The organism is Paenibacillus sp. FSL R7-0652 (assembly GCF_038595045.1).
Classification (GTDB): Bacteria; Bacillota; Bacilli; order Paenibacillales; family Paenibacillaceae; genus Paenibacillus.
The window spans coordinates 6,268,701-6,384,043 of sequence record NZ_CP152001.1 but is presented as its reverse complement, the minus strand read 5'-3'; the positions used below and the strand labels follow the sequence as shown (position 1 = coordinate 6,384,043).

Sequence of the window (115,343 nt, the reverse complement as noted above, 5' to 3'; positions counted from 1 at the left end):
TTTGCAAAGTAATCAATACGCCCAAACGCATCGAGCGCTTTTTGCACGTAATTTTTAACATCAGCTTCATCGGATACATTGGCTTTGACTGCAATGACATGTTCTTGATCAAGGTTCAATGCAGCAATCGTTTTTGCAATCGCTTCTTCATTCAAGTCAACGAGGACCAGATTGATTTTTCGTTCAGCCAAGCGGCGTGCAAGCTCCTTACCAATACCTCCGGCAGCACCTGTAATAACGGCAGTTTGTGTATAGGATGTACTCATGATTGAATCGTCTCCTTATTATATATAGTGGGCAGGTAATCTCTAGAAGGTGAAAACCTGTCGTTTTTTCTTCCTGTCTTAATGTTAAGATATACATAAACATGTGACAATAATCATTGACAGCGCAAATGTCAGCTATTGAACATAGATGTAAGCGCTGTTCATTTAGATTACAATAATGGACAAAGGAGGCGAAAGTGTTGATTAGTGAACACCCTCAGGATCGGAGAGCACGAAGAACGCAGGATGCGATCATCGCTGCGGCGGTGTCCCTAATATTGGAAAAGGGAGCGGATGCCCTGACCATCCGTGATATTACGGAACGGGCAGATTATAATCGGGGAACGTTTTATTTACATTTTCCCGGCAAACCAGAGCTGCTGCAGTTCCTGCTGGATGATTTTCTGCAGGGATTGGGACAGGCATATGCTGGACCTTATGCCAATCTTACCGAGGTGGACATGACGGGATTGCTGCCTTCAACGATGCCTGTTTTTGAATATATTGAGACACATCAGGATCAATTCCGGGCTTTGATGACGATGCATGGGGACATGGCCTTGAGAATCAATAATGTATTCCGTAATTACCTTACCCAAGACTTCATTTTGGTCATTGAAGATAGCGAGCAGGTCATTGATTATGACATTATGTTAAGTTATCTCGTATCTGCAACCGTGGGCGTTATTATGCACTGGGCGGAGTCCGGGTTCAAATATTCCGCACACTATATGGGGGAACAGCTGACAGCTCTGATCAACATCAAACCGACCCGTCTGCTGATTGAACCAGGGCAGAAGGGTCGAACGATGCATGAGCGTATGCTGTTTGATTGAATTTTTGGTGCTTCATTAACAATTGTATAGATACACTACATCTCATGCATGATGCGTAAATGCGTATGAAGCGCACTTTGTTCCAACGTCATAACCCGGCTCAACCTAACCCGTCATTGAAGCACTTGCAGCGCGCTGCATCTGGAGAAGCTGTTCCCGGATGAGCACAGACTCGCCAATTATAATTAGAGCTGGATTACAGATGCGATGCACGGCAGCTAGTGTCTGCAGCTCGGCAAGCGTGCCTGTAACGATTCGTTCTTCACTTGTCGTTCCGCGTTCAATCAATGCGGCTGGAGTATTTCCGGCTTTGCCATGACGAAATAATTCCTGCTGAATCAGCGGCAGCTGACTGATTCCCATATAGATCACAAGCGTATCTACGCTGTGTGCAAGCAGATCCCAGCGAACAGTAGATATACATCCATCACTGCCGGTTCCAGTCACGCAGGCAAAAGAAGAAGCGACCCCGCGATGCGTAAGCGGAATCAGGGATGAAGCAGACGCACCTACAGCCGAGGTGATACCTGGAATGATCTCATAGGGGGCACCGGACTCGGCAAGCACCAGAGCCTCTTCCCCGCCGCGGCCGAAGATGAACGGGTCGCCGCCCTTGAGGCGAACGACTCGCTTGCCTTCCGCCGCATGTGACGCAAGCATACGTCCAATCATCTCCTGACTCATGGAGTGAAGACCAGGAGCTTTGCCGCAGTAAATGCGAAGGGCATTAACCCGCACCTCAGCAAGTAATTCATCTGTGACAAGTCGATCGTACATAATAACATCAGCAGCCTGAATCCGTTTCAGGGCTTTAACTGTAATCAGTTCGGGGTCTCCGGGGCCAGCACCAATGATACTTACCATCCCCCGGCTCATGACCGTGTCTCCACTGGTCAGTGTTTGTGTCCGATTCATTTTGGTTTTGTGCTCACCAATGTCAACCATAGATTGCAGTACTTCTGCAGGTTTAACGAAATCCATCGTGCGCCCCTCCTTCTGTCAGGTCGACTATCTGGAGTTAGCCAATAATACCCATTAAGATTTAGGCCAGCATCCAAGACCATCGTCCAAGATTATCATCCGAGGTCCTCATCCAAAACCCACATCCGATAGTATTGTTTTGCTCCCCATTGCTCTGCTAACCTGCAATTGTAATATAGATATCTCCACTGGTTCCATCCACTTCGGTTTTATATGTGTTCAGGCACCCGTCGTCCGGTTCATGCACTCTGCCACTCCGCAGATCGATCTTCCAGTCATGCAGCGGGCAGTGAACGGCTGTGCCGCAGACCATGCCCTCCGATAGCTTGCCGCCTTTGTGTGGGCAGCGATTCTCCACGGCATGCAGACTGCCGTCACTCAGCTTGAAGACTGCAATTTCGGTATCCTCGACCAGAAAGGTTCGAGCCCCTTTTTCGTCAATATCGGCCAGATGCCCAATTCGTAATTTACTCATCGCTGATCCTCCTCTTCTAGTGAGCTACCGGTTCTGCACCGGACAGTGGGGTGAAGTTTTTACGCAATTTCTCATCTTCAATAATCTCTTTCCAAGGATCCACCGTGTGACCCAGTGTCACTTCCAGACGCTCAACCAGTGCGAGACGTACATCCCGTTCGGCCAGAGCCTGCTTCACGTGATCCAGACCTACCCGTTCAATCCATGCCGCTGTTCTCTCATTCCATCTCGCATTTTCTCTATAGTACTGCAGGTAAGCATACGTCCACTCTTCCACTTCAGCGTCCGTCTTCACCGTGCATAAAAGCTCGGCTGCACGAACTTTAACACCTCCGTTGCCGCCGACATGGAGCTCCCATGCTCCATCAATCGCGACGACACCCAGGTCCTTAATGGTTGCTTCCGCACAGTTCCGCGGGCATCCGGAGACCGCCAGTTTCACTTTGGCTGGAGCCACCATCTTGTCAAGCTTCTTCTCCAGACGAATGCCCATCTCAATCGAATCCTGTGTGCCGAAACGACAGAACGTATTACCTACACATGTTTTTACTGTGCGTAAAGCTTTGCCATAACCAAATCCAGAAGGCATGTCGAGCTCTTCCCAAATCTTCGGTAGGTTCTCCTTCTGCACGCCAAGCAGATCGAGCCGCTGACCGCCTGTAAACTTCACCATAGGCACGTCGTACTTCTCTGCAACTGTTGCGATCTTGATCAGTTCTGCCGGAGAGGTTACACCGCCATAGATGCGCGGAATAACGGAGTAGGTACCGTCCTTCTGGATGTTAGCGTGATAACGCTCATTGGTGAATTTGGACACCCGCTCATCCTCATACTCTGTCGGCCAGATCATGCCAAGGTAGTAGTTGAGGGAAGGGCGGCATTTGGAACAGCCCTCTGGCTCATCCCAGCCGAGCACATTCATGACTTCTTTGACCGTTTTCAGGCCCATCTCCTTGATTTGTGCTACAATCTCATCCCGATCATACGAAGTACACCCGCAGATGCCTTCTTTGGTCTGCTCGCCTACGTTATCTCCCGCATAATACGTCAGCAGTGACTCCACGATTGGTTTACATCCGCCGCAAGAAGCTGAAGCTTTTGTGCAGGATTTGACAGCACCGACCGTATTGCATCCTTTATTGAGAACGGCATCGCCGACAGCTGCTTTCGTTACACCGTTACAACCGCAGATAATCTCATCATCCGGCATGGCAGCCATGCGTTCTGCTGCAGACGGGCCGGAGCCGGAACCACCGGAAGGCATGCCGAGCAGAATTTCTTTTTCACGACCGCTGATATTTTCGCCGCTTTTAATCAAGGAGAACAGGGATGCGCCATCGGTCGTATCACCGAACAACACGGCACCGATGAGCTGACCGTCTTTGATCACCATTTTCTTGTACACACCGTCTACATCATCCTGGATGCGAATGCTGCGTGTATCTGGCGAGTCTTTGAACTGCCCGGCAGAGAATACATCGACTCCCGAAACCTTCAGCTTGGTTGAAGTGACTGATCCTGTGTATCCTTCCGTGGCTGCACCCGCAAGTCGTTTGGCAAGAACCATGCCTTGTTCATATAGCGGAGCTACGAGACCATAAGCGATGCCGCGATGTTCAGCACATTCCCCGACAGCCGAAATCCCCGGAATGCTGGTACGCATATAGTCATCCACGATGACCCCGCGGTTAACGTCGAGGCCGCTGTTTCGAGCGAGTTCAATCTGAGGACGGATACCGACGGCCATCACCACCAAATCTGCCTCAAGCACGGTTTGGTCGGTGAAACGAAGTGCTTTAACACGGCCTTTGCCTGTAATCTCTTCGGTATGTTTGTTCAAAAGGAACTTCATGCCCTGCTCCTCCAGCTCACGCTGAAGCATTAATCCTGCGGGCAGATCGAGATTTCGGTCCATCAGATGTCCGTTAATATGAATGACAGTCACGTCCATGCCCAGGTTCAGCAGTCCACGAGCGGCTTCCAGGCCGAGCAGTCCGCCGCCGATCACAGCCGCCTTACGATACTTTTGGGATGCTGCCATCATCGTTTCACAGTCTTGGATGTCACGGAACCCAATGACCCCTTCTTTGTTTGCACCTGGAAGAGGGAGAATGAATGCCTGCGAGCCTGTTGCCATAATCAGTTCGTCGTAGGATGCGTGAACGCCATTTTGAGATACAACTTCTCTGCGCACTGTGTCGATGTGCACCACAGGATCACCTGGATAGACATGAATACCGTTATCTTCATACCAGCTCCAGTCGTTAATCACAATATCCTCAATAGATGTTCCACCTGCCAGAACGGAAGACAGCATGATTCGGTTGTAGTTTGGATGCGGCTCTGCGCCAAAGACGGTAATCTCATAGGCATGCGGAGCAAGCTTCAGAATATGCTCCAAGGTACGGATTCCCGCCATACCATTGCCGACCAGCACCAGTTTTTTCGTTGTACTCATTGTAGTTAGCCCCCTCAGATCCATTTCTGTATACTGCTTAAAGCCCAGTCTCGCCTTGAAAAATCGAAAAAGCCTGTTATGCCTCGGAGGACTGCGTACACATACGCATCCCTTTGCTCCGAATTTGCAAAACAGGCTTCATTGCCGTTTCAACCAGCTACGCCGTTGTAACTGTGAGTGGTCCCTTAGTTATAGAGTTCTTATGGCTTAACTATAAAAGAATGAATTATTCATGTCAATATAGTTAACATAAAAAAGTATTTGAAATTTGAAGTTAATTATGTTTACATGAGTTTAAGAATATACAGAATCGGCGACGAGGAATTATTGTTTTTGAATATAAAAAATAAGAAAACAATCCGTTTTATGCTCCATAACGATATACAATGTAGGGAACATGCCATGATAGAACGAATTCACTCCGTTGTTTAATCCGCTTTAATCCCTTATGATCAGACCGATGAACGAGCTGCCCACATGATCTTCTCATGAATACTTCAGAACAGCCTGAATTTCGAAATTTAGATGTTTATTTCTTAATTTTTGTTAAGTAATATGACATTGTGTTGCTTTTATGTGGTAATGTATTAAAAGTAAATGGAGGGTTCTGTTCTGTATATCAATATAAGGAGGGATTGATCCATCATGCGATCCATATTGGTCATCCGTGTACAGCCAATTACAGTCGGCTCTTCCGAAGCAATCCCTCTGACACCAGAGAAGCTGCTCGGAGCGGTTGGCTACCACGTACAGGTCTCGGACAATGAGGATGAGGTCATGAAGCTGGCCCGTAAGGTTGATGCCTCTATTCTGCATCTGTCTCTTGCGGACGTGGCTCGATGGGTGAACTGCCTGGGAAAGGGAAAGTCAGATACTCCCCTCCTCTGGTGGTGCGCTCCGGATACAGCATCCTCCTCTGCCCATGACTGTGAGGTGGAGACCTCGTTCGACGGTATCGTTACACCGTCTATGTCCGGGCCGGAAATCCACTGGACACTGCACTTTGCCGCACGCCGTTATATGGAACGCAAGCAGTGGGAGCAGGAGCGCAAGCAGCTGCAGTCCAGACTGGAGGATCGCAAATGGATTGACATGGCGAAGGCTATTTTGTGTGATCTGAAGCAGATTTCAGAGGCGGAAGCGTATGATTTGTTACGTAAAAAAGCGATGGATGAACGCAAACGGATGGTTGATGTAGCTACAGCGATTGTGAAGGCTCATCAACTGCTCCAGTCATAATCGAAGGAGGATGCTCTATGGATATGTCTCAGATCCTCAGAGAGGTTGGACGTGGGAAACGAGGCTCGCGTGACCTGAGCTATGCAGAAGCGCTGATCGTTGCCGAAAATATATTGAAACAGCAGGTTTCTCCTGCCCAGACGGCCGCCTTCCTCATGGCTGAGCGAATGAAGATGGAGAACGTTGAGGAGATGGAGGCTTTTGTCCATGCCTGCCGGAATAGTGCGGAGCGTTTCGCCGTATTTCAGGATGGTTTGGATTGTGCAGGTCCTTATGACGGACGAACCAGGTCATTTATGGCTACATATCCCGCGGCATTTGTGCTGGCAGCGGCGGGATTGCCCGTCACGCTGCATGGCAGTGAACCTCTGCCGCCCAAGTGGGGAGTTACTTTGTCGGTTGTACTTAGGGAGGCGGGGATAGATACACGAAAGATGAACCGGGAGGATGCCCGAAGTGCAGCCCTTCACACGGGTGTGATGTATGTTTCCTCGGAAGAATGGTGTGAGCCGCTGCGAAGGCTTCGCCCTTTGAGGGAGGAGCTGGGTTTTCGAACCGTGCTGAATACTGCAGAGAAGTTGATGGATTACAATCACTCCTCCTATCTCGTGTTCGGCGTGTTTCACAATACGTTTCTGGACCGAATTGCAAAGCTGCTTACGCGTTTTGAATATAAGCGGGCATATGTTGTTCAGGGCATGGAAGGTTCAGAAGATTTGTACATTGATCGTCCTACGCGTGTATATGCTGTGGAGGATGGGGATACGAGGCTTGAACTGGTGGACCCTTCAACCTACGATCTGGATATGCCGGTGCCCGATATGAACTGGACGGCTGCCAATCAGATTGAAGTGGCGGAGAGTGTGCTGCGCGGAGATGGACATCTTACGTTTGTAAATCAGGTGCTGTTAAACGCAGGATTTCGCTTATACGCTGCGGGACGTGCCGCTTCCATAGAGCAGGGGATATACACTTGCAAGGGGTATTTGGAGAGTGGAGCAGCGTACCGTCTTTATCAGCAGTGGTGTGTCTCCATGGGTGGAGAGCTGCCGGATCGCAGTGCAGTATCCATCTATCCGGCATCATCTGGTTAATCATGCTGTTAACAGGCATTAACTCTCGTGACAACTTTTTTTCTGGATTTGCATCAACCCTCCGCAGGGAGGAAGAGGACACAGTGCAGCCCGCTGCTTTGGTGGCAGCTCCGTGTCCTGTGTACTTCAGGTCAACGTATATTTCTCCGGGATGTGCCTTGAATATCGGCTGAACTGCATCTTTTATCCCCTTTTTGCCCCTGCTGCGTCACTTTCCTATGCTGTGTCCCGGCACGTGTTTGCAGTCAACTTCTTAGCTTGGAACGTAAATTCGGCATAATTGGCTTCCTGCAGTTTCTTCAGACACAGCCTGGTTATTCTTCTTTATTGTTATTCCCAAGGGTAAGTCACGGTTAGGAAGTCGGCGAATTTTTTGCTCTCTTCCCGCCGTTGTTTCCGCATGGCTGCCCGGTCAGGTGCAGTCTCGTACAGTTTCATCTCTTCTTCCGTCTCCGGAATGATTCGGGGAACGATCAGTTTACGATTGTTCTCATCCAGGGCCACGAAGGTCAGAAAAGCCGTTGCCGCAATTTTTTTCTCCCCTGTCAGCAAATCCTCACGAATCACTTTCACGAAAATTTCCATGGAACTGCGTCCTGTCCACGTGGCGAATGATTCCAGTGTTACCGAATCGGTTGGATTAATCGGATATAGAAAATCGACAGAGTCCGTTGAAGCTGTAACGGTATTAACCCGGCACAGTTTGGATGCAGCGATAGAAGCAATATCATCAATGTAGGACATCAGTTTGCCGCCGAACAGGGTGTTATGGTTATTAACATCTGTCGGAAAAACCCGTGCCGTTTTGAAGCACCGCGTTTCTCGTACATATTTTTTCTCCACTTGTTCTATCTCTGTAGGTTTTGTTGTCTCGTTCATGCTCGTTCCTCCTTGTAATATGGCAGCGATGACGTATCCTTCTAATACGGTACTACTGATCAGGCCTTTTGCCAGATGCGAAGGTATTCTATCTAGTATAGGTGTCGGTCAGATTCATATTCAAATGCTGTGCTTGAAGGTCCGAAGATATGAAAAAACATAATATGAAAAAAACTGCCAGGCGCGGACCGGCGCGCAGGCAGTGGATCATACATCTGTATATTAAGCCTTAGGTCTGAAGATGCCGGACGGTTTGCCGATGGGCAGGAATGTATAACCGAAGTGAGCATTCAGAACGGAAGCACCTGTACCGTACAGGGACACAATACCGATTCCCATCTCAGCATAAGCAGCAATCGTATGGAAGATATGCGGTGCTACGCCGAAAGCGTCAAAGGTCAGACCAAGGAACAGGAAATCAATCAGAATGAAAATGATGAGCAGTACTTTGTTGGCTTCTACAGCACCAATTGTCATGAACAGGGTGAAGACCAGATATCCGGCAAAAGCAAATCCAAGCTGTTTGCCATCGGTTTGTTCAGCGAGAGTAGAGCCGAATACGCCCATTTTAATCATCCAGTTCGCACCCATGGCAAACCAGAAAAAGGCGTATGCCCCAAATGCGGTTGTACCAAATGTATTGTTGCGTTTGGAATCCTGAATACATGCGAACAGCTGGGCAAACGCACCCAGAAAGATCGCCCACGGAATAGCATAGCTAAGTCCATCGGTAATACCAAGCTTTTGGGATGAAGCAACCAGGGTGACTATCGCCAACCCAAATAATCCCATCGCGCTGGGATCGGCGTTTATGATTTTGACTTTAGTTTGTGACTCGGTTTGCATGGTGTTGATAAGCCTCCAATAATATTATATCTGGATGATGAGCCTGTGTAGGCCCTCCTCGAACTTCATGTTGGGTATCCGCCGGACCCGGACACACATATCGACCTATTGTAACCGAATGCCCCGGTTATGGAAAGGGATTTTATTACCTGAAACACTGGAAAGACAGCTGCTTAGGTGACGGTGACTTGAACAGGGCCGCGATTATATCGGGTTTGTGGTGAAAAAAGACGGATAATTACATGTTATTCCCAGAGAATTAACGTTAGTATCGAGTGGAAATCAAATCTGCAGTTCGGAATTCACCTGCTGTATGCAGCAGGATGAGCTGCGGCCGGAAGGGAGGGTCTCAAGGCGGGACGGAGCGAAGATACGGTCAGCGTTGGATCTTGGAATAATGTTTGCGAATCAGTAATATGCAAGCGCTTACTTAACCGAGATTCAACAGGGGAATTTGCATGTATTCCATTGATGAAGAAGCGAAAGGATGGGTGTTGATGATTGCGAAACAAACGAGGCAGCTCGGCTTGATTTTGCTTATATCCGTGTTTACGATGTCCAGTTTGGGATGGGGCTCTTTCTTTGGTACAGGAGCAGTGAGTGCAGCGGAACGGGATTATTCTGCTTCGGGTGCGGCTGTTTATCGATATGATTTTGGTTCAGGTGCAGCTGCGGATGGTTATACCGGTGTGGATGCTGACACGGTGTACACCGCAGAACGGGGATATGGCTTTGCGGATATTTCCAAAGTTGCTGCGCAGGATCGGGGGACCAGTGATCCGATCAAATCTGATTTTGTAACGTTTGCTGCCGGCGGGCAGTTCAACGTGGATTTGCCGAACGGGGATTATACGGTCTCGCTTATTGCCGGGGATGCTGGTGGCGCTACGGAGATTGCGATGGATGCCGAAAGCATGAACAAGGTGCAGCTGAACAGCAAGGCTGCAGGTGAGTATTTGGAGATGAGCTTTGATATGGCGCTGGTGGATGGGCAGATGAATCTCGTTTTCTCCGGTGCGGCAGCGAACCTGAACGCACTGGTCATTACGAAGCAGGCCGAGCGCGAGCCCGGAAGCAAACCTGTCCTGTATCTGGCAGGGGATTCTACAATGCAGACTTACAACTCGTACTGGGAGCCGCAAGCGGGCTGGGGGCAGATGCTGGCTTCCTTTTTTAACGACAGCGTGGAGATCAAAAATCATTCGATTGGTGGACGCAGCTCCAAGTCGTTCCTTTTTCAAGGACGATTGGATGAAATTCTGAGAGTGATCCGACCGGGAGACTATCTGTTTGTGCAGTTCGGACATAATGATGCCACAATCAGTGTCCCTGACCGTTACGCGTCGCCAGCCGATTACAAAATCTATCTGAAAACTTACATAGACGGTGTACGGCAGCGGGGAGCCACACCGATTCTGGTGACACCGATGGGACGCAGGGATTTTAATGCAAGCACAGGCAAATTCAATGTTTCGTTCCCTGAATATGTGCAGGCAGCCAAAGAGGTCGCATCCGAAAACAATGTGCTGCTGATCGATCTGAGCAGACTGAGCATCGAATATTATGATTCGATTGGGCCGGAAGCTTCGCTGTCGGTGTTCCTGCATGTTGCACCGGGTATTTATCAGGCATTCCCTAACGGAGCAGCCGATAATACACATTTTCAGGAGTATGGTGCCATTCAGATCGCTAGAATGGTTGCGGGTGCGGTGCGCGAGCTCGATATTCCACTGGCGGATGCCGTGAAAGATGCTGAAGTGCCTGCTGAAGTTCCAGTGAAACCAAGCGGTCTGAAAGCTGGCAGTATCAGCAATGCTGGTGCTGTATTGAAGTGGACGGCAGATGATGCGGCAGATATTTACAAAATCTATCGCAAGCTGTCTTCCGAGCCAGAATCTGCGTATACGCTTGCCGGAACAGCAGCGGTTCCGACCATGACATTATCTGGCCTTACCGAAGGTGAAACCTATACGGTGCGTGTCACAGCCGTGAATGGTCGAGGCGAATCGGAGCCTTCGGACGAGGTGAGTTTCACAACGAAGTCGGCTGCATATCGATACGATTTTGGCCCCGTTGGCGCTCCAGTCGCGGAAGGGTATAACGAAGTGACTCGGAATACCTTATATACGCCGGAGCGTGGTTACGGCCTTACTTCTTCGGCCAATATGGCGGATCGGGATCGTGGTAACGCCACGGATGCGCTGCGTCGTGATTTCGTCATCTATTTTGGCGGGAATTATGAGTTTAAGGTAGATATACCGAATGGCAGCTATTCGGTTAAAGCCTACATTGGGGACTGGATCGGCTCTGCTCGAACCAATATCAATATCGAGGGCAAGGACTATGGGACCGTGTCTTCCGGTGCCCAGAATATCGCAGAAAAAGTGATCAACGATGTCCAGGTTCAGGATGGTCAGATGAATCTGGTGTTCAGCGGACAGACCGCACATCTGAACGGTCTGGAGATCACCCCGACCTTCATGGCACCGTCCGGGCTTCAACTGGATGAGCTTGATCTGAACAGCGATCCAATCCGTGCAGTATTGTCGTGGGAGGCAGCCACTGGAGATTCACAGTATAGAGTCTATCGGCAACCAGCTGGAGCAGTTAAACCGGAGTTGCTTGCAGCGGTTGATGACCCAACCTACACGGACAACGAGATTGAACTCGGCATGGATTATGTGTACACGGTTACGGCTGTGGATCAAACAGGAACGGAATCTCTTGCATCCAATGCACTGAACGTGTCTACGATCGATCCAAGTGTGACGAAGGCAGAAGTACCTTCCGGGCTTACGCTCCAAGAAGTTCATAAAAATGAGGCTTCCTTTACATGGGATGAAGCTGCGGGTGCGCGTTTTTATCAGATTTATCGCTCCAAACACCAGGATGGAGCTTATGAGATGATAGGTCGTACCAAAGAGACTGCGTATAAGGATACGACCATTCTCAGCACAGTTTCTTACTACTATAAAGTAGCATCAGTGAACGCAGGCGGTGTGTCCGAACTGTCCAGTGTGCTTGAAACTCCGGCAGCAGTAACGCTGAATCGGGCAATGGAATATTTGGATCGTGCACCGGTTGCGGTGGAAACGGAGCGAGGCATCTACATTGGCTGGCGCATGCTGGGCCTGGATGCGGATTCAATCGCTTTCAATCTGTATCGTGATGGTGTGAAGCTTAACGAAGAGCCGCTGACGGGCAGTACAAACTATACGGATGCTGAAGGTACGGACAGTTCGAAATACCGTGTTACGACGGTAGAAAATGGAGTAGAGAAGCCGGCGGCGAAAGAGTTCGGTGTATGGCAGGAGCAGTACCTGTCTGTGCCGCTGCAGAAACCTGCCGATGCGTATACCAAAGACGGGCAGCCGTATTCCTATTACGCAGGGGATGCCAGTGTCGGGGATGTCGACGGGGACGGCGAGTACGAAATTGTACTGATGTGGTCGCCCAATAACGGCAAGGATAATTCTCAGGCCGGAATTACCGGCATCGTATACATGGATGCTTACAAGCTGGACGGAACCCGTCTCTGGCGAATTAATATGGGGCCGAATATCCGGGCAGGGGCACATTACTCACCGTTCCTGGTCTATGATTTTGATGGAGATGGCCGAGCTGAGCTGATGATGAAGACTGCAGATGGAACCGTTGATGGACAAGGGAAGGTGATCGGGGATGCGAGTGCAGATCATCGTAACAGCTCCGGATATGTACTGCTGGGTGACGAATTTCTAACCGTATTTGATGGAGAAACCGGGGCGGCACTGGATACCGTGAAATATGATCCGCCGCGCGGAGATGTCGCTGCATGGGGGGATGGGTACGGAAACCGGGTAGACCGCTTCCTCGCAGCTGTAGCCTATCTGGACGGGGAGCATCCGAGTGCGATGTTCAGCCGTGGATACTACACACGTACTGTGCTTGCATCCTATAATTTCCGGGATGGCAGGATCAGTCAGGTGTGGCGTTTTGACTCGAACGATGAGGGTTACGGCGCCTATGCAGGTCAGGGAAATCACAACCTGTCCGTAGGTGATGTAGACGGCGATGGCAAAGATGAAATTACATTCGGAGCGATGGCGATTGATGATGACGGCAAGCCGCTCTACAACACAAGACTGGGACATGGAGATGCCATGCATCTGAGCGATCTTGATCCAACCCGTCCGGGGATGGAGGTATTCGGGGTACATGAGGATCGAAGCTCGAAATACGGCATGGAGATGAGAGATGCAGCCACAGGTGAAGTGCTGTGGGGAGTGTTTACAGGTATAGATACAGGGCGCGGCATGGCGGCTGATATCGATCCAAACTACCCGGGAGCTGAAGTATGGGCTGCCACAATTACGAACGAACAGCATATTCCGATTACCGGACTATATAGTGCCAAGGGAGAACTGATCACAACCAAGATTCCTTCCTCGACCAACTTCGGGATCTGGTGGGATGGCGACCTGCTGCGCGAACTGCAGGACGGTATTCGAATCGATAAGTGGGACTACGAGAACCAAACTACGGTGAACCTGCTGACAGCAGCGGGTGCGGCTTCCAACAATGGCACCAAAGCCAATCCAAGCCTGCAGGCCGATTTATTTGGCGACTGGCGTGAGGAAGTCATTTGGCGCAGTCAAGACAGCTCTGAGCTGCGGATCTATACCACGACTGATGAGACCGATGTGCGGCTTCGCACGTTGATGCATGATCCTGTCTATCGTCTTGGTGTGGCCTGGCAGAATGTGGCCTACAACCAGCCGCCGCATACCAGCTTTTATCTCGGTGCAGACATGGAACAGCCGAAGGCACCAAATATTCATTACGTTGGCGGTCCACAAGAGCCGGAGGATACGACTCCTCCAGTCATCACGGACATGCCTGCCGAAAAGATGAGTGAGAATGATGTACTTCAAGTAAAGGTGAAGGCCGAAGACCCTGAATCAGGGATCACGAGTCTGGAGCTGACCTGGGATGGTGAGGCGGTGCAGCAGGGTGACGAGATTGCACTGACCGGACTGGCGGGCAAACATACATTCACAGCTCGTGCTGTGAACGGCGCAGGACTGGTTAGTGAGGCCTCCGTTGATGTGACTGTAACGGCTGGTGATCAGGTATCCGGTGCACCCGGAACACCCGTGCTGTCAGACGACAACGGCCATGGGAACGGTCTTAGCGATGGGAATTATACGATTACGATGAACATGTGGTGGGGTAATAATGGTACAGAGTATAAACTGTATGAGAACGGAGAGCTGCTGGATAGGCAGAAGCTATCTGCATCTACTCCCTCTGCTCAGACGGCATCCACTTCCATTCAAGGGCGGGCCAATGGGACGTACGTGTATACATGTGAGCTGACGAATGCCAAAGGTAAGACGGAATGTCAGCCGCTGACGGTAACCGTGCGTGATGCTGCACCGGCGAAGCCTGAACTGTCCAATGACAATTGGGATGGGGACGGCACCTACACGATCACAATAAATATGTGGTGGGGCACCAATGCAGCATCGTATCGCTTGTACGAAAATGGTACAGAGATTGACAGCCAGCCGCTAACAGCATCCACTCCGCATGCGCAGACAGTCACGGTGGAGATCAAGGATCGTGCCATCGGAGAGTATGAATATGTTGTGGAATGGATCAATGCAAGTGGAACGACTGTGAGTGAGAAGATGCAGGTGAAAGTCATGAAATAACACCGATTATCCCATCTGTAACATCTAATGTGTAAATTCGGTCAGCATGATATGTGGGTCATGCTCATCAAGCATAAAATAAGAGGAAACAGAGAGCACCTCCCCATTCTCAGAAGGACACCAGTCAGGTGTTCGAGATTGGAGGGGTGCTTTTGGGTGTACTTTTATAAAATACACAATTACGACACAAACCTTTTTATAGCGATATGGAGTGAGAGCGAGGTTTCGTACGGATTCGTCTTAAAGTGACAATGCGGCGTTACATCTGGTATTTTCACCCAATCTCTATTAGAATGGAAGTAGCCCTTTCAAAATATGGAGAAGCATACAAAACATCCATGTCTCCTATGCCATATGTTAATCCAACTATAGATTGACAGGAAACACTACAATGGAACACAAATTAAGGAGGTATCAGGGGCCATGGTTATGAGTTTGGAATTGAAGACTAAAATAGAAAAAGCCAGGCATAACCTTCATAAATTAGTAGAGCATAATAAGGGAAGGCTTGGGCATCCTGAAGTCATTCGGCAGTCGATGGCGCTGGACGAATTAATTAATGAGTATAATCGAATATCCCGAAGTCAGACGCGAACGTGAAGCGAATTAATCGGGAGTGGAACTATATACAGCAAGGCATCATCAGATGAACCTATATGACTTTGGCTTGCAGCTAATCGTACAAAACAAGAAAGGGCATGAAGATCGCCGAAAGGGTTTACCCTGCATCATCACGTGGGGACCTTGACGGCCGATCATTCATGCCTGTTTTTGTTCAATGAAGCATTCGTTTGGCTTCCAGATACAGCACCTGTACGAATTTCTTTGTATTGATGCGAGTCTGGGACAAAGAAGGCTCCACATTGTTCTGCAGTTCCAGCATCTTTTTGCGAATCTCGGTAAAGTCAAAAAATTTGGAGGCGTAATTTTCGAACTTAGGATGGGTATAATCGGTCAATCCGAGAGAAACCACATGACTTAATGTCTGAAAAATAGCCCTTCGCACCCGCTGTTCGGATGCTTTTACCTCCTTGGTTACATCCGCAGCCGAGGCGTCGTGCCCGAGTTTACGCTGGGCTACATTTTGAAAGATGTCTTTGAGCGATGGGAAGGTGTACGTCGATAGCTTATGCTCTTCTGTCTCCACCTGCTCCAAATATTCGAGCATGTCGAGCAGGTCCCGACTGCCGGCCTCACCGATCATGCCCATCTCGGACAGCAGGAAATGGCCGGCTGTAGCAATGCTTTTGTCCGGAGCCTGTGTCTGCTTGCGTTCACCGGTTTGCAAAATGGACAGTCCCTGCAGTGTACGCTGGATATCAGCAATAGACTGCTGCATGCGCAGCCTTTCCTCAACCAGCCGCAGCACGGATAGAATCTCAAGCCGATTGATCGGTTTCGTAATGTAATACTCAATACCGAGAGAGTAGGCTTCCCCAATCATATTTTTGGACTCAATCTGGGAGATCATCACAATCTTGCCTTTGAATTTTCCTTCCAGCGCACGAACCGTCTGAATCCCATCCTGGTGCGGCATCAGCAGATCAATCAGCAGTACGTCCACCTTATGCAGCTCCAGCAGTTCAGCATAAATATGTGCTCCATCCTCCGCTTCCCCGGCAATTTCCCCCAGCCCTTCATCTTCAATAATGTCCATCAGCATGGAACGCATGCCTGGATCATCATCCACGATAAAATATCGCATATCCGTCATATCCTTTCTAGTTATTGATGGTAAACCCAAGATGGAATGTTATATGGTAACGACGGCTTGCTCCGTCATGCCAATCCTGTTTTATTTTCATAATGTCTATATCAAGCTTTTGAGGTACCCTTCCTTATCATACTGCCCGCTTACCCTTCTGCATAGAAGCTTACATGTAAGGTTAAATGACAATGGCTGGATGAGAGTGGCGCGTTTTTGAAAAAAATGTGCTGTAATCATGTAGGTATTTGTCGTTTTCGGTAGGTGTAATTGTAGTATAAGTCACATGCATCAATCTGAGCCTGTTGTTGTGCGAAATGTTGCAAATGATCGATTATATTCACGGCACAGCACCCGATCAGACATGGGAAGTTAGTCAGGATAACGAACGAATGCATTTGGTCTTTTTTATAATACATCATAATAAGGGGCGTATCGATGGAGCAAACAATACAAGATGTTGTCGTCTTTTTCAATGATTTTCTCTGGTCCAAACTGTTAATTATTTTGCTGGTCGTTTGCGGTGTTTATTTCACAACCAAAACAAGATTCATGCAGTTCCGTATGATTGGTGACATGGTCAAAGTACTGAAAGAGCCAAAGAGCAAGGAGCCGGGCAAAATATCCCCGTTTCAGGCATTCTGTATCAGTATGGCCGCACGCGTTGGTACAGGGAATATTACAGGGATTGCACTGGCTATAGCCTTGGGGGGACCTGGTGCTGTGTTCTGGATGTGGATTATCGCTATTATCGGGTCAGCATCCAGTTTTGTCGAGAGCACACTAGCTCAAATCTACAAAGTTCAAGACAATGGTGGTTTCCGCGGGGGACCGGCGTATTATATGGAGCGAGGGCTTGGAAAACGGTGGATGGGCGTCCTGTTTGCTGTTCTGATTACCCTTTCGTTCGGCTTGGTCTTTAACGCTGTACAGTCAAACACCATTACAGTGGCATTCCAAAATTCGTTTGGAACGGATCGTTTAACGGTAGGTATTATTATGGCTGTCGTTTTTGCAGGTATCATTATGGGCGGAGTTAAACGGATCGCGAAAGCTTCAGAGTATATCGTGGTTGTGCTTGCCGTTCTGTATATTGGTGTGGCTGCGTTTATCGTGCTGGCGAACATTACGGAACTTCCGGCAATGATTGCGTTAATTGTGAAAAATGCCTTCGGTTTCGAACAGATGGCTGGCGGAACACTGGGTGCCGCGTTGATGAACGGAGTGAAGCGGGGGTTGTTCTCGAATGAAGCCGGGATGGGCAGTGCGCCGAATGCTGCAGCGACAGCAGATACGTCTCATCCGGTCAAACAAGGCCTTATTCAGGCATTTGGCGTCCTGACAGATACGCTGGTTATCTGTACAAGTACAGCAATGATTATTTTGTTATCCGGGGTGTATCAAGGCTCCGACCTGGGCGGAATCGAGCTGACTCAGGCTGCGCTCAGTGTACACATCGGCTCATGGGCTTCGGGTTTTCTGGCGGTGATGGTATTCCTGTTTGCCTTCAGCACGTTGATCGGCAATTATTACTACGGGGAAACCAATATTGAATTTATCAAGTCGAATAAGGTATGGCTTTGGATTTATCGGATTGCCGTGATCAGCATGGTGGTATTTGGTGCGGTAGCGAAGGTGCAGCTGGTTTGGGATTTGGCGGATCTGTTCATGGGACTTATGGTAGTTGTTAACCTGATTGCCATTCTGATGCTCTCCAAAGTCACCTTTGAAGCGCTGAAAGACTACAAGCGGCAGAAGGCAGAAGGACGTGATCCTGTCTTCACCCGTGACCGCATTCACATTCCGGGCGAGATCGAATGCTGGGAGTCTGAAAAAGCGGTAATTGGTGCTGAGAAAATGGATGCGACTGGATAAGTCAGGGTTCAACTTGTCAGTTCGAGGGCTTCCGAAAAACTAAAGATGTTGTTGTCGTTTTTAATACAAAAGTGCAAAACAAAAACAGGGCTTGGACTACCAGATATGGCATTCCGAGTCCTGTTTATTGCATTCTGCACTTATCTGCGGGGGTTATCAGGATCGGTTCGGCAGGTGCTGAACCGTGTATCAGCACCCCCTTCTGATATTACCTTTGTACGGAGTAGCTGATCAGCTGCTCGGACAGAGATTTCATACGTGCGCCAGTGTCATTGAGTTTCTCAATAACTTCGGTGAAGGAAGCAACCAGTGATGCCTGCTCCTGTGAAGAAGCCGCAATCTGAGACACTTCAACCTCCATCTGCTGGATCACCTGCTGCACATCTTTCAGGCTGGCATCAATATCGGTCGTTGCCTGCTTGGCGTCAACGGAAAGTTTACGTACTTCGGAAGCAACAACGCCAAATCCGGCACCGGCTTCACCTACACGGGCTGCCTCGATTGCGGCATTCAAGCCAAGCAGGTTGGTTTGTTCCGAGATTTCACGAATAAACCCTGCAACCTTGTTGATTTGGGATGAGTTCTGAACGGCTAGCCGTGTGTTCTGCAGAATCTGCTCACTGGTGGCCTGCAGTTCCTCGGCATGAGCCGCTACATGCTGTACCATATCGACCAGGTTGGCATTGATGTTCTGGTTCTCTTCTATAATTTCTTCCAGGTGGTTCTGATTGGACTGGTCATAAGATACACAGAATACGGCTACAACGTTTTGGTGATCATCAAAAATAGGAATGTTCAGCGTGTCCAGCTCAATGCCGTACACTTCTTTGGGCAGCGTAGAAAGTGTAGCTTCTCTTCCATTCTTCAGCACAGCAAAGTTTTGATAGGCGTCAAGAAGCCTCATCCCTTTTTCAAATCCAAGGTCGAACTTATCAGTTGCTAGAACGTCCAGTACCTTTTCGTGATCATAAACGGACAGGCTGGCTGGTTCCCGCAGGATCAAGCTAATATAAGGCATGACTTTTAACAGTGCGTCAACAACGTTTATGGAACTCATGGAACAAAATCATCCTCTCAATATTTTAATGTAAGTAATTTGGAAAGTTTGCAGAACCTCTATTGTTCATCGGACAGAAGTCAGGTATCCTGAATGTTTGCCTGCAATTAAATTGAACTATTTTCAAAATCATTTCAATATTTTTCCCATCTAGAACGGTTTCATGGATATAAGTTCTAATTGTAACTTTTTTTATGTCTATAAGTTAATATGAATCGGCTTGAATTATGGGACACGTGTCCATTTTGTACATAATTGAGTTTACTTTGGAGGTGTGCCCGAATGAAGGAAGTGTTGGACTTTGAGCTTATGCGCCAGTTTGCCAGGGAGCATGGATTGGATCAGGTGCTGGACGAGACAATGCTTGCCGAACTGCGTCTGCTGGAGGCAGACAAAGGTGAGGTGATATGTGAAAAAGGGGAGCGCCCTGAGCGCTTGTATTTTCTCGTGCAGGGCAAGCTCAAAATTATCACAACGCTGCCAAACGGCAAGCCGCTGCTCCTTCGATTCAGCACACCGCTCGCTCTTGTCGGTGACCTGGAGCTGGTCAACGGCAAAGAAGCTAACCATACGGTGCAGTCTGTGAATCAAAGCTTGCTGCTGGCTATCAGCTTCCGTGTGATTCAGAATGGCTATGCCGAGAATGCGAAATTTCTCTATTTTATGCTTGGTCAGGTGACCCACAAGCTGTACATGTTCTCGAATCTGTCCAGTCTGAATATGCTGTACCCTGTTGAAAGCAGGTTCGCCAGTTATTTATTATCCATTACGGGGTTGGATGCAGCGGCCTCGGAAGAGATTCATACCTCTGAACTGACAGAGCTGGCCGATCTGCTGGGCGCCAGCTACAGGCATCTCAATCGAATCATTCAGGATTTGTGCAGACGCGATATTATTCGCAAGGTCAGACGGAAGATCATCATTCAGAACATAGACGAGCTGCGAGAGATTGCGGGAGGCAGTATATACGAGTAAGTGCTGCTGTGATTAAACAAAAGGCACCCTTCAAAAACGTGAAGGGTGCCTTTTCATCCAAATCTTTGCCATTGAAGTGTATGTGTACATTATTTTAGCTAACTTAAGCTTAAGCACAGACCCCAATCAATCAGATGTTTCCCTGCTGCTCGAACAACTGTGCAATCTCTACAATAACCTTTGTGGCTTTTACCATATTATCTACCGATACATATTCAAATTTCCCATGATAATTCTCGCCGCCAGTGAAGATGTTTGGTGTCGGCATGCCCATGTAAGAGAGCTGGGACCCGTCTGTTCCTCCCCGAATCGGACGAATCACCGGGGTAATATCCAGTCGTGTCATGGCTTCATGGGCAATATCAACGATTTGACGGACGGGCTCGATTTTCTCACGCATGTTGTAATATTGGTCGTTCATCTCGACGGAAACACTTTTCTCACCATACTTGGCCTTCAGTTTGTCCGCAATGTTTAAGAGGTTGGTTTTGCGGGCTTCGAACTTTTCCCGGTCAAAATCACGAATGATATAATGCATCTTCGTCAACTCCACATCACCCTCCATCGCAAGCAGGTGGTAGAAGCCTTCATACCCATCTGTAGATTCAGGCGCTTCCTCTACAGGTAAATGTCCGTTCAGCTCCATCGCGATTTTAAGCGAATTCACCATCTTGCCTTTTGCCGTACCAGGATGCACGTTTGTTCCCCGCACTGTAATTTTGGCTGCTGCTGCATTGAAACTCTCATACTCCAGTTCACCAAGCGGTCCGCCATCTACAGTATAGGCATATTTAGCGCCAAACGCGGCGACATCGAATTTGTGCGGCCCACGGCCAATCTCTTCATCTGGAGTAAAAGCAACCCGAATCTTACCATGTTTCACCTCTGGATGTTCGATCAAATAAGCCATCGCGGTCATAATCTCGGCAATGCCTGCTTTATTGTCTGCACCCAGCAGCGTTGTGCCGTCCGTGGTAATCAGAGTGTGGCCATTGTACCCATGAAGTTCCGGAAAGTCTTTGGTAGACATAATAACATCCAGTTCCCGGTTCAATACGATATCTTCACCGTTGTAGTTCTCCACCACCTGTGGTTTCACATTCTTACCCGTAAAGTCGGTGGCCGTGTCGAGGTGAGCTAGAAAACCAATGACAGGTACATCCTTGTCCGTATTAGAAGGAAGCGTCGCCATCACATAACCGTTCTCATCCATCGTCACTTCCTGCAATCCAATGGAGGTGCACTCCTCTACGAGTAGTTTGCCTAGTTCCAGTTGTCCTGGAGTGGAAGGGCAGGTGGCACTATTTTCATCGGATTGGGTATCCATCTGTACGTAAGTACTCAGTCTTTGAATTAATATATCTTTCAAGTGTAATCGCTCCTTTGTGGGTAATATATACGTTACAAGCGGTGTATCAGGCAGTACATGTCCAGCTTTGCTGTCCGTTCCAATCTCGATCAGAATGCTGATCCTTCAGAATGAATGTGTGCACTTCGCCCGGGATCATAAAGCTGCCTGAGTCTGAAGCGTATCTGCTGGATATTTCTTCCGCCGGATCTGTAATAACATCATATCACGTTTTGAACTGATTTCGAGAACGGGATGCATTTGGTGGGTATATACTTCGGTCAGGAAGGATGCCGATGGAAGGGCACTAAAAAGTGCGTACTTTGAATTTCAGAGCCTCAGGTTCATAATAGCTATGAAGAAAGGATGTGTTCAGATCATGCCATTTATTACGGTGAAAATGCTGGAAGGCAAAACAAAAGAGCAGAAACGTCAGTTGATCGAGCGAATGACCGAAGCTGCCTGTGAGACACTGGGTGTGGAAGCGAGCAGGGTTTTTATTTTCATAGAGGATCTGGAGAAAGATAACTACGGCAAAAACGGCAAGATGTTCTCGGATCTGGATGAAAATGGATGAATAGATAGATGGTTAGCTTAACAGTAATTTGATACAGCCTTAGTTACATGTGACCGAACATGATGACCATGCTGCTGATATAGAACAAGAATAGGAGTTGTATGAAACGATGACAGAGCAATTATTTTCACCTTACGAATTCAAAAGTCTGCAGCTGCAAAATCGTGTCGTGATGGCACCGATGTGCCAATATTCAGTTACGGCCAAGGATGGTATCCCGAATGATTGGCATCAGGTTCACTATGTCAGCCGTGCAGTTGGCGGAACAGGACTCATTATTATTGAGATGACAGACGTTGATCCGGATGGACGGATTACAGACAATGATTTGGGTATCTGGTCCGATGAGCATATCCCGGCCTTCACCAAGCTGGTAGACGGAATGCATGCATACGGCTCCAAAGTGGCCATCCAGATCGCACATGCAGGTCGTAAAGCTGAAGATGCACCGCAGCCGGTTGCTCCATCCGTGGTAACGTTCCCCGGAGAAACCTATAAGGAGCCGCGTGCGTTAACCACCGAAGAAGCGGAAGCCATGGTACAGAAGTTTGCAGATGGCGTGCGTCGTGCAGTTCAGGCGGGTGTGGATGCGATCGAGCTTCACGGTGCACACGGATATTTGATCCACCAATTCCATTCCCCCTTGATGAATCATCGCGAGGATGTGTATGGTCAGGATCTGTCTCGTTTCGGTGCAGACGTCATTCGTGCGGTGAAAAAAGAAATGCCTGCAGATATGCCGCTGATCATGCGAATCTCTGCTGTGGAATATGCGGATGGCGGATATGATATCGATCATACCCTTCGGCTTGGACGTGCCTATAAGGAGGCTGGCGTGGACATGTTCCATATCAGCTCCGGCGGTGAAGCACCATCGGGTCAGCATAAGCCGGGGAACTATCCGGGGTATCAGGTTCCATTTGCCCGTCGTTTCCGCGAAGAACTGAACGTACCCGTGATTGCTGTAGGCATGCTGGAGGGTGCGGCGCTGGCACAGGCTGTCATCGGCAATGGGGATGCCGATTTGGTTGCAATAGGTCGGGGCATGCTTCGGGACCCATACTGGGCTAACCATGCAGCACTTGAGCTGGGTGTGAGCAAGGAGCATGCAGCGATTGCTGCGCAGTATTCCCGCGGATACTAAGCCAGAGTGGAGTGAATTGTAAATTATGAAGTGTTTTGAAACGTAAAGGGAGCTTGACCTCAAGGAGTAGTGGGCATCGGAATGCAGCAGATACTTTTGTTGAAGGGATCATTTCATAAATGATCCCTTTCGTTTATGTCAATTGATTGACTTAAAGATCTGAAGTCAATTGAGGCATATAATTAGATGAACCAGTATAGGAGATGCGATTCAAATACAAGTCTGCATCTCAGTCTGTACGGCTGGCCAATAGCAAGCATAAGACTCGCTTAATTATACTTTTCGTGCTGCTTCGAATACGAACTTCTGGCTGGCCTTTGTAGGAGCTTGTCCAGGCTTGAAATCTGCATAGATCTCAATGTTGGCGAACCCGATCTTCTCCAAAATCAGACGAAGCTCCTCCACACCGTACCAACGCAGTGTGAGCTCCTGCAGCTCTGTGCCGACAAGACTGCCCTGATGCCACTGTTCGTAGCGAATCAGACTGGTTTTGTATTGGTGCAGCAGATTGATTTCGGTCGTTTTCACTTCAATGGTTATCGTGTCGCCATCGGGTAAGCGGACAGTTGAAGTTTCAACTGCAGCGGGCTGGGTAATGTCTGGCAAAAACAGATCAAAGATCAGCCTGCCCCCGGGTTCCAGGTGATCGTATAAATTCTGAAGCGCCTTAATTGAAGCGCAGCGGTCCTGAATAAGCATCAGCGAGCCGCCTGGAATAATTATGGCTTCATAATGATAGGGAAGACGTAAGGTCTCAAGATCGGCCTCGAACAGCTCAGGCGTAGGCAGTGCGCGTTCGGCGCATCGGGCAAGGCAGGATTGAATCATCGCTTTGGAATAATCAATTCCGTCCACCTGCAGGCCTGCTTCGAGCAGTGGAATGAGCATTCGTCCTGAACCTGACATTGCTTCAAGTATGCGTCCACTGCACTGCTGCAGCAGATTGCCGTAAAATTCAATATCGCCTCCCAAGGAATGCCCGACAGGCTTGGTTATATCGTATACCTTGGTGCATAAGGGACCGTAGTAACTGAATGACATCGTATATTGTTCCTCCACATAGTCAGATGTTTGAAACGGGAATGTGGAAGGTAAAGCTGAGCGGTGCTATCCCTTCCGGCAGCGGTGTTTGGAAATGGATTTATCAGAGCAGACTATCATAGGAATCACACACCTTATATGTAAGATGAACCCATTATAGGTTGAATTTAAAAATAGTGTCAAGGAGGCGGTAACATGGAATCATCATCAACGGCATTGCCGGATATTCAGGAAGAGCTTGTACTATTGGCGTCTGTGGAAAAGGTATGGAATAAAGTCTCGACAGCGGAAGGCCTGGAATCATGGTTTATGCCCAGTAATCTGGAGCCGGTCGAAGGCCATGAATTTATACTGGAGGCAGGACCATTTGGACAATCTCCCTGCCAAGTGATCGAACTGCGGCCGCAGGAGAAGCTGGCTTTTCGCTGGGGTAAAGACTGGACATTAACATTCAAGCTTGCTGAACAAGCTGAGGGCACCCATTTTACCTTAGTTCACAGCGGCTGGGATGCCGACAAACTGACTGAATTCGGACAGGCGCACGCATTAATTCGCGAACGTATGGCCCAAGGCTGGTCTGGTCTTGTACAGAAGCTTGCCCAAGTCGTTAAATAGAGACGATCTTTTGAAAAAGACCGCAGGAAATAGATTCCTGCACAATCAACTGACCCCGGGTTTCTCCCCAGTTTTATCTGGCGGAGACAGCTCCGGGGCTTTTTCTGCTGCAGCAGATCCATAGTAATGACTGCATCGTCTCCCATTTTGACGAAAAAAAAGGAATCCAAACGGGTCATGAACTATTTCCGTGAGCAGCGGAAACGTGTAACATGGAATCATAGGAATAAATCGACAAAAATTGACGTCTCTCGCTGTTTGAGGATGGAAGGAATACATAGATGAGAAAACACTGGATCATGCTGACGTTAAGCTTTATATGCGTTGTGCTGCTCCCGCTGGGATGGATTGCTCAGACGTGGATCAGCGAGCGAAACAATCCACAAGTTAAAGATGGACGTATAGATCTGCGTCAATGGGATTTCAGCCAAGAGGGAGCAGCGCCGCTGAATGGCGTTTGGGAATTCTATCCTCATAAGCTGCTGGGTCCGGGAGATTTTACACCGGATATGTCGGGGCGAAGGCCGTTGTCCACTCCCTTAAATATTCAGGTTCCGTCCAGATGGAACACATCGCTTGGACAGGCTCATGGATATGGTACCTATCATCTGCAGGTGAGGCTCACTCCCCAGCAGATGAAAAACCGCTTTGGCATCCGGACGCAGAATATACGAATGTCTCATCGCATTTTTATTAACGGAACGCTTATTGGGGGTACGGGCGTGCCTGGCGTATCCAAGGACTCCGACACTCAGATGAATCTGCCCTTCACAGGGTTCACATCCCTTGAGGGAGATACAGCTGACATTGTCATTCAGGTATCCAATTACAGCTATTCTTCCGGAGGTATTGTAGCGCCCGTTCTATTTGGGGATGAGCGTAGTATCTTTCGAAGCCAGCAGCTGGACTGGTTCAAAGACCTGATGACACTATTCGGATTTATTCTGCCGGCCATTTTTTTCCTGATGCTGTTCAGGCTGAGGCGCAGTGAGAAGGAACTTCAATTTCTGGGGTTGTTCAGTCTCTCGGGTGCATTATATGCCGTCACGCATGGAGAGAAGCTGCTCGCCACATTTGTGCCGCTGCTGACACATAATGAGCTGCTTCGTCTGCAGCTTCTAAGCGGAGCCTTCGCCTATTACTTCCTGCTTCGGTACTTGGCTGCGTTAGTGCCGGGTGCTGTCCACGGATGGTTTGTTCGACTGGGTCTGGTGCTGCTTGTCATACAGACCCTTATAGGCGTCATTCTTCCACCAGCGTTGTTCTCAACCCTTGAACTTCCAATGCTGATCATCTCTTTTACTGTGATGATCTATGCGATACGCACCATGATTCATTGGTCGCGTAAACGTACAGAAGACAGCCATTTTGCACTGGTTGGCCTGATGAGCATAATGATGGTGGTCATCCTGCATACCATCGGAGCATTTGTGGCGGTTGACACTGCCTTTCTCGCACTGCTTGAGCTGCTGTTATTTGTATTAATCCAGATGGTTGTCACAGCTATTCGCTTTGCGCTGTCGTTCCGTGATGTGGAAGCTCTGTCAGAGCGCTTGCTGGTGATCGACAGCCTGAAGGATGAATTTATGGCGAATACATCGCATGAGCTGAGGACACCGCTGCATGGCATCATTAACATTGCCGAATCTATGCTGGAGGGAGCTGCAGGTGCAGTGAATCCAAAACAAGCCAAAAATCTGTCCATGATCACGTCAACGGGAAAACGGTTATCGCTGCTGGTCAATGACATTCTGGACTTCTCCAAATTGAAAAATAGGGAGATTGAATTGAAGCGGGTCCCTGTTGATCTGGAGTCGGTCGCGCGAACTGTAGTTGAGGTATCTGGGTTTACGTATGAGGATAAACCCGTCGTATTGGTACAGCAGTGGCCTGATCCACTGCCGCTGGTGGAAGCCGATGAAGATCGACTTCGGCAGATTCTTTATAACCTGCTGGGTAATGCTTACAAATATACAGAACATGGTGAAATTCGGCTGTCTGCTTCTGTTGAAGGAGATACGGTCAGGGTATCTGTTGCCGATACTGGTGTGGGTATCGCACCAGAAAGACTTGAAGATATTTTTCAATCCTACGAGCAGGCGAATGGAACGATGGAAAGGTCTTACGAAGGAACCGGACTGGGACTCAGCATTACGAAAAAACTTGTGGAGCTGGGGGATGGAGAGATTGGGGTTGAATCAGAGCCGGGTGTGGGATCAACGTTTTATTTCACCCTGCCGATCGTGAAGCTCCCGCTGCTGCAGGAACAGACGAATCCCGTTCCGGCACGTTACGTAACGGCGCAGGTGAAGAAGGCAAGTGAGGATATCGCAAATGACCTGGACCCATTGAGTTCATTACAAGAACAGGACGAGAACCAGGAAGGGGAGCATACCATTCTGATTGTGGATGATGACCCTGTGAACCGACATGTACTCTTGAGCCTGCTGTCCACGGAACGATACCGCGTACTTGCAGCAGATAGCGGTTTCAAAGCTGTGGAGCTGTACGAACAGAATCCGTCCATCGGTCTGGTTATTACAGACTGGATGATGCCCAAAATGTCCGGGCTGGAGCTCTGCCGCAAACTGCGGGAGCATCGTTCGTTGTCCGAGCTTCCGATTCTTATGCTGACTGCTCGTGGATTACCCGAAGATATCCGGCATGGTTTTGAAGCGGGAGCGAATGACTTTCTGAGTAAACCGGTAGATGCAGGTGAATTGCGGGCAAGAGTTCGAACCTTGATTGAGCTGCGCACTTCTGTGCAGGATACGATTCGGACCGAAATGGCCTTTCTTCAAGCACAGATCAAACCTCATTTTCTCTATAATGCACTGAATGTAATTATTTCCACATGTGCTGTGGACCCCGACAAGGCAACGGATCTGCTAATTGAATTGAGCCATTACCTGCGAGGGAGCTTTGACTTTCACAACAGAGATCAGCTGGTGCCTCTGTACAAAGAGCTTGAATTGGTAGAGTCCTATGTTCATCTGGAACAAGCCAGATTTGAAGACCGGCTCGTCGTCAAGATTGAAGTACAGCCGGATATTCGGTTATTTCTGCCGCCTCTTACCATTCAGCCGCTTGTAGAGAATGCCATCCGTCATGGAGTTATGGAGAGAGCAGCCGGCGGTACGGTGCGGCTTCATATATATCAGGAAGCCGAAGATGTCATTGTTCGGGTGCAGGATGATGGTGTTGGTATTCCTCCTGAACGTATGGCTCAGGTAAAATCAGGCCGGACCGAAGGTCCAGGAGGGGTTGGATTGCAGAATATCAATCGCCGTCTTGTGTCGCTCTATGGACAGGGACTGGACATTCAAAGTCATGTGGGAAGCGGTACACAAATCCAATTTCGGATTCCGCTGAATCAGGTTCATCATTTTGCATGATAAATTTAGAATGCAGTGTTATCTGGGTAATTGTGGTTAACATACGAATAAGCGGATGCCGATATAGTGTGTGTCCATATTGAATCTCTCATGGCAGGAGGTTGAGAAACGGTGAGAGCCATTGTAATTGATGACGAGAAGCCAGCGCAGCTGCATCTGCAGCGTCTGCTGCAGTCGGACGGAAGAATTACCCCTGTGCAGTGTTTTTCAACAGCGCGCGAAGGACTTCACTATCTGGCAAATGATCGTGTAGATGTTGTGTTTCTGGACATTGGCATGCCAGAGGTTAATGGCCTTGAAGCAGCTGAATATATACAGCAGTTGGACCCGACCATTCGAATCATATTTGTCACAGCGTATGCCGATCATGCGGTAGAGGCATTTGAACTTCATGCTCTGGATTACGTGTTAAAACCGGTCAGTTCGGCCAGACTGAGCAAAACGATTGATCGAATCGCAGGCGCGATGACCTATCATGCTCAGGCTGCTGCTGCGGCCGAAGTGCAGGAACCGGAAGCTGAGGAATTGGAATTCCAGGCGCCCGGACTGCTCACATTCAAACATCTCGATATCTTCAGAAGTCTGGAGCAGAGCGCGGAGAAACATAAATGGCGCACAACCAAATCACAGGAACTATTTGCTTTTCTGTTTCACCACAGGGAAGAGTGGGTAAGCAAGGAGATTCTGCTTGATAAGCTCTGGGCAGATGTATCTCAGGATAAAGGTCTGACACTGCTGCATACATCGGTGTACCAGATTCGCAAGTTATTGAAGGAATGGAGCATGACAGCCAAGCTGGAATACAATATGAACCGCTATCGTCTGTTGACCGGCAATTTGGTAAGCGATATTGAGCAGTTCGAACAGGCCATGTCCTATGAAACCATTACTTCGGATAATGTGAATGATCTGAGGCAGATTGCCCTGCTCTATCGCGGTGATTATCTGGAAGAGCATGATTACGATTGGGCAAGATCCAAGGGCAGGGAGCTCCGGCGCAAGTATATCGGACTTGTCATGGATATTGCCAGATGGGAAATGGCTCACGAGCGGGGCGAACAGGCGATTGAGCTGCTGACTGAATTACAGGAGCGTGAACCGTATTCGGAGGAAATCTGCCGTTTAATGATGGAAGTATATGCTTCCATGGATGATCAGCAGGGTATATTGCGGCTCTATCATTCATTTACACTGGTGCTGAAGGAGGACCTGGGACATCAGCCCGAGCCTGAAACGAGCAAGCTATATCAAAGTCTGACGAAACAATAGATATTCAGGCAGGAAGGGGCAGCGCGTGAAGTTATTCATACATCGTAAAGATCTGCGTACAGATGATCTGCAAGCATTTGATTATTTGCGGGAACGGGATGAGAAGAGCCTGCATGTGTTGATCTACGATCCATTCCTGCTGCGGAAGGACCGGGAGAAAGAACACAGCGGTGTGAATTTCCTTCGTCACGCTTCGGCACTGGGCCGAAAATATAAGGAGGCAAAGAGGCAGCTTCATACGGCTTATGGCAAACCTGCGGAAGTGGTCGAATGGATACTGAGCTGCCTTCAGGACGAGATCAGCGAGATCGTGGTTCATCGGGATGTGACCCCTTATGCGCAGGAGCGGGACCGGCAGATTCGTGAGGTGTGCGAATCCTATGGGATTTTATTTACGCAGCTTACTGATCATCTGCTGATGGACCTGCAGGCCTTTGCCCGTTTCACAGGCAAGTCAGAACCCTATAAAGTATTTGCTGCCTTTCACCGGCGCTGGGTGGAGTTTATGAATGAACATCCCAATCCGCCATCGGCGGTAGCGGTTACAGACTTGAACGTAAGCGAACAGATGCTGGATTGGCCTGAGTCTATAAAGGTTCCTGATGCACTGCTTAAGAACGCTGATGAGGCCGTGGATCAGGACCCACATGTGCTGCTGGATCAGTTTCTGTCCGAACGAGCAGCGGATTATGGAGATCACCGGGATGAATTTGAGGCTTATGAACCAAGTCATCTCAGCTCTTATGTGGCTGTCGGAGCAGTATCCATTCGCAAGATGTATGATGCTGCGCAGCGTGTCTCAGAAGCTGGAGAGTGGATCAGACAGCTCTGCTTTCGCGACTTTTACTTGTACAGGGCAGTGTATGAGAAGCATTATTTTGAGTATGAAAAAGTATACGACCTTTCGCTTCTTCAAGATACTTACTTCGAGCGTTGGTGCAGAGCAGAGACGGGCATCCCGATTATTGATGCAGCGATGACAGAACTGAACGAGACCGGACATATGCCGAATCGGCTCCGCATTCTGACAGCCATGTTCCTGACCAAAAACCTGCAGTGCCCATTCACAATGGGTGAAGCCTATTTCAGACGGAAGCTGAAAGATTATGACAACGTTCAGAATCGTGGTAACTGGTTGTGGTGTGCCTCGCTGGGTGAAAATGCTGCGCCGTATTTCCGCGTGAACAACCCGGTTACCCAGTCCGAAAAATATGATGCTCAGGGAGACTATATCCGTAAATGGCTGCCGGAGTTGAAGGATCTGCACAGCAAAGAGATTCATCAGCCAAGGCAGGATGCAATCGTTGACCTGAAGGCGTCCAGGCAGGCAGCTATTGATGTGTACAAACAGATTCTGGCAAGTCGTTAGAAGAACTCCTTTCGTTAAGAAGCGGAATATACATGTCTCTACTGGAAGTATTCTTTGCTTGAACTTCCAGCGCATAAGCGGAAAGATCGGGTATCAATCCGCGAAGCTTTAGCTTCTTAATCATCCATAGAATCGATTCATCCATCTGTACCCGGTCAGCATCTCCGTGATGGGTATATCGGGCATATTCCCGGGCAGCCAACGTTATACCTGTCATGCCTTCGGGCAGCACGTCATAATAGGATACCTCCACCCCCGCGATATAATGATATAAGCGCTGGCGGCTCAGAACCACACCTGTCCTTACCCCTGCCTGTTTCTGGCGGGGGATTTCGTGCTGCCTCCGTTCCAGTTCCGTCCATAACCTGGGGATCATGACCTGTGCCATAAACACTGCCGTGAAGGGTGCCTGAAACTCCAACCCAACTACATAAGTCTGAGGTCGAACAGTCTGCTGAAATGGATCGCTGCGAACTGCCCGTTGGGCTGCTGTCCGGCTATCCAGGCGTTTCGGCTGCAGTAGGAAGTATCCTCCCCTGCGTCCAGGTTCTGCATATAAGGGAACACCCAAACCGCTTAGTTCATGCAGATAACGAAGCATTGTCCGATATGATAAGTCAAACTCCGCGGCCATCTCATCCACGGTAAAGGTTGGTTTTTCATAAACTCGCATCATCAGCTCAATTAAACGTGCCGTTTTGGTCATAATACCCTCCCTTGATTTAAAATAATTATACTGACAGAATTTGTCACTATTTTAGTATAAAATAGAATCATGACAGGAACAACACGACTTGCTCGACTACATTAAAGAGGGAAGGAAGAGTTATATGAAGCGTATTCACCAGACAGAATTGGTTCACAAGGATAATGCGGTGATGATAGGTTTGAAGTGGGAAGGGTCCTTTGCCGATGCAGGTGCTGGAGAAATCCGCAGGGTGCAGACTGAATTTAAGCATCGTTTGCATGAGATAAGGAATGTGCTCCATCCAGAAGAGTTATTAGGGCTGTCATATCATATGACAGACACCGGATTTGTTCATTATGCGGCTGTTGAGGTTGACCACAAGACACTACAGTCTATCCCGGAAGGGATGATTAAATTCGAAGTCCCATCGCATACTTATGCAAAATGCAGTCACGTAAAGGGGCATTTGGTTGAATCGTCCTATAATCGGATATATACATGGATTGAAGAACAGGGATATCACCTTTCAAAAGGGTCACTCACACATTATGAAGTTTATCCGATGGAACAGGACCCGTACGATCCGGAGCCTGAATTCACAATTTTGGTACCAATTAACTTGAAATAATCTGGTCCATTATAAAAAGCTTACAGACCGCGATGCTGCGGTCTTTTTGGTGTGTTAAAGTATGTAAATAATGTGAATTGGACTGAAAAATTAAAAAATATTAAGAGATTAGACTACACATGTTAAGCAATATGGCTTTTAATAGATAGAGAGTTTAATGGACTAAGTCATATTTAACATATCGACGAAAACATGAAGGAGAACCTCTAAACATGACTCAAACACTGAAAAGAGAACGAATCCCGGAACTGAACCTCGTACGGGCGATAGCCATTATCGGTGTGCTTTTTGTGCATTCTACCTCCAGTGCTACGCTGGAAATGACGGATTCCAGGTATTACTGGCTGTACAACTTTATTAATATTTTTATGAAATACGGTACGCCGACCTTTATTTTTTTGAGCAGCTTTGTGCTGTTTTATAACTACTATACCCGTCCGCTGGACAAGAAACTGGTCAGTAATTTCTACAAGAAGCGATTTGTCTATATTTTGCTGCCCTATTTCCTGTTCTCTATCTTGTATTTTGTCGTACTGCATAATATGTACTATCAAGGACGGCCATTTAATGAGTCGCTCATCACTTTTATAGAGAAGTTATTTACAGGTAAAGCTCACACGCATCTGTATTTTGTGTTTATCAACATGCAGTTTTATCTGATCTTTCCACTTGTGCTGTGGCTGCTTAAGAAATATCCTGCTGTGGTAAAGTGGTCTATACCGATCGGGCTTCTTATTCAATGGGCTTTTATCGTAAGTAATAAATATGGATTCCAAGTACCCAATAAGGGGAGCTGGGCATTTTCCTATTTTTCCTACTTTATGTTAGGAGCTTTCATGGGAGTATATTTCCCGAAAATCAAACAATGGTTTGTACTCAGCCGGGAGAATGCATCGAAATGGCGCTTGGCCTCATGGATTTTGCTGTGGGTTGTGTGGATCACGGCGGGGCTGGCCCATGTCAGTATCTATTACTTGCTGCGGTTGAAGATTGCGACGTATAACACATTGTGGTACGAGCTCTTCTGGAATGTACACACGTATGCCTGTGCGTTAGTTATTATTCAAATATCAATTTGGCTTTATCATCATGGTCCTTCAATCGTGGTCAAACCGCTTAATCGGCTTGGCGCATTGTCTTTTGGCGTTTATCTGATTCATCCGTTCTTCCTGCTTTTTTACCGTGAACATCCTCCGCAAACCGGTGTGTCCTGGTTGATTCACCTCTGGTACGCGGGCGGGTTTGGCATCGCACTGATTGCTTCATGGATTGTGGTAGGACTTGCGGCGAGGTTTGTTCCTTATGCATGGGTCCTGTTCGGTAATCTGCCCAAACCCAAACTGCGTCTTGTCCCGCAGCAGCAGTCCGGGCAGATGGATGCCTGATAGACAACAGGCTGCATATGATCTTGGTGTGTCTGAAAACGCTGAAGGAGGCAGGTTTGCCGAATTTTCGGTTCCCAGCCAGAAAATTTACTGCAGACGTGTCGGGCACGTCAGGAAAAGTGGCGTATCAGGATGCGAAAAGGTGAAATAAGAGATGCACTTCAGCAGGTTTCAAGATTTGAATTGATCTAGTTAGCCGTTTCCAGATACAGCCTTAGGGTGACTGGAAACGGTTTTTTTTGGTACTTCCGCTGCATGGTGCTGATGGTTATTCCGTTATTATGTCGTGGGAACGAATGTTTCTTTTTCTGAATGGAAGGGTAATCATAAGGCGGAATGATAATATACAGCAAACTTCGAAGACAGGATCAAGGTGATCAAATATGACTAGATGTGAACAATGCGGGAAACCGATGCAGGATATATTGGAATATGTAGAGCACATTCTTCACGAATGCAGTGAACAAACCCCTGAGTATAAGTCGGAAGATTACAACGCGTATGGCAATGAGGGTGTTCACGAGCAGATGTGATACAATAGAAAGAAACCGGATTCATTCGGAACCGAGGTGACAGCATGGAGACAGGACCAGCCCCTTCTCGCCAAGTAAGGGCAGCTCACGAAACAAGACAAACCAAGACATGTATGTATTGCGGAGAGCAGCGCCCTGCGTCTGATTTTCGGCGCAGAACAGGGAAGCGTGCGGGTCCCGGAGCCAGACGCGGCGCATGCCGTCGTTGTCGTCAGCTTGGTACACGGGACGAACATCATGGGCGGGCAGCAGTGGTACCTGATGCTTCGATGCTTCCCCAGGCCCATGATGAGACGGATAAGAACCTTAGACAGGGCAAGGCTCAGCCTCGGGTGACGAATGAACGTGAACGGAATACGCATGGCTCAGTGAAGCAGCGCGGAGAGAATGCTCGGGAAAATAATCCGGAAAGCCGTGTGCACTCAGATGTAACAATAGAATCAGCACCTTCCGATCATAGTGGTCCGGCTGCGGATCAGATATTGAAGGATGCGGCCATTTCGTCAGCTTCCTCCTCGGGCAGTCAGCGAAAGAAAAGACGAAGACGGCGGAAAAGAAAGCCGTCGGAGATGATAAGCGCTCATACCTCCGGGGAAGTGGAGTCTGAGCGCGAGTCATCCACCGGGCAGGATGCGGTGGATGATTGGAGGCCGGGCGGAGAGTATCCGCCCGGCGAAGCCCATTCGCAGGGCGCTGCCGCTGCGAATGCACAAGGCAGCGCGCAGCGGGCACGCAGACAAGCTGCCGCTGCCGTTCCAGCCGCCGAGCAGGCATCGGCGGTTGGGGCACTGCTGCCTGCTTCGCCGCAAGACCAGGCAGCAGCGCCTTTGCCTGCGGCTGCGGATCCAGCGGCCGCAGCCCGGCCCAAGCGCAAGCGGCGCCGCAAGCGTGCGGCCGCACTCGCGCCCGGCGCAGGGCAGGCCCGCAGCGGAGCTGCCGAGGCCCCTGCGCCGGAGCTAGGCACTGCCCGTGGCGATGCCAGCACGGGCAGTGCACCTGCAGCGGCGAAGGCACAGCCAGCCGCTGCAGGACGCGAGCCATCCCATTCCAGCCGCAGTCACGGGGCTGGAATGGATGGCAGGCCGCGGCGTCATCACACGCCGCCGGCCATTGACCCGGAAGATCCGGCTTCGCTCCGGACCAATCGGCAGGGCATGGTACGCATGCGCGGCAAAACCGACAAGGGAAGACGCTGGCATCAGGAAGTGGATATGGAGCTTGCGGTTACGCTGGTGAAGGAGAAAGCAGCTGTTGTGGTCAATCGGTACACTATTCGCCGATTATTCAGCAACAAGGATTTCAAGCGGTTTATTCTGGACCGGGACAACTATACCTGCTATTTCTGTGGCTCCTATGGAGATACGATTGATCATCTTCTTCCACGGGCAAAAGGCGGTCATACCACTCCGCTCAACTGTGTCTGTGCCTGCAATCTATGCAACCAGTCCAAAGCAGCGATGGATGCGGAAGAATTTATGCATTCGGGCATTCCCGAGTGGAATGCGGCCCATCAGGCGGAACTGCTTGAGCTTGCGATGCAGGAAACGGGATTGGAATGAAAAATTAAGCAAACCAGCCTGCTGTATTGGATTGGATAGGGATACAGAGGTTGTTATATGAGAAGCACACCTAGACGAATAATCGGGTGTGCTTTTTGGTTTGGCTGTCCATCCGAATATTTCTTCAAATTGACAACGATACTGCCTTCCAATGTACGTTATACTTGGAGGGCGGAGATCGAACAGATCAAATAGATTGGATGGATGTGGATGACACCAGCAGCACTTGATATTATGTCATATATCACGGAAGAAAATATTCGGTTTTGGCTGGAGAAATTCCGTTCTCTGGGTCCACTGCCGGGAATTTTACTAACGTTTATGAAGTCTTTTGTACCGCCACTGCCAACGTTATTAATCGTGGGTGTTAACGGGGCAGTGTATGGGCTGTGGGCAGGTTTTTTGTACTCCTGGATCGGTATGGTGCTTGGTTGTACTGTGACATTTCTGATTGTACGGGAGATCGGGAAATCTGCTTTTGTGGAAAGGTGGGCGCGTAAACCGCGTGTGCAGCGCAGCATGGTTTGGATTCGCCGTAATGCATTCAGTTATGTATTCCTGCTCAGTATTTTTCCGGTAGGTCCATTCGTCATCATTAATGTGGCTGCGGGGATCGCCCGAATGCGTCTGTTATCCTTTCTGCTCGCGGTTGGAATAGGTAAAGGTATCATGATTTTTTCTGTAACGTATATCGGTTCGAACGCAGCGCAGTTTCTGGAGCATCCGGTACGCTGGATTGGCGTAATTGTGTTCATTGCAGCTTCTCTATGGGCTAGCCGAAAATTGGAGCGTCACTTTACCCGGCTCAACCCGGATCAGAATGAACAGAAGCCGCTGCACCAGGCATCAGGGAATTCCATATCTTCATAACTTGAGTCAGGCAAATACCATGGGTAGAGCAGTGGCATGCTGCATGTCCATTTGAAATTGAATTTAAATTTTTAACGGCTGCTGTCCGTGAGCATGTCAATCTAATCAAGGGAGGTCTCTGGATGATTAAAAGTGTCTTTGATTTTGATAACGAACTGCATCAGATGAATGAGGAAGAGCTGAGATCGCTGCTGCGCGAGCTTTATCTGCGAACAGATATGGCGCTGCATGACAAGAGCGGAGAAGCGCATTACACGCAGTTTGCAGAGAGACAGCAGCAGTTGTTCAGCCGCCTGCATGAAGAGCGAAAGCTGCAAAAGGCGGGACGCCCACTGCCCGATCTGCAGCATGCACAGGAAATTCATATTGCTATTGGTGAATCGCCTCTGGGAAGTATCAAAGTAGCCTTGGGAAAATTCCCGGGTCGGGAAAGTCGCCGTTTTTTTTCACTGAATGATTATTATGGCATCGGTCCATTGGGAGATTTGACAGACGCATGCGCGCTGCAGCGAAGGCACTTATGGCTGCTGGAACGGCTTCACCTGACAGAGCATGGAAGTTATCTCCTGCAGGGTCTGGAGCAGCTGCGGCATTTAGAATCATTTATGAGTTCAATTGGTGAAGAGATCAAGGTCATGATCTGGTATGCAAACAATGGTCATGAACGAACCGGCCTGCTCTATGCTCTTCATCTGCTGCGTCATCGTCAAAATCCGATTAAACTAATCGATACCACAGCGCTGTACTCCGTTCTGTTTGAAGGTTCTGAACGGCATGTCCTCCACTTGGGTGAGCTGACGTCCGATCAGCTGTCCATGATGTGGGAGCACAGAGGGAATGCCGATCCGTTATCATCAGAGCAGCGGAACCTTCTGGAGCAGGAGTGGTTGGAACTGGCCGCACAGCCCGGAACACTGAGAATGTGGAAAGACGATGCGGTTTGCAGCGTGCCTGAGGACAGTCTTGATGAATTCATTATGGAACAGGTAGCAAAACTTACTGCCGAACGGACAACAGGTGAATTCATCAATACAGCTCGTGTTGTGGGAGAAGTGCTGGGCAGCCTGCCTCAGGCTGTCGGTGATTCCTTTATTGAATATCGGGTGCGTCAGCTTATACTTCAGGGCAAGCTCGACATGGAAGGCAGCCCTCGTGCCATGCGTTTCTATCGTGTCCGAATGACAGGCACAGTCTAGTTCTCGACAAGCATTTGTAACCCTGTTATATACTGCGATGTTTAGACACTATAATTTTGCCACAGCTTCGTTAACGGTCCATCTTTTCCATACACCGGGTCTGTCTCCGGCAGTGGAACCTCTTGAATCTCTCGCAGCACGTTTGGGCGCTCCCCTTCTTCCCCTGTACGTGTGTTGTAACTCATCCCTCCGGGATAGGCGCCGGCGATTCGAAAATCGGAACTGGCCTCCAGACGTTTATGGCCGGTTCCGGCAGGCAGTACAACGACATCTCCGCTCTCCAGATAAACTTTCTTTCCTTGCTCACCGCCAATAATCAACTTCACAAATCCACTCACTACGGCAAGAGCCTCATGGGCATTGCTGTGATAATGATGATAATCAAATACACCGTTGATCCAGCTGTTGCCCCAGCCGTTGCGATTCAAGCGGGATGCAGCATGGGCAGGCTCGATACGCCAAACCCCTTTGTATAAAAGCACAGGCAGAACTGGATGGTTTGGAATAACCCCATCATCTTGAAAATGCATACGTTGAATCTCGTTGTAATTGGGTTTTGGATCACTCATCTTGATTCACCTCTTTCCATTCATTAACCTGTCATTACAGGAGCAAACAAAAAAATATTGTAAAATGATACAAAATGTATCATTTTAAGTTTATACTGATGTCATAGACTCTCTTCACAGTGCCCGATGTATAAATGTATAGGGGGAAAGTGTGTGAACATTGTGGTAACCGGAGCTTCTGGATTCGTTGGATTTCATCTTTCGCAGTATTTGGCACAAAAGGGGCATCAGATCACCCTGCTGGATCAGGACGACTATTGTCAGAGACTTGTTCACCTCTCACCACTGCATGACATGCCTTATATCCAGTGCAACCTTGCTGAGGACAGCCTCCATCTGCCCCACAACACGGATTACATCATTCATCTTGCTGCTATGCCTCACGTCGACTATTCATATCATCATCCCGCAGAGGTGTTCCGCAATAATACACTCAGCACACAAGCGGTCCTGCAGTATGCTGCAGACCGTAACATTCCTCTTTTACTAGCTTCATCCGTTGAGGTGTATGGCGGTGAATGGGGCAGGGTTTACAGCGAGTCTGATCCTTATGCGCCTGTCTCCCCATATTCAGCTTCGAAAGCAGCCTGCGAGATGTTGGCACATTCTTATGCTCAATGTTATCAGCTTCCAGTGAACATATTTCGTTTAACCAACCTGTATGGGCCATGGCAGCTGCCTGACCGTATTATTCCGCGCAACTTTGGACGGATGCTGGATGGACTGCCGCTCGATATTCAAGGGTCAGCTGTTCGGGACTTTCTGTATATTGATGATGCTGTGCGCGCAATAGAGCAGATTATGATCCGCAGTCAAGACGGACAGACCTATAACATTTCTACCGGAATCGGAACAACGATGCAGGAGATTGGCATGCTGCTGGAGCCGCTGGATCAATCTGCTGCTGCAAAAGTGATACGGGAACAGGAGCCCACGCAATCCAGAGGTTCAAGCCTCGTTGTTCATTCAGGCAAGCTGCGTGCAGCGTTTGGCTGGTATCCAAAGACTACACTGGAGCAGGGACTGGAGAAAACGTTCCGGTGGTATCAGGAGCATGCCGACTGGGTCAGGCTGTTCAGCAGGGAATATCACACAACGCGTGAAAGCCGCAGCTTTATTATTGATATGGCGCGTTACTCGGTACCTGCGATGTAAATCAAACGAAAAAAGCCAGGGAAGGGTGGTTGTTTCAACACCTTCCTTGGCTTTTTTGTGCCTCCGTCACCTATATCAAATGCTCAGAACCGAATCTAAACATGGACAGTCAGGCTGGTTTACCATGCTCCAGCCGTCTTCATGCAGGATACGCACAGACCAGCTGAGTATGCAAACCCGACTGCATTATTCGTGATGTTTTTTCACATCGGCCACTTTATCTTGAACGGCCCCTTTGGCCTTATCCATTTTACCCTCAGCCTGAAGGGACTTATTGTTCGTTGCGTTACCGACTTGATCCTTCACTTCGCCTTTGGCTTTGTTAATGCCTGCTTTAATTTTATCGCCAGTTGAATTACTCATATCGAACATCTCCTTCGTTGTCTGGTGTAGTCCTTATTAACCGGGCTGAAGAATATTTAAACGTTCACGTTCAGAAGACATTTAAAATTTGTTCTGCAGTTTTGTCAGATTTCATCTCTTTGTGAAGTCATCTAAGTAGAGGCATTTTTCAAGGATGCCGCACCAGATCAAGAGGAGATGTTATGATTATGAGTAACTATATCGGGAATGCTGCGTACTGTTATGCCAACTCTGCTGCAATGTTATTATCGTCTATTGGAGAGCGTATTGAACCGGGATTGGTGGAAGTGCTGGGTGGATTTTCGTTGGGGGCATTTCTGGCACCGAATGAGATCCTTTACTTTGATAACTGCAGCCAGAGCCCAGACTATGCTGTAACCAAAGCATTGAATATTCTAGGTTTCACGGTGAAGGAAAAGGCGTATGAACGCGGCTGCGACATGCCATTGGATGAGCTTAGGGTGTCTTTAAGCGAAGGTCCGGTCATGGTTGGACCGCTGAACATGGGGAAGCTCAATTACAATCCCAATTACAGAGCACTTGAAGGTTCTGATCATTATGTGTTGTTATTACGCCTGGAAGGCAATGAGGTGCTGCTGCATGATCCGGCGGGATTCCCTCATGTGTACTTGGGACTGGAGCAGCTTGAAGAGGCATGGAGATATGAGTTTCCTTGGAGTGCAGAGGTGTATCGCAGCTGGTGGCGTCCTGAGCGTATAGAGCATCCGGACAGAGCAGAGGTAAATCGGCGGGCTTGTGTCTGGTTCCAGACAAGTATAGTCGAGCAGAACAGGGATAAGGTGTACACAGGCAGGACGGGAGCTTCAGCGATCCTTCGCAAGGCAGAGCAGATCCGCTTGGGCGATCTGAGCGATAATGAATGGGCACATTATGTCTATTTTACACTACCGGTAGGTGCACGGCGGGCGGAGGATTACCGTCTCTTTTTTGAAAAGATAAACCCCGCATTATCTGCTCTGAAGCATACCCAGTCCCTGCAGATGGGAGCATGTCAGAGCCGCCTCGTATCCCGCAGCTGGGGGGAAGCTGGTGAATGGATGAAGAAGCTGGCTGATACAGAAACGAGAATAGAGGCAGAGATGATGAGGATGGAGCTTAATGAAGCTCGATGAATCTTGATTGGATCAGCAGAAGGGACAGATCCGGTTTATGACTGTATAGAGAGGAGACAGGGATATGCATGAAGTACCGACTGGCAAACAATATAAGGACATTACAGCTCAAAGGTCTGACCATCACTCATGGATCTCTGGTGATTACTCCGGGATGCCGGATCGTATCATTGTGCAGCACATCCAGCAGGGAGACAGTCAGGCATTTGAAGAAATGGTGCGTCGATATCGTTCACAGCTGCATCGCTTCGTACGAGGCATCATACAGGATGAAGGCCTTGCAGATGATGTGGTACAGGAAGGTCTTATTCGTGCCTTCATGCATATGGATCAACTGCTGGATGCTGATCGTCTGCTCGCCTGGCTGCAGCGAATTGTGAAAAATCAGGCATATTCTCAAGTACAGCGAAGAATCCGTTTGAAAGAACAATATTTTTCGTCTTTTGCAGTCAAAAGGGACCATTCATCCGTCGGGGCTTTCTGGAGTGAACAGGATTCCTTGGACCAGCATCTGAACCAATGGATCGGTCCCACCCAGCTGCATGCACAAGAACAGTTTCGCGACCCTTTTTACGCAGCCGCTGCCCAGGACCTGAATCAGTATATTTATCAACTGCTGGCTGGACTTCATGAGAAGGAACGGCTTGTTTGTTATCATCACTGGATTGAACATATGTCACCCCAGGAAATTGCAATTCATACCAATCTATCTACAGCTAATGTGTATCAGATCCTGTCCCGTTCCCGCAAAAAGGTAACCAGGCATCATATTCAGCAAGCTGTGAATGAAATGCTGACAGAGAACATCCCTTCCCTACTCCAGTGTGTGGTGCTGAGGGAACCGCAGACATTCCGATCTCCTCAGACATGTAGCTCTGCAGCAGCAGCCATTCATGAGATGTTAAGCTATATAGGTCCGTCGGTATCTCTACCCATGGTTATGGGCTGCAGCGGGCTGGCCTTTCGGATCACCATATATCCAGCCGATATCCATATTGCGGGACCCACGGCTTATAATTTTAAAGAAGTGCTGGGCAGAGGACTGCGGCACATGGGTTATCTTCCTTCTGCTGTTGAGGCAGCTTCCAGTGAAGCCGGACTGAATGCTAATCTGGTTGATCCCGCATGGCTGCAGGATGCTGCGAAGGACAAGCGCATACTGAACCCCAGACTGGTTCGGGCACTTTCAATGATTCGCTACTCGGTATCCAGGGGCCTTCCAGCGGTCGTGTGGGATTTGAACATTCCTGAGTTCGGATTGATCTATGGCTATGATGATCAGATTCGTAAACTGCATGGTGTGGATTATATTCAGGCAGCTGCAGTTCCATATGACCATCTGGGGAGGGGTGTGAATGAGGAAATCTTTGTGCTGACGGTGGAACCGGAGCGTATGCGGGAGGAGATTCATGTTCAAGCCGTGCTTCAGGTTATTCTGGCACACTATAAGGGGTATGACCCTTATGCAATGCCAGGTACGATCTGCGGCTTGGGTGCGTATGCCGCTTGGCGGGAGGCTTTGAGGGAGGGGAAAGTCGAGCCTAATGGACATGCTTATAATATTGCTGTGCTGCGCGATGCAAGGCATTATGCCCGTGAGTTCTTCAGGGAATTATCGCAGCTGTGGACAGAGTCAGCTGATCAACAGACCAAAGTACGTCTGAATGATGTTCAGGATGTACGGATGAGAATGGATGTGAACCGCCTGATTGCTTTAAGCCAATTGGCAGAGGAGCAGTATCGTTTAATCGCAGACAGATTATATAGGTTAGTGCAGTATTTTCCCTTCCCCGATGGCGGGAAGCCGAATCATAAAGTTCATGCAGACAAGGCCATCTCTGTGCTGCATGATGTGGAGCAGATGGAGTATTCTGCTGTAACCATTCTCGAAGAGATGCTGGCTGCGCTGGAGAACATGGAGCGGAATCTGCAAGATACAGATTAGGCACATGGCATGTAAGTCTGCTGTGTGTTTTTGCATTCTCGTGCGAAGATGTTCATACTTGAGTGGGAAAGATGTTTGAACTGCAAGAATAAGGGCGGGGCTATCGCTGCATAATAACCAAAGTGACCAAATTCGTTGCATGAACGGTAAATTTTTGGGAATCCACTCCTGAAAAAACGTTCATCATGCACTTTCATATGTGCTTTTCGTACATATGGTTTGTTGTGATCATGTCTTAATACCACATATGGTAGCTTACGGGGTTTGGTAAAGAATAAAGGCCATTCCTGACGAGTCCGCACACCTTGACAAAAAGATCGATTTTGTTACAATGTTCACAATATCTTCACAAGTGTAAAAAATTTCTTTTTCATGTTCATGTGTAAGAGGTGTAATATAAGGGTATAGAGTTCGGTTTCGGCCTGCTTGTCGTTTTGTGCGTCAACATGTGTTGTGCGCAATAGACCCAACATACCATGCATACGTGAGAGTGGTCTCTGGCTGCGCTTATCCTAATGTGTGAAATTTGGTACATTTAGTGTATTGATGTATTTGTGGTTCGGCTCAGCTTGACAGGCATCATGAAAGTCGCGGACTTCTATCCCAAAGTAAAGGAGGACTTTCTCTTATGTCACAATCGCCTACTCAACAAGAGGTGCCGGTAACAGAAGGCGCCGAGCGCCAGTCCCTGGACGTACTGGATCAACTGATGAAGCCTGAGGTACAGGAGTCTTTAACTGTCTTGGTGGAGAACCTGCCTAAATTGGCTGAAATGGTTACTGCAATGACGAAAGCTTACGACTTCGCACAAGGTATCGCTACAGACAAAGTTCTGATCAGCGACACGATGAGTGCAATGGGTGAGTTCGCTAAACCTGTTGTAGACAAAGCTAAAGGTGTAGCTTCTGCTGCCATCGAGGCAAATGACCGTGCGCAAACGGAGCAAACTTCGGTTGGCCTGTTCGCTATGCTCAAAATGCTTAAAGATCCAAACGTACAGCAATCGCTTCGTTTTGCTCAATCTTTCCTGAGCATCTTGAACGAGCGTCAACAATCGAAACGTTAAGACTTAGAAAGAACGGAGGATGGATATGTCGAAGCAAATTTTGATCTTGGGTGGAGGTTACGGCGGTCTGTTGACTGCGCTGACTGCGCGTCAGTACTTGACTCCGGAAGAAGCGACAATTACAGTCGTGAACCGTTATCCTACGCACCAAATTATTACGGAACTGCACCGTCTTGCTGCAGGAAGCATTGCTGAGCAAGCTGTTGCTCTCCCGCTTGAAAAATTGCTGCGTGGTAAAGATGTGAACCTGAAAATCGATACGGTGGATACAATCAAACCGGACGAGAAGAAAGTTCTCATGACCAGCGGCTCCACATACTCTTACGATGCACTCGTCGTTGCTCTGGGCAGCGAAACAGCATTCTTCGGAATTCCGGGACTGCAGGAGTACAGCTTCACGCTCAAATCGGTTAGCGATGCAAACCGTATTCGTGCACATGTTGAAGCACGTTTGGATGCATACAAACAATCCGGCAACAAAGCAGACGCTACGTTTGTTATTGGCGGCGGCGGTTTGACAGGTATCGAACTGGTTGGTGAATTCGCTGACCTTCTGCCAGGCGTATGCCAACAAAAAGGTATCGATTTCAATGATATCTCCCTCTATACAGTAGAAGCAGGTCCTTCCATTCTGGCTGGTTTCCCGCCAGAGCTGGTGGATCGCGCGAAATCCAGTCTCGAAAAACGCGGCGTGAACTTCATCGTTGGCGTAGCGATTACCGAGATGAAAGAAAACGAAGTATTGCTGAAAGACGGCAGCTCGATCCCTACGAACACACTCGTATGGACAGGCGGCGTACAAGGTAATGCGGTTGTTGCAAACAGTGGAATTGAAGTGGATCGCGGCCGTGCAAAAGTAACGGAAGTGCTGCAATCTACATCTCACAAAGACGTGTTTGTTGCTGGTGACAGCGCAGTGGTCTTCCCTAGCGAAGGCGCTCGTCCGTACCCTCCAACAGCACAATTGGCTTGGCAAATGGGCGAAACCATTGGTCACAACCTGGGCGTAATGTTCAAAGGTGGCGCAATGGAATCCTTCTCGCCAATCTTCTCCGGTACACTGGGAAGTCTGGGTCGTAAAGACGCTGTCGGCATGATCGGTGGCAACCAGACTCGCCTGAAAGGTCTGCCTGCAACCATGATGAAAGAAGCAAGTAACATCCGTTACCTGTCCCACATCCATGGCTTGTTCGCACTGGCTTATTAATCTATAACACCAACGTTAAAGGGCGCCTATCAGGTGCCCTTTTTTTGTGTTTCTATAAAATGAAATTCTTCAGATCAAGGTACGGAACACATATAGGTATGAACATGGATCGTTATACAGATATTAATGGAATGATAGAAACGGATCGAAACCAGACGGAAACGAAAAGGGAAAGAAACAAGAACGGTGCATAGAAGTGGTGCACCGGCAGTCTGCGCTTAGAAGCGCCGGCTTTCGTTTAAAAGATAAGATGGGGATGCGTCATATTATAGTCAGAGAGCGACGGTGCTCTTTGCGCATTTGAGAGGAGAATGAACGGTGAATGTATTGGTGATTGGAGCAAACGGACAGATTGGTAAACACTTGGTGGAGCAGTTGGCCCAGGAAGGTAAACATCAGGTCACGGCCATGATTCGCAAGCCGGAGCAGGCAGACGCACTGAAGGAACTTGGTGCCCAGGTGGTCATGGGTGATCTGGAGGGCACAGTTGATGAGCTTGCCGAAGTGATGAAGGATCAGAATGCCATTATCTTTACAGCAGGTTCCGGCGGTTCAACAGGCGCGGACAAAACACTGCTCATCGACCTGGACGGTGCGGTGAAAACGATGGAGGCTGCAGAGAAACAAGGTATTTCCAGATATATTCTGGTCAGCGCCTATGGTGCCGATCAGCGCAGCAAATGGCCGGAGGAGATCAAGCCGTATTATGTGGCGAAGCATTTTGCAGATCGGGCGCTGTTTGCCAGTGAGCTGAACTATACCATTATTCGTCCCGGAGGTTTGAAAAATGAACCGGGCACTGGCAAGGTGAGCGTAGGTGCGGACCTGAAACCGGGCAGCATTGCGCGTGAGGATGTGGCGCGTGTAATTGCAGCTTCTCTGCAGGAAGAGAAAACCTACCGAATGGCCTTTGATCTGGTAGCTGGAAATGACGCCGTACCGGATGCTTTGGGCAAACTGTGAACAGATGTTGTAGAATAACGGGAGATTGATATGACGGATTGAGGGGGAGTCAGCATGAATGAGGCTGTGCTGGTCATTGAGGATGAGCCCAAGATTGCACGACTGCTTGAACTGGAGCTGCAGTATGAGGGATATCAGGTCACCAAGGCAGGGAGTGGGACGGAAGGGCTGGAAAAGTACATGGAAGGGAAATGGGACTTGGTCCTGTTGGACATCATGCTTCCTGGCCTGAGCGGCATTGAGGTTCTAAGGCGGATCCGAGCCAGAGATGCAGTGGTCCCAGTCCTCATGCTGACAGCCAAGGATTCGGTGGAAGACAAAGTGTCCGGGTTAGATCTAGGTGCCAATGACTATATTACCAAGCCGTTTCAGATCGAAGAACTGCTGGCAAGAGTTCGTGCAGCCCTGCGGCTTGCTGCAGCTGCTTCAGCAAGAGCGATGTCTAACGCAGCTGGACACGAGCCGGAACAGGGAACGGCGAATCAGCTGTATGAAGGGCAGGAAGAATGGTTAACTGCCGCGGATTTGAAGCTGAACGAGGGAACACGTGAGGTGTTTCGAAACGGACAAGCGATTGAGCTTACCCCGCGTGAGTTCGATCTGCTGGTATATCTGCTGCGCAATCAGCGTCAGGTACTCAGCCGGGATCAGATTGTGCAATCCGTGTGGGGATACGATTATTATGGCGATACCAATGTGGTGGATGTGTATATCCGTTATGTGCGCAAGAAGGTGGATAACGGATTCACACCACCCTTAATACATACCGTAAGGGGCGTAGGATACGTCCTGAAGGAGCAATCATGAGCCTGCGCAGTAAAATCTACGGATATTCGTCGGTTTTATTTGCCGTGCTGTTAACCGCAGTGAATCTGTCTGTATATCTCGTATTTGAGCGAGTATCCATTAATAATGAGATCAGACGGGTGGAAGCCGAGGCAGAATCTATCGTCACAGGGGTACGACAGTCAGCCGGCTCCATTCCGCCAGATGATCTGCTCCGGGCTTATGCGCCCGTGAATGGCATGCTGCGTATTGTACATGAGGATGGAAACAGTTCTCCGGTAACTACAACCGCTGCGTCCGAGCAGCTCAGCAAGCTCTCTTACCAATATGAGAATGAGAAAAAAGCAGAGTACATCCAGGTGGATCAGGTCGGATACGTGTGGGTTTCCATGCCATTAATCTGGCCGGATGGTGAAGTAGTCAACCTGCAGGTTACCCAGAGTGTGGCCGAAACAGAGGGCGGGCTTACGACCCTTCGCACCGTATTAGTGATCGTCACCATTATTGCGCTGATTCCTGCCGTGATTTCCAGCCGGATTTTAGCCAACCGCATGACAAGACCGATTCAGCAAATGACACGTACAATGAGTGATATTCAAGCCAGTGGGCATTTCAAGCGGCTTCCGGTGGAGGAGAAATCCAAGGATGAATTAACAACGATGGGCCAGACGTTCAATCGCATGATGGAGCTTCTGGAATCAAACTTTGAACGGCAGGAACGTTTCGTTTCGGATGCATCGCATGAGCTGAAAACCCCGCTCACCATTATTGAGAGCTACGCCAGTCTGCTCCAGCGTCGGGGCAAGGAGCGGCCTGAAGTGTTCGATGAAGCTGTGGAAGCGATTCTGTCTGAATCGGCCCGGATGCGTGAGATGACCGAGCAGCTGCTGCTGCTGGCCAAGCAGCCGGAGCAGTGGAATGTGCAGCTGGTACGCGTAGATATCGCCAAACTTGCTGCGGATTCCACCCGTGCCTTCCGTGAAGCGTACCATCGCAAAGTTTATTGTGAAGCTCAAGGTCCAGTCTGGGCGATAAGTGACGAGAGCAAGCTGAAGCAGATGGTGTTTATTTTGCTGGATAACGCACGGAAATATAGTGAAGATGCCATTAAAGTTCAAGTGGAGACACAGGGGGAGAGCTGCCTAATCCGTATTGTCGATACAGGGATTGGTATGTCGGAGGAGAACCTTGAGAAGGTATTTGACCGTTTCTACCAGGTGGATATCTCCAGAACTCGAAGCATCACCGCCCGTGGGTCCGGGCTTGGACTTTCCCTTGCCAGAGAGCTGGCAGGTGCTGTCGAAGCAGAGATCAAACTCTTCAGTACCGAGGGTGTTGGTACGGAGGCTTGTATTATTTTGCCGCAATCCAGATTGGAAAGCTCAGCCCGTTCACTCAGCCCACTCTCATGAAATTCTCATACTTCCCCTCTATACTGGATAGTGATTTAATCTGAACTAAGCATATTCTCATAGAACAATTCAGTGACAGTATACATTGGGGGTGCTGTGATCCCCGGATTTTTTGAATATTTCCTTGTTATGGACAAATCTGGCGGCACAGGTGAAGGTGTGGGAGAGAATGAGGAGGAAGTGCATATGGCAGAGCAGGAACAACGGCCTGAAATGACACGAAGTGAGCATGAACATGAGTCTGGACGTAGGACTAAAAATACAGATAGAAGTAACGCGGGATACGGATCAGGTAAGATGCTTTGGGGGGGAGTCGGGATATTGGCTGTGGTACTTTTTGCGGCTGTGGTGTGGTGGAGACCGTGGGAACCTGCAGGTGAGCAGCTTTCTGCCGATGCAGCAGCACAATCCGTACTTGATCAATATCCGGGGGAGATTATTCATTCCACGCTGAAGGACGGCACGTATATGATGCAGCTTCGTTCGGAGACAGGTCTCTACGATGTGCAGGTCGATGCGTTTACGGCAGCGGTTCAATCGATTAAACGGCTGGAATCGAGTCCGCAGGTACAGGAGAAGACACTATGGAGTCGTGAGCAGATGAAGTCTGAGCTGCTGAAGCAAAGAGCCGGTGAGCAGCTTGTATCGCTGGAGCTGGTTGAACAGCAGGGCAGCCCTGTGTACACCGCAGTGGTGGAAGACCAAGACAACGGCCGTCATGAACTGACGATTGATCCATATACGGGCGAGATTCTTTCCTCCAAAGCGATCAAGTCACCTCCTGCATCACAAACCGGAGAAATGGATAAAGAACCGCAGTTTCTAAGTGAAAAGCAGGCCAAACAGAAGGCACTTGCGAGAATTCCCGGTGAAGTCGATGATGTGGAGCTGCGCGGCACGAACAGCGGCAATCCATATTACCTGGTCGAGATTGATCTGGAAGACGGACGGGAGGCTACGGTGCAGGTGAATGCGATCTCCGGTGCCATCCGTTCGGTGACTTGGGATAAGGACGATGATTAATTGATGTTGAAATGAGTGATGAAATATGATCGGTCGTAGGGTACTCGTGAAGATCTTTGGCTTTAATTATGTGATTCGCTGTAAAGGGTAAGCAGGCTCTCCTCATTTTCTCATCAAATTCTAATCTTTCTCTCGCTAATCTCTCATTCGTTCAGGTTATTCTATAACTGTAGACGAGAACGAGAACAACAGCGAGGAGATGAATGATGATGAATAAACATAAACTATGGATCGGCAGCCTGTCCGCAGCGGTGCTGCTTGGTGGATCAGCCGTCGCAGCCAGCGGCAGTATGAACGGACAACAGGCTCCGAAAGTACAATCTGAAATAACACAGTCCGCTCCAGCCTCAGCGGCTCAATCTACGAGTTCAAGTCAGAACAACTCAGGTAAGCTGCTGACAGCATCACAAGCCAAATCTATAGCGCTAAAGGCAGTGGAAGGCAAAGTTGACGATGTGGATCTGGAGCGCAGAAATGGCCAGACGTTCTACGAAGTCGAAATCGACAGAAAAGGCAGCCCGGATGCATCGGTTCGGCTGGATGCGTACACGGGCAAGATTTTGGCTGTGATCAATGACGATGATGACGATGACGATGATTATCGTGATAATGGAACAGCTGAAACTTCGAGTGCGTCTGCTTCCAATCAAGTGAAATTGACAGCTGTACAAGCATCGAACATTGCGCTGAAACAAGTGACTGGTGGAAAAGTGACCAAGGTTGAACTGGATCGTGACAACGGCCGTTATGTCTATGAGATTGAGCTGAGAACGACACAGGGCGAGGCTGATGTTGATATTGATGCCAACACGGGCAAGGTGCTGTCGGTTGATCAGGATTTTGACGACGAGGATTAATCGTTAACTCACTGAATATAGTATGTCTAAGATAAAAGCTTATGTGCGGTGTAATGATAGAATGGTAGGAAGGCGCTTCGAATGAAGCGTCTTTTTTGCTGTGCATATCCAGCGATTAGTTGGGAGAAACTGCGTGACACTGCCTGCTTAAGGTCTGTCCAAGGTTCGCCTGCTGCCCCATGCCCGTGGAAGGAATAGATTAGAGCGTTCATAGGTCATTGAATCCAAACTGTGGTAAACTAGTAGAATTGTAGAAAATGATATAGATAAGGAGCTGGATAACGAAGTGGCTGGAGAACAAATGCTATCAGGAATAGGCGTAGAACATGTGCTGTCAATTGAAGGCTTGCGTATGAGGTATAACGGACGTTATGTATTGAATGGCATCGATCTTGAAGTGAAACGCGGGGAGATGATTGGATATATCGGTCCGAATGGAGCGGGCAAGAGTACAACGGTCAAAATTTTGCTGGGATTGGTAGAAGGATATGTGGGAACCGTTCGTATTTTTGGACAGGATATCGCAGATGGCGATGTGGAGTATAAACGCAGAATCGGTTATGTGCCGGAAGTGGCAGAACTGTACGAACAATTAACTCCGGCGGAATATTTGACGTTTACGGGAGAATTGTACGGCTTGTCCTATGAAGATGCGGATTATAAAGCAAAGCTGCTGATGGATTGTTTCGGACTGGAGAAATCCTATCACTCGCGCATTGCCTCCTTCTCCAAAGGGATGCGTCAGAAAGTGCTGCTGATCTCGGCGCTGCTGCATGACCCTGATCTGCTGTTTCTGGATGAACCGCTTAGCGGACTGGATGCCAACAGTGTGATGGTGGTGAAGGAGATTCTGTCTCAGTTATCAGCCAAAGGTACAACCATCTTCTATTCATCACACATTATGGATGTGGTGGAGAAGATCAGCAGCCGGATTGTATTGATTGCCGAGGGTCGTGTCGTGGCAGATGGTACGTTCAAGCAGCTTCAGCAGCAATCCATGGAAGGGTCGCTGGAGGAAGTGTTTAATCAACTGACAGGCTTTAATGAACATAAGGCGATTGCTGAGCGCTTTGTGTCGATCGTGCAGGAGGTGAACTAATATGGCGGAATCCTCCGATTTCCGTACGCTCAAAATTCTGGATCGTTTTCGGCCGATGATCACCAAGACAGGTGCTGATTATGATGTGCTTCGCCTTATTTTGCGGGTGAAGTTCCAGATGGATCAGCGCAGAGTGCCAACGATTATGGCCGGAAGGCAAAAGAGTAAGGAGAACAAAGAAGGTAACCAGTATGTACGCTCTCTCTGGCTGTATGCCCTGATGGGTGCAATCATGGTCCCCTTTGTGGTCTGGAATACAGGACAATTCATGCTTCAGATGGGCATTCTGTTTGGCGTGCTTATGTTTATGATTATGACATCGATGATTTCGGATTTTTCATCCGTGCTTCTCGACATCCGGGATAGAAACATTATTTTGACCAAACCCGTCGATGCACGAACGGTGGGGATGGCCCGAGCTATTCACGCAGGGGTCTATCTGGTGCTGCTGACAGGGTCAGTGACGGCTGCGCCGCTGATTGCCGGGCTTGTTAAGCACGGGATTGGTTTCTTTTTACTCTTTCTGGTACAGATTATTCTGATCAGCACCCTGATCATGGTGACCACATCTCTCATCTATCTGTTCATGATGAAGTTTCTGGACGGGGAGAAGCTGAAAGACATGATTAATATGGTGCAGATTCTGCTTTCGGTTGGGATTGCGATTGGATATCAGTTTGTCATCCGCTCGTTTGATTTGATTGATTTCAGTGCGGTGTTCACTCCGGCATGGTGGCAGCTCCTGTTACCTCCGCTGTGGTATGCCGCCGCATATGATTGGTTTTTCTCCGGTGGCGGCGGAGTATGGATCTACACACTCACAGCGCTTGCTGTGGTTGTTCCGGTGATCGGTTTGATGATTTACGTGAAGCTTATGCCATCTTTTGAGCTGTATTTAGAAAAAATGGCTCATTCCGGCCAGACCTCAGAGCGCCGCCGGGGAAAGTGGGATCGCCTGGCTGCCAAGCTGTTCAGTCGCTCTAAAGAAGAGCAAGCCTGCTTCCGTCTGGCGTCCAGCATGATGCGCAATGAACGGGAGTTCAAGTTGAAAGTTTACCCATCGTTAGGGTTATCGTTAGTTATGCCTTATATTTTCTGGTATACAGCTTTACAATCATCGACCTGGTCAGAATTCAGGCAAAGTTCATTTGTGTATACCTTGTACATTATGCTCGTTCTTCTGATCAGCATCGTCATCATGCTGAAATATTCCGGCCAGTACAAGGCATCATGGATTTTTCGTGCAGCGCCGATGGTTAATGAGAATGTATTATATCGAGGAGCCTTGAAGGCATTCCTGAGCAATATAATCATACCTGTATTTCTGTTGAATGGCATTGTGTTCACCTGGACATTCGGACTTCGAGTTTTGCCAGATGTTTCCATTATACTGCTCACAGCTGCGGCACTGATTCCGGTATCAGGCAAGTTTATGCTGCAAAGGCCGCCGTTCTCCCAATCGTTCAGTATAGCGCAGCAAAGTGATGGTTGGTATATCTTTGCTGCTATACCGGTGTTTGCTTTACTGTGGGGTGTCCATGTCCTTTTCCGCTCCTTCTCCGGAGGGGTATGGATTTACGGAGTTATTTTGATCTTGGCGAATGCACTGCTGTGGACACTGCTGTATCGAGTGAAGAAACCAGGGGTGGACAAGTCCTCGTTGGTACAAAGTTAGATTCAAGTAATGGTTTGATTTCTTATCTTTGAGTCAACAAGTTGAAGAAGCGAAGAGCAAGTCGGATCGGTTTAGATGGCATAATCATTGTTGATACTGGGCGAAAGGTAAAAGAGAAGTAGGGTGGAGTGAAGTGAAAGGGAGCAGCGTGTTTAACGGTGCGTTGAAGGAGAATAAAGTGAAATGCGGTAAACTGCGGTGAAGTTCTGTAAAGTCCTGTAGAGTTAAGTTGACAGAGCGAATTGCGGTGCAGTAAAGGGCGGTGTAGTAAATTGCCGTAAAGGACAGTAAATTGAGGTGCGGTAAACTGCAGTGAAGTTCTGTGCTGTAGAGTACTGTGAAGTATAGTGAAGTGCTGTAGGATAATTAAGTAAAGTAAAGTAAGTAGGGAGTAAGATGAGTGACGCTCCTTGGAGACGCTAACGATCTCAGATGTGCTTATTTGAGCGATAAAAAGCCCTCAGGAATTCTAACGATCTCCAGTAACCTTATTTCTGCAAAAGAGGGTGTTTTAGCTCGATAAAGAGCTGGTTTTTGCAAAATAGCGTCTCTGGAGATCGTTAGTTTGAATAAACAAGGAAAATTGGTCTAATAACGTCTCCTGAGATCGTTAGAGTGTATCGCAAAGTAATGAAGTGTAGAAGTATTATTTGGAAATAATTGATATAATGTAGGCGGCTCCGTATCCGTAGTGCGGCTTTAATAATCAATACGATTGATTTATTATTCACTTCATCGACACGCATATTGGTTGTTACTTACATGTCGATATTTATTATCCAATGTACATTCTCCGTATATTCTTTCATACGAATTGTGCCTGAGGGTGGAAGTGACTTCCAAAACAGGTCAGAAGCCAGCCGGCTGCAAAGTTAACGAAATGCTGCTGCTGCCACAGCTGATACACTCCTTAGGGTTCATTAGCATTTTACTTGGTCCGGCCGGATTTCAGGATGGCTTCGGCCAGACCATCGGCTGCATCTGCAGTGGAGACCCCAGATTGCGCAGCTTCTGTGTATACTTTGCTGAGCGTGCCTGCAATCCCCGCCACTTTCTGGCGGATCTGGTCAGGCCCTGCGCCCTGCAGCTCGCAGGCGGTGCTGATGATGCCGCCTGCGCTCAGCACGTAGTCAGGCGCGTACAGGATGCCGCGCGCCTGCATGCGGCGAACAACCAGCTGGCGGTCATGCAGCTGGTTGTTTGCCGCCCCGGCGACAATGGAGCAGTGAAGCTCCTCCACGGTCGCCGGGGTTAACACGCCCCCTAGGGCACAGGGGGCGAACACCGTGCAGTCGGCGGCGTGAATACGGGCCGGATCGGCCGAGATGGCGCCGCTGAACTGCACAAGGGCACGTTGTACACGTTCCGGTACAACGTCTGCCACGATCAGCCTTGCCCCGGCTGCATGCAGGTAACGGCACAGGGCATACCCGACCTTGCCCAGTCCCTGGACAGCAATGGGTAAGCCCTGCAGATCGGCTCCGCCCTGATGGCGCAGGGAGGTGACAATGCCGGTGTATACGCCATAGGCAGTCATGTCGGCAGTGAAGTCATCCTGTGCGCCGAGTGACCCTGTGGTATCCGTCACATATGCCGTCTCCAACCGGATCTGGTCCATGTCTGACGCCGTAGTGCCCAGATCGAGCCCTGTCACGAATCGGCCTTTTAGCCGCTCCAAACACCGTCCCAGCGCTCGAAAGCGCAGGGCACGCAGCACTTCGCCCTTCGCAGGGTCCATCATCCTTCCGCCGAGCGTATCGCCTTTCCCGGAGTCTGCCAGCTTTTCGCCAACTGGCTCCCCTGCCAGTGTCTGGTCTGAAGCGTCAGTCTCATTCCAGACAACAGCCTTGCCGCCGCCATAAGGGAGACCTGCCATGGCATTTTTGTAGGTCATGCCTTTGGCCAGCTTTACCGCATCATGGATGGCTTCTTCTTCGGATGCATAGGTCCAGCAGCGGCATCCCCCTAGAGCCGGGCCCAAGGCGGTATTATGAATTGCAATGACTGCTTTAAGCCCGCTGGAGGGGTCGTGGCAAAAAACCAGCTCTTCCATGCCTCCACGTGCCATTTCCCGCCAGATCTGCATGACATACTCCTCCTTCAAAGTTATTCCTTCCTGTATCCGCCAAAGGCGTCTCCATTCCCTAAAAGCCTGCATCAAGTCGATCAACCAAAGCTGTATATTGCTGCGTATGGATATGGACACTGCCTATTCCAATGGTTCATACAGCATATTCAAGCTTTGGCTTTAACGCCCCTGGTACCTTGCCGGGTTGAACATCGGTACAAAGGGTTTTATAATGGCAGTTCCGGTACACATGGACAAGACAGACGCCTGAAAATTTAGTTCAAGCCGTTTAGGAAGATGGCATAACGTCCAATGATGGAGATAGAGGAACGTGATGAGCTGTATGGAGCGGGTGCTGTTAAACGGTTTCGCCGCGCTGGATTCAAATTTTCGCCATGCAGCATGTAATAAAGGCTGATTGACGGAAAAAGGCCAAGAAAGAGGGATGTCATTGCTTAAAATACTGTTATTTATCTTTTTGATCCAGATTGTATATGTATCAGCGTATACGCTTCGCATGATCCTAACGCTCAAAGGCCAGAAATATATCGCCGCCTTGATCAGCATGGGTGAGATTGTGATCTATGTGCTGGGCTTGAACCTTGTGCTTAACTATTTGAAGCAGCCAGAGGCGCTGATTGTGTATGCAGTGGGGTATGGACTTGGAGTACTGCTCGGTGCGTGGATTGAGGAAAAGATTGCACTAGGATATGTGACGGTTAAGGTGATTTGCAATCAGATGGACGGAGGTCTGGCAAATGCTCTGCGGGATAAAGGATATGGTGTAACCTCATGGGTTGGCAGCGGACGAGATGGAGATCGACTTGTCATGGAGATCCTCGCCAAACGCAAAAATCAGAAGCTGCTCTATCAAACCATCCTGGCTCTTGATCCCAAAGCGTTTGTCATTACGGTGGAGCCCAAACAGTTCCATGGCGGCTTCTGGACACGTTCTATTAAAAAGTAAAATCGGGCAGGTCTGCATTGGATGCAGTCCTGTCTTTTTTATTTCCATTTTCCGAGGATATGTTAATCCCTTCACAATCACTCCTTTCCTTCCGCAAATCCTGATTCAGAAGTTAACTTCATACGATACCAGGTTGCTTCGGGCACAGATCTCCTCCGTTCCGCCATTCCTCCTTTAGATGTGAGTTCAGGATTATTGTTGTAATCAATCCCACCATTTACATTGTGAATATGTCACTTGCGACATGGCATGCCGCAGAGGGACAGGCAGGACAGCTCAATATCAACCTTTCGGGAGGAATCAATTCGATGAAAAAAACAGTACGAAGCTTATGCAGCACGGCTCTGGCTCTCACGCTGGGGTTCGCCTTATTATCCGCACCTGCGAGTGTGCAGGCAGCGGGTAATGCAGATTATAATTTGACTGGTTTCTCCCCAAGCAATACAGGCGGCGGGATCATCAGTGAGTCGAACACGTCCACGTACAAAAAAGTGTACAATGCCGCTGATCTGGCGCTGGCGCTAAAAAAGAACTCTGGTGTCAAAGTTGTCGAAATTATGAATGACCTTGAACTAGGATGGAACGAGATTCCAAGCGCGGCGCAGACGTCGCCTTTTGCCAAGCATAACGACGCTCTTACACATCCTGTATTGAAGCAGACCGGCGTCAGCAAAATTACGGTGGACGGCTTCAACGGCCTGACCATTTTCTCCGCCAACGGGTCCAAGATCAAGCATGCTGCCCTTACCATCAAACGAAGCACCAACGTTATGATTCGCAACCTGGAATTCGATGAGCTGTGGGAGTGGGATGAATCCACCAAGGGCGACTACGACAAAAACGATTGGGATTACATTACGCTGGAAGACAGCAGCGGCGTGTGGATCGATCACTGCACGTTTAACAAAGCCTATGACGGACTCGTCGATTCCAAAAAAGGAACCAGTGGTGTGACCATTTCCTGGTCTACCTTCAAAGGGGATGACGGCAGCGCGAACAGCTGGGTTACCCGCCAGATTAATGAGATGGAAGCAAACAAGGCTTCCTATCCAATGTACAACTACCTGCGCAGCAGTGCGGTTGGTTTAAGTAAAGAAGATATCATTGCCATCTCCGGTCCACAGAAAAAAGGTCATCTTGTCGGTGCAACCAGTCTGGAGCCGGCTAATGCCAATCTATCCATCACGCTGCATCACAATCTGTATAAGGACATTCAGGATCGCATGCCTCGTCTGCGCGGCGGTAATGCACATGCGTATAACATCATCATGGATGCCGCGAATGCCCGTGCTGCCCAATCGCGTATTTCGACCGCTATGGCAGCAGCTATCGCTTCTAAAAATTACAAATTCGGTATTACCAGCAATGGCGCCATCTCCACCGAAAGCGGCGCTGTGCTGGTTGAAAAATCAGTGATCAAGGATGTGCAGTACCCTGTACGCAACAATCAGACGGACCCGGCTAATGCGGTGTACACAGGTAAAATCCGCATGGTGGATACGATCTACTCTCTGGATGGAAGCTCGTTCCGCGGCAGCAGTGATACAGCAGGCAGCCCGCTGGCTCTGGTCCCGGCCGTAATCAAACCGTTCTCATGGAATGGCTTCTCATCCCTTCCATACACGTATACCATGGACGATCCGTCTGCGCTGGATGCACGCCTTGCAGGTTCCGATGGTGCGGGTGCAGGCAAGCTGTCCTGGCCCAAGGATAACTGGCTGAAGACGAACTATTGATTTTTTAGAAGAACATATGAATCTAGAAATAAGCTGTTCTGCGAGTAAGAAGCGGAACAGCTTCTCGTTTTTTATAAGGTCATATTCGGGCTGGAGATATGATATCCGTGAAGCTTTTTGGATGAGCAGAGATGGCTTTCTTTAATTATTTAATAGGGATGCATACAATGTCGATTTTTGTTGACAAAAGGCGTGCTCCTGCCTATTCTTAATGAGTGAATATGAGAATCATTATCAAGAAAATAGAAAAGGGGTTCAATATCTATGTTTTCTCTGCATCGCAAATCCTCCGCCTTCGTAAGGGCTGCAGTATTATTGCTGCTGATCGTTATTGTAGGCTGCAGTAATACAGGAAGCGGCAAAGAATCTTCTTCAGCTTCTGGAGATCAGGCGGCTTCGTCGAAGTCGATTACGATGTCTTGGCCGCGTGATATCGGTACAATGAATCCGCATACGTATAATCCGTCCCAATTGTTTGCCCAATCCATGATCTATGAGCCGCTGATCAGTTACCAGAAGGACGGTAAACTGGAGCCGGCACTTGCCGAATCGTGGAAGATCTCGGGTGATGGCAAAGTATATACATTCAAACTGCGTCAAGGGGTGAAATTTTCCGATGGCACGCCTTTTGATGCGGAAATTGTGAAAAAGAATTTTGACTCCATTATGAAAAATAAAAAAACACACAGCTGGTTGGGTATTATCGGCGTGTTGGACAAGACAGAGGTCGTAGATGATCATACGTTCCGCATGACACTTACGGAGCCGTATTATCCTGTACTTCAGGACTTGTCCGTTGTACGTCCGTTCCGATTCCTTGGTGCGGCTGGATTCCCGGATGATGGGGATACATCCAAAGGCATCAAGGAACCTGTTGGTACGGGCCCATGGATGCTGGCTGACTATAAACAGGATGAATATGCCGTCTTCAAACGGAACCCGAATTACTGGGGGACTGCACCCGCATTCGATCAGATTACCGTCAAAATTATCCCCGATGCCGAGACACGTGTGCTTGCTTTTGAAAAAGGCGATCTGGATCTGATTTACGGTGAAGGTATGATCAGTCTGGATGCGTTCCAACAGCTGCGTGAGAACGATAAGTATGTAAGCGAACTGTCCGATCCGGTAGGTACCCGTGACTTGCTGCTGAACTCTTCGAATCCAAAGCTGTCCGATGTGAGAGTGCGGAAGGCACTGCAGCAGGGTTTCAACAAGAAAGCAATGGTAGAAGGCGTTACGTTGGGTCTCGAAGAACCGGCCGATACCGCATTGTCCAAAAACTATCCGTATACCGATGTGGACCTGAAACCGATTGAATATAACGTGGAGCAATCCAAAGCACTGCTGGACGAAGCAGGCTGGAAGATGCCGGCTGGTGGAACGGTGCGTGAGAAAGACGGACAAAAGCTGGAATTCGAATTGATTTTTGATAAGACCGATCCGATTCAAAAAGCGATGGGCGAAACCATTCAGGCCGAATGGAGCGAACTGGGGGTTAAAGTAAACCTTACCGGACTTGAATTGACGGTACAGATCAAACGCCTGAAAGCCAATGATTTCGACCTGTACTTCTGGTACAATTACGGAGCACCGTATGACCCGCATTCCTTCATTAATGTTGTGGCAAGTCCTGGGTTCGGGATTTCCGAAACACTCAGCGCTCTGCCGATGAAAAAGGAGCTGGATCAAGAAGTGCATGCAGCACTGTCTTCTACAGACGAGAAGAAACGTCAGGAACTGTATACATCCATCCTGACGACACTGCAGGAGCAATCGGCCATTGTACCGATCTCTTATGTGAAGAAAACAGCTGTATATCAGAAGAAAATTGCTAAGTTTGTCTTCCCGGCGAACCGCGATGAGAATCCGTTTGTGGGAATGCAGTTGAGCAATCCGTAATTATAAAGAAAATTCGGAAAAGAGATAACACATACAGGCAGGAAGGCTTGTGTGGCAGGGTAAAAGGGAGGAAAGTTTGGTGATCGGCTATATCGGTAAACGAATGATCGCGATCATTCCTATCGTTTTTATCGCTACACTTGTCACTTTTGGGCTAATCCATATTTCACCGGTTGATCCGGCCGAAGCGTATCTCACAGCAGCACATATCTATCCAACACCAGAATTATTGGCAGAGAAGCGGCATGAATTCGGTCTGGATCGCCCTTTATTCACTCAGTATGTTGATACGTTGAAGAGAATAGCTCAGCTGGATTTCGGCACCTCGTATCTCACCAACAAACCGGTGATCGATGAGGTGATGGATAAATTCCCAGCCACGGCAGAACTGGCCTTGTGGAGCATTCTATTCTCTGCACTGGTGAGCATTCCTTTGGGGATTTTGGCGGCGGTATACAAAAACAGCTGGATTGATATGGTCAGCCGGGCCATATCTTATTTTGGAGCTTCTATTCCGCAGTTTTGGCTGGGTTATCTGCTTATTTTCTTTTTTGCAGTCAAACTGGACTGGCTTCCCGTCGAAGGGCGCGGCTCCTGGGAGAACCTGGTGCTGCCTACGCTTACGCTTTCCATGGTGATGATTGCGTTATACACCCGTATGCTGCGCACCAGTGTACTGGAGCAGCTGCAGGAATCGTATGTGCAGTACGCCAGAACCCGCGGCATACGTGAACGGGTTATCATGCTGAAACATGTGCTCAAGATTGCCATCACTCCGTTTATTACAGGAATGGGTATGACTATGGGCAGGCTGTTAACCGGAACGATTATCGTAGAACAAGTCTTCTCGTGGCCGGGCTTTGGACGTTACTTTGTGGAAGCGATCTTTAACCGGGATATTCCGGTGATCCAATGTTATGTCTTTATCTCGGCTTGTCTGTTCATCGTATGTAATCTGATCGTTGATCTGGTGCAGCTGTATATGGACCCGCGGATTTCAGCGAAAGGACGGGCAGAGCATTGATGAACCAATGGCGAACGATAATTCGAGGGAAAAAAATAATTTGGATTTGCTCTGCTATGATCATTCTATTCTTCATCCTGGCACTGCTGGCTCCATGGATTGCACAACATGATCCTGTGAAGGTCAATCTGCTGCAGAAGCTGAAGGATCCATCTGCCGAGCACTGGCTTGGCACAGATCATCTGGGAAGGGATAACCTCTCCAGACTTCTCTATGGAGCGCGGATTTCGATTGGATTCGCCACGATGATCTTCCTGTCGTCTTTGATTATCGGACTGATCGTTGGTTCCGTCTCCGGTTATCTGGGCGGCTGGATCGACAATGCGCTGATGCGTTTATGTGAAGGTATACTGGCATTTCCGCAGTTGGTATTGGTGCTGGGCATCGTAGGAATATTCGGCCCGGGTCTAATGCAGATTCTGCTGGCGCTCATGATGGTGCAGTGGGTACATTATGCACGGATTTGCCGGAATATGGTTGTTAGCTTGAAGGAACGAAATTTTATTGCAGCCGCTCGAATCAGCGGATCTTCCACCTGGACGATCATCCGCAAACATATCATTCCCAATGTGCAGCGACCTATCGTTGTTATGGGGACACTGGAGATGGGCTGGGCGATCATGGATATCTCGGCCCTGTCCTTCCTGGGACTTGGCATTCAACCGCCGAATGCGGAGTGGGGAGCCATGATTCATGAAGGCACAGGGTATATTCGCAGTCATCCGGAGCTGATGATCTATCCGGGTGCAGCTATTCTGCTGGTTGTAATGACGTTTAACATTTTGGGAGAGGCATTATCCGAGCGTTATGGTATTTCCAAAAAGTAATCGTGAAACTAACTGAACAAGGGGGAGTGTGACGATGGACGAGGCAGAGATTGTACTTGCAGTGCGTGATCTAGAGGTTAAGCTCAAGACAGCGGAGGGAGCCGTCCCGTTACTGGAACCTGTTCAGTTTAATTTGAAAAGAGGTCAGGTCTTTGGCTTGGTTGGGGAGAGTGGCTGCGGCAAAACCGTGACGTGTAACGCGCTGCTGCGCCTGCTTCATCCCCGCAGGATGGAATCGTCGGGCAGCATTCGTCTGAACGGGAGAGAACTCAGCTCTTTATCGGAAGAAGAAATGCGGCGGATCCGGGGCAAAGATATCGGATTCATTATGCAGAATCCGATGAATGCTTTCACTCCCGTGTATACGATCGGCTCTCAATTCATTGAAACGCTGCGAACCCATGCGAAGATGTCCAAAGCAGAGGCGCGGGATCAAGCCATTGCTGCGCTGGCTGATATGAACCTGCCTGATCCGGCAAAGCTGATGAGACGTTATCCTTTCCAGCTCAGCGGAGGTCAGCTGCAGCGTGTCATGATTGCCGTTTCGATGTGTCTGAGGCCTGCTCTTGTTATTGCCGACGAGCCAACGACAGCGCTGGATGTGGTGAACCAGTTAAATGTGCTGCGAGAACTGGATCGGCTCCGCAAGGAGCACGGCACATCAATCCTGCTCATCTCCCACGATCTCGGCGTCATCTCTCAGATGGCAGACGAAGTCGCCGTTATGCAGAAGGGGCGGATCATCGAACAGGCAGATGTATACCAATTGTTCGATCATCCACAGCATGAGTATACGCGGATGCTGCTCCATGCTCGGCCGAAGTTGTCTCTGGGACACTAGAAGTTGTCTTTGGCTGCTGAAGGAGTAGACCGGGGCATGCTGTCACGGGCTTCAGGGGTCAATATGTCCTAATCGTGCGGGGACTTGTTAGAGCCGAGCCGAGGACAGGATGGGTGTAGAGTTTTACGGAGCGCTCTGGGTGAATGGGTCTGAACAAGGAAGGAGGGTGACCAACCGGATGTTAAAAGTAAATGAAGTAAGTCATCGTTATGGCAAGCGGAGCTGGCTGGAACGTTCGGGATCACGCCCTCCTGTTCTGACCGATGTTTCTCTTACGATTGAGCAAGGTGTATGTCTAGGTCTTCTGGGAACGAGTGGGGCAGGTAAAAGCACCTTGGGCAAAATCATTCTGGGGCTGGAAAGACCAAGTCAGGGTCAGGTGTTTTTCCAGGGCCAGGACATCTACCGAGCGGATAAAACAGTGCTTAAAGGGCTGCGTCGTGACCTGCAGGTTGTTTTCCAGGATTGCTACTCGGCTGTGAATCCGATGATGACAGCAGCACAGATCATTGGAGAGCCGCTGGATAATTACGAGCGATTGTCAGCTAAGGAGCAGCAGCGCACCGTTGAACAGCTGCTTGTTCAGGTCGGGCTCACCCCGCAGGATGCGGGCAAACTTCCACATCAGTTCAGCGGCGGGCAGCTGCAGCGGGTGAACATCGCCAGAGCTATTGCACTTAAGCCAAAGTTGATCGTGCTCGATGAATCGATCAGCAGTCTGGATATGGTGCACCAGACACAGATTCTGTCCCTGCTGGCAGAGCTGCGAGCATCGTACGGGCTGTCCTATCTGTTTATCACACATGACATCCGTGCCGCGCTGACCATCTGTGACAGCGTCGCAGTGATGGATCAGGGAAGGCTGGTCTATACGGGGGATGCCACGGATTCCATCTTGGAGTCGGATCAGCCTGCTGTCCGGCAGCTGGTGTCCTCCATTCTGCCCGAGCATCCGTCAGGCCGAATTGTGTTTGAGTGAATGATGAAGCATACCAAGCAAACCAAAATAATCAGAGCAGTCTGCATTGGTTATACATGGATGAAAAAGGGAATGACCAAAAGGACCAGTCGAATTTTATCGGACTGGTCCTTTTGGTTATGACTGGAATCGGGATTAGAATCCAGTCATAACCTGAATGCCTTATTCTTAGCATTCGCCCTTATTCTTCACTTCAATTAGATAAGATGAAGCGATAACCTCTACATAACTGTCATACCCGGCGACAAGGTAATGCTTCAGATCAAGGCGATTACGGGGATCGAAGAGCGTTTTTTTTTCGTCTAGAATGGGTGAATCCACGAACTGATAAAAGCCGGGATCGGGGTGATAGCCGTTTGACTCCCAAAAGTGAAGTACATCCTCAGTGTGAGGAATTCCTTCTACCTGACCTGCATACAGCTCGAAGAAATTGAGCGTAACGCATCGCAGTTCAGCAGCGGTGCTGAAAGTAAATTCTGCTTCTCGGTATTGATCGAGAGGCATATCCTCACGCGTCTGTACATCTACACGTAAAGTTACACCGCCAGACTCCGTATAGGTGGCATGCAGATCGGTTGTGGAGATGCGAAAATCTACTTTTTCAGGCATTAGTACAATGCTCATAGTTGTTCCTCCTATGTAAAGGTGTACCCTTGGAATCGGCTATTCCATTATATCATTGTGCACAGAGAGATCGGAAAGGAATGAGCTGCACGGGTACAAACATGGCGGCCATTTAGCGGTGATAGGATAAACGATCTCGTAATATGTCTCTGTTTTCCAGTAAGAAGGACTACTTGCAGGCCGTTCGCCTGCAACGTATGATGAATAGAAATCCTGTACGGAACAGTTGGACAGAAAGGAGGAGAAGTTTATGAAGCATGCGGAGAGCTCCCAAGACATGCAGGCCATGCAGCGTACACAGAACGTAAATTATATGGAGAGCAAGCAGCATCCGGAGCGCTGGGTGACATCCGAAGGAACATTAGACGAGCAGCAGATCGCAGGCCGGCAGCTGCTCTATCAGGGCATGAACGGCAGACATGTGGAACGATTTACTGCTCGGTCGGGTCAGACTTATATTTTCAAACCGCTGACGAATCCTGCGCAGCATGGACGGGAACGCTGGATGTACAAGCATGTGATGCCGCAGTTACCTCCGGTGTATCCGCAGCTCATCGCGGCTTCGGATCAGACGGCGGCTCCGGAGCGGAGCTGGATGATCTACGAAGACATGGGACAGCTGCAGCATCAATCATGTGAATCGGCCATGCTTCGTGCAGCGGCTCATATGGCAGAGTGGCATGCACTTCCCTTCGCTGCCGCTTGGCATGAACTGCCGCGAGTCGGTCATAAACCGCCCATCCGGGATATGCTGGATGAACTGCAACAGCATCAGTCAGCAACGGATGAACTTCTAAGCAAACTGCATCTGACGTTGTCTGCAGCGGACTGGGACAGACTCACCATGCTAATCCTTACGGCAGAGGACGAGTTGCCGCTGGTACTATGTCATGGTGATCTACATCCCGGCAATGTGGCTGAGGCGGTGGACAGATTGATCATCCTGGACTGGGAGCATGCTCACTTGAATACGCCGCTGTGGGATGTTTATCATCTGCTGGATTTGTCGCATCCACTCTTTCCTCGACCGATGACGCCGGGGCTGCGGGCGCGCGTGATGAAGGTGTATCTGGACAAACTGGAGAGCCTTGGCGTACAGGTTGAACGGGGTTCTTTTGCAAAGTGGTACGATGCTTATGCGATTGTATTCTCGCTCTGGATGCTGCATCTGATCGACGGTGATCTAAAGAATCCGGACTGTGTGTGGCCGCAGGGACAGCTGCGCAATCAATGGCATGAGACGGCCGCGGCGCTGGAACAGTGCATGAAACATTTGAACGGGCATTAGAAATAAAACGGTTGAAGTGAAAAATGAAACAAGGGGTGAAAAGTATGCGTAAAGTCGGATTGGTTATGCGTAAAATTCAATTCACGGAGGCTCAGGGACCGCGGGTGTTCGCGGATCGACTGAAGCAGATCGGGCTGGAGCTGGGCGTGGACATTGTGTTCATCTCACCGGAGCGTCATGTGAGCGGGTATGACTGGCTGCCTGGATACGAGCATGAGAAGGGTGACCTGGTGAACTATGATATCGTGCTCGATCAGATCCACAGCCAAAATATTGAGCATGTGATCTATACGGTATCGGGATTTACATTTTTAAAGATGTTTTTGCCGAAAAGTGTACTGTTTCCACACAGTTTCCCTGACCCGGCACTGACGGGGTATGAGATGATGAAGCCGTTCTACACGATGGTGGATAAAGCGATTGTACAGACCGAGTTTTTGAAAAGAGAGCTTGGGCGCAATTTCGGTGTTCATGACGTGAGCGTCATTCCGATTGGCTTCAACGAAGAGCTGGCGCACCGCCATTATGACCCGAGTCAGGTCGTTCACAATCGCGTGCTCTGGATCGGGCGGGATGAGGCGAATCGCCGTCCCGACCTTGTGCTGGAATATGCCCGTCAGAACCCGGACAAGGAAGTGTACATGGTATTTGGCGGTGTGCGCTACCAGGAGAGCATGAAGAAATACGATATCCCAAGTAACGTGAAGCTGAAGTTTGCACTTACCCAGGATGAGATATTTACGCTGATGAACTCGGCCAAGGTGTACTGGAGCTGTTCAGCGTTTGATACGTTTGCGATGCCGCTGACGGAAGCGATGGCGATGGGGAAAATGGTCGTGAAGCCCGAGCACGCCTGCTACGGGCATATAAGGTCCGCGCATGCCTTTGCCGGCAATGAGGATAACTGGTTTGAGCTGGTGAACATGGCAGCAGCTGCACCGCGCAGTGTATCGGAGGATAACCGGGAATATGCATTTGGTGCCTTTTCAAGGACCATTATGAAGGAAGGGTATCGGAACTTTTTTGCAGACTGGCTGAAGTAAGAGCGCCACGGTACGAATATGAATGGATGGAAAGTAATCATTCTAGTTCATGCTCTATGGAGAGGTTGCAACGTAATGCAGCTCCGCAGCGGTCGATATGAATATCCAATCATAAGGAGAGGATTTTGTGGATATCGTTATTTTGTGGACGCTTGGGATGTGGGTGGTACAGCTGTTGATCGAATGGATGGTATATCGGGTACAGGGACGCCGCATGACGTGGATCCAGTCCATTTTGCCGTGCCTGACGCTGCTTGGCGGAGCGGGTGTCATTATGATTAGCATCGATATAGGGGGTTGGAACGGTATCGGGTATGCGCTCCTTGGTGCGGCATTAGGTACATCAGGACTGCTGACGCTGATTACGGTTGCGATTGCGGCTCTGGTGATTCGGCGTCGTGGCAGGCATTAATCCGGAATATACAGGCATGCTGTTTCAGGGTCTGATGTAACCCCATGCTGCATGCTGGAAGCCATGCGGTGTAAGATAAGGTTGTTTTTATATAAGGAAAGGAACATGCGATGAATAGCTTAATCATGGAACATTGGTCTGCTGAACAGCGAGAACTGCCGGGCATGAACTGCATTGCTTTTGCGGATGGAACGGTCATCATTTTAGATATTCTGAAGATTCACGACCCTAACAACAATGAACGAACCATGCATGTTTCTCCGCTCTGTGATACAACGATTGATAGTATGGTGAAGTATAATCCAGATTGCTGGACGATGATAGATGCATGGACAAGTATCGACTATCAAGATGGGACAATCGTTGGCGGGGACGGGGCCATGGGAAATGAGGGCTTTATTGCTTATACGGATGCAGAAGACCGTTTGGTGTGGGCCATTTTTTTCGAAAATACCAATCCAATCAAAAAATTAAGTGTGAACGGAAGCACATTAAATGCGATCAATGAACATGACGAACTGCGCATTGAGATTCATTTGAACCATTTAGTAGATATCCAGATGACTTATCTGGGGTAATTCGCCTTCTGGATAGAAGAGTGGTAGAACAATCGGAAGAAGAGCGTAGGAGGTCAGCGCGAGTCGTTACAGTATGAAGTATGCTGATGAAGAATGGCTGAATGAAAACCGTGGACACAGGCATATGACAGGGATGTTGGGCGCTGAGGTGGTTGCAGAGGTGCAGCCGTCTGTGATATATTGACATTACTTATGACAAAGGGAGGTGAAGACAGGTGAATCACGAGATGCTTAACAACCGTATTAGCCAGCTGCCGATTGCTATGGCTGGCATTGTTCACACTTTTTCGAACAACGGGAGAAGTCTGTCCAATTTTATATATACGGAAGTTAACATGTACGAGAAGAAGCCTGCCTTGACCTCATTCGGACGATAAGTGTATTTGCCTTATTGATTTCTGAAAGAGCCGCGGAGCTAACCTCCTGCGGCTCTTTTTGTGTTGCAGTCAGGCTCTTCCACACCTTAGGAGGAACCTTATTATGATGATCATTAGCGCGCAGCAGTTAAAACAATATCATGGAGCACATCTGGTGCTGGACGGCATTACATTTGAGATTATGGAAGGTGACAAGGTTGCGCTGATCGGGCGCAACGGAAGCGGGAAAACCACACTGATGCGTTTGATGGCCAGGTTAAGCCAGCCGGACGAAGGCCAATTGATGCTGAAAAAGGATACACGAATCGGTTACGTGGCTCAGGTGCCCGAAGGACTGGGTGACCACACCGTGCTGGATGTGCTGGGTCTCGGGTTTCAAGAGCTGATTACCTGCCGCAACCGGATGAAGGAGCTGGAGCAGCAGATGTCCGATCCGGCTTGTGCAGCAGACCCGAAGCAGCTGGAGCGTCTGCTGCAGCGGTATGCAGCCCTGCAGGAGCAGTTCGAACGCGAAGGCGGATACGAGATGGATGCACGCATAGATCAGGTCGCAGACGGGCTGGATATAGCCAAGGAACATTACAGCTGGCGGTTCGGCTCTCTCTCTGGCGGGGAGCAGACTCGGGTGGTCCTGGCTTCACAGCTGATCGTCGGTCCTGATCTGCTGTTACTCGATGAGCCAACGAACCACCTTGATCTGGAGCGCGTGGAGTGGCTGGAAGGTTTTTTAAGAGAGTACAGCGGAACCGTTGTTCTGATCTCGCACGACCGCTATTTCCTGGATCGGGTGGTGACACGCACGCTGGAACTGGAGGATGGTGAGGCACAGACCGCTGCGGGTGGTTACACCGAGTATATGAAGGTGAAGGAACAGCGGCTGCTGCAGCAGTTTGAGGAGTTTAAAGAGCAGCAGAAGGTTATGAAAAAAATGAAGGAGACGATTCGTCAGCTCGAAGAATGGGGCCGTGTCGGCGGCAACGAGAAGTTTTTCCGCCGCGCAGCCTCCATGCGCAAAGCACTGGAGCGGATGGAGCAGGTGAAGCGGCCTGTTTTGGAGCGCCGAAGTGCGGATTTTGATGTACGTCCTACGGATCGGACAGGTAAACGTGTGGCTGTGTTGGAAGACGTGAAGAAACGATACGGGGACCGGGACATTTTAAACGGCGTGTCCGCTCTGCTCGAATACGGAGACAAAGCGGCCTTGATTGGCCGCAACGGCTCCGGTAAAACTACACTGTTCAAGCTGCTTTTGGGTGAAGAACAGCCGGATGCAGGCAGGCTGGAGTGGGGTTCGCGTGTAGATGTGGGTTACCTGGCACAGCAGGAAGAAGCGGTGAATCCGAAGCTGAACGTACTGGAGCATTTCCGCTTGGAAGCAGGAGTGGAAGAGGGAGAGGCCCGCGGCATTCTGGCGAGGTATTTGTTCTATGGAGCAGATGTTTTTCGTTCCGTTGGGCAGCTGTCCGGAGGGGAGTGGACTCGTCTGAGGCTGGCCCTGCTGGTGCAGCGTAAACCGAATGTACTTTTGCTGGATGAGCCGACCAACCATCTGGACATCGCATCACGAGAGGCGCTGGAGGATTCACTTGCTGACTTTGAAGGGACCGTGCTTGCGATCTCTCATGACCGATATTTTGTGAATCGTCTGGCTTCCCGTGTATGGGAACTCGAGGATGGGCAGCTGACGACATATCTTGGGGATTACGAAGCGTACCGGGAAAAGAAGCTTGATTTGCAGGCTCGCACGGCGAATGAGGCGCGGCTGGAAGAGGGAGCAGCAGGAACGGGAACAAGAACGGGATCGGGATCGCGGATCAGCAGGAAGTCAGGGGAACGGGGAGCAGGCAAAAGTATCGGCACGTTGGAAGTAAGCAGCAAGACAGGAGAAGTGGGAGGAAACAGCAGGACACGGGATCATGAATCGGTCGAGAAGTTGGAGCAGGCGATGGCCCGGATGGAAGTCCAGATGCAGGAACTCGATCAGCAGCTTGAAGCATTGGAAAATGATCCGGAAGCTCTGGAGCAGACATGGAACGAGCGGGAACGGTTATCCGCAGCGTACGATGAACTGCTGGCTCAATGGGCAGAGATGTGAGAGTAGAAGATTAGAACTATAGGTTGAGTCGCAGAACGATAGCTAGTGCAGTACTAACTGCAGTGCACAAGATCGGATTAGGGTAACCTGAACGAGCGTGAACAGGCAGGCCAGGAATCAGCATAAAAAGGATTGTCTCTCAGTGGATATGCATTTGGCATGCAGCGGCTGACATGAGGCAGTCCTTTTTGTGCAGTACTGCTTCAGAAGTACATATGGGAAGAAGGGGCTGGAGTACATTAGATGGAGAAATTACTTGTTTCTTTTTACATGTCTCGGCGAATAGTGTAACTTTTTTCCTTCTGATGCGTTTAATACGTTTGTGTGTATTGAAACGGCTCATCTAAGAGCTCGCAAAAGGGGAGGGAGCAGCAATCTATTATTCATTGACGTATCGCAGCTGGTCGGAGGATAAACAGGCAGAAACGGGTGTGCTGGAGCAGACCTCGGTTACGCGGGATGAACTGTTCATGCGTAAACTGGTGGATGCTGCCCTGATGAAAAACAAACTATGGGCCCACCTGTCCAATGAGTGTCAGGACCGGCGTGATCATGCCATTTATGTAACGGCGTATGATCAGCAGATGCCGGAAGGGTATGGTGCTGCTATTGCGGATGCAGCGCTGGGGATGTGTAAGATGTCTTCCACGTCAATGTACAGCCCGGAGTATATGCTGTGGAATGGACGTTCCTTCCAGGAGCTGGAGCTTGCGGAGTCTTCCAGCTATACGATGGAGCTGGCCGAGCAGCTGCTGGATCACTATATGGTCCGTGCAGACTCAACATACGAGATTTTGTACTCTGTACTGGATACGGATCGGAAGAAAGTGTTGTTTTTCATGAAAGAGGTGGATCTGTAATGAGGGAAGAGGAAGTACGAAAACCGTTAAACTCGCAGGAGTCTGGAGAAATCATGGGGAATACGCCCGCGCCAACGTATGAATCCATACCAGAGTTAAAATCTACGTCAGCGTTTGAAGCCGTATCGGGATTAAATCCCGCATTAGAATTGAGCCCAGCTTCGAGCATATCAGAAGCCGGTGTAGGGCGTAACATCAGACAGACGTCAGGGTCTAAACCGGGCTCCAAAGCAAAACTGGTGGCGTTTTCTCTGATGCTGGCGGTGCCTGCAGTACTCTCGGGATGCGGCAGCAGCGATGAATGTGACCCTGAGTATGATACCGGCTGTGAGTATGATTCCAGCAGCGGTCATTACTATTACGGAGGGTACGGCGGCTCATCCTATCGCAGCAGCAAAGACGGCAGCAGCTCCTATAAAAGCTCATCCAAATCCAAATCGAGCGGCTTCGGCAGCTTTTTCCGAAGTTCGGGAGGTTGATTGCATCATGAAGCAGGCAGCTGTTCTCAGCGTCAACCGGGGGAGGTCGGCAGGATGAGGGAAGTGTACCGGATGCCGTACAGTCACGAAGAGATTTTCTCGGGTGAGGCTGGAGAGAAGATTCCGTATCACCGCATGTACGGCAAGCAGTACTGTGTGCCTGCACTGACGGTTTATACCACGGAAGAAGTGCAGGAGCTGCGTGCTGCGGCAGAAGCGGTGGATGCCATTTACAGTAAAGTGATGCGTTTTATCCAGCGATATATGCCCGATTCGTTTCTGATGCACCCACTGGGCATTCATCCGGGGCTGATTCCAGCAGCTCGTATGGAGGCTGTTACGGGCGGAATCACTCGTCAGGACTGGATTATTGGTGAAGCTGGTCTGAAATGTATAGAAAATAATACCGATACGCCTACAGGTATCCCTGAATCGGCTGCACTCGAGCGCATTCTGATCGGATGCACAGCTGATCCGATGTGGACTGCACCGTCTGCAGATATGGATGCACGGCTTCGGGAGTGTTTCCGATCCTGGCTGTCGTTTTACGCTGAGCAGGGGCTGGAAGGGCCGGTTACATTTACTTCCTATGGCGAACACGTCGAGGATCGAACCAACACTGCTTATCTGATGGAACGCTGCTGTGAAGCGGGATATGAGGTGCTGTATGCTCCGTTGGAAGAGCTTGAGATTGTGCCGGGAGAAGCGCTGTATCATCAGGGACGCGAGATCAGGCTGCTGTATCGGCTGTATCCGCTGGAATATCTGATTGGCGATCGGGACGAAACGACCGATGTAGATATTGGGGCTGCGTTGATTGAGCTGGTGCGGGAAGGTCGGCTTGGCCTGATGAATCCTGTACAGCATGTGCTGATGCAGAGCAAAGGTTTTATGGCAGCCATCTGGTCACTGTACGAGCGGAATGAGCAGACGCCGGAATACTGCGGATTTACACTTTTTGATGAAGCCGAGATGGATGTCATTTCCCGTTATCTGCTGCCAACCTACTTTACCGCGGAGCCGTTTGAGCAGAGCGATGTTCCTTACGCAGCCAAAAGCTACTGGGGGCGCGAGGGTCGTGGGACACTTTTGCTGGATGGAAACGAAATTGAAGAGACGGTGGGCGTGAACATGGAAACCAATAAAGATGCTGAAGAAGACGAAGAGACAGCCGCCTACTACGAAAATCAACCCAAGGTATACCAGCAGCTTGTGCCGATGGAACAGGCTGTAATTGAGACAGAGGATGGCGAGTACAGTGGTTATCTGCTGACAGGTGTATTTGTAATCGGTGGACGTTTTGCCGGAATGCTGCCCCGAGTTGGGGAGAAAGTAACCGGAGATATGGCGTATTACTGTGCTGCTGCAGTGCGTGAACCGATGAATGATGAGGAGGAAAAGGAATGGAAAAGCTGGGAGTAAACCTCGTGAATGTGGGATTAGGGATCGGCATTCTGCTGGTGGTATTGATTGTTGGATATTTTGTGTTTAGTAAATTAACCCGTTATAACGACAGCGAGGAAATTGCAAAAGGCAATGAGGCGGCAGGCATGTATATGGGCAGCAAGCTGCTCGGGTTGTGTATTATTGTGGGAATGGTGTCTTTCTCGACGCATGCATGGCTGGATATGCTGCTGTGGTCAGGAATAGGTATCATCATTCTGTGTCTGGTCTATATTATATTTGATTTCCTGACGCCTAAAATCCGGGTATGTGATGAGATTGCGCGCGGTAATATGGCGGTAGCACAGCTGCTGCGCTCGGTGATCATCGGTGTGTCCATCGTCATCGGTACGTTTTTGATGTAAAATAGACCCTGACGTGTAATTAGGTGATTTCAACTTATATAGAACGAATATTATACAGAAGAAGGGGCGCGGCAGCATGAGAAGAGTCATCATTGATACGGATACAGCAGGAGACGATACGATTGCGATCCTGACGGCACTGCATCATTTTCAGGTGGAGGGCATTACGATCACTGGAGGCAATGTGCAGTTCGACCAGGAGGTTGAAAATGCGCTGTACACGGTGCAGGCCGCCGGACACGGCGGTAAAGTTCCGGTATATAAAGGCTGCGAGCGCCCACTAATGTCCTATGGTCAGGCGCAGCACCGGACAGTAGAAGACGTACATGGGGATGACGGCATGGGAGGTGCACATTTTCCCAAGGCAGAGCAGCGTCCCGAAAGCGGGCATGCAGTTGATTTTATCATTGAGAAGGTGCATGCACATCCGGGTGAAATCGAACTGCTGGCTATCGCACCGCTAACGAATATTGCAATGGCGATTCAGAAGGACCCGACGATTGTTCCCGAGATTGCTCACCTGTACATTATGGGCGGAACGAATAATGCTCTGGGTAATATTACACCGGCGGCAGAGTATAATTTCTACGTGGACCCGGAAGCAGCCAAAATTGTCCTGCATGCAGGTATCCCGATTACGATGGTTGGCTGGGAGATGTGTACGCAATACTCGGTTATGGATGATGACGACCATGCCGAGATTGCAGCGCTGGGCACTTCGGGTGCAGATTTCTTCACGGCGATTAACAAGGTGGTCATGCAGTTCAACAAGTCGGTACATAAATTGAATGGAACAACGCATCCCGATACCTTGTTAATGGCTGCAGCGGCAGATGAGTCACTTATGACGAAGTCCGGTCATTATTATGTCGATGTGGAAGCGGCGGGCGAACTGACGCGCGGGTACAGCGTGGTGGATATTAACGGACGCTTGGGCAAAGCGCCAAATGTACGTGTATGTGAGGCGATTGACCGTCCGAAATTCAAATCCATGCTGCTGGATGTGCTGTCTTCGATTCAGTAAACGTTTCGCGCAAATGCAGGGCGGAGAACAGCTCTGTACATTGGCTCGGTGAATCTAACAACAGACATCATTATACCAAACGATATACTTATCAAATCCGTACCTTTATCCAGGTGCGGATTTTTATTTTATTTCGTTGCACACAAACTACTTCATCTGTCGTAGTAAATGTGCTATACTCAAACTACTACGACAGATGAAGTACTGAGGGGGAATATGTTTTGTGATCAGCAGTGATGTAATACGCGGTTATAATGATACGCTGATCCTCTACATGCTGCTTGAAGGGGAATCGTATGGATACGAGATTTCCAAGAACATTCGGCAGTTGACAGACGAAAAGTATGTCATGAAGGAAACTACACTTTATTCGGCATTCACCCGTTTGGAGAAAAACGGTTATATCGAATCCTTTTATCAGAATGAAAGTCTTGGCAAGCGCCGCACCTATTACCGGATCACGCCAGCTGGCCTGGGCTATTACAGGGAAAAGTGTGAGGAATGGAAGGTTACGCAAGAGGTTGTTAATCTTTTTATCAGGGAGCTGTGACGGAATATGGAGACAATTATGGTGTATCTGGAAAATATGTTTGCGGGTTTGCCGAGAACTCCTGAGGTAGAGCGTATGAAGCAGGAGCTTCTTTCGGGTATGGAGGATAAGTATCTGGAGTTAAAACAGGAAGGCAGATCGGAGAACGAGGCAGTTGGCATTGTCATCTCCGAGTTTGGCAGCATCGAGGAGTTGATGACGGAGCTTGGCATTCAGCCCAATGAAGCTCAGGAAACCCTCCCTATACTGGAGGAAGAAGAGATCCATGGTTATATGGCAGCCAAACGAAGTGCGGGATTCTGGACAGGGCTCGGAGTATGGTTGTGTGCATTTGGCGTGGCCTTCCTGATCTTTATGGATACGCTGTTTGAGAGCAGCATCCAGTTGGGAAGTAACAGCCCTGTGGAAACAGGGGCGGTAATCGGTCTGATTGGCATGTTTTTACTGGTCGCACCTGCTGTAGGTATGTTCATCTACAGCGGTACAAAGCTGGGACGGTTCGAGCATATGGAGAATGAGTTTCAGCTTCCTCGTGCGTTTCTGATGAGTCTGCAGCAGAGTAAGGCAGGCTTTGCGCTAACCTATCGTGTTGCTCTTATTACGGGGGTATGTCTGTGCCTTCTGTCTCCTGTGTTCATATTCGCTGGGAACTATATGAATGATATTTATGCGGCTTATGGTGTGTCGGCTTTTCTGATTACGGCAGGTGTTGGCGTGTTTCTCTTTATTTATTAAGGTAATATTCAGGGAGCGTATACAAAACTGCTGGAGGATCAGCATCTGGATGCATCGAAGAGAGAGGAAGCAAGAGCGGTTCGTGCAATAGAAGCCGTGGTGTGGCCGCTGGCGATCGCAATCTTTCTCTTCACCGGTTTTGTGTATCAGCGCTGGGATATCAACTGGGCGATCTTCCCGATTGTGGGTGTCCTCTCCGGCAGCTTCAGCCATGTGTATCACATTATGAAAGATAGAAAATCTTTCTGATTCTTTAATTGAACAGTGAATTGAAGAAGTTTAAAATGCTGTACCCGCCTTATTCATTCCATGAAGGCGGGTTTTTGCACCCCAAAGAGAAGCTGTAAGTTCACGTTAATGCTCTAGAAATGAACGAATTCCTGAGGTAACGAGGTCGTGGTCCTCCTCATCAGGCAGACCGGATATCGTGATAGTGCCTACCTGCCCTTCCCCTTTTAAAATCAACGGAAATGCTCCGCCAGCGAGTACATAATCAGATTCAGACAGATCAAAATCCTTCTCCAGTGTCTTGTTCTCGCTTCTTAACCGCAGAGCGGTATGCCAGGAGCTGGAGCCGAAGTAGTTCACGACATTATTCTTACGGCGAATCCAGTTTTCGTTATCAGGGTGTGTGCCTTCCATCGCATGGAGAAAGAGACGATGCCCCCTCAGCGTAATCTCAATGGTCACTGCCTGTGAGCGGTGATCAGCTTCCTGAGTCAGATGCAGGCCGAGCTGCAGTGCTGTTTCGGAATTAAACGTATCCCATACCAGTTCCTGTTCTTCCTGCTGCATCAGTTCTAATCTGGCTGTAATTTCAGGATCGATAGAATTCAATGAAAGACATCTCCTTCGTATGTGTGATGAAGCTCTACATTCGACGCAGGACATAGCTGTACCTGCCCAGAGTGAAACACGGATTTCAATAGATGTTACAGGAGGGGAGAGGCGGTATCATTTGGAGACGGGATAACCACTGTGGTAAAGTAAGAGGAACATGATGACGATGTTCTTGATGTGAATTAGGATGTTCTTCTTGGGATAAAGAGCAGCATAAGCAGACAGGAGGGAAAGGGCAATGCTGTTTTATTTTGTCGCGCTGCTGGTCACGCTGGTAGATCAAGGAACTAAAATAGCGGTGCGGATGTATATGGAGATTGGCGAAGTCATGCGGCTGGGTGACTCGGGGATGCAGCTGCAGCATTATGAAAATAGCGGTATGGCGGGAAGTATGTTCCAAGGCAATGCGCGTCTGTTCGGAGTGATTGCGGTGCTCTTTATCGCAGGCATACTGTATTATCGATACAAAGGTGAGATACGTGGTTTCTGGATGCAGGCAGGAGCAGGGTTCATGGTGGGCGGGGCGCTTGGTAACGCAATTGACCGTTTTATCTATGCCCGGGTGACGGATTTCCTCGTGTTCCCCTCCGGACGCGGTATATTAAATATCGCCGATGTAGCAATCAATATCGGTGTGATCATGATCATCATCGGCATGCTGATTCGTGCATATCAGCGATATCGGGAGAAGCGTCTGCGTAATGCACTGCCTAAAGCGTAGCGTTTTGGCATAATGGATCTGTGCTCAGAGGTCTGGATTCTTTATAGCGGTGCAGTTCCTTGATGCAGATGCAGCAAATGTCAGGCTGCTGCGTGCAGGGACTGCACCCGTATATTGGAGAGAATAAGGTGATTTATCCATTGCTTAACGGCCAAAACTGTGATATTTTGAATTCGATAGTTTAATCGGTAAACAAAGTGAGGTTGAATAGAGGAAAAGAGGCGAGAAGGAAACCTCCTTTTGCAAGCGCTTTAATGGCAACACGGCAGAATAACATAGGCGAATCCGGCATCGAGTGTATCCCGTTAAATCCAGCTGCGGGCGTGAGATGGTGGGTTCTTTTACATGCAGACAGAGGAGGAGTTTGGGACATTGCAGCGTAAAAATAGACATTTTAACTCGCTCCGCAATCAGATTTTTGTCGGTTTTGTGATGGTTATGCTCGTTGTGCTGCTGCTCGCAGGCATTACAGCCTATGACCGTGTAGCCTCTCTGCTGAAAAGCAATGCCGAGAAGCATATCCATCAAACAGCTGTGCAGGCCAGCGGCAGACTGGACGCATTGATTGCTCAGGTGAATTCGTTGACGGCTCAGGTGGCGGATGATGCTTATGTGCAGCGTCTGTTGAACGGGGAGAAACACGGAGAGAAGGCAACCTTTAATCAGCGTCAGGCGCTGCTGCAGATCGCGGGCAGTTACCAGTCCTTTATTAATGGCGCTCAGAGCATGGAGATCTATACTACAGAATACAGCCGTATCTTCCCAATGGATGATCGGTCCTTGAATCACAGGCTGGAGCGAAGCTGGATTGTCAGAGCCGATGAGGGAAAGGGCCGACTGGTATGGGCAGGCTCTGATCCAGATGATCCGAGCATTCTTCTGGCAATTCGGCGGATCAGCCTGCTGGATCGTTCCTTCGAGCATGGAGGATACGTGGTTGTGCGTATGCAGCGAAGTTTTTTTCAACTGAATGATTCGGACGGGACAGACGGTTCACAGGATTCAATCATGCTTCTGGATGGCGGGGGTGAAGTGGTGACCTCCAATCTGGATGTCCATCTGGACCCGCAGGCCGTAATGAACAGTGAATCTATCGTTCAGAACGGGAAGGAGTCCTATATCGTGGTGAAGCAGCGTTCGGAGTTAACCGGATGGACACTGGCTGTGCTGACACCGCTGCGGGAAACGACTGAGGGAGTATCGATCCTGAGAACAGCTCTGCTTGTTTCGGGAATCATCGGTGTCGTTCTGTTTCTTGTGATGTCGTTTTTTCTATCGACAATGATCACTCGTCCCCTGATTCGGCTGATGCGGGCGATGCGAGGAGCGCAGCCAGGAGCGATGAGGCCCAATCTCATGGTCAGCTCTACTATGGAGATCAATGAACTGAACGAGGTGTATAACCAGATGGTCTACAGGCAGAATGAATTGGCACAGGTAGTGCATGAGAAAGAGGTTATGCAGTCCCGGGCTGAACTAAAGGCGCTGCAATCCCAGATTAACCCTCATTTCCTGTTCAATACATTAGAAGCCTTCTACTGGTCGCTGGAGAATAAAGGAGAGGAGGAGATGGCCCGAATGGTGATCGCCATGTCGCGGTTATTTCGCTATATCATTTCCAGCCCGGATCAGGATGAATGGGTTACGATGGCGGATGAACTGGAGCATGTAGAGCGCTATTTGAACATTATGCAGATGCGTCTGGGTGACCGAATGCAGTGGGAGATCAGACTGAGCGAGGAACTGCGCGGAGTAAGGATTCCTAAGCTGCTGATCCAGCCTCTGGTGGAAAATGCAGTGCTGCATGGCATCGAAAGCACCTTGAAACCGGGGAAGATAGAGATTAGTGTGCAGTCGTCGATGACAGCAGGTCTGCTGCATGTGCAGGTGCAGGATGATGGACCTGGTATGGATCAAGAGCGTCTACAGGCTGTTCTGCATGCATTGGATGGTGGTCCGGCTGCTCCCGGCAAAGGAACAGGTGTAGGGCTGATCAACGTGCAGCGCCGCCTTCAGCTGTACTTTGGCAGTCAGCTTGGCCAAGCTGTCAAACTGGAGGTTGAGAGCAAAGCAGAAGGAGGAACCGTCATTTGTTTGGAAATTCCGAGGGGAACGGGAATGGAGGCTGTACATGATTCATGAAAAAACGATTCTGATTGTGGACGATGAGCCGCGCACAAGAGAAGGCATACGCAAAACACTTGAAGCATGGTCTGTCGGGAAGAACCGGATTCAGACGGCAGCGAGCGGTGTGGAGGCTAGGGAGTGGCTTGCCAGCCAGACAGCAGATCTGCTCATTACCGATGTACGCATGCCGGAGTTCTCCGGCTTATCTCTGGTGGAAGCCATTCAGCATTCTCCAAGCAAACCTGCGGTTCTCATTATGTCGGGGTACGCGGATTTCAACTATGCTCAGCAGGCAATTAAGCTGGGTGTGGTGGATTATTTGCTTAAGCCAATCGAGAAGGAGCAGCTGCTGCAAACGGTACAGAAGGCACTGCATATTCATGAGCAGCAGCGGCGTATTCAAGCGATGCAGGACATTGTTGATCCGAAGCTGGTTGATATTCAGGAGCGAAGAGATCCGCAGGATAACAGTCCGATTGGAGAAGCTATGGCTTATATCCAGGCACATCTGGGTGAACCGATAACGATGCGTGAGCTTGCCGATTCCCTGCACCTGAACTCCAGTTATTTCAGTGTGCTGTTCAAAGAACAGGTTGGACTGAATTTCAGTGAGTATCTTATGCGCAAACGGGTACAGCGGGCAAAGGAATTGCTGGTGCAGACCGTACTGCCGATTTCGGAGATTGCCGAGAGAGTCGGTTACCAGACGGACAAATATTTTATCAAAGTATTCAAAAGTTTGGAGGGCATCAGCCCGAGCAAATATCGTCACACGGTAAATGAAAAGAGCTAACACATTATAAAAAGTATTTTCTAAAAACCTCTCAAAATAGTGGAGTTTTACCAAATCATTCTACCCTTATAGCCTGATGGTGCCCGTGCTACAATTTTTTTGAAGCGGTTACAAAAACCGAAATTCCACTATTGGGGGTTGGAAATATGAAAAAAAAGACACTGGCTATGCTCCTGTCATGGACGCTGATTCTGGCTGTCATTCTCACGGGATGTAACAATGCAGGCTCCGGTGGGGGCAGTGACTCCGGTAGTAACGCGGGTGGTGGGGACAGCGGTACAGATGGTAAGGTTACCCTGAAATTCATGCATCTCTGGCCAGCCGGAAGTTCGGCCCAACAGAACAAACTGGTCAATGATATTATCCAGCAGTATCAGACGGATAACCCAAATGTGACGATCAAGCAGGAAGTGCTGGAAAATGAACAGTACAAGAACAAACTGAAAATTTTATCTGCTTCCAATGAACTTCCGGATGTCGGCGTAACGTGGGCTGCGGGCTTCCTGGAGCCTTATGTTAAGGGCAGCTTGTTCGCACCGCTTGATGAGCTGTTGAACGGCTCTTTGGGCGAGAAGTTCATTGCCGGTACGACGGAAGCTTATGCGGTAGACGGCAAGACATATGCGCTGCCAATCGAGCTGAACATTTCCCCCATTTATTACAACAAAGCGATTTTTGACAAATATAATTTGCAGCCGCCAGCCACTTATGATGAATTCCTGAATGTGGTGAAGACGCTGAATGATCATGGTGAAGTGCCGATTGCACTGGGCAACAAAGACCGATGGACCGGCTCCCTCTGGTATATGTACTTGGCGAACCGGGTAGGCGGGGATGCGCTGGAGAAAGCCATTAATGGTTCCGGTAAATTCGATGATCCAGCGCTGACGCAGGCTGCGGCGGAAGTACAGAAGCTGGTGGATATGAACGCATTCAACAAAGGATTTAACGGTTTGTCCAACGATGAGGGCAAATCCGAATTTATGAATGAGAAAGCTGCGATGTATCTGATGGGAACGTGGGAACTGCCGAATTTCACAACGAACCCGGATATTCCGCAGGAATTCAAAGATAAGGTTGGATTTTTCAAATTTCCGACGATTGACGGCGGCAAAGGTGATATTAACAGCTGGGTAGGCGGACCAGGTGTAGGTTTGTTCGCGGCCCAGAACTCGAAGGTGAAGGACGAAGCACAGAAATTCATTCAATACTTTGTGGAAAAATGGGGCGAAAGCTCTGTGACTGAAGCAGGTGTCATTCCAGCGACCAAAGTGGATACAGCTGCCGTGCAGCTGCCGCAGCTTTACATTGATCTGCTGAACGAGCTGAACCAGGCGAGCAGTCTGACTCTCTTTGCAGATGTGCAGATGAAACCGGCTGCTGCTCAGGCGCATCTTGATATGATTCAAGCGTTGTTTGGCAAAGCAGTCACACCGGAGGACTTTGTGAAGAACCATCAGGCTGCGATCGACAAAGGCAACTGATGTACACCTCGCCTACACTTACACCACTTGGATGGTTAAACGTTTGAAGGGAGGAACCCATCTTGGACAAAGTCATGTCGAACCGTCTGGTGGCCGCGCTGTATGTACTTCCTGCGCTGCTTCTGCTGCTGGTTCTGGTTTACATTCCGATCGTGCTCACCGGATATTATGGTTTGATGCAGTGGGATGGGATCGGGGCAATGACGTTTATTGGTTTGGATAACTACACCAGATTGATCCAGGACAGCACATTCTGGCAGAGTGCAAATCATACCTTTTTGCTGGCCTTATTCTCTGCGCTGAGCCTCATCGGTTATCTAATGATTGCCCTGGTGCTGTCGGGCAAGATCAAGGGCGCGAATCTGTTCCGCAAAATATATCTCATTCCAATGCTGCTTTCTTCCGTTGCCATCGCTCAGTTATGGCTAAAAATCTATCACCCCAGTAACGGAGTGCTGAACAGCTTTCTGGAGGCAATCGGATTTAGCAATCCGCCAGCTTGGCTGGCGGAGCCATCACTGGTGCTGTATGCACTGTTCGTGCCGATTCTGTGGCAGTATGCAGGTTTTTATATTTTGATCTATTATGCGGCACTCAAAAATATCCCGGAATCGCTCATTGAGGCTGCGCGGATTGACGGCGCGAACCCGTGGCAGATTGCTTTTCGTATCAAGCTGCCGCTCATTACAGAAGTCATCAAAGTCACTGTAGTGCTGGCCGTGGTCGGCTCGCTTAAATATTTTGATCTCATCTATGTGATGACGGATGGCGGCCCGAATGGTGCGAGTGAAGTGATGGCCTCCTACATGTATCGTCAGGCGTTCCGCAGTTTTGACTTTGGATACGGCAGTGCGGTAGGTTTCTTCCTGCTTCTGATCTGTCTGGTCGTGACTTGGCTGCTTCGCAAAGCAACGGCATCCAAAGATACAATTCAGTATTCCTGACGTAATCGTAAAATGAAAGGGGGTTCATTCGGTGAAGACGGATACAGCTGTTCGGCTGCCAGTAGGCCCGGAGACAGGTCACAGCCCTGCATGGACGAGAAGGCTTGGATATGTCCTGCTCTATGTACTTCTGTCACTGGTGGCTTTGCTTCAAATCCTGCCTTTAATCTGGCTGATGTTATTCTCACTCAAAAATAACCAGGAAGTATTCGACATGGCTCCTTTTGCGCTTCCGGCACAGCCGCGCTGGGAGAACTATGTTAAGGTATGGACAGAAGGCAATATCAGTTTATATTTCTTCAACAGTGTATGGATTACGGTTGTTTCTGTCGTGTTTACGGTGCTGTTTGCCAGTCTCGTCACCTTTGCGATTACACGTATGCGCTGGAAGGGACGTTCGCTGGTGCTAGGGCTGTTCATGGTGGGACTGATGATTCCGGTGCATTCCACACTGATTCCTCTGTTCAGCCTGTTCCTGAAACTGCACCTCACAGACCATCCCTTATCGGTCATTCTGTCTTACATTGCATTTAATATGCCGATCACCATTATGATTCTGCTCGGCTTCTATTATGCACTTCCGAGGGAGGTCGAGGAGGCAGCGGTGATGGACGGATGCTCGGTGAACCGCATTTTCTTCCGCATTGTGCTGCCGATGACGGCCTCCGTCATTGCCACGACGGCGATCATTAACATGATCTATGACTGGAACGAGTTTATTTTCGTGAATACCTTCATCAGTTCGGATACGTATAAAACGCTGACCGTTGGAGTGCAGAACTTTATCGGGCAGTATACAACGGATTGGGGTGCCATTGGTGCTACGCTGATGATCAGCATCCTGCCGATTCTGATTGCGTTCCTTGTGCTGAGTGAACGAATTGTTGAAGGGATCGCGGCAGGTTCAGTCAAAGGATGATTCGAGGATATACTTTTCCAAATATAGAGGCCCTTCCATTACTCACTTGTCCGTGAGTTGGAAGGGTTTTTAGTGTGAAGGGAGAAATAGGTGAAATAACACATTGCAAAGGAGCTGTCATAATGAAGCTGAACAAACGAATATCGTTATTAATGGCTGGAGCTGTATTGGGGGCAATATTATTTGCATCCACTACGACGGCAGAAAGACCTGCAGCCCAAACTCCGCTGGAAGCCGCAGCTGGCTATTATGACGCTTATATGGATCGGGATGCAGCCGGAATGATGTTTTATTCAGAAGACACCAATTATCTGGATGAGAAAAGTCGTAAAGAAGGTTACCTCAAAGATTTTATAACGAACCCTACTACCGATTACCAGATCGTAGGCAGCAAAAAAATGAACAACTATGAATTTCAGTTCTATATTGTACAAGAGTATGCGGGGCAAAATTATGATCAATCACCTCCACTACCCCATAAGGTATTCAAAACTGAAAATGGATGGAAGGTTCTGGTGGAACCTCTGGAAATCAACACAGTAACTGGTGAGGTCACGAAAGGCACGCCAATTCATGCTTTGAAGCATACGGAAGAATAAGCTGTTGTAACGGTTTGTTTGCTCATGTATGCTGCACCATACTTTTGAAAGCGTTAAAATACCTATTACTGGAATTTTCAAAATATTTTCAATTATTTTCGCAAAACTACTGCATTTTCAAACCACCTGTGCTAACATACCCTATGAATTAAAGCAAACGTTGGAAAGGTGAGAAAATGACAGCAATATCCTCGACCAAAGAGTCCCTCCGTTCAGACGCCCAGGACCTGAAGCTGATCCGGCTGACTTGGCCTATTTTCCTAGAACTCTTCTTGTTTATGTTGATGGGGAGCGTGGATACGCTCATGCTTAGCTCGGTATCGGATAATGCCGTTTCCGGGGTGGGCGCAGCCAACCAAATTATCTCGATTGCGATTCTTGTACTTGAAGTCATTGGACATGGTGCTGCAATTGTTGTGGCCCAATATATCGGTTCGAAAAAGCTGACAGAAGCAGCGCAGGTTACAGGTAATGCCATTACGCTAAACCTAGCGGTCGGATTGATCCTTAGTGTGATCTTCCTGGTGTTTGGTGGACATTTGCTGTCACTTTTAAACATACAAGGTGAAATTTACGATTATGCTCGATCCTATATCAGTATTGTAGGGGGCGGGATTTTCCTGCAGGCCCTCATTAATGCACTTGCTGCAACGATCCGGACACACGGTTATACGAAGGAAACGATGTATGTCTCCGTGTTTATGAACGTCATTCACGTGATTGGTAACTATGCGCTGATTTTTGGACATTTCGGCCTGCCGAAGCTGGGTGTGGAAGGGGCAGCGATCTCGACGGTGGGCAGCCGTTTCATCTGCCTGCTGGTCTTCTTCTGGCTGCTGTATCGTGTAAGCGAGGTACGTGTTGATTTTGAATACTACATTAAATTGTCCAAACATTTTATTGGTAAAATTCTGCGAATCGGCATTCCATCTGCGATGGAGTCCATGGTATATCACTCCTGCCAACTGGTATTCACGCTGTACGTGACTTATCTGGGGGCAGAAGCTATGGCAACGAAGCAGTACGCAGGCAATATCTCTAGTTATATTTATCTGTTCAGTATGGCGATCGGTATGGGAACGTCCATCATTGTGGGCCGGCTTGTGGGCGCAAGGCGCAAGGATGATGCATACAAACGTGTATTTGACAGTGTGAAATGGGCGCTTCTGGCCACGATTGTCATTGACGTGATTATCATCATTTTCCGTGTGCCGCTGATGGGTATCTTTACGGAAAATCCGGAGATCATCCGACTAGGTGCTCAAGTCCTGCTGCTAAGTTTAGTACTTGAAACCGGGCGAACCTGCAATATCGTCATTATTGGTTCCCTGCGTGCAGCGGGGGATGCGAAGTTCCCGGTATACATGGGGCTGATCTCCATGGTGTGCATGAGTCTGCCTCTTGGATATCTGCTGGTATTCCAGCTTAACATGGGGCTTGCAGGTGTGTGGCTTGCCATTGCCGCAGACGAATGGACACGGGCGGTTATTATGTACTTCCGCTGGAAGAGCCGTGCGTGGGAGAAACATGAGCTGGTGGAGCACGAGGAAGATGAGGTTAGCGGACAGCCGGTTCCGGCAGTTTAAGGGAGTTATTGCTTGTGAGATTGTTAAGAGTCAGACGAGGACATGGTTGTCCCGGTCTGGCTCTTCTTTTTTAATTTCGCAAAAATGATCAAAACGGCTGCTGCGCGAACACGTATAGTATGGATATGGAAGGGGGGCCATCCTTAATTGAGCCGTTATCAGGAGATGATTCAGGACAGTTTGTTCTATATTGAGAGCCATCTGCATGAAGAGATTGGACTGGAAGACGTGGCTGCCAAGGCGTTGTTATCGCCTTATCATTATCACCGGGTATTCCGGGATGAGGTGGGTATGACGGTCGTTGATTACATTCGCCATCGGCGGATGAGCCTGGCATCTACGGCACTGCGTTCGACGAAAGCAGGCATCCTGGACATTTCGCTGGCATGTGGATTTGAAAGTCAGGAAGCGTTTACTCGTGCTTTTCGCAAAATGTATGGCATGCCGCCCGGACGTTTTCGTAAACTATTTAATCTGAAACTATTCACTGGAAAAACTAGAGGAGGAGAATTACAAATGAATGCTGAAACTGCAATCAAAGGCTGGATGTTGACCGGGAGTCACCCGCAAAATTATGAGATGGGTATTGATCCTGCAGAGGTACATCAAGGGAAGGCCTCAGGGTATTTGAAGGCAGTCACACCGATGACACCTAATGAATTTGCTACCATGATGCAGCAGTTTAAGGCGGATAAATATTTGGGCAAACGGATGAAACTGTCTGGCTTTGTCAAAACCGATCGTGTGGAAGCATTTTGCGGACTATGGATGAGTGTAGCTAACCAGGCTCAAGATGTACTGCAGTTTGATAATATGCATGACAGGCCGATCACGGGTACACAGTCCTGGAATCAATACAGTATTGTGCTGGATGTCCCGGCAGCGAGTGAAACGATCTCGTTCGGGGTGCTCCTGAACGGTAAAGGTAAGGTCTGGGTCGACAGTTTCCGCTTTGAGGAAGTGGACCCGAGCACTCCTGTGACCCATATGGAGACAGAATATGAGATGGCGGACGAGCCTTTAAATTTATCGTTTGAGGAGTGAAAAATTAAAAGTTGTTGGTGTAACATAAACAAGTTTTACTCATTCTATCTGAATTTTGTGCGAAGTTAGAGCCATCCCATCTGGTGGAATGGCTCTTTTTGCTGCCTTTAGGGTATAAAAATAGAAGAGCGGCCAGCATGCCGTCCGTTTGGTACCTCTCCTGCTGGGAATGATCAAACTTTTCATGGCGTATTTAGACAATACCTTGCTAACATAGACGCATAAACATTATGACTCAGATAAAAAGGATGAATCCGATGAATAGAAAAGTGCTTGTTGTGGATGATGAATCCAGCATTGTCAGTGCCATTGCGTACGCATTGCGGCGTGAAGGATATGAGGTGGAGACAGCGAGTGATGGTGAAGAAGCACTGATGAAAGTGGCTGCGTTCAACCCGCAGGTCATGATCCTGGATGTGATGATGCCCAAGCTGGATGGATACGGTGTTTGCCGCAGGCTGGAAGACCGCGAGGATATCGGCATTATTTTACTTACTGTGAAGAACGAACTTGTGGATAAGATTGTCGGTCTTGAGATGGGTGCGGATGATTATATGACGAAACCGTTTGAAATCCGTGAACTGCTGGCCCGCGTGAAGGCACTGATGCGCCGGGTAGAAAAGACCGCTTCAACCCCACTGGACGATACCAAGGGTCAGGCTGTTGTGAACGGGGCAGTTCGCATTCATGCCGCCCACCGCACGGTAACGGTAAATGAAGAGAAGCTGGATTTAACGCCGAAGGAGTTCGACCTGCTGATGATTCTAATGTCAAACCCGGAGCGAGTGTACACACGAGATGATTTACTTGACCGGGTGTGGGGCATGGAATACGCAGGGGGTACTCGGACGGTAGATATTCATATGCAGCGTTTGCGTAAAAAAATCGGGGACACCGACCAGCAAATGCTGCAGACTGTATACGGAATTGGGTACAAGGCTGCAGCTCCTGAAGCAGGCGGGGCAGTATGAGAGTCAGCATCAAGCTGAAATTCAGTGTGTTTCTGGCGGCACTGCTCATTCTCACCGTAGTTGTCTTGAGTTCACTGGTACTGCGAGGTATTGAACTGAATCAGCAGTCACAGGTTGAAAGTATTCTGGCCCAGCAGACAAGGCTGGTCAATCTGAATGTACGCCAAGCGTATTATACCGAAGCTGTTCGCCAGGAGCCGGGAATGTTTCTGCAGCAGAATGGGCGAAGGTTGGTGCAGGCTCTGTCTAATTCAACAGGCCTGCCGATTGCGCTGTATGATATGAGCGGGAAACAAGTGGGTGCTTCTTTTCCCCCAAACGAAAGTGAACTGGTTCAGGAGACGTTGAATTACGCCTTACAAAATAAAATAGCTTATCATGAGCAGGGGGAGACACTGCTTTATGCTGCGCCGCTGGACGGTCCCGAGGGACAAATCGGTGCGGTATGGATTCAGTATCCGGTCCAGAGTTATCATGATTTTTACGCGCGGATTCGGCAGCTGTTCCTGTGGGCAGGCATCGTAGTAGTTGCACTGAGCTTCATTCTCGGATATCTGTTCTACAACCGTTTTGCCGCAGCCATTACCCGGTTGAAGAAGTCGGCAGCCTCCATTCAGGAAGGGAACTATATTACCGAGTCTCCGGTTAAACGCAAGGACGAACTGGGTGAGCTGGGACAAGGGATATACTATATGAGCACATCTATTCAACAAAATATAGCAGCCATGCATACCGAGCAGCAGAAGCTTCAGCTGGCGATTGAGAAATTACAGGCACTGGAACAGCAGCAGAAACAGTATATCGGCAATATCAGTCATGAGTTCAAGACACCGTTAACGTCCATTAAGGCCTATGTGGAGCTGCTGAACATGTACAAGGATGATCCACAGCTGCTGGACGATGCGATCAGTAACATCGGTAAAGAAACCGAGCGATTATATGAAATGGTAGAGAAGGTGCTGCATCTGTCTGCGCTGGAGAAGTATGATTTTGAGAATCAGGCCGAGGATGTAGAGATTCGCGCGCTGCTGGAGGATGCCTGCGGACGAATGCGAGGCAAAGTGGAGAAGTTTGCATTGAAAATGGAACTGCATCTTGAACCTGCCATTATTCACAGTGACCGCGAGAGCTTGATGCACATTTTCATTAATCTGCTGGATAATGCGATTAAATATAATATTCCGGGAGGTACCATCCGGATAGAGAATGAGCGGCGAATGCAGGGACAGCCCCGAGTCATGATTCGTATCCATAACTCAGGAACGCCGATCCCGGATGAGGCAAGAGAGAAGATCTTTGAACCTTTTTACACTGTCAATAAGGATAGAGCTCGAAAAACAGGCGGAACCGGACTTGGCCTATCCCTCGTAAAGCAGTTTGTGGAAAAGCAGGGCGGAACCATTACACTGCTGCCTGGCGATCAACAGAATCAAGAAGGCGTAACATTCCAACTCGTATTCCCACTCGTAGATACAGATATAGATACAAGTTTACAAGTTGGAAACAAGTCTGAATAACTTTGGAAGTATCCCGGCTTTAGAATGGGTCTTATACAAGAGAAATCAAGGGGGACCATGAAAATGATGAATTGGACGAAAGCGGCATTTGGAGCGCTGGGTGCAGTCGCTTTGCTAACAACAGCTGCCTGTGGAAGTACAGCAGAGCCGGGGGGCAGTGAAGCAGGGGGCAAAACAGCCACCGATATTACCGTGAAAGATAATACCAATACTTCCGTCTACCAGAGCCTTAAGCTGGAGAAAATAGATAAACTGCCTAATATGCGGGGAATCACTTGGTTAAGTAAGGGCTCCGTCGTCACAGATAAAGAAAACACCTCCATGAAACCCGTTAGTGTAGAGGGAGAAGAACGGTATCCGCATAACCTGTATAAGTATGATCTCGCGAAGGGCACAGATACAGCGCTCAAAGAAAGTGAAGTTAATTTGGGAGCACCGCATGTGTCACCGGATGGACAGCATCTGTTCTACTGGGAGACGGAGGAAACAACGGGCTGGCCCTTCATTTTAAACCTGCAGAGCGGAGAAGCCGTGGCAGCGGGTAAAGAGGATGGATTTATTCAGGTGGGTGCATGGCTGGACAATGAACATGTCGTTTTCTCGAATATGAAAGGAGATCTGATCTCGGCTGCACTGGACGGCACCACGAAGGTACTGGTTGAGACAGGTACTTTTAACGTAAAGAGCATCAAGGTGGCAAACAGCGTGGTCTATTATATTACCGGAGAAGATGGACAGCTGAATGCGTATGATGCAAAGACGGGCGAAGTAAGACAAGTGCTTAAAAGCGCAGAATGGGTTATTCCTTCGAACGACGGGACAAGACTTGCCATTGTGAAAAAAACAGCAGATACGAAACGGGCGCTGGTGCTCACCGATCTGGAAGGAAATGAGAAGGCCACACTTGCCAGAGGCACACAGATTTTTGGCACAAGCTGGTCGGGTGATGACTCCAAGATTGCGTACACGATTAATTCTGATAATGATAACGAAAAAGGGTTATTTGTTTCCAACACCGAATCGGCAGAGCAGTTTCAAATTTCTGCGGATATGGACAATGTGTCCGATCCGGTAGCCTGGAGCCCCGAAGGGGACAAAATGCTGCTGTCACAATCCGTGATGGAGAATGAAAAATATCATTTCGTGACATCGATCATTACGATATCTGAATAGGCTTCACATAAGGGGCCTGTTCCATATCTTTCATGCCTTTCTATACATTTATATTGACTAAGTTAATCTGCTTCCGATAAACTAGTATGCAGGAATATATAGTCGAATGGTAGACAGCAGTTCGAGACCATGTTTCGGGCGGCTGTTTCTTTTCTTTTTCTTCAAGTAAGGGTGCAGCGTAGGAGGCTCGCCGGAGGAACCGGCCAACAACATGGAAGAGGAACAGGTGATATACATGTGTAACAGCGCGTACCGCGTGCTTTTATATTATAAGTTCGTGAAGATTGAAGACCCCGAGACGTTTACGCAGGAGCATCTGCAGTACTGTAAAGACCTAGGGGTGAAAGGCCGTATTCTGATTGCTTCCGAAGGAATCAACGGTACCGTATCGGGAACGCCGGAGCAGACGGAGCAGTACATGAAGGACATGCATGCAAACCCGTTGTTCAAAGACATGGTGTTCAAGATTGATGATGTGGAAGAGCATGCGTTCAAAAAAATCTTTGTACGTCACAAAGCAGAACTGGTGACGTTCCGCGTAGATGAAGAGCTTGATCCGAACGAGATCAGCGGCAAGCGCCTTTCGCCGAAGGAGTTCCACGAACATCTGCAGCGTGAGGATGTGATCGTCATCGATGGTCGTAATGACTATGAGTATGAAATCGGTCATTTCCGCGGGGCGATTCGTCCCGATGTCGAATCGTTCCGCGAGTTCCCGGAATGGATTCGGGAGAATCTTGGCGATATGAAAGATAAAACCATCATTACGTACTGCACGGGCGGTATTCGCTGCGAGAAGCTGACAGGGTTCATGATCAAAGAAGGCTTCCAGGATGTTGCCCAGCTTGAAGGTGGTATTGTCACGTACGGTAAAGACCCTGAGGTGCAGGGACGTCTGTTTGACGGTAAATGTTATGTATTTGATGAGCGAATCTCAGTGCCGATTAACCGCACCGATGAAGATATTGTCATCGCCAGCTGTTATCACTGCGGAACGACACATGACCGATATATTAATTGTCCAACCTGCAACCTGCAGCATGTGTGCTGTGAGGATTGCGAAGAGACGCATAACCGCTTTTGCTCGGATGCTTGCCGGGAGGCAGCGCCCGTACACGCATAAGCAGGAGAGCAGGTGCTGAACGTGAAGCGTGAAGAAGAACGTACAACGCGTGAACGGATTTTGTTCATGCTGAAACAGCAGGGAACGATGACTGCACGGGAAATCACTGCAAAGCTTGGACTGACCGGTATGGCGATTCGCCGCCATCTGACAGCACTGGAGCAGGACGGCTGGATTGAAGTACGTGAGGCTCGGGCAACAGCGGGACGACCATCGTCGGTATACCATCTGACGGAGCGTGGAGACAGTTATTTTCCGAAGTCTTACTCTTCTCTGACACTGGAGCTGCTTGAAGAATTGTCAGACACCGCAGGTGGTAGTGTCGTGGATGCCCTTTTCGAAGGCCGCCGTGACAAGCTGCTTCGCAGCGGTTTGCCGCAGATGGAGGGGCATGACCTCGCGGGACGCGTGGAGGAACTGGCACGAATCCAGAATGCCAACGGGTATATGGCGGATGCGTCCAGAGAAGAGGATGGCACGTATGTCATCACTGAGCTGAACTGCCCGATCGTACAAGTGGCGAGTGTGTACAAGCAGGCCTGCCGCTGTGAACTGGAGCTGTTCCGCTCGCTGCTGCAAGCAGAGGTGGAGCGCACCGAATGTTACGCTGACGGCGGCAAGAAGTGCAGGTATCAGATTCGTGAAGCGTCGGGGAATTAAGTGAGAACGAGAATGTTCTGAGCAGAATAATTTGTATAAAGAGATGGTCTTGGTGTATCGAGGCTGTCTCTTTTTTTGATAAAAAATAACGTTTTTACGAATTAAATTACGTATTTACGTGTCAAAATGGAGATAAACCTGCTATAATGGAGTTCACATCTTGTGCATGCTGCATCTTTATATCTGTAGGCATAGAGCGGATATATATTGTTAAATTTGCGCATAGGAGCGAATAGTGATGAATGAACTTCTTGATCCCAAGAACGATTATGTGTTCAAGCGTATTTTTGGAAGTGAAGATAACAAGGATGTACTTTTGGCTTTTCTTAATCAGACATTCAAGAATGCAGGAGAATCTCTTTTAACAGAGATTGTTTTACTAAATCCATACACGGACAAGAATACGCCGAGAGAGAAGCAGTCCATATTAGATATTCATGCAAAAACAGATAAGGGCAAACTCATTAATGTAGAAATGCAGTTGTTTAACCAGTATGATCTAGAAAAAAGAACGTTGTTTTATTGGGGGAAGCAATTTTCTGGACAATTACTCGAAGGGCAGCGTTATAATGAACTTAAGAAATGTGTAACCATCAATATTATAAATTTCAGTATGCTTCCTAATGATCAGTATCACAACATATTTCATTTAAGAGAGGATCATACCAATATACCGTTAACCGATGATTTAGAAATTCATTTTATGGAAATCCCTAAGTTAAATGATAACAACATCAAGATGGATGACGGATTAGTGCGTTGGCTGTTATTTTTGAGGGGGATAACCAAATCCAGCTGGGAGGCGTTTATGATGCATGAATTGGAACCTGCTTTGAAAAAGGCCATGAGTGTACTCGAGTTCCTAAGCCAAGATGAACAGGCGCGCCAGGAATACGAAGCACGGCAAAAGTTTCTGCGAGACGAAGCCTCGATGATTGAGGGAGCGAGGGAAGAGGGATTAAAAAAAGGTCTTGAGGAAGGAATCAAAGAAGGAATTAAAGAAGGTATTAAAGAAGGTGAAGCTGAGAGTAAACGCAAAATTGCGCAAAATATGCTGGCTCTTGGTCTTGATGAAGAGATTATCATTAAAGCGACAGGACTAAGCTCTTCTGAATTGGAAAGCATCCAACAAAATAAATGACCTTAATATGTCAGTTTCCTAATAAATCAGCAAGGCAATTCGTATATTCTACGGATTGCCTTTTTTTGATAACATGTAAAGAAACCTACCATATTTATTCTCCGAAATGAAATTGGAAGCGGTTCAACCATTGACGGAAGCCGGGATGCACTTTAATATTAGGAAAACAATAAAAGAGCAGCACGGTATGGACTTCAGTCGCATGCCCAAAGTCTAGATTTGTCTGCTTTTGTCGATCAAAGCAACAATGCGTTGAAGCGTTCGTTTTATCCCGCCTTATCGTATCGACGGAAGGTTGACGGAGCAGCGGTGTGGGGGATCACATTTTAACAAATGGAGAGGGGTTCTTACAGATGAAAAAGAAGTTTTGGATGTCACTGATGATGGCTGCTTCGATGATCGTGGCAGCAGGTTGCGGAAATAACAGCGGTTCAGGCTCGGAGTCCAAAGGATCAGACAGCACAACAGGCGGAGGCAGCGCTGAAAAGTCCTATCAGATTGCTATCTCCCAGATTGTTGAACATCCATCACTGGATGCAACACGTGAAGGTTTCATCGCGGCCCTGAAAGACGCAGGCATTGAAGAGAACAAAAACCTCAAGATCGATTACAACAATGCACAGGGGGATTCAACGAATAACCTGTCTATTGCACAGAAAATTGCGGGTGATTCCAAAAACGACCTCGTACTCGGAATTGCTACTCCATCTGCACTGGCCCTCGCGCAGCAGGTGAAGGACAAGCCGCTCCTGTTTGCTGCTGTAACCGATCCACTGGGTGCCAAGCTCGTGAGTGACATGGACAAGCCGGGCGGCAATGTGACCGGAGCATCGGACACGAACCCGGAAGCCATCGTGCAGCTGGCTGACTTTATCGCGAAAAATATGCCAAACGTGAAGACAGTGGGATTGGTGATCAACGAAGGTGAACCGAATGCCGTTGTCATGGCTAACAATGCAGAGAAGGCTCTGGCAGCACATAACATCAAGCTGGTTAAAGCACCAGTAACCAATACATCGGAAGTAAAACAAGCGACAGACTCGCTGGTTGGCAAAGTTGACGCGTTCTACATTACACTCGACAACTCCGTCGTGAGTGCAGTAGATACGATTATCCAGACAGCAAACAGCAATAAAATTCCATTCTTCTCCAGTGACCGCGATACGGTGGAGAAAGGCGCATTTGCGACCGTAGGCTTCAAATATTATGACCACGGCTACCAAGTTGGTGAGATGGCTGCGGACATTCTGAAAAATGGAACAAAACCAGGCGACATGAAAGTTACCGTACCGGATAAGCTCGATCTGATTCTGAACCTGAAGGCGGCTGAAGCCCAGGGGATTACGGTAACGGATGAGATGAAGGCCGAAGTGAAAGATCAGGATAACAACATTATCAAATAATGAGCCAATGAACAAAACGGCCGGTTTCATTTATGGTGCAGCTGGCCGTATGACAATACTTCGACAGACGGATTCGAGGCGAACGTACAGAGGGTTCGCCTCATTTTTTTCGATAGAGATAGACAGGGAGGAAGCAGTGTGAGTATAAGTTGGAATTCCATTGAAGGGGCAATCGAGCTGGGACTGTTATATGCGCTGATGGCACTGGGTGTATACATTACGTTCCGCATTCTGGATTTCCCCGATCTTACCGTAGACGGAAGTTTTACTACAGGGGGCGCAATTGCGGCGGTCATGATCTCCAATGAGTACTCTCCTTGGCTGGCCTGCTTGGCTGCAATGGCTGGCGGAATGATCGCTGGAGCCCTCACGGGTCTGCTGCATACCAAAGGCAAAATTAACGGACTGCTGTCCGGGATTTTGATGATGATTGCCCTATATTCAATCAACATGCGCATTCTTGGCGCACCAAATAAATCGATTATGGGCGTAGAAACGCCGTTCTCAGGTGAACATGTCATGATTCTGATCATCATCGTTGTGCTGGTATTCAAAATCATGCTCGATCTGTTCATGAAAACAGATATCGGTCTCGCACTTCGTGCCACAGGAGATAACAAACGAATGATTCGCAGCTTCGGTGCGAACACAGATGTGACTACCATTATTGGTGTAAGCCTGTCCAATGGACTCGTGGCCTTGTCTGGTGCATTTATTGCCCAGCAATCCGGGTTTGCAGATATTACGATGGGCATCGGGATGATTGTCATTGGTCTGGCTTCCGTCATTATTGGCGAAGCGATCCTCGGAGCCAGAACGGTATTCTGGGCAACGCTGGCGGCTGTAGTCGGCTCAATTATTTACCGTATTGTGGTTGCACTGGCCCTGCAGGTGGAATGGTTTGATACGTCCGATCTCAAGCTGATCACGGCTGTTATCGTTATTATCGCACTCGTCTTCCCGACGATGCAGCGTTCAATGAAACAGCGCAGTCTCGCTCGCAAACGAACCGAAGAGCTGATGCGCTCCGGCGGCCAACAGGCAAAGGGGGGCATGTAGCATGTTAGAGATTACACAAGTTACGAAGCTCTTTAATCCAGGCACAACCGACGAGAAAACGGCGCTGGTTGGAGTAAACCTGACAATGAATCCAGGCGATTTCGTAACGGTCATTGGCAGTAATGGAGCCGGAAAATCAACCCTGATGAATATTATTTCGGGAGTCATGAAACCGGATATGGGCGACGTACTGATCAATGATCGATCGATTAAAAATTTGCCGGAGCATAAACGCAGCAGCTGGATCGGTCGTGTCTTTCAGGACCCGATGGCTGGAACGGCACCGCATATGTCTATTGAAGAGAATATGGCAATGGCGTACAAACGCGGCAAGGGACGCGGACTTGGCTTTGGTGTGACCCGTGCCAGACGTGAAATCTTTAACGCGCAGCTGGAGAAACTGGGAATCGGGCTGGAGAAACGCCCAAATGCCAAGGTGGGTCTTCTGTCGGGCGGCGAGCGTCAGGCGCTGAGTCTGCTGATGGCAACGTTCACTCAGCCGCAGATTCTGCTGCTGGATGAACATACGGCTGCACTTGATCCATCTCGTGCAGAGCTGATTACCGAGCTGACAGAGACACTTGTTCGCGAGATGAGGCTCACTACGCTCATGGTGACTCATAACATGGAGCAGGCTATCCGTCTTGGCAATCGTCTCATCATGATGGATAAGGGACGAATCATTCTCGATGTCAGTGAGGAGCGTAAGCGCACACTCACGGTGCCTGAGCTGCTCGGCGAATTCGAGCAGATTAGCGGCAAGAAGATGGCAGATGACCGCGTTGTGCTGGGATGAAATTTAGAGCACAGGGGGTTCCTTTGAGGGATTCTTGTTAGATTAGATCCACATTTAATATATTAACAGGGCTCTTTGCGTTATCGCAAAGAGCTTTTTTTATGGTATGTTGAAGAGGCCCGAGATCGGGATAGAAACCAGAAATAAGAGTCCGCAGAACAGCTGGATAGAAAAGAAGAGAGACATGATAGGTACTTGAGAGATACGTAAGCAGGAAGAGATAAAGAAGATCGCTGACCTCTCCTATTTTACATAGAAGCACACAAGGGGGAAACGAGGAATGTCTTTGCAATTTGATGAGAGCACTTATACAGTATCCCAGCGTATGGACTCCATCCGTCTGTTGGCGAAGGAGTTCGCACTCTTCCATTTTCTGTATAAAAATAAGGATAAAGCCTTCACACGCAGTCAACTGCTGGATCGGGTGTGGCCGATGGAATACCCGGTGGAACGCACCGTAGATGATCACATCTATCGTCTGCGTAAGAAGCTGAAGTGCTGGGATGAAGTCAGTTTGGATACAGTACGCGGCTATGGTTACCGATTAGCTATACGGGAGAATAGAGCCATGCTGCCTTCCAATCCTTCGATCCATGATCCCGAGATGCAGGAAGTTGTTCATGGACTGCTCCGTAAATATCATCTGTTCGGCCAGGGAAATTCAATCCAAATGCTGGTACGTCAGCAGGAGGCACTTGGCGTGCAGATCGAACCGTACTACCAATTGTACCTGCATTTTATACAGGGAGATCTGGATTGGCTGCTGAACACAGTGGAGTTCCCTTTGGAAGAGCGTCTGTATTGGCTGCTGATTTATGTGCATGCTTTCGTTGAACCGGCGGAAAGTCTGCTTTTATACAAACAAGCGATTCATTCATCTGTACTGCCTGCAGTGCACCGTCAGGAACTGAGAATCCTAAATATTATTGATATCTATGCCGAAACAGGCAGGTATCAGGAAGCCAAGGAGCAGCTCGAAGAAACGTATCGCGTGATGGAAGCAAAACAGTTAATCTATTTCAAGCTGCCCGTGAGTATCGCCGCATTGTCTGTGGAGCTGTGGGGTGGAAGCGGCGAGGCCGTTGAGGAACAGATGAATGTTGTGCGTGCACAATTAAAAGACGCCCCCTATCTGAGAGAGATTGGCCGTTTTCAGGTGCTGGAGGGCTGCTGGCTGCTGCGGCAGGGGCGGATAAGAGAAGCGGAACTGCGAATGGACGACGGTCTGGAAGTGTTGAAAATGTCACTCCATGCACCGCTGGTTCTGAATTCAGCGTATCAAATTCTTCTATTTATGAATCACCATCGCACCGAGGGGAGACTTCGCAATAAATATCAACAAATCTATGCGGAGATTAGTAAATCGTACGGCGCATCCATCTACGGGCAGCAGATCGTGAAGACGATCCGCGATTTTTTATCTTCAGATTCCTCATCCTCTGATCTTCCTCTGACATAACACCTCTAAGATTACAGTCAAGGAACATTTAGCTTACAAGCTGGCTGTAATCAAGGGAGGAAAACCAAAGATGACCAACAAAAAAACGATGATGGGTGAGTCGAACTTGTCCAATGCAGCAGATCCACCCAATTCATCTAACCCAAACAACCCATCTGGTGAATCTACTGTCCAAGCCCCCAGAAGCCTTTGGGCTAACCTTAGGTTTGTGCGTCTGTTTATGGCTTACGCGCTCGCCACTTTTGGCGATTGGTTCGATGCACTGGCCATCCAGGTAATGGTGGCTTATCGCTGGGGTGCTGACCCGTTAATTATTGCGCTAATCCCCGTCTGTATGGCGGTGCCGGGTATCCTGTTTGGCTCGGTCGCCGGTGCACTGGCGGATCGGCTGCATAAAGTCAGAATCATGCTTCTCTGTGATGGTATTACCATCGCTCTAACGGTGGGGATTTTATTCGCCCCAAGCCCGGCATGGCTGCTTCCGCTTCTGGCGCTGCGTGCGATGATGAGTGTATTTCATGTTCCTGCCCAGCAGGCACTGACCCGCCAGATCGTGGCAGAAGAACAGTTATTCAAGGCTTCATCCCTGAACGGATTTGTGAATCAGTGTGCGAAGATAGCCGGCCCTCTTCTGGGTGCAGTCGTACTGGCCTTTTTCTCTCCGCAAATCTGCATTCTGATCAATGCATGTGCCCGCCTGCTATCAGGTGCTGTACTGTGGCCTTTGCGGCGTTTGGTGGAGAAGCAGGAGTCTGCTGTATCCAGCGATCCTGCTGGTCATGATGTAAAGGAGTCTAAAAGTTTGTTCATTCAGTGGCAGCAGGGGTGGAAATATTTGCGTCGTAACCACACCGTAAGGAATACCATCGTGTTTGGGTGTTTAGGCCTGATGTCTATTTTAATGATTGAATATCAATTTACGACCCTATTCCGGGAGATTAAGCCAGGTAATGAATCCCTGCTCGGCTGGCTCGGTTCATCCGTTGGCGCTGGAGCAGTTTTGATCATTCTGCTGTTAGATCGATTGCCGAGAATAGGGTATGGATGGGGACTTGGCGGTGGGTACTTTCTTATTGGTACCGGGATTGCGGCACTAGGCTGGGTTGGTCCGGGTACCTCGACAGCATGGATTGTTGTCATGGGGCTCTGTACGGGTCTGGGGAATGGACTGTTTATGGTTACGATGAATTATTTGCTGCAAAAAGAGACCTCTCCTGACTATGTAGGACGTGTATTCGGCATTCAAAATTCATTATTCAGCGTTGTGCTGGTTGCTGCCCCGCTGGCAGGCGGTGCGCTCATTCGTTTGGCAGGGCCAAGTCCCACCTTTCAGATGATCGGTATGGTTACGCTTGCGATTGGGCTTGGCGGTATCTTGTTACAGCATATGTTATGGACAGTTCCGAGCTCTTCCGCTTCGAAAGCAAATCCGGAGTCTGCTGCATAAGGAATTTCGTGAAATGTTTGTCTTTCAATAACAAATAGCCGCCTTCGGTACTTATCCGAATGTGGCTGTTTTTGTTTTCTGCATCGGAAGGCTTAAAGACATCCGCTCAACTTTCCCACCAGGTGAGATACGTTGTGGAGGCCAGCAGGCCGGCAACAGAGAGTGATCCGGTTACAGTCAGATTGATGGCCTGACCTGGCGGAATCACATATTTACCAAACTCATTGGACTGAAACGGCCCAACTTGCAAAGGCATAGATACCAATGTTGTCGCTCCCGTCGGAGCAGATGTGGAGAAGCGCACTGCAGCAATACTTGTATTGGTGCTGGAGAAATTGCTGTTTACTGCAGGAAGTGTGCTGGGAGAAGAAAGGGTGCCGTTAGCACTCAGAGTCATGGTACCGCTGAAGGAAGACAGCAGATTGAGTGCAACCGTTATGCCGCCGGATAAACGCGAGACATACAGCGTTCTGCCGCTTAAGGCCGGATTCGCGAGCTGCAGCGCTGCTGTGACACTCCCTCCAAGCAAACCGAGTGTAGTGGAGTTGGTAGATCCTCCGTTATAGAGATTGCCTGTGCTGCCCGCACTGTTCTCAGGTGGGGCAGCAATGCCTGGCGAGATATAGGTGTTTGTATTGAACGTATAGACGGGTCGATTTAATGGATTAAACACATTGTTATTCGGCACGATATACACCACCTTTGCTCAAAAGTTAAGCTAGAATTCCCACCAAAACAGATTAATGGCTCCAGTCTGGTTGCCAATTCCCAAACTAATGGAAAGTGATTGTCCGGGCGGTACAACAATCGAGCCATTCAAGTCCAGAGCATACATGCCCGCGGTGAGCGGTATACTGAGCAGACTTGTGAAGGTCCCCCCTAGCGTCCCTGTATTCTGCCTTGTTGTCACGATGCTGGTATTGGCATTGCCCAGTAATGTATTCACAGGCACGGGTGTGCTGCCGACGGTTACGGTTCCGCCTGAGTAGAGCACAAGCGTGGCTGCCGCGGTTGTACCTCCCGAGAGACTCGCGATCCGTATCATTCTGCCGCTCCCGGCTGCATTCAGAATTTGCAGCAGCAGGTTCTGGTTGGATGGAATTAACGTATTGTTCGTGGTCAGGGCGAAAAAGCTGCCTGCTGCTGCCGCACCAGTATCCGGTGCGGCCCCGATTCCCGGAGCTGTAAACGTGTTGGTTAGTTGTGTAAATATAGGTCCATTGGACTGATTAAACACATTCGTATTGGTCATGCCGATTGACCTCCTACGGACGGATAGAATAGAGGAGAAGTAACGCGCGGCTTCCCTTTTTCGCATGTCCTCATTACCAGCAATATATGTAAAAGGGAGATGGAGCGTTTGGGAACCCGGGTACGAATTCCCGAATAGCGGCGAATGCCGTGCCCGTATTTCCATTCCGGGCATACGATGCGTAAGCACATTTTTTAAGGGGAAATCGAGATGAGTCGATCAGCAAAGCGAAGCAGGAAGAGAACAAAATTCTCAATCAACCAGACATTAAGACAGAAAACTAAATATGTCAGCCGCCGCCCATCCCGTTGTTCTCGCCAAGCCAAACTGCTGAAGCCCCCTTGTTCCCGGATCACTCGTCCCCGGTTCAAACAGGGTGCTTTCTCACGCACGAAACTCCCTGGTGCTGCTCACTGTTTTACAGAGCATACCTATTCTGGAGCAGAGACAGGTCAAGGTGAGAATGCACTTCCGCCGCAGGACACCTCATCTCTAAGCATGTACAGTTATGGCGTGGTAAATCGCGGAGCCCATCCGGCGATCGTCCAGATTCAGATCAGCCCGAATGCTGTGGATTACGCGGTAGATAGCCAGGAAGTGATCGAAGCAGGTCAGACCAAGGCACTTGTGCCCGTACGATTTCTGCATTATACCCGGCTGGTCATCCTGCCTGTGAACCCGGGCCAATCCACCCGGCTTGATGTTTACTTCCAGGCTCAGCGTATGCTCGTAAGGTAGTTTTATTACACAGAATGTCCAGGGAGGAGGACGAGGCTCATGCCTAACTTTACAACGTTTAATACGAATCCGGATAACTTGAGAACGCTGATTTTTGGTCAGGATAGTACGGGTACGGCCCAGCCCGTCAGAACGGATACAAGCGGAAATGTAGTAGGTATCATTCTGGACGGAACGATTAGCAATATTTCGGGTCTTACCACGGTGACGATTAACGCAGGTACAATTACTAATTTGCTGAACGGTACAATCACGAGCGTACTCGGTGCAACAATTACGGCAGGAACCATTACGAGTGTCTTGGGTGCAACGGTAACAGCGGGAACACTGACGAACTTGCTGAACGGTACAATCACGAGCGTACTCGGTGCAACGATTACGGCAGGAACGATTACGAGTGTCTTGGGCGCAACGGTAACAGCGGGAACCCTGACGAACTTGCTGAATGGTACGATCACGAGCATACTCGGTGCAACGATTACGGCAGGAACGATTACGAGTGTCTTGGGCGCAACGGTAACAGCGGGAACCCTGACGAACTTGCTGAACGGTACGATCACGAGCGTACTCGGTGCAACGATTACGGCAGGAACGATTACGAGTGTCTTGGGTGCAACGGTAACAGCGGGAACGCTGACGAACTTGCTGAACGGTACGCTCACCAGTGTGCTCGGAGCCACAATAACCGCCGGAACGCTGACGAATCTGTTGAACGGAACCATTACAAATGTACTCGGTGCGACAATCACAGCGGGTACGATCACGAGCGTACTTGGGACAACGATTACAGCAGGAACGATCACCAGCGTACTTGGGGCCACAGTCACAGCAGGAACATTGACCAATCTGCTGAATGGTACCATTACGAGTGTTCTGGGCGCGACAGTCACTGCCGGAACATTGACGAATCTGCTAAACGGAACCATTACCAGCGTCCTTGGTGCAACGATTACTGCCGGGACATTGAGCAGTGTAACATCCATTTCACAGAAAAGTTTTCAGGAGAATCAGCTAATCGGCACGCCGACGGCTAACACGTTCACACCCCTACCTGCTGTGACAACCAGTGTGTTTGGCACATATTCTTTCTTCGTATATAACAGGGGACCCGGACTGAACAGGGTGGATGCTCAGGTAGAGATCAGTGCCAACGGAACCAACTGGTATACAGATGTGACTACGGTAACTGGTATTTTGTCGGGTTCTGTAGATGTTCTGGTACCGCAGCGATTTCTGAAATACACCCGGCTCTCCTATCGTTCAAGCCTGATTGGTGCCCCCAGCACGATTGACGTGTTCTTTAATGGACAAGGCACATAACCAGTTCTGCCGTCATATAGGTACATGGAGTTCACTTTGGTGGGCTTCGTGTACTTTTTTGTATTGGAGGTGGATGTGGATGCAGAACCGATTGCTTGGCATTCATATGATTGTGCAAAATGAAGAACGGCACCTGTCCCGCTGTCTGAACAGCTTGAAACAAGCAGGATTAGAAATGTTTATTACAGATACCGGCTCATCCGACCGTACACCTGATATCGCCAGAAATTATGGTGCGACCGTACTGCACGCCAGTTGGGAAGATGATTTTGCCAAAGCTCGAAATATTAGTCTGCCTTTGGCAGCCTCGGAATGGATTCTCTGCCTGGATGCTGATGAGTATGTCATTGAAGGCCTGGAAGAGTTAATGCATGTTCTGCCAAATGTCCATAAAAGCGTTACGAGATTACGCATAACGATAGAAAATCAGCTCGGTGATGGACCGGAGAACAAGGTTCTATCCTATCCGGTACGCTTGTTCCGTGCACATCATGGTTATCGGTACACAGGGCGTATTCATGAGCAGTTGGTAAGGCAGCGCCATGAAGGGTGTCGCGGGGACGATACCCCTGCAGTGAATGAGTCTGGAAGGCGAACCGATGCACGTTCAGATTCACCAGAAGCCAGGACAGCGGATGAAGAAGCAGTTCTAGAACCGCTGATGCCTTTACGTATACATCATGATGGTTATCTGGCATCGGTCATCACTGCAGGTGATAAACCCAAGCGGAATCTGCGTCTGATTGAGCTGGAACTGGCGGATCAACCGGCACACCCCTTCCATCTGTACAATCTGGGAGTAACCCATTGTCAGCTGGGTAGTCTGGAGCAGGCGGCGGATGCATTCACTGAATCGCTGCGGCTTGCTGCACTGCAGGCCCCTTACCGTCCTACTCTGGTGAAAGATTTAACCAAAGTGCTTACAGCACTGAAGCGTTACGAAGAGGCACATATGCTGCTTGCCGCCGAATGTCATCGTTACCCTGCATATGCAGATCTGCATTTGATATATGGCGAGATTCTGGAGTGCCAGGGTTTGCAGGAACGGGCGTATGGGGCCTATGCACGGGCGAGCACCTGTCACTCCAGACAGGATAATCAAGAAAGGGCTGGCTCGGATGAAGCAGTAACCGAGCCTGTTTACGTAACTGAAGCGGGCTCAGGTAGTTACCGGGCATATACATCCATGGCCCGGCTCGCACAGAAGCGGGGATTCGTGCAGGAAGCTGTTGGTCTATACGAGCTGGCGCTGAAGCATCTGTCCACCTATGAGCCTGCATGGACGGGGCTGGCAGATGCGCTGCAGCAGCAGGGGATTTCGGATGAACAGATTGCAGATCGGCTGCTGAACTTGTCTGATCTATTGAATCAGAGAGATTCGACCGATCAAGCAGATCAGTCGGATAGCCCCCACTGCTCTTGGGATAGAGGGACCGAGCTTATCCAAATCGTCTATGCCCTTGCTGAATGTGGAGCATACAAGCAGGCACTGCAATTACTAGGCAGTGAAGCGTCCGACCTCTGTATCCCTGCGGGTGATCGCATTCATTGGCTGCTGTGTGCAGGCCAAGTCACAGATGCATGGCATCTCGCTGAGGATCGTTGGGGAGAACCAAGCAGAAAGAACAGGAAGCAGGTCGACAGCGGATTAGTCAATGCTGCCGAGGTTCAGGGAGTTACGACTGGAGCCCTTCGAGCAGTGGAGAAAAGTGACTGGGCTCTGGCCTGCTGGGCGATCGGAAAGAGGTTAACTCCCTCTTTTCTCGCGACATCAGCACCACCGGAGAGGGACATGTGGAAGGTAGCAGACCGACTGCTGTATGAGTACAGATATCAACCATCTACTAGCTATTCCTCAATAGATGTGACGGAAGCTCAGCTTCTGCAGTGGAGCGAAGCCGCACAGCTTGCGGCAAAACAAGTCGTAACCCGGGCGGTTCAGAGCGGCCAGCTGTTGATTGCGCAGGAGCTGCAGGAGCAGTTTTCCAGGATTATGCCGGGCCATGAGAGGAACAAGTCAGCAATTCGGCGGAGTTTTGCAGGTCTGCTCTATCGATATGGATATACGATGATTGCTGCCGAGATGTTGATTCAGTGTATGACCGAGGGTGAGCTGGATGCGGAAGGGCTTTTTTGGCTTGGGGAAACGCTGTATGCGAAAGGGCACTCGGAACAGGCGTTGTCATTGTTTGAACAGGCACTGGAACGTAGATCAGATCTCGGTCCAGCCCGTGCCGGAGCAGCCGTCTGTTATCTTCGGATGGCTGTTGAGATAATCCGTCAGGAACAGATTCGTTCCCCTGAAAATGCAGCGCTTGGGGCTCAACGGATGGCTTTGGAACTGCAGCTGCGGACTGCCGAGGGCATCCCTTGGCGGACCGTGTATGGTGCAAAGGAGAGGAGGAATCGCCATGCAGGCACAGCAGCACCAGATTCATCAGGGTCAGGCGCAGCGAATCTCCCTGTGCATGATCGTGAGGGATGAGGAAGACGTACTGCCGCGCTGTCTCGAAAGTGTACGCGGTGCAGTTGACGAGGTCATCGTAGTGGACACCGGCTCGTCAGATCGGAGTGCGGCGATTGCACGGAAGTATGGCGCGAAGGTCGTTGAGTTTGCGTGGTGCGATGACTTTGCCGCAGCACGGAATGCTGGCCTGGAGCAGGCTTCCGGCGACTGGATTCTGTTTCTTGATGCGGACGAGGCACTGGAGCAGGCAGCACGGGAGCAGCTCAGAAGCTGGACGGCAGTCAGCGGATGTGACGGATTGTTTTTAAACATTCATAACTATACGGGTTCGGGTCAGCAGGGCGTAACGGTTAATCCGGTGCTGCGTCTGTTTCGCAATGCTCCTGGGCACCGGTTCAAGGGGCGAATTCATGAGCAGATTGCCGCAGCGATCTGTGAGCGAAATCCGGAGGCTGCGTTTCATGTGACAGACATGGTCATTCACCATTACGGGTATCAGACGGAGATTGTGGAGCGTAAAGATAAGGTGAATCGCAACGTGCGTCTGCTGCAGCAGGCTGTGGCAGAGGAGCCGGGCCAGCCGTTTCATCACTATAATCTGGGCGTGGAGTATTTGCGTGTAGGTGAAGCGGAGCAGGCACTCGAATCGTTTGGCAGAGCTCGCAAGATGATTGATCCGACGACAACCAGTTATGCTCATCTGCTGTTGAAATACGAAGTTCGCTGTCTGGAGCATCTGCAGCGCTGGCAGGAGGCTCTGGATTGCGTGGATGGGGCGCTGGAGTTGTTCCCGGAGTACACGGATCTGATGCACCACCGTGCCATCTGTGCGGATGCCATAGGGGACACGGCAGCAGCGGAGAAATCGCTTCGTGAAGCCATTCTGCAGGGACCGCCGCCGGCGATATATCACACCGAAGAAGGGATGGGCACATACCAGACATGGTACACCTTGGGCCGCCTGCTGGAAGGGAAGGCTGATCTGGAGGGAGCTGTGGATGCTTATGTGGAAGCCGTGCGTGCGAAATCCAGTCTGCTGCCGCCGCTGTATCGTATATTTCGAATTATGCGGGTATCCGGTCAGGAACAGCAGATTCCAGCGATGGCTGCGTCACGTTTTGCGATAAATTCGGAGGAGGCTTTGGCTAAAGTACTGGGTATTCTGGAGCAGTGCCGCTGCTGCGATGCAGCTCTTGAACTGCTTGGAGAGATGTCACCTGTACCTTCCGGGGAACAGCGGGAGAAACGATCTGCTGCGGAGGCATTACTTCATATCCAGCGGGGAGATTGGGGCAAAGCGCGTTTGAAATTTGAAACCGTGAAGCGAAAAAAGGGCTCAATGGCATCTCTGGCTGGCCGCTGGCTTGAACGAATGCAGTGGTTGGAGGGAAAGGAAGCAAGTCCAGGTGATTCCCTTACACTCTGGCTGATGAAAGGCGCACAAGAAACCAATAGATCTGAACTTCAAAACAAACCTGACAGTAAGAACATCACGAACACAGTTCGTGAAGGGATGTATGATGGCTGGCAGGCAATCGGACTGATGATGGAAGGGTGCGTCCGGTCTGGAAGATGGCAGGCGCTGCATGGATTAATCCAAAGAGGACGTCAGCTGCTGGAGGAAGTGGATCGTATAGCGGGGCAGGGATTGAATCAGAAACAGAGTACTGGCAGTGAACCGGAGCGCTGTGGGACTGAAAGAGAACGCCGGGAGAGCGATACGAAGGGAAAACGGAGTGAGCAACCTTTCCCGGGAGCGTCAGATACTTTGAGCGGCACAAGCTGGCTCGTTAAAGGACTGATTAGTGCGGCCGATCATCATCTGGCACAGCTTGTACCTGGCAGCGAACAGATGGAGCAAGAGAGGCAGCGTCATGCGTACTGGCCTGTCATTCAGCATATAAGGCTGGAATTGCCGGGAGCAGATGGATTTGAGAGCTGAGCTGAGAGACAGAAGTCGTGAGCAGTAAAAGTGAACGTTAAAAGTGAACGTTAGAAGTGATAAATCAGAGCGGGGTAGACTTCTTTGGTAAAAACGCAAAGGTGAGTAGTGAAAAGAGACATGTGCAGTAACGGCACAGGCAGAGAGGCACAGAAAGGAAATATGAAAGGAGAAACTTGAGAAGAAAATCTAGAAAGGAGGGGTGACCTAAACAGTCCTGATTGTTGTGATAGTGCAGCCTTTGTTGAAGGGAGGGATGGTGCGGGTGAGGGGTGGGATCAGCTTATGTATGATTGTGAAGGATGAAGGCGGGTTTCTGGATCGTTGTTTGAATTCGGTGAGCAGTATGGTAGATGAGATTATAGTTGTAGATACAGGATCGACGGATGATTCAGCAGCGATAGCCCAGCGCTACGATGCAGTGGTCATTGATATGGAGTGGAGTGGTGATTTCAGTCAGGCACGTAATCTGTCGCTGGCCGCAGCGAATTATTCATGGATTCTGATCTTGGACGCAGATGAAGAATGGATGCAGCCTTTTCAGACGAAATCGGAGCTGATGGAATGGCTGGAAGCCGGAAGTGAAGAGGTCTGGGGGTATTGGATTAAGGTAACGAGCCTGCTGGGCACATCAGGCGAGGAACGTGTAACGGATGAAGTCTGCCGTCTGTTTCGTAATGATCCCCGGATTGCCTTTCGCGGAAGGATTCATGAGGAAGCAGCTTCTTCCATTCTGGCTGTTATGCCGTACGGGATTCGACACTCGGTAATAGAGATTATTCATTATGGCTATTTGGATAAAATCATTGCCGCCAAGCGTAAAGATGTCCGGAATATGCAGCTCATCCGGCTGGCTCTACAGCATACACCGGATCAGCCAGAACTGCTCTATGCGCTGGCCGCCGAGTGGTTTCAGCAGGCCAAGTATGATGAAGCACTTCGATTATTGATGCCGCTGCTCGCACGGCTTGAACCGGAGTGTGGTTATCATTCTGATGTGGTGCTGAAAACAGCTTATGCCTGGAGAGAGCTCGGCCAAACTGAGCGGGCGCGATCCGTGGTGGAGACGTGGGCTTCGGTATACGGGGATTTTCCGGATTTGCTGGAGCTGGGCGCCGTACTGGAATTGGATCAGGGGCGGGTTGACCTTGCCCTGAAGTGGTTAAAGCGAGCGAAGTCAGGTGCATCGTCAGCAGGTCGGTATACTTCTGTGTCGGGTGCGGGAACCTACCGCAGCCTGACACTGGAAGGAATGGCTCATGAGCAGGCTGGCCGCTGGCAGGAAGCGGAAGCCGCCTACATGGCGGTGCTGAGCATGCAGCCGGGCAATCGGGCAGCTTGGCAGCGACTGCTGCTGCTTGGCGCAGCCACGGGACGGCCGCAGGCCATTGCCAGTGCGGCCGAGGGAATGAGCCTGCCGCCAGCAGCGCAGCAGGCAATGGTTTCGGCCGCGCTGGCTGCGCATCGGCCGGAATGGCTGCTGCGCCATGCGGCTGCGCTGGGCCCGGCAGTGCGGATGCAGCCGCTTGCTGCCGGGCTTGTGCTGGCGCAGCTGGGTGAGCATGCATCCGCCAGTGCGGCAATACGGCCTTGGCAGGCGCATGCGCAGCACGGGCCGGAGGCTGCTCTTGCGCTGTGGGCGCTGGGACACAAGTATCGGAGCACAGGTGGGCGTAGAGCAGCATGCCGGCAGGCAGTCGTACCCGAAGCGGCGTTTGCTGCCGAGAGGCTGCTGCAAAGCGGGAATGCATCCGCCAGCGGTGATGTATACAGCCAGAGGCTGCAGACAGATGCACAGATTCGGACACAAGCGGATTCGCAAAAACAGGCGAATGCAGTGATGCAGGTGCAGGGCGGGGGAGAGTCCCGATCGAAGACGCGGATAAATGCACAGATAAACGCACAGGAAGGAGCGGATGCAAAGACCGAGGCACATGATCGTGCACCTCGGCCCAGCAGCCTTGTGCTGCCAGCAGCAGCTCCGCAGCCCAGCCCCGTGCCTGCGCTGCTCGCGCCCGCACAGGCGCTCGCCGCCGTAGGGGCGTGGCCCGCATGGCTTCGCCTGCTGCAGGCACTCCCGCCGGGCGGCGCGCTGGCGCTGCTCACAGCGCTCCCGCCTGCGGCTCGCTGCGGGCTGCTGCGCGCACCCGCACGCGTCCGCGAAGGCCTGCTTGCGCTGTGCGGCACGCCCGGCAGCGCGCAGCAGCCCCTCGCGGACGAAGTGCCCGCCCCTGCTCGCGCAGCGCATGCGCTCTTGGCGGGCACGCTCGCGCTGCTCGCCGGGCGGCAGGGCCTGGCACGTGATTGGGCCGAACATTCGGCCCGGATCACGGCACAGCAGGCTGCCGCCCAAGGCCGCCCGGCGCAGGTCCAGCCGCCGGGCCTGCAGACCCTGCTGCGCCTGACGGCTCCCGGCGCAGCCACCGCCCCTACTTTCCAGCAGCAGTGCAGCATGCTGCTGGTGTACCTGTAATCCGGCTGTGCCCCTGCCGGACAGCACAAGGATGCCCCTTCTTTAACAGAGCAAAAAGTCGGGGCATCCGGCAGACGCTGTACCCAGCCTTATTTTTCATCAATATCCTGTCCGTATTTGAAACTTCCGAACCCTTCCTGACTAATTAAATGGAGCTGTATCCAAATGCCCCGGTTTCCAAAAGAACGGCCTAATGCATTTCAGAAAAAGCCTAATACACAGTTCTAAGGACACTGCTGTAGTAGTTCATCCGGTAATCCCACATTCTCACATTCCATGTACATTTCACAGTGTGTTCCCCATGCATACAGTGTGTCTCTCACGGACGGTATCCTTTATCCGTCTTACAGATCACAGCCCGGAAGCAGCGGATGGGGGCGCCGTACATATCCGAGGAAATGGCGTCATCCGGTTCTTCTACATTCAGCTTATCTTCAATGGTCAGCCCGGTGACAGCCATGATCGTTTCCAGCAAATCCGGACGCATCTCGGGTACATCAAAGGTGGCGATTAATTGTCCATCCCGCTTTAATACCCTTGCAAATTCACGGAAAGCTCGCAGCATTGTGCCGGTATCCAGATGTTCCAGCACAGAGATGCAGAATACGCGGTCAAACTGTTCGGCAGCATACGGCAGCTGAGCCAGGTTGGCCTGTGTGCGGTTGAGCCGTGTCAGGTAGAATTCCGGCAGCTTCCGGGCTGCCTGTTCACCGAAATCAGCTGCGATATCCAGCCGAATCGCCTCTTCGGACAAAATGCGTTCATCCCAGTCGCATGCGTGAACCTCACGGCAGTGTTCAGTGAGCCAAAATTTGAACGGGTGAGATATGCCGCAGGCCGCATCCAGCACGACATCATCCGGGCGCGCGAACTGGCGAGCCCACTCATACTCATAAGGACGACTCCACCATGCGGGGTGAAGTGGAAAGACCAGCGTATCTGTCTTCGGATCGTTCTGCCGAATGTACCGTGATTCCATGATCTCCGCGGCGCCGGGTGTATCCATCATGTGTGAATTCCCTCCTTCAATCCTGTTTCCGCTAAAAAAGATTCCAGCACCCTGCTCCACCGGCTGCGCCATATGGACAGATCATAGGACAGCGCAGTTTCACGCGCGTAGATGCCAAGCCGCTCCCGTTCGGCGCGGTTCTGCACGAGACGAACAAGTGCGGCGGACAGTGCTTGCTCCCCTGGAGGAATGAGCAGTCCGTTGAAGCCGTCCTGGATCAGATCATTGAGCCCCCCGACGTTGGAAGCAATAACCGGAAGACCGCAGCTCATCGCTTCCAGACAAGCGTAGGAGGTGCCTTCGGAAAATAACGTAGGGATGACAACGATATCCGCCTGGTGGTAGGCGCTGCGAATATCTTTGAAATCGTACGTATGCTGCCGAATTCGTGCTGTATGTGGATGTGTGCGCTGCCAATAACGAAAGGCTCTGCCAACGGTACTGCCTTCCACCAGTTCCCCCGCAAATTCAACCTCCACATCCGGGAAAGCTCCCAGGAGCTTATCTGCAGCGAGCATCATCGGAATAATGCCGCGTTCGCTGCTGATACGGCGTGGATATAAAATACGAACAGGGCGGGGAGGAGACAGAGGCTTATCGTCCTCAGTCTGGTCCTGTGCCCTTTGATGAGGAAGAGCTTCGGTAGTTCCGTATTCTACAGAGATCGTATCTGGGCTGCCTAACGGATCTGCATAAAGACTCTTCGTTCTGACCTTTTCTTCGTTACTACTACTACTGTATGCATCAGTACTATCATGATCTGCATCCTCATGAATCGATGTATCATCTCCCGACTCTGGAGCCATCATGTGTGCATGTTCAGCAGGCACTGCTGTTTCCCTTTTCCAAGCCTCCATCCATTCTTCCTCATGACGCTGCGTGAGTGTTCTGCTTGGCGGAGCAGGGGTGAAGTAAGCAGTATCCACTGCATTAGGAATCAGCACAATTTGTTCCGGATCGCTATACATACAGGCTGCCCGGCAAAAGGTCTGGAAATGGGAGTCCACCGAGACGATGCGAACGAGTCCATCCAGTGCCAGCTGGATATGTTCGGCAACCTGACGTTTGGTGTCCAGCGGCAGACCAGGGCGATCCCAGTTAATGCCATGACATATTCCGAGACTGCCTGGCTTGTAGTTGATGGGCTGCCATAGGCAGCTTGCATAGATAATGGGTCCACGGGCTGCTGCAGCCATCCGTTCAAATGCCTCCGGTACATTCTCCATGTCATAATCGTAGCCATAGACGTCAATCTGCTCCGTTCGGGTCTGGAACGCTTCGAAATAGGACAGCTGATGGACTTCGGGAATATGACCAAGACGGCGAATGACACTGCATAGATCTAGAATGTAGCGCTCCAGCCCGCCGCCGAATACACGGCCGTATTCCCGGTTGTACCCATCGGTAAAACTATGGGTAAGTATGCTGACCACACTCATATTACAGCTCCTCCTTCCAAGGGAGCAGCCGCGGTTCGGGGTCCAGAATGGACTCATACTGGGCGGTACTGCCCCACTCCCCGTGCGGATCAATGCGCTTGTATCGTAAATATTTACGAACCCGATCTTCCAGACTGCCGGCCCAGCCAAGATGCTGTACTTTCAGTTCTGTGTGTACCCCCGGCAGTACTGTACAGGATACAGGAAGACGGGGAACATGGTGATTCTGCTGCGGGTAGAAATAGGGATATCCGGGCATGTAACGAACAAGGGATGCCGTATGGCGCTTGTGCATGGACCAGAGCTCATCCTCCCGGTAATGGGTTCGCCCACCCCACATATCAAAGAACCGGAAGGCAAACCAGTCTGCATAGTCCTGATTGATAAGCTTCCGTATGGCCTTTTTGGCTTCGGTGCTGTACAGTTCATCGGCATCAACAGAGAGAAGCCAGTCTGGATCTGTACTGACTGCTGCCTGCCACAGTGTGCTGCGAAGACGCCATTCCTCGGCAAACAGCGGTTTCTCCAGCACCTCCAGACGCACTACCTTTGGAAAAGCACCGCATATATCGGGTGTTCTATCTGTACTGGCATCATCGACAATGACAATCTCGTCCACGAATCCGCTCAGATCATGCAGCACTTCCTCGAGATAACGCCCTTGTTCGTTTCGTACTTGAAGCATGGCTGTCAGTTTGTTGTTTTTACTTTTGCGTACCCGTCTTACAGTGAAGGGCTGTGTAAAAGCATCCATTCCGGTATCCCGTATCGGAGGAGAGCCCGGGTCCTCTTCAATTCGTGAATTAAAGACGCGATGAACCTGGCTCTGCGCGCTTTGGGATTGGAAACCAGAAGACACCGCCTGAAGGCTCTGAGGAGGAGTGTTATCTCGTTTATCGGTCGTCTGCGTTTGAAGCAAATCATGCATGATGGGCCTGCTTCCAGGAGTTCTACGCTTTTTCGGGTCCATCCTTAAGGCACCTCCCCAAGCAGCTGCTGTACGGCATGATCCAGCAGCTCCATTTCCATAATCCGAGCCAGCGCATCTTCATCCTCTAGGGCCGTCTCCAGAAACAGCCTCACTGCACCGTGACGCTCTCCTCGGAGAGCCAAGGCTGTCCCGGATAACTGCCGGTACTGCATAAGGCTGGCTCCGTCCAGAATATCGATGGCATGAACCAGAGCGAGTGCGGACTCTACCCGCTCTGTTTCCTGGTAGATACGAAACTTCCAGTGTCTCGCTGTTTCCCCGCCCAGATCATCCAGAATACGCAGTGCAGTATCGTAGTCGTCATTGATGCGCAGCAGTTCCGCTTGAACCAGCTGATTCTCCCCTGCTTCCAACCAGCGGCATAACTGCTCGTAATGATGGCGTTCTTGTTCAGTGGCTGCGCTGATGCCGAACACCTGTAAAGCTTCTTCGACCTGACCTGACTTCGCATGAATGGCCGACAGGAAGCGATAATGAGACACCACACAATCCTGCCGCCCGTTGAAGACCGCATGAGTGAAGGCTTCCTGAAGCGAAGCGGCAGCATGAGAATCGTGCAGCAAATACTCATAAGCCGAGAGCAGAAAGGAGATCGTTTCATGAGGCCCCGCTTTGGATCGAAGCTGTCTGTAATAGTCCGCTCGCACACGACACTGAAGGGGTGTAATGCTGTCCGGTATACCTGACAGAACCTGCCGCAGTGCATGCAGGAAAAACAATTCATAGTCCCTCAGTGCAATCCGTGTGCTGCCTTGGTGTACATAACCGACAGGGGAGGGGTCCTCACCTCCCAGCCAGACGGATCGAATGCCTTGAAAGAGCAGTTTCATGTACCGGGTTTCCGAAGATGTGCCTACCAGATCGGCAATGCCGACAAGTCTGGAGATGCTGCTCTCCCACAGCGGAGATGCGGCTTCATCTCCTGCGGGTTCAGGCAGCAGTGCAATGCATACTTCCGGCTTTAATGAGGCCACAGCCATAAGCCAATAGGGATGTGCAACAACTGCAGCTGTGTTCGGCTCCTGTAATCGGTTCTCCGCTTCCGAAAGGGAGATCACTTGAATCGCTTCTGGCAGTTCTTCCTCCGCAGCCGTACGGCTGCTGACATAATAGAGGTTTCCTTGTTCTGCCGCCAATAGAGCCGCGATATCTGGATATGGAAAGGAAGGCCATCCTCCTTTCCGCGGAAAAAGTACGTATTGGACGGCTTCGTTTGCAGAAGGTGTGGACATAGACAGTTCTGGTGCTGCCTTTTTTGAGTCATCTGTATGTTCCGGGTTCAGCTTGGGATCTGCATCCGTTAACGGTTCGAATGGTTCCATCTGTACTCACCTCACTTAGAAAGGGGAATTTCTCTTATGTAAAAAGTCATTGCCGTCCTGTGTATCATCTGTCTGAAACTAACATATGGGCATTTGTCTCCAAACATGAACAACTTCCATGAATAGATGCAGGAGTCGAGACAAATCAGCTGCGGGCAAGCCGGATAAATAGGCTTAATTTTATCTATTGTGTGACCGAGGTCACTTTTTTTGTCGGGAAGAGGCGGGATTGTGATAATTCTCACATGTGAAAATTAGGTAATCTGGCACAATACGTTCAATAACGTATTTGGAGAACAGACAGCGAAGGTACCTGCTTCAATGCCATTTACGTATCTGCTAAAGCGAACAGAAAGAAGGGGTAAACGTATGGATCCGATTATGCTATCGCGTATCCAGTATGCACTTACAACGATTTTTCACTTTTTCTTTGTACCGCTGTCCATCGGCCTTGTGCTGCTGGTTGCGATCATGGAGACGTTGTATGTTGCGAAGGGAAAAGAAATCTACAAAACAATGGCCAAGTTCTGGGGCAAGCTGTTCCTGATCAACTTTGCCGTCGGAGTAGTAACAGGTATTTTGCAAGAATTTCAGTTTGGCATGAACTGGTCGGAGTATTCCCGGTTTGTCGGTGACGTCTTCGGTGCGCCGCTGGCAATCGAAGCCCTGCTGGCATTTTTTATGGAATCGACATTTATCGGTCTATGGATCTTCGGCTGGGACCGTTTGTCCAAAAAAGTGCATCTGGCTTGTATTTGGCTTGTCTTTATCGGCACTTTCCTGTCCGCGCTTTGGATTTTGGCGGCCAATTCCTTTATGCAGCATCCGGTCGGATTCGCCATGAATAATGGCCGGGCAGAGATGAATGATTTCTTTGCACTGATTACAAATGGGCAGCTCCTCGTTGAATTTCCGCATACGATTTTTGGTGCGTTGATGACAGGTGCTTTTGTAGTAACGGGTATCAGTGCCTATAAGCTCATGAAAAAGAAGGACGTCGAAGTATTCCGCAGATCCTTCAACATCGCAGTTATTGTCGGTCTTGTATCCTCGCTAGGTGTAGCTTTTTCAGGACACTTCCAGGCTCAATATCTGGTGGAAACACAGCCGATGAA

The 115,343-nt window shown here is 49.5% G+C and carries 98 protein-coding genes and 1 pseudogene (2 of these 99 cut by a window edge); 77 read left to right on the top strand and 22 right to left on the bottom strand.

The genetic code is table 11. The features are described from left to right. On the bottom strand, positions 1 to 266 hold the 5' portion of the coding sequence (locus tag MKY97_RS27815; RefSeq protein ID WP_342553367.1) for an SDR family oxidoreductase. It extends 502 nt beyond the left edge of the window; 266 of the gene's 768 nt are visible here — the first part of the coding sequence; it begins with the start codon at positions 264 to 266; the stop codon falls past the left edge of the window. A gap of 200 nt (positions 267 to 466) precedes the next feature. Between MKY97_RS27815 and MKY97_RS27810 the strand changes: the two genes are divergently transcribed. After that, positions 467 to 1,102, top strand: a complete 636-nt coding sequence (locus MKY97_RS27810; RefSeq protein ID WP_342553366.1) for a TetR/AcrR family transcriptional regulator — start codon at positions 467 to 469, stop codon at positions 1,100 to 1,102. Positions 1,103 to 1,207: 105 nt separating this feature from the next. Here the strand turns inward: MKY97_RS27810 and cobA are convergent, their stop codons facing one another. The 3 genes from cobA to nirB all read right to left on the bottom strand — a co-directional run bounded on the left by cobA (position 1,208) and on the right by nirB (position 5,016). Beyond that, on the bottom strand, positions 1,208 to 2,083 hold the full coding sequence (cobA, locus tag MKY97_RS27805; protein WP_342553365.1) for a uroporphyrinogen-III C-methyltransferase: 876 nt from the start codon (positions 2,081 to 2,083) through the stop codon (positions 1,208 to 1,210). A 157-nt stretch (positions 2,084 to 2,240) separates the two neighbouring features. Further along, complete coding sequence (nirD, locus tag MKY97_RS27800) at positions 2,241 to 2,558, bottom strand: nitrite reductase small subunit NirD (RefSeq protein ID WP_342553364.1); 318 nt, start codon at positions 2,556 to 2,558, stop codon at positions 2,241 to 2,243. 16 nt (positions 2,559 to 2,574) lie between these two features. After that, positions 2,575 to 5,016: a nitrite reductase large subunit NirB gene (nirB, locus tag MKY97_RS27795; protein WP_342553363.1), complete on the bottom strand. Its 2,442-nt coding sequence runs from the start codon at positions 5,014 to 5,016 to the stop codon at positions 2,575 to 2,577. Positions 5,017 to 5,661: 645 nt separating this feature from the next. Between nirB and MKY97_RS27790 the strand changes: the two genes are divergently transcribed. After that, positions 5,662 to 6,255, top strand: a complete 594-nt coding sequence (locus MKY97_RS27790) for an ANTAR domain-containing protein (protein WP_342553362.1) — start codon at positions 5,662 to 5,664, stop codon at positions 6,253 to 6,255. Between the two features lie 17 nt (positions 6,256 to 6,272). Next, on the top strand, positions 6,273 to 7,349 hold the full coding sequence (locus MKY97_RS27785; RefSeq protein ID WP_342553361.1) for an anthranilate phosphoribosyltransferase: 1,077 nt from the start codon (positions 6,273 to 6,275) through the stop codon (positions 7,347 to 7,349). 330 nt (positions 7,350 to 7,679) lie between these two features. On the opposite strand, the gene MKY97_RS27780 is transcribed toward MKY97_RS27785, so the two are convergent. Together MKY97_RS27780 and MKY97_RS27775 are read right to left on the bottom strand one after the other, a co-directional pair. Then, positions 7,680 to 8,192 (bottom strand): acyl-CoA thioesterase, encoded by a 513-nt coding sequence (locus tag MKY97_RS27780; RefSeq protein ID WP_342556475.1) that lies wholly within the window; start codon positions 8,190 to 8,192, stop codon positions 7,680 to 7,682. A 258-nt stretch (positions 8,193 to 8,450) separates the two neighbouring features. Beyond that, a complete protein-coding gene (locus tag MKY97_RS27775) occupies positions 8,451 to 9,074 on the bottom strand; it encodes an acetate uptake transporter (protein ID WP_342553360.1) in 624 nt (207 codons plus the stop codon). Between the two features lie 458 nt (positions 9,075 to 9,532). Between MKY97_RS27775 and MKY97_RS27770 the strand changes: the two genes are divergently transcribed. Together MKY97_RS27770 and MKY97_RS27765 are read left to right on the top strand one after the other, a co-directional pair. Beyond that, a complete protein-coding gene (locus MKY97_RS27770; RefSeq protein WP_342553359.1) occupies positions 9,533 to 14,770 on the top strand; it encodes a fibronectin type III domain-containing protein in 5,238 nt (1,745 codons plus the stop codon). Between the two features lie 423 nt (positions 14,771 to 15,193). Further along, complete coding sequence (locus MKY97_RS27765; protein WP_342553358.1) at positions 15,194 to 15,370, top strand: aspartyl-phosphate phosphatase Spo0E family protein; 177 nt, start codon at positions 15,194 to 15,196, stop codon at positions 15,368 to 15,370. A 175-nt stretch (positions 15,371 to 15,545) separates the two neighbouring features. Here the strand turns inward: MKY97_RS27765 and MKY97_RS27760 are convergent, their stop codons facing one another. Next, entirely contained in the window at positions 15,546 to 16,475 is a 930-nt protein-coding gene (locus MKY97_RS27760; RefSeq protein ID WP_342553357.1) for a response regulator, read from the bottom strand. A 438-nt stretch (positions 16,476 to 16,913) separates the two neighbouring features. On the opposite strand from MKY97_RS27760, the gene MKY97_RS27755 reads away from it, so the two are divergent. Further along, positions 16,914 to 18,350: an alanine/glycine:cation symporter family protein gene (locus MKY97_RS27755; protein WP_342553356.1), complete on the top strand. Its 1,437-nt coding sequence runs from the start codon at positions 16,914 to 16,916 to the stop codon at positions 18,348 to 18,350. Between the two features lie 208 nt (positions 18,351 to 18,558). Here the strand turns inward: MKY97_RS27755 and MKY97_RS27750 are convergent, their stop codons facing one another. After that, positions 18,559 to 19,398, bottom strand: a complete 840-nt coding sequence (locus tag MKY97_RS27750; RefSeq protein WP_342556474.1) for a methyl-accepting chemotaxis protein — start codon at positions 19,396 to 19,398, stop codon at positions 18,559 to 18,561. Between the two features lie 291 nt (positions 19,399 to 19,689). Between MKY97_RS27750 and MKY97_RS27745 the strand changes: the two genes are divergently transcribed. Continuing rightward, entirely contained in the window at positions 19,690 to 20,382 is a 693-nt protein-coding gene (locus tag MKY97_RS27745) for a cyclic nucleotide-binding domain-containing protein (protein ID WP_342553355.1), read from the top strand. A 130-nt stretch (positions 20,383 to 20,512) separates the two neighbouring features. Here the strand turns inward: MKY97_RS27745 and pepT are convergent, their stop codons facing one another. Continuing rightward, complete coding sequence (gene pepT, locus MKY97_RS27740; RefSeq protein WP_342553354.1) at positions 20,513 to 21,751, bottom strand: peptidase T; 1,239 nt, start codon at positions 21,749 to 21,751, stop codon at positions 20,513 to 20,515. A 358-nt stretch (positions 21,752 to 22,109) separates the two neighbouring features. On the opposite strand from pepT, the gene MKY97_RS27735 reads away from it, so the two are divergent. Both MKY97_RS27735 and MKY97_RS27730 read left to right on the top strand, forming a co-directional pair. Continuing rightward, complete coding sequence (locus MKY97_RS27735; protein WP_342553353.1) at positions 22,110 to 22,307, top strand: 2-hydroxymuconate tautomerase; 198 nt, start codon at positions 22,110 to 22,112, stop codon at positions 22,305 to 22,307. Between the two features lie 109 nt (positions 22,308 to 22,416). Then, complete coding sequence (locus tag MKY97_RS27730) at positions 22,417 to 23,451, top strand: NADH:flavin oxidoreductase/NADH oxidase (protein WP_342553352.1); 1,035 nt, start codon at positions 22,417 to 22,419, stop codon at positions 23,449 to 23,451. Positions 23,452 to 23,724: 273 nt separating this feature from the next. Here MKY97_RS27730 and MKY97_RS27725 read toward each other — a convergent pair whose 3' ends face one another. Beyond that, entirely contained in the window at positions 23,725 to 24,492 is a 768-nt protein-coding gene (locus MKY97_RS27725; protein ID WP_342553351.1) for a methyltransferase domain-containing protein, read from the bottom strand. Positions 24,493 to 24,687: 195 nt separating this feature from the next. On the opposite strand from MKY97_RS27725, the gene MKY97_RS27720 reads away from it, so the two are divergent. The 4 genes from MKY97_RS27720 (at position 24,688) to MKY97_RS27705 (ending at position 31,140) form a co-directional block, all read left to right on the top strand. After that, positions 24,688 to 25,107, top strand: a complete 420-nt coding sequence (locus tag MKY97_RS27720) for an SRPBCC domain-containing protein (RefSeq protein ID WP_342553350.1) — start codon at positions 24,688 to 24,690, stop codon at positions 25,105 to 25,107. Between the two features lie 281 nt (positions 25,108 to 25,388). Next, positions 25,389 to 28,502, top strand: a complete 3,114-nt coding sequence (locus MKY97_RS27715; protein WP_342553349.1) for an ATP-binding protein — start codon at positions 25,389 to 25,391, stop codon at positions 28,500 to 28,502. A 111-nt stretch (positions 28,503 to 28,613) separates the two neighbouring features. After that, positions 28,614 to 29,771 carry a response regulator gene (locus MKY97_RS27710; RefSeq protein WP_342553348.1) on the top strand — a complete coding sequence of 386 codons (1,158 nt, stop codon included), beginning with the start codon at positions 28,614 to 28,616 and terminating at the stop codon, positions 29,769 to 29,771. A 25-nt stretch (positions 29,772 to 29,796) separates the two neighbouring features. Beyond that, positions 29,797 to 31,140 (top strand): FAD-binding domain-containing protein, encoded by a 1,344-nt coding sequence (locus tag MKY97_RS27705; protein WP_342553347.1) that lies wholly within the window; start codon positions 29,797 to 29,799, stop codon positions 31,138 to 31,140. On the opposite strand, the gene MKY97_RS27700 is transcribed toward MKY97_RS27705, so the two are convergent. Continuing rightward, the gene (locus MKY97_RS27700; protein WP_342553346.1) at positions 31,103 to 31,846 is read right to left on the bottom strand and encodes an HTH domain-containing protein; all 744 of its coding nucleotides are present in this window, start codon (positions 31,844 to 31,846) and stop codon (positions 31,103 to 31,105) included. The two genes, MKY97_RS27705 and MKY97_RS27700, sit on opposite strands and share 38 nt — an antisense overlap. Positions 31,847 to 31,970: 124 nt before the next feature. On the opposite strand from MKY97_RS27700, the gene MKY97_RS27695 reads away from it, so the two are divergent. The 6 genes and pseudogenes from MKY97_RS27695 to MKY97_RS27670 all read left to right on the top strand — a co-directional run bounded on the left by MKY97_RS27695 (position 31,971) and on the right by MKY97_RS27670 (position 37,999). Then, on the top strand, positions 31,971 to 32,456 hold the full coding sequence (locus tag MKY97_RS27695; RefSeq protein WP_342553345.1) for a GyrI-like domain-containing protein: 486 nt from the start codon (positions 31,971 to 31,973) through the stop codon (positions 32,454 to 32,456). Positions 32,457 to 32,668: 212 nt separating this feature from the next. After that, positions 32,669 to 33,841 (top strand): acyltransferase, encoded by a 1,173-nt coding sequence (locus tag MKY97_RS27690; RefSeq protein WP_342553344.1) that lies wholly within the window; start codon positions 32,669 to 32,671, stop codon positions 33,839 to 33,841. Positions 33,842 to 34,224: 383 nt separating this feature from the next. Then, on the top strand, positions 34,225 to 34,374 hold the full coding sequence (locus MKY97_RS27685; protein ID WP_342553343.1) for a hypothetical protein: 150 nt from the start codon (positions 34,225 to 34,227) through the stop codon (positions 34,372 to 34,374). 1,130 nt (positions 34,375 to 35,504) lie between these two features. Then, positions 35,505 to 35,933, top strand: a pseudogene (locus MKY97_RS27680) (HNH endonuclease); the annotation flags it as partial. A gap of 210 nt (positions 35,934 to 36,143) precedes the next feature. After that, positions 36,144 to 36,803, top strand: coding sequence for a TVP38/TMEM64 family protein (locus MKY97_RS27675; RefSeq protein WP_342553342.1), 660 nt, complete (start codon positions 36,144 to 36,146; stop codon positions 36,801 to 36,803). 122 nt (positions 36,804 to 36,925) lie between these two features. Continuing rightward, the gene (locus tag MKY97_RS27670; protein ID WP_342553341.1) at positions 36,926 to 37,999 is read left to right on the top strand and encodes a DUF1835 domain-containing protein; all 1,074 of its coding nucleotides are present in this window, start codon (positions 36,926 to 36,928) and stop codon (positions 37,997 to 37,999) included. A gap of 41 nt (positions 38,000 to 38,040) precedes the next feature. On the opposite strand, the gene MKY97_RS27665 is transcribed toward MKY97_RS27670, so the two are convergent. After that, the gene (locus MKY97_RS27665) at positions 38,041 to 38,568 is read right to left on the bottom strand and encodes a cupin domain-containing protein (protein ID WP_342553340.1); all 528 of its coding nucleotides are present in this window, start codon (positions 38,566 to 38,568) and stop codon (positions 38,041 to 38,043) included. 153 nt (positions 38,569 to 38,721) lie between these two features. Here MKY97_RS27665 and MKY97_RS27660 point away from each other — a divergent pair, with 153 nt between their 5' ends. Next, positions 38,722 to 39,723, top strand: a complete 1,002-nt coding sequence (locus MKY97_RS27660; RefSeq protein ID WP_342553339.1) for an NAD-dependent epimerase/dehydratase family protein — start codon at positions 38,722 to 38,724, stop codon at positions 39,721 to 39,723. A gap of 186 nt (positions 39,724 to 39,909) precedes the next feature. Here MKY97_RS27660 and MKY97_RS27655 read toward each other — a convergent pair whose 3' ends face one another. Beyond that, positions 39,910 to 40,086, bottom strand: coding sequence for a CsbD family protein (locus tag MKY97_RS27655; RefSeq protein ID WP_342553338.1), 177 nt, complete (start codon positions 40,084 to 40,086; stop codon positions 39,910 to 39,912). Between the two features lie 188 nt (positions 40,087 to 40,274). Between MKY97_RS27655 and MKY97_RS27650 the strand changes: the two genes are divergently transcribed. The 11 genes from MKY97_RS27650 to MKY97_RS27600 all read left to right on the top strand — a co-directional run bounded on the left by MKY97_RS27650 (position 40,275) and on the right by MKY97_RS27600 (position 53,252). Continuing rightward, entirely contained in the window at positions 40,275 to 41,219 is a 945-nt protein-coding gene (locus tag MKY97_RS27650; protein WP_342553337.1) for a hypothetical protein, read from the top strand. Positions 41,220 to 41,283: 64 nt separating this feature from the next. Then, the gene (locus MKY97_RS27645; RefSeq protein WP_342553336.1) at positions 41,284 to 43,164 is read left to right on the top strand and encodes a sigma-70 family RNA polymerase sigma factor; all 1,881 of its coding nucleotides are present in this window, start codon (positions 41,284 to 41,286) and stop codon (positions 43,162 to 43,164) included. Between the two features lie 628 nt (positions 43,165 to 43,792). Next, positions 43,793 to 44,230: a DUF1641 domain-containing protein gene (locus MKY97_RS27640; protein WP_342553335.1), complete on the top strand. Its 438-nt coding sequence runs from the start codon at positions 43,793 to 43,795 to the stop codon at positions 44,228 to 44,230. 25 nt (positions 44,231 to 44,255) lie between these two features. Next, a complete protein-coding gene (locus MKY97_RS27635) occupies positions 44,256 to 45,437 on the top strand; it encodes an NAD(P)/FAD-dependent oxidoreductase (RefSeq protein ID WP_123064009.1) in 1,182 nt (393 codons plus the stop codon). A 318-nt stretch (positions 45,438 to 45,755) separates the two neighbouring features. Further along, positions 45,756 to 46,400 (top strand): SDR family oxidoreductase, encoded by a 645-nt coding sequence (locus tag MKY97_RS27630; protein WP_342553334.1) that lies wholly within the window; start codon positions 45,756 to 45,758, stop codon positions 46,398 to 46,400. 54 nt (positions 46,401 to 46,454) lie between these two features. Then, positions 46,455 to 47,207, top strand: a complete 753-nt coding sequence (locus tag MKY97_RS27625) for a response regulator transcription factor (protein WP_342553333.1) — start codon at positions 46,455 to 46,457, stop codon at positions 47,205 to 47,207. Further along, positions 47,204 to 48,598: a HAMP domain-containing sensor histidine kinase gene (locus MKY97_RS27620; protein WP_342553332.1), complete on the top strand. Its 1,395-nt coding sequence runs from the start codon at positions 47,204 to 47,206 to the stop codon at positions 48,596 to 48,598. The genes MKY97_RS27625 and MKY97_RS27620 overlap by 4 nt, the downstream gene beginning before the upstream one ends. 96 nt (positions 48,599 to 48,694) lie before the next feature. Then, positions 48,695 to 49,621, top strand: coding sequence for a PepSY domain-containing protein (locus MKY97_RS27615; protein WP_342553331.1), 927 nt, complete (start codon positions 48,695 to 48,697; stop codon positions 49,619 to 49,621). 203 nt (positions 49,622 to 49,824) lie between these two features. Continuing rightward, the gene (locus MKY97_RS27610; RefSeq protein ID WP_342553330.1) at positions 49,825 to 50,478 is read left to right on the top strand and encodes a PepSY domain-containing protein; all 654 of its coding nucleotides are present in this window, start codon (positions 49,825 to 49,827) and stop codon (positions 50,476 to 50,478) included. 301 nt (positions 50,479 to 50,779) lie between these two features. After that, complete coding sequence (locus tag MKY97_RS27605) at positions 50,780 to 51,577, top strand: ABC transporter ATP-binding protein (RefSeq protein ID WP_342556473.1); 798 nt, start codon at positions 50,780 to 50,782, stop codon at positions 51,575 to 51,577. 1 nt (position 51,578) lies between these two features. Next, on the top strand, positions 51,579 to 53,252 hold the full coding sequence (locus MKY97_RS27600) for a hypothetical protein (RefSeq protein WP_342553329.1): 1,674 nt from the start codon (positions 51,579 to 51,581) through the stop codon (positions 53,250 to 53,252). A gap of 928 nt (positions 53,253 to 54,180) precedes the next feature. On the opposite strand, the gene MKY97_RS27595 is transcribed toward MKY97_RS27600, so the two are convergent. Further along, positions 54,181 to 55,338, bottom strand: coding sequence for a Glu/Leu/Phe/Val dehydrogenase dimerization domain-containing protein (locus MKY97_RS27595; protein ID WP_342553328.1), 1,158 nt, complete (start codon positions 55,336 to 55,338; stop codon positions 54,181 to 54,183). A gap of 433 nt (positions 55,339 to 55,771) precedes the next feature. On the opposite strand from MKY97_RS27595, the gene MKY97_RS27590 reads away from it, so the two are divergent. The 7 genes from MKY97_RS27590 to nikE all read left to right on the top strand — a co-directional run bounded on the left by MKY97_RS27590 (position 55,772) and on the right by nikE (position 63,596). After that, the gene (locus MKY97_RS27590; RefSeq protein ID WP_342553327.1) at positions 55,772 to 56,287 is read left to right on the top strand and encodes a DUF2179 domain-containing protein; all 516 of its coding nucleotides are present in this window, start codon (positions 55,772 to 55,774) and stop codon (positions 56,285 to 56,287) included. A 308-nt stretch (positions 56,288 to 56,595) separates the two neighbouring features. Beyond that, complete coding sequence (locus MKY97_RS27585; RefSeq protein WP_342553326.1) at positions 56,596 to 58,023, top strand: hypothetical protein; 1,428 nt, start codon at positions 56,596 to 56,598, stop codon at positions 58,021 to 58,023. 264 nt (positions 58,024 to 58,287) lie between these two features. Next, entirely contained in the window at positions 58,288 to 59,925 is a 1,638-nt protein-coding gene (gene nikA / locus MKY97_RS27580) for a nickel ABC transporter substrate-binding protein (RefSeq protein ID WP_342553325.1), read from the top strand. A gap of 79 nt (positions 59,926 to 60,004) precedes the next feature. Next, positions 60,005 to 60,949, top strand: coding sequence for a nickel ABC transporter permease subunit NikB (gene nikB / locus MKY97_RS27575; RefSeq protein WP_342553324.1), 945 nt, complete (start codon positions 60,005 to 60,007; stop codon positions 60,947 to 60,949). Beyond that, entirely contained in the window at positions 60,946 to 61,776 is an 831-nt protein-coding gene (nikC, locus tag MKY97_RS27570; RefSeq protein WP_342553323.1) for a nickel ABC transporter permease subunit NikC, read from the top strand. Before nikB ends, nikC begins: the two co-directional genes overlap by 4 nt. A 34-nt stretch (positions 61,777 to 61,810) precedes the next feature. Next, positions 61,811 to 62,617 (top strand): ABC transporter ATP-binding protein, encoded by an 807-nt coding sequence (locus MKY97_RS27565; protein ID WP_342553322.1) that lies wholly within the window; start codon positions 61,811 to 61,813, stop codon positions 62,615 to 62,617. 178 nt (positions 62,618 to 62,795) lie between these two features. Then, on the top strand, positions 62,796 to 63,596 hold the full coding sequence (gene nikE, locus MKY97_RS27560) for a nickel import ATP-binding protein NikE (protein WP_342553321.1): 801 nt from the start codon (positions 62,796 to 62,798) through the stop codon (positions 63,594 to 63,596). 168 nt (positions 63,597 to 63,764) lie between these two features. Here the strand turns inward: nikE and MKY97_RS27555 are convergent, their stop codons facing one another. Continuing rightward, entirely contained in the window at positions 63,765 to 64,220 is a 456-nt protein-coding gene (locus tag MKY97_RS27555) for a hypothetical protein (protein ID WP_342553320.1), read from the bottom strand. Between the two features lie 250 nt (positions 64,221 to 64,470). On the opposite strand from MKY97_RS27555, the gene MKY97_RS27550 reads away from it, so the two are divergent. The 13 genes from MKY97_RS27550 (at position 64,471) to MKY97_RS27490 (ending at position 75,469) form a co-directional block, all read left to right on the top strand. Beyond that, positions 64,471 to 65,508, top strand: a complete 1,038-nt coding sequence (locus MKY97_RS27550) for an aminoglycoside phosphotransferase family protein (protein ID WP_342553319.1) — start codon at positions 64,471 to 64,473, stop codon at positions 65,506 to 65,508. A gap of 44 nt (positions 65,509 to 65,552) precedes the next feature. Beyond that, entirely contained in the window at positions 65,553 to 66,551 is a 999-nt protein-coding gene (locus MKY97_RS27545; protein WP_342553318.1) for a glycosyltransferase, read from the top strand. Between the two features lie 127 nt (positions 66,552 to 66,678). Then, entirely contained in the window at positions 66,679 to 66,963 is a 285-nt protein-coding gene (locus MKY97_RS27540; protein WP_342553317.1) for a hypothetical protein, read from the top strand. 110 nt (positions 66,964 to 67,073) lie between these two features. After that, complete coding sequence (locus MKY97_RS27535; RefSeq protein ID WP_342553316.1) at positions 67,074 to 67,541, top strand: hypothetical protein; 468 nt, start codon at positions 67,074 to 67,076, stop codon at positions 67,539 to 67,541. A 215-nt stretch (positions 67,542 to 67,756) separates the two neighbouring features. Beyond that, on the top strand, positions 67,757 to 67,918 hold the full coding sequence (locus MKY97_RS27530) for a hypothetical protein (RefSeq protein ID WP_342553315.1): 162 nt from the start codon (positions 67,757 to 67,759) through the stop codon (positions 67,916 to 67,918). Between the two features lie 103 nt (positions 67,919 to 68,021). Then, the gene (gene abc-f / locus MKY97_RS27525; protein WP_342553314.1) at positions 68,022 to 70,013 is read left to right on the top strand and encodes an ABC-F type ribosomal protection protein; all 1,992 of its coding nucleotides are present in this window, start codon (positions 68,022 to 68,024) and stop codon (positions 70,011 to 70,013) included. Positions 70,014 to 70,399: 386 nt separating this feature from the next. After that, on the top strand, positions 70,400 to 70,873 hold the full coding sequence (locus MKY97_RS27520) for a hypothetical protein (protein ID WP_342553313.1): 474 nt from the start codon (positions 70,400 to 70,402) through the stop codon (positions 70,871 to 70,873). Then, the gene (locus MKY97_RS27515) at positions 70,873 to 71,352 is read left to right on the top strand and encodes a hypothetical protein (protein ID WP_342553312.1); all 480 of its coding nucleotides are present in this window, start codon (positions 70,873 to 70,875) and stop codon (positions 71,350 to 71,352) included. Before MKY97_RS27520 ends, MKY97_RS27515 begins: the two co-directional genes overlap by 1 nt. A gap of 54 nt (positions 71,353 to 71,406) precedes the next feature. Then, a complete protein-coding gene (locus MKY97_RS27510) occupies positions 71,407 to 72,774 on the top strand; it encodes a glutathionylspermidine synthase family protein (RefSeq protein ID WP_342553311.1) in 1,368 nt (455 codons plus the stop codon). Further along, positions 72,756 to 73,160 carry a DUF350 domain-containing protein gene (locus tag MKY97_RS27505; RefSeq protein ID WP_342553310.1) on the top strand — a complete coding sequence of 135 codons (405 nt, stop codon included), beginning with the start codon at positions 72,756 to 72,758 and terminating at the stop codon, positions 73,158 to 73,160. The genes MKY97_RS27510 and MKY97_RS27505 overlap by 19 nt, the downstream gene beginning before the upstream one ends. 76 nt (positions 73,161 to 73,236) lie before the next feature. Next, positions 73,237 to 74,184 (top strand): nucleoside hydrolase, encoded by a 948-nt coding sequence (locus MKY97_RS27500; protein WP_342553309.1) that lies wholly within the window; start codon positions 73,237 to 73,239, stop codon positions 74,182 to 74,184. 223 nt (positions 74,185 to 74,407) lie between these two features. Beyond that, positions 74,408 to 74,734: a PadR family transcriptional regulator gene (locus MKY97_RS27495; protein ID WP_342553308.1), complete on the top strand. Its 327-nt coding sequence runs from the start codon at positions 74,408 to 74,410 to the stop codon at positions 74,732 to 74,734. A 6-nt stretch (positions 74,735 to 74,740) separates the two neighbouring features. After that, positions 74,741 to 75,469, top strand: a complete 729-nt coding sequence (locus MKY97_RS27490) for a permease prefix domain 1-containing protein (RefSeq protein WP_342553307.1) — start codon at positions 74,741 to 74,743, stop codon at positions 75,467 to 75,469. A gap of 354 nt (positions 75,470 to 75,823) precedes the next feature. Here MKY97_RS27490 and MKY97_RS27485 read toward each other — a convergent pair whose 3' ends face one another. Beyond that, the gene (locus tag MKY97_RS27485; RefSeq protein WP_342553306.1) at positions 75,824 to 76,306 is read right to left on the bottom strand and encodes a heme-degrading domain-containing protein; all 483 of its coding nucleotides are present in this window, start codon (positions 76,304 to 76,306) and stop codon (positions 75,824 to 75,826) included. A 241-nt stretch (positions 76,307 to 76,547) separates the two neighbouring features. On the opposite strand from MKY97_RS27485, the gene lspA reads away from it, so the two are divergent. From lspA to MKY97_RS27385, 20 genes are all read left to right on the top strand, one after another. Then, a complete protein-coding gene (lspA, locus tag MKY97_RS27480; RefSeq protein WP_342553305.1) occupies positions 76,548 to 77,030 on the top strand; it encodes a signal peptidase II in 483 nt (160 codons plus the stop codon). 372 nt (positions 77,031 to 77,402) lie between these two features. Next, positions 77,403 to 79,172 (top strand): sensor histidine kinase, encoded by a 1,770-nt coding sequence (locus tag MKY97_RS27475; protein WP_342553304.1) that lies wholly within the window; start codon positions 77,403 to 77,405, stop codon positions 79,170 to 79,172. Next, complete coding sequence (locus MKY97_RS27470; protein WP_342553303.1) at positions 79,162 to 79,950, top strand: response regulator; 789 nt, start codon at positions 79,162 to 79,164, stop codon at positions 79,948 to 79,950. The genes MKY97_RS27475 and MKY97_RS27470 overlap by 11 nt, the downstream gene beginning before the upstream one ends. 146 nt (positions 79,951 to 80,096) lie before the next feature. Further along, on the top strand, positions 80,097 to 81,434 hold the full coding sequence (locus MKY97_RS27465) for an extracellular solute-binding protein (protein ID WP_342553302.1): 1,338 nt from the start codon (positions 80,097 to 80,099) through the stop codon (positions 81,432 to 81,434). A gap of 62 nt (positions 81,435 to 81,496) precedes the next feature. After that, positions 81,497 to 82,378 carry a sugar ABC transporter permease gene (locus MKY97_RS27460; RefSeq protein ID WP_342553301.1) on the top strand — a complete coding sequence of 294 codons (882 nt, stop codon included), beginning with the start codon at positions 81,497 to 81,499 and terminating at the stop codon, positions 82,376 to 82,378. 55 nt (positions 82,379 to 82,433) lie between these two features. Then, the gene (locus MKY97_RS27455; RefSeq protein ID WP_342556472.1) at positions 82,434 to 83,297 is read left to right on the top strand and encodes a carbohydrate ABC transporter permease; all 864 of its coding nucleotides are present in this window, start codon (positions 82,434 to 82,436) and stop codon (positions 83,295 to 83,297) included. Between the two features lie 122 nt (positions 83,298 to 83,419). Next, positions 83,420 to 83,896: a hypothetical protein gene (locus tag MKY97_RS27450; protein ID WP_342553300.1), complete on the top strand. Its 477-nt coding sequence runs from the start codon at positions 83,420 to 83,422 to the stop codon at positions 83,894 to 83,896. 176 nt (positions 83,897 to 84,072) lie between these two features. Continuing rightward, a complete protein-coding gene (locus tag MKY97_RS27445) occupies positions 84,073 to 85,482 on the top strand; it encodes an MATE family efflux transporter (protein WP_342553299.1) in 1,410 nt (469 codons plus the stop codon). A gap of 165 nt (positions 85,483 to 85,647) precedes the next feature. Continuing rightward, complete coding sequence (locus MKY97_RS27440) at positions 85,648 to 86,526, top strand: AraC family transcriptional regulator (protein ID WP_342556471.1); 879 nt, start codon at positions 85,648 to 85,650, stop codon at positions 86,524 to 86,526. A 257-nt stretch (positions 86,527 to 86,783) separates the two neighbouring features. Then, on the top strand, positions 86,784 to 87,497 hold the full coding sequence (locus MKY97_RS27435) for a response regulator transcription factor (protein WP_342553298.1): 714 nt from the start codon (positions 86,784 to 86,786) through the stop codon (positions 87,495 to 87,497). Continuing rightward, positions 87,494 to 89,014, top strand: a complete 1,521-nt coding sequence (locus tag MKY97_RS27430; protein ID WP_342553297.1) for a HAMP domain-containing sensor histidine kinase — start codon at positions 87,494 to 87,496, stop codon at positions 89,012 to 89,014. The genes MKY97_RS27435 and MKY97_RS27430 overlap by 4 nt, the downstream gene beginning before the upstream one ends. A 63-nt stretch (positions 89,015 to 89,077) precedes the next feature. Then, complete coding sequence (locus MKY97_RS27425) at positions 89,078 to 90,187, top strand: hypothetical protein (RefSeq protein WP_342553296.1); 1,110 nt, start codon at positions 89,078 to 89,080, stop codon at positions 90,185 to 90,187. A gap of 235 nt (positions 90,188 to 90,422) precedes the next feature. Beyond that, the gene (locus MKY97_RS27420; RefSeq protein WP_342556470.1) at positions 90,423 to 91,310 is read left to right on the top strand and encodes a rhodanese-related sulfurtransferase; all 888 of its coding nucleotides are present in this window, start codon (positions 90,423 to 90,425) and stop codon (positions 91,308 to 91,310) included. 12 nt (positions 91,311 to 91,322) lie between these two features. Continuing rightward, positions 91,323 to 91,970, top strand: a complete 648-nt coding sequence (locus MKY97_RS27415; RefSeq protein ID WP_342553295.1) for a winged helix-turn-helix transcriptional regulator — start codon at positions 91,323 to 91,325, stop codon at positions 91,968 to 91,970. 238 nt (positions 91,971 to 92,208) lie between these two features. Next, positions 92,209 to 93,111, top strand: coding sequence for an Rpn family recombination-promoting nuclease/putative transposase (locus tag MKY97_RS27410; RefSeq protein ID WP_342553294.1), 903 nt, complete (start codon positions 92,209 to 92,211; stop codon positions 93,109 to 93,111). A gap of 353 nt (positions 93,112 to 93,464) precedes the next feature. Beyond that, positions 93,465 to 94,514: an ABC transporter substrate-binding protein gene (locus MKY97_RS27405; protein WP_342553293.1), complete on the top strand. Its 1,050-nt coding sequence runs from the start codon at positions 93,465 to 93,467 to the stop codon at positions 94,512 to 94,514. Positions 94,515 to 94,652: 138 nt separating this feature from the next. Beyond that, positions 94,653 to 95,573 (top strand): ABC transporter permease, encoded by a 921-nt coding sequence (locus tag MKY97_RS27400; RefSeq protein WP_342553292.1) that lies wholly within the window; start codon positions 94,653 to 94,655, stop codon positions 95,571 to 95,573. Position 95,574: 1 nt separating this feature from the next. After that, on the top strand, positions 95,575 to 96,369 hold the full coding sequence (locus tag MKY97_RS27395) for an ABC transporter ATP-binding protein (protein WP_342553291.1): 795 nt from the start codon (positions 95,575 to 95,577) through the stop codon (positions 96,367 to 96,369). Between the two features lie 280 nt (positions 96,370 to 96,649). After that, the gene (locus MKY97_RS27390; protein ID WP_342553290.1) at positions 96,650 to 97,828 is read left to right on the top strand and encodes a winged helix-turn-helix domain-containing protein; all 1,179 of its coding nucleotides are present in this window, start codon (positions 96,650 to 96,652) and stop codon (positions 97,826 to 97,828) included. Between the two features lie 70 nt (positions 97,829 to 97,898). After that, a complete protein-coding gene (locus tag MKY97_RS27385) occupies positions 97,899 to 99,275 on the top strand; it encodes an MFS transporter (protein WP_342553289.1) in 1,377 nt (458 codons plus the stop codon). A gap of 106 nt (positions 99,276 to 99,381) precedes the next feature. Here MKY97_RS27385 and MKY97_RS27380 read toward each other — a convergent pair whose 3' ends face one another. Next, positions 99,382 to 99,963 carry a hypothetical protein gene (locus tag MKY97_RS27380; protein ID WP_342553288.1) on the bottom strand — a complete coding sequence of 194 codons (582 nt, stop codon included), beginning with the start codon at positions 99,961 to 99,963 and terminating at the stop codon, positions 99,382 to 99,384. Positions 99,964 to 99,993: 30 nt separating this feature from the next. Next, positions 99,994 to 100,527: a hypothetical protein gene (locus MKY97_RS27375; RefSeq protein ID WP_342553287.1), complete on the bottom strand. Its 534-nt coding sequence runs from the start codon at positions 100,525 to 100,527 to the stop codon at positions 99,994 to 99,996. Positions 100,528 to 100,737: 210 nt separating this feature from the next. On the opposite strand from MKY97_RS27375, the gene MKY97_RS27370 reads away from it, so the two are divergent. The 5 genes from MKY97_RS27370 to MKY97_RS27350 all read left to right on the top strand — a co-directional run bounded on the left by MKY97_RS27370 (position 100,738) and on the right by MKY97_RS27350 (position 109,467). Next, entirely contained in the window at positions 100,738 to 101,265 is a 528-nt protein-coding gene (locus MKY97_RS27370) for a DUF6385 domain-containing protein (RefSeq protein WP_342553286.1), read from the top strand. Positions 101,266 to 101,304: 39 nt separating this feature from the next. After that, positions 101,305 to 102,585: a DUF6385 domain-containing protein gene (locus MKY97_RS27365; protein WP_342553285.1), complete on the top strand. Its 1,281-nt coding sequence runs from the start codon at positions 101,305 to 101,307 to the stop codon at positions 102,583 to 102,585. 79 nt (positions 102,586 to 102,664) lie between these two features. Beyond that, positions 102,665 to 105,070, top strand: a complete 2,406-nt coding sequence (locus MKY97_RS27360; RefSeq protein WP_342553284.1) for a glycosyltransferase family 2 protein — start codon at positions 102,665 to 102,667, stop codon at positions 105,068 to 105,070. After that, positions 104,997 to 106,994 carry a glycosyltransferase gene (locus tag MKY97_RS27355; RefSeq protein WP_342553283.1) on the top strand — a complete coding sequence of 666 codons (1,998 nt, stop codon included), beginning with the start codon at positions 104,997 to 104,999 and terminating at the stop codon, positions 106,992 to 106,994. Before MKY97_RS27360 ends, MKY97_RS27355 begins: the two co-directional genes overlap by 74 nt. A 265-nt stretch (positions 106,995 to 107,259) precedes the next feature. After that, positions 107,260 to 109,467 carry a glycosyltransferase gene (locus MKY97_RS27350; protein ID WP_342553282.1) on the top strand — a complete coding sequence of 736 codons (2,208 nt, stop codon included), beginning with the start codon at positions 107,260 to 107,262 and terminating at the stop codon, positions 109,465 to 109,467. A gap of 319 nt (positions 109,468 to 109,786) precedes the next feature. Here MKY97_RS27350 and MKY97_RS27345 read toward each other — a convergent pair whose 3' ends face one another. Genes MKY97_RS27345 through MKY97_RS27330 form a run of 4 tightly spaced genes read right to left on the bottom strand, consistent with a single transcriptional unit; the run spans position 109,787 to position 114,228 of the window. Next, positions 109,787 to 110,476 (bottom strand): class I SAM-dependent methyltransferase, encoded by a 690-nt coding sequence (locus MKY97_RS27345; protein ID WP_342553281.1) that lies wholly within the window; start codon positions 110,474 to 110,476, stop codon positions 109,787 to 109,789. After that, positions 110,473 to 111,915 (bottom strand): glycosyltransferase family 4 protein, encoded by a 1,443-nt coding sequence (locus MKY97_RS27340; RefSeq protein WP_342553280.1) that lies wholly within the window; start codon positions 111,913 to 111,915, stop codon positions 110,473 to 110,475. Before MKY97_RS27340 ends, MKY97_RS27345 begins: the two co-directional genes overlap by 4 nt. Position 111,916: 1 nt before the next feature. Further along, complete coding sequence (locus MKY97_RS27335; RefSeq protein WP_342553279.1) at positions 111,917 to 112,885, bottom strand: glycosyltransferase family 2 protein; 969 nt, start codon at positions 112,883 to 112,885, stop codon at positions 111,917 to 111,919. A 2-nt stretch (positions 112,886 to 112,887) separates the two neighbouring features. Continuing rightward, complete coding sequence (locus tag MKY97_RS27330) at positions 112,888 to 114,228, bottom strand: hypothetical protein (protein ID WP_342553278.1); 1,341 nt, start codon at positions 114,226 to 114,228, stop codon at positions 112,888 to 112,890. A 369-nt stretch (positions 114,229 to 114,597) separates the two neighbouring features. Between MKY97_RS27330 and MKY97_RS27325 the strand changes: the two genes are divergently transcribed. Further along, positions 114,598 to 115,343, top strand: partial view of a cytochrome ubiquinol oxidase subunit I gene (locus tag MKY97_RS27325; protein ID WP_342553277.1) — the 5' portion only. 670 nt of this gene lie beyond the right edge of the window; 746 of the gene's 1,416 nt are visible here — the first part of the coding sequence; its start codon is at positions 114,598 to 114,600; the stop codon falls past the right edge of the window.

Coding starts and splice junctions, on each gene's coding strand:
- cobA (WP_342553365.1), bottom strand. CDS start 2,083: ATGGATTTCGTTAAACCTGCAGAAGTACTGCAATCTATGGTTGACATT.
- nirD (WP_342553364.1), bottom strand. CDS start 2,558: ATGAGTAAATTACGAATTGGGCATCTGGCCGATATTGACGAAAAAGGG.
- nirB (WP_342553363.1), bottom strand. CDS start 5,016: ATGAGTACAACGAAAAAACTGGTGCTGGTCGGCAATGGTATGGCGGGA.
- MKY97_RS27790 (WP_342553362.1), top strand. CDS start 5,662: ATGCGATCCATATTGGTCATCCGTGTACAGCCAATTACAGTCGGCTCT.
- MKY97_RS27785 (WP_342553361.1), top strand. CDS start 6,273: ATGGATATGTCTCAGATCCTCAGAGAGGTTGGACGTGGGAAACGAGGC.
- MKY97_RS27775 (WP_342553360.1), bottom strand. CDS start 9,074: ATGCAAACCGAGTCACAAACTAAAGTCAAAATCATAAACGCCGATCCC.
- MKY97_RS27770 (WP_342553359.1), top strand. CDS start 9,533: ATGTATTCCATTGATGAAGAAGCGAAAGGATGGGTGTTGATGATTGCG.
- MKY97_RS27765 (WP_342553358.1), top strand. CDS start 15,194: ATGGTTATGAGTTTGGAATTGAAGACTAAAATAGAAAAAGCCAGGCAT.
- MKY97_RS27760 (WP_342553357.1), bottom strand. CDS start 16,475: ATGCGATATTTTATCGTGGATGATGATCCAGGCATGCGTTCCATGCTG.
- MKY97_RS27755 (WP_342553356.1), top strand. CDS start 16,914: ATGGAGCAAACAATACAAGATGTTGTCGTCTTTTTCAATGATTTTCTC.
- MKY97_RS27745 (WP_342553355.1), top strand. CDS start 19,690: ATGAAGGAAGTGTTGGACTTTGAGCTTATGCGCCAGTTTGCCAGGGAG.
- MKY97_RS27735 (WP_342553353.1), top strand. CDS start 22,110: ATGCCATTTATTACGGTGAAAATGCTGGAAGGCAAAACAAAAGAGCAG.
- MKY97_RS27730 (WP_342553352.1), top strand. CDS start 22,417: ATGACAGAGCAATTATTTTCACCTTACGAATTCAAAAGTCTGCAGCTG.
- MKY97_RS27725 (WP_342553351.1), bottom strand. CDS start 24,492: ATGTCATTCAGTTACTACGGTCCCTTATGCACCAAGGTATACGATATA.
- MKY97_RS27720 (WP_342553350.1), top strand. CDS start 24,688: ATGGAATCATCATCAACGGCATTGCCGGATATTCAGGAAGAGCTTGTA.
- MKY97_RS27715 (WP_342553349.1), top strand. CDS start 25,389: ATGAGAAAACACTGGATCATGCTGACGTTAAGCTTTATATGCGTTGTG.
- MKY97_RS27700 (WP_342553346.1), bottom strand. CDS start 31,846: ATGACCAAAACGGCACGTTTAATTGAGCTGATGATGCGAGTTTATGAA.
- MKY97_RS27695 (WP_342553345.1), top strand. CDS start 31,971: ATGAAGCGTATTCACCAGACAGAATTGGTTCACAAGGATAATGCGGTG.
- MKY97_RS27690 (WP_342553344.1), top strand. CDS start 32,669: ATGACTCAAACACTGAAAAGAGAACGAATCCCGGAACTGAACCTCGTA.
- MKY97_RS27685 (WP_342553343.1), top strand. CDS start 34,225: ATGACTAGATGTGAACAATGCGGGAAACCGATGCAGGATATATTGGAA.
- MKY97_RS27675 (WP_342553342.1), top strand. CDS start 36,144: ATGACACCAGCAGCACTTGATATTATGTCATATATCACGGAAGAAAAT.
- MKY97_RS27670 (WP_342553341.1), top strand. CDS start 36,926: ATGATTAAAAGTGTCTTTGATTTTGATAACGAACTGCATCAGATGAAT.
- MKY97_RS27665 (WP_342553340.1), bottom strand. CDS start 38,568: ATGAGTGATCCAAAACCCAATTACAACGAGATTCAACGTATGCATTTT.
- MKY97_RS27655 (WP_342553338.1), bottom strand. CDS start 40,086: ATGAGTAATTCAACTGGCGATAAAATTAAAGCAGGCATTAACAAAGCC.
- MKY97_RS27650 (WP_342553337.1), top strand. CDS start 40,275: ATGAGTAACTATATCGGGAATGCTGCGTACTGTTATGCCAACTCTGCT.
- MKY97_RS27645 (WP_342553336.1), top strand. CDS start 41,284: ATGCATGAAGTACCGACTGGCAAACAATATAAGGACATTACAGCTCAA.
- MKY97_RS27640 (WP_342553335.1), top strand. CDS start 43,793: ATGTCACAATCGCCTACTCAACAAGAGGTGCCGGTAACAGAAGGCGCC.
- MKY97_RS27635 (WP_123064009.1), top strand. CDS start 44,256: ATGTCGAAGCAAATTTTGATCTTGGGTGGAGGTTACGGCGGTCTGTTG.
- MKY97_RS27625 (WP_342553333.1), top strand. CDS start 46,455: ATGAATGAGGCTGTGCTGGTCATTGAGGATGAGCCCAAGATTGCACGA.
- MKY97_RS27620 (WP_342553332.1), top strand. CDS start 47,204: ATGAGCCTGCGCAGTAAAATCTACGGATATTCGTCGGTTTTATTTGCC.
- MKY97_RS27610 (WP_342553330.1), top strand. CDS start 49,825: ATGATGATGAATAAACATAAACTATGGATCGGCAGCCTGTCCGCAGCG.
- MKY97_RS27605 (WP_342556473.1), top strand. CDS start 50,780: ATGCTATCAGGAATAGGCGTAGAACATGTGCTGTCAATTGAAGGCTTG.
- MKY97_RS27600 (WP_342553329.1), top strand. CDS start 51,579: ATGGCGGAATCCTCCGATTTCCGTACGCTCAAAATTCTGGATCGTTTT.
- MKY97_RS27595 (WP_342553328.1), bottom strand. CDS start 55,338: ATGCAGATCTGGCGGGAAATGGCACGTGGAGGCATGGAAGAGCTGGTT.
- MKY97_RS27585 (WP_342553326.1), top strand. CDS start 56,596: ATGAAAAAAACAGTACGAAGCTTATGCAGCACGGCTCTGGCTCTCACG.
- nikA (WP_342553325.1), top strand. CDS start 58,288: ATGTTTTCTCTGCATCGCAAATCCTCCGCCTTCGTAAGGGCTGCAGTA.
- MKY97_RS27565 (WP_342553322.1), top strand. CDS start 61,811: ATGGACGAGGCAGAGATTGTACTTGCAGTGCGTGATCTAGAGGTTAAG.
- nikE (WP_342553321.1), top strand. CDS start 62,796: ATGTTAAAAGTAAATGAAGTAAGTCATCGTTATGGCAAGCGGAGCTGG.
- MKY97_RS27555 (WP_342553320.1), bottom strand. CDS start 64,220: ATGAGCATTGTACTAATGCCTGAAAAAGTAGATTTTCGCATCTCCACA.
- MKY97_RS27550 (WP_342553319.1), top strand. CDS start 64,471: ATGAAGCATGCGGAGAGCTCCCAAGACATGCAGGCCATGCAGCGTACA.
- MKY97_RS27545 (WP_342553318.1), top strand. CDS start 65,553: ATGCGTAAAGTCGGATTGGTTATGCGTAAAATTCAATTCACGGAGGCT.
- MKY97_RS27535 (WP_342553316.1), top strand. CDS start 67,074: ATGAATAGCTTAATCATGGAACATTGGTCTGCTGAACAGCGAGAACTG.
- abc-f (WP_342553314.1), top strand. CDS start 68,022: ATGATGATCATTAGCGCGCAGCAGTTAAAACAATATCATGGAGCACAT.
- MKY97_RS27515 (WP_342553312.1), top strand. CDS start 70,873: ATGAGGGAAGAGGAAGTACGAAAACCGTTAAACTCGCAGGAGTCTGGA.
- MKY97_RS27510 (WP_342553311.1), top strand. CDS start 71,407: ATGAGGGAAGTGTACCGGATGCCGTACAGTCACGAAGAGATTTTCTCG.
- MKY97_RS27505 (WP_342553310.1), top strand. CDS start 72,756: ATGGAAAAGCTGGGAGTAAACCTCGTGAATGTGGGATTAGGGATCGGC.
- MKY97_RS27500 (WP_342553309.1), top strand. CDS start 73,237: ATGAGAAGAGTCATCATTGATACGGATACAGCAGGAGACGATACGATT.
- MKY97_RS27490 (WP_342553307.1), top strand. CDS start 74,741: ATGGAGACAATTATGGTGTATCTGGAAAATATGTTTGCGGGTTTGCCG.
- lspA (WP_342553305.1), top strand. CDS start 76,548: ATGCTGTTTTATTTTGTCGCGCTGCTGGTCACGCTGGTAGATCAAGGA.
- MKY97_RS27470 (WP_342553303.1), top strand. CDS start 79,162: ATGATTCATGAAAAAACGATTCTGATTGTGGACGATGAGCCGCGCACA.
- MKY97_RS27465 (WP_342553302.1), top strand. CDS start 80,097: ATGAAAAAAAAGACACTGGCTATGCTCCTGTCATGGACGCTGATTCTG.
- MKY97_RS27450 (WP_342553300.1), top strand. CDS start 83,420: ATGAAGCTGAACAAACGAATATCGTTATTAATGGCTGGAGCTGTATTG.
- MKY97_RS27445 (WP_342553299.1), top strand. CDS start 84,073: ATGACAGCAATATCCTCGACCAAAGAGTCCCTCCGTTCAGACGCCCAG.
- MKY97_RS27440 (WP_342556471.1), top strand. CDS start 85,648: ATGATTCAGGACAGTTTGTTCTATATTGAGAGCCATCTGCATGAAGAG.
- MKY97_RS27435 (WP_342553298.1), top strand. CDS start 86,784: ATGAATAGAAAAGTGCTTGTTGTGGATGATGAATCCAGCATTGTCAGT.
- MKY97_RS27430 (WP_342553297.1), top strand. CDS start 87,494: ATGAGAGTCAGCATCAAGCTGAAATTCAGTGTGTTTCTGGCGGCACTG.
- MKY97_RS27425 (WP_342553296.1), top strand. CDS start 89,078: ATGATGAATTGGACGAAAGCGGCATTTGGAGCGCTGGGTGCAGTCGCT.
- MKY97_RS27420 (WP_342556470.1), top strand. CDS start 90,423: ATGTGTAACAGCGCGTACCGCGTGCTTTTATATTATAAGTTCGTGAAG.
- MKY97_RS27410 (WP_342553294.1), top strand. CDS start 92,209: ATGAATGAACTTCTTGATCCCAAGAACGATTATGTGTTCAAGCGTATT.
- MKY97_RS27405 (WP_342553293.1), top strand. CDS start 93,465: ATGAAAAAGAAGTTTTGGATGTCACTGATGATGGCTGCTTCGATGATC.
- MKY97_RS27395 (WP_342553291.1), top strand. CDS start 95,575: ATGTTAGAGATTACACAAGTTACGAAGCTCTTTAATCCAGGCACAACC.
- MKY97_RS27390 (WP_342553290.1), top strand. CDS start 96,650: ATGTCTTTGCAATTTGATGAGAGCACTTATACAGTATCCCAGCGTATG.
- MKY97_RS27385 (WP_342553289.1), top strand. CDS start 97,899: ATGACCAACAAAAAAACGATGATGGGTGAGTCGAACTTGTCCAATGCA.
- MKY97_RS27375 (WP_342553287.1), bottom strand. CDS start 100,527: ATGACCAATACGAATGTGTTTAATCAGTCCAATGGACCTATATTTACA.
- MKY97_RS27370 (WP_342553286.1), top strand. CDS start 100,738: ATGAGTCGATCAGCAAAGCGAAGCAGGAAGAGAACAAAATTCTCAATC.
- MKY97_RS27365 (WP_342553285.1), top strand. CDS start 101,305: ATGCCTAACTTTACAACGTTTAATACGAATCCGGATAACTTGAGAACG.
- MKY97_RS27360 (WP_342553284.1), top strand. CDS start 102,665: ATGCAGAACCGATTGCTTGGCATTCATATGATTGTGCAAAATGAAGAA.
- MKY97_RS27355 (WP_342553283.1), top strand. CDS start 104,997: ATGCAGGCACAGCAGCACCAGATTCATCAGGGTCAGGCGCAGCGAATC.
- MKY97_RS27345 (WP_342553281.1), bottom strand. CDS start 110,476: ATGATGGATACACCCGGCGCCGCGGAGATCATGGAATCACGGTACATT.
- MKY97_RS27340 (WP_342553280.1), bottom strand. CDS start 111,915: ATGAGTGTGGTCAGCATACTTACCCATAGTTTTACCGATGGGTACAAC.
- MKY97_RS27335 (WP_342553279.1), bottom strand. CDS start 112,885: ATGGACCCGAAAAAGCGTAGAACTCCTGGAAGCAGGCCCATCATGCAT.
- MKY97_RS27330 (WP_342553278.1), bottom strand. CDS start 114,228: ATGGAACCATTCGAACCGTTAACGGATGCAGATCCCAAGCTGAACCCG.